General features: G+C 65.4%; 90 protein-coding genes and 1 pseudogene (2 of these 91 running past the window's edge). 40 read left to right on the forward strand and 51 right to left on the reverse strand.

Annotation, left to right across the window (positions count from 1 at the left end):
- Positions 1-2,662, reverse strand: partial view of a glycoside hydrolase family 2 protein gene (locus AB2N08_RS02920; RefSeq protein WP_367609108.1) — the 5' portion only. The gene continues 287 nt to the left of window position 1, outside the view; only the first 2,662 of its 2,949 coding nucleotides appear in the window; it begins with the start codon at positions 2,660-2,662; the stop codon falls past the left edge of the window.
- Positions 2,663-2,878: 216 nt separating this feature from the next.
- Here AB2N08_RS02920 and AB2N08_RS02925 point away from each other — a divergent pair, with 216 nt between their 5' ends.
- On the forward strand, positions 2,879-3,691 hold the full coding sequence (locus tag AB2N08_RS02925) for an NAD-dependent epimerase/dehydratase family protein (RefSeq protein WP_367609109.1): 813 nt from the start codon (positions 2,879-2,881) through the stop codon (positions 3,689-3,691).
- 354 nt (positions 3,692-4,045) lie between these two features.
- Here AB2N08_RS02925 and gudD read toward each other — a convergent pair whose 3' ends face one another.
- The 4 genes from gudD to AB2N08_RS02945 are packed head-to-tail and all read right to left on the reverse strand — an operon-like array spanning position 4,046 to position 13,271.
- Entirely contained in the window at positions 4,046-5,386 is a 1,341-nt protein-coding gene (gene gudD, locus AB2N08_RS02930) for a glucarate dehydratase (protein ID WP_367609110.1), read from the reverse strand.
- Between the two features lie 30 nt (positions 5,387-5,416).
- Complete coding sequence (locus tag AB2N08_RS02935; RefSeq protein WP_367609111.1) at positions 5,417-7,252, reverse strand: glycoside hydrolase family 2 protein; 1,836 nt, start codon at positions 7,250-7,252, stop codon at positions 5,417-5,419.
- A 37-nt stretch (positions 7,253-7,289) separates the two neighbouring features.
- Entirely contained in the window at positions 7,290-9,584 is a 2,295-nt protein-coding gene (locus tag AB2N08_RS02940; protein ID WP_367609112.1) for a TonB-dependent receptor, read from the reverse strand.
- Positions 9,585-9,626: 42 nt separating this feature from the next.
- A complete protein-coding gene (locus AB2N08_RS02945) occupies positions 9,627-13,271 on the reverse strand; it encodes a TonB-dependent receptor (RefSeq protein WP_367609113.1) in 3,645 nt (1,214 codons plus the stop codon).
- 403 nt (positions 13,272-13,674) lie between these two features.
- Between AB2N08_RS02945 and AB2N08_RS02950 the strand changes: the two genes are divergently transcribed.
- Positions 13,675-16,419 (forward strand): exo-rhamnogalacturonan lyase family protein, encoded by a 2,745-nt coding sequence (locus AB2N08_RS02950; protein ID WP_367609114.1) that lies wholly within the window; start codon positions 13,675-13,677, stop codon positions 16,417-16,419.
- Between the two features lie 12 nt (positions 16,420-16,431).
- On the opposite strand, the gene AB2N08_RS02955 is transcribed toward AB2N08_RS02950, so the two are convergent.
- A complete protein-coding gene (locus tag AB2N08_RS02955; protein WP_367609115.1) occupies positions 16,432-17,148 on the reverse strand; it encodes a GntR family transcriptional regulator in 717 nt (238 codons plus the stop codon).
- 82 nt (positions 17,149-17,230) lie between these two features.
- A complete protein-coding gene (locus AB2N08_RS02960) occupies positions 17,231-18,628 on the reverse strand; it encodes a TonB C-terminal domain-containing protein (protein WP_367609116.1) in 1,398 nt (465 codons plus the stop codon).
- A gap of 133 nt (positions 18,629-18,761) precedes the next feature.
- Here AB2N08_RS02960 and AB2N08_RS02965 point away from each other — a divergent pair, with 133 nt between their 5' ends.
- Together AB2N08_RS02965 and eutC are read left to right on the forward strand one after the other, a co-directional pair.
- Positions 18,762-20,153, forward strand: a complete 1,392-nt coding sequence (locus tag AB2N08_RS02965; RefSeq protein ID WP_367609117.1) for an ethanolamine ammonia-lyase subunit EutB — start codon at positions 18,762-18,764, stop codon at positions 20,151-20,153.
- Between the two features lie 10 nt (positions 20,154-20,163).
- The gene (gene eutC, locus AB2N08_RS02970) at positions 20,164-20,979 is read left to right on the forward strand and encodes an ethanolamine ammonia-lyase subunit EutC (RefSeq protein WP_367609118.1); all 816 of its coding nucleotides are present in this window, start codon (positions 20,164-20,166) and stop codon (positions 20,977-20,979) included.
- Here the strand turns inward: eutC and AB2N08_RS02975 are convergent.
- The 7 genes and pseudogenes from AB2N08_RS02975 to AB2N08_RS03005 form a co-directional block, all read right to left on the reverse strand.
- Entirely contained in the window at positions 20,976-23,180 is a 2,205-nt protein-coding gene (locus AB2N08_RS02975; RefSeq protein WP_367609119.1) for an OsmC domain/YcaO domain-containing protein, read from the reverse strand. The genes eutC and AB2N08_RS02975 overlap by 4 nt on opposite strands.
- A 340-nt stretch (positions 23,181-23,520) precedes the next feature.
- The gene (gene paoC / locus AB2N08_RS02980) at positions 23,521-25,725 is read right to left on the reverse strand and encodes an aldehyde oxidoreductase molybdenum-binding subunit PaoC (RefSeq protein WP_367609120.1); all 2,205 of its coding nucleotides are present in this window, start codon (positions 25,723-25,725) and stop codon (positions 23,521-23,523) included.
- Complete coding sequence (locus AB2N08_RS02985) at positions 25,722-26,693, reverse strand: FAD binding domain-containing protein (protein WP_367609121.1); 972 nt, start codon at positions 26,691-26,693, stop codon at positions 25,722-25,724. The genes paoC and AB2N08_RS02985 overlap by 4 nt, the downstream gene beginning before the upstream one ends.
- Positions 26,690-27,325, reverse strand: a complete 636-nt coding sequence (gene paoA, locus AB2N08_RS02990) for an aldehyde dehydrogenase iron-sulfur subunit PaoA (protein ID WP_367609122.1) — start codon at positions 27,323-27,325, stop codon at positions 26,690-26,692. Before paoA ends, AB2N08_RS02985 begins: the two co-directional genes overlap by 4 nt.
- A 14-nt stretch (positions 27,326-27,339) precedes the next feature.
- Positions 27,340-28,476 (reverse strand): aldo/keto reductase, encoded by a 1,137-nt coding sequence (locus tag AB2N08_RS02995; RefSeq protein ID WP_367609123.1) that lies wholly within the window; start codon positions 28,474-28,476, stop codon positions 27,340-27,342.
- A 66-nt stretch (positions 28,477-28,542) separates the two neighbouring features.
- Positions 28,543-28,977, reverse strand: a complete 435-nt coding sequence (locus AB2N08_RS03000; RefSeq protein WP_367609435.1) for a (R)-mandelonitrile lyase — start codon at positions 28,975-28,977, stop codon at positions 28,543-28,545.
- Positions 28,978-29,072: 95 nt separating this feature from the next.
- A pseudogene (locus AB2N08_RS03005) lies at positions 29,073-29,348 on the reverse strand (aldo/keto reductase); the annotation flags it as partial.
- 117 nt (positions 29,349-29,465) lie between these two features.
- Between AB2N08_RS03005 and AB2N08_RS03010 the strand changes: the two are divergent.
- The 24 genes from AB2N08_RS03010 to AB2N08_RS03125 all read left to right on the forward strand — a co-directional run bounded on the left by AB2N08_RS03010 (position 29,466) and on the right by AB2N08_RS03125 (position 60,842).
- Positions 29,466-30,365, forward strand: a complete 900-nt coding sequence (locus AB2N08_RS03010; protein ID WP_367609124.1) for a LysR family transcriptional regulator — start codon at positions 29,466-29,468, stop codon at positions 30,363-30,365.
- 563 nt (positions 30,366-30,928) lie between these two features.
- Positions 30,929-32,164 (forward strand): glycine betaine/L-proline ABC transporter ATP-binding protein ProV, encoded by a 1,236-nt coding sequence (proV, locus tag AB2N08_RS03015; RefSeq protein ID WP_367609125.1) that lies wholly within the window; start codon positions 30,929-30,931, stop codon positions 32,162-32,164.
- A complete protein-coding gene (gene proW / locus AB2N08_RS03020) occupies positions 32,161-33,267 on the forward strand; it encodes a glycine betaine/L-proline ABC transporter permease ProW (RefSeq protein ID WP_367609126.1) in 1,107 nt (368 codons plus the stop codon). Before proV ends, proW begins: the two co-directional genes overlap by 4 nt.
- Positions 33,268-33,279: 12 nt before the next feature.
- On the forward strand, positions 33,280-34,326 hold the full coding sequence (proX, locus tag AB2N08_RS03025; RefSeq protein ID WP_367609127.1) for a glycine betaine/L-proline ABC transporter substrate-binding protein ProX: 1,047 nt from the start codon (positions 33,280-33,282) through the stop codon (positions 34,324-34,326).
- A gap of 307 nt (positions 34,327-34,633) precedes the next feature.
- Positions 34,634-35,995, forward strand: a complete 1,362-nt coding sequence (locus AB2N08_RS03030; protein WP_367609128.1) for a sigma-54 interaction domain-containing protein — start codon at positions 34,634-34,636, stop codon at positions 35,993-35,995.
- Between the two features lie 431 nt (positions 35,996-36,426).
- The gene (locus tag AB2N08_RS03035) at positions 36,427-38,472 is read left to right on the forward strand and encodes a phage tail sheath family protein (RefSeq protein WP_367609129.1); all 2,046 of its coding nucleotides are present in this window, start codon (positions 36,427-36,429) and stop codon (positions 38,470-38,472) included.
- Positions 38,473-38,483: 11 nt separating this feature from the next.
- A complete protein-coding gene (locus tag AB2N08_RS03040; RefSeq protein WP_367609130.1) occupies positions 38,484-39,008 on the forward strand; it encodes a phage tail protein in 525 nt (174 codons plus the stop codon).
- A gap of 13 nt (positions 39,009-39,021) precedes the next feature.
- Positions 39,022-39,726: a hypothetical protein gene (locus AB2N08_RS03045; protein ID WP_367609131.1), complete on the forward strand. Its 705-nt coding sequence runs from the start codon at positions 39,022-39,024 to the stop codon at positions 39,724-39,726.
- On the forward strand, positions 39,723-40,649 hold the full coding sequence (locus AB2N08_RS03050; RefSeq protein ID WP_367609132.1) for a hypothetical protein: 927 nt from the start codon (positions 39,723-39,725) through the stop codon (positions 40,647-40,649). The genes AB2N08_RS03045 and AB2N08_RS03050 overlap by 4 nt, the downstream gene beginning before the upstream one ends.
- Complete coding sequence (locus AB2N08_RS03055) at positions 40,646-41,920, forward strand: DUF4255 domain-containing protein (RefSeq protein ID WP_367609133.1); 1,275 nt, start codon at positions 40,646-40,648, stop codon at positions 41,918-41,920. The genes AB2N08_RS03050 and AB2N08_RS03055 overlap by 4 nt, the downstream gene beginning before the upstream one ends.
- On the forward strand, positions 41,917-44,070 hold the full coding sequence (locus AB2N08_RS03060) for an AAA family ATPase (RefSeq protein WP_367609134.1): 2,154 nt from the start codon (positions 41,917-41,919) through the stop codon (positions 44,068-44,070). Before AB2N08_RS03055 ends, AB2N08_RS03060 begins: the two co-directional genes overlap by 4 nt.
- On the forward strand, positions 44,067-44,360 hold the full coding sequence (locus AB2N08_RS03065; RefSeq protein ID WP_367609135.1) for a hypothetical protein: 294 nt from the start codon (positions 44,067-44,069) through the stop codon (positions 44,358-44,360). Before AB2N08_RS03060 ends, AB2N08_RS03065 begins: the two co-directional genes overlap by 4 nt.
- Positions 44,357-47,011 carry an eCIS core domain-containing protein gene (locus AB2N08_RS03070; RefSeq protein WP_367609136.1) on the forward strand — a complete coding sequence of 885 codons (2,655 nt, stop codon included), beginning with the start codon at positions 44,357-44,359 and terminating at the stop codon, positions 47,009-47,011. The genes AB2N08_RS03065 and AB2N08_RS03070 overlap by 4 nt, the downstream gene beginning before the upstream one ends.
- A 10-nt stretch (positions 47,012-47,021) precedes the next feature.
- Positions 47,022-47,762 (forward strand): hypothetical protein, encoded by a 741-nt coding sequence (locus AB2N08_RS03075; protein ID WP_367609137.1) that lies wholly within the window; start codon positions 47,022-47,024, stop codon positions 47,760-47,762.
- Positions 47,759-48,406 carry a hypothetical protein gene (locus AB2N08_RS03080; protein WP_367609138.1) on the forward strand — a complete coding sequence of 216 codons (648 nt, stop codon included), beginning with the start codon at positions 47,759-47,761 and terminating at the stop codon, positions 48,404-48,406. The genes AB2N08_RS03075 and AB2N08_RS03080 overlap by 4 nt, the downstream gene beginning before the upstream one ends.
- A 16-nt stretch (positions 48,407-48,422) precedes the next feature.
- Positions 48,423-48,737 carry a LysM domain-containing protein gene (locus AB2N08_RS03085; protein ID WP_367609139.1) on the forward strand — a complete coding sequence of 105 codons (315 nt, stop codon included), beginning with the start codon at positions 48,423-48,425 and terminating at the stop codon, positions 48,735-48,737.
- Entirely contained in the window at positions 48,730-49,857 is a 1,128-nt protein-coding gene (locus AB2N08_RS03090) for a hypothetical protein (protein WP_367609140.1), read from the forward strand. Before AB2N08_RS03085 ends, AB2N08_RS03090 begins: the two co-directional genes overlap by 8 nt.
- Positions 49,858-49,885: 28 nt before the next feature.
- Entirely contained in the window at positions 49,886-50,425 is a 540-nt protein-coding gene (locus AB2N08_RS03095) for a phage baseplate assembly protein V (RefSeq protein ID WP_367609141.1), read from the forward strand.
- 11 nt (positions 50,426-50,436) lie between these two features.
- Positions 50,437-50,760, forward strand: a complete 324-nt coding sequence (locus AB2N08_RS03100) for a hypothetical protein (protein ID WP_367609142.1) — start codon at positions 50,437-50,439, stop codon at positions 50,758-50,760.
- Positions 50,761-50,771: 11 nt separating this feature from the next.
- Complete coding sequence (locus tag AB2N08_RS03105) at positions 50,772-51,146, forward strand: GPW/gp25 family protein (RefSeq protein ID WP_367609143.1); 375 nt, start codon at positions 50,772-50,774, stop codon at positions 51,144-51,146.
- Positions 51,143-53,731, forward strand: coding sequence for a putative baseplate assembly protein (locus AB2N08_RS03110; RefSeq protein WP_367609144.1), 2,589 nt, complete (start codon positions 51,143-51,145; stop codon positions 53,729-53,731). The genes AB2N08_RS03105 and AB2N08_RS03110 overlap by 4 nt, the downstream gene beginning before the upstream one ends.
- On the forward strand, positions 53,728-57,105 hold the full coding sequence (locus AB2N08_RS03115) for a putative baseplate assembly protein (RefSeq protein ID WP_367609145.1): 3,378 nt from the start codon (positions 53,728-53,730) through the stop codon (positions 57,103-57,105). Before AB2N08_RS03110 ends, AB2N08_RS03115 begins: the two co-directional genes overlap by 4 nt.
- An 11-nt stretch (positions 57,106-57,116) precedes the next feature.
- Positions 57,117-59,375: a hypothetical protein gene (locus tag AB2N08_RS03120; RefSeq protein ID WP_367609146.1), complete on the forward strand. Its 2,259-nt coding sequence runs from the start codon at positions 57,117-57,119 to the stop codon at positions 59,373-59,375.
- A 3-nt stretch (positions 59,376-59,378) separates the two neighbouring features.
- Entirely contained in the window at positions 59,379-60,842 is a 1,464-nt protein-coding gene (locus tag AB2N08_RS03125; RefSeq protein WP_367609147.1) for a DUF6519 domain-containing protein, read from the forward strand.
- A gap of 73 nt (positions 60,843-60,915) precedes the next feature.
- Here the strand turns inward: AB2N08_RS03125 and AB2N08_RS03130 are convergent, their stop codons facing one another.
- A complete protein-coding gene (locus tag AB2N08_RS03130; protein WP_367609436.1) occupies positions 60,916-61,155 on the reverse strand; it encodes a HepT-like ribonuclease domain-containing protein in 240 nt (79 codons plus the stop codon).
- Between the two features lie 530 nt (positions 61,156-61,685).
- Here AB2N08_RS03130 and AB2N08_RS03135 point away from each other — a divergent pair.
- Positions 61,686-63,833 (forward strand): MFS transporter, encoded by a 2,148-nt coding sequence (locus AB2N08_RS03135; protein WP_367609148.1) that lies wholly within the window; start codon positions 61,686-61,688, stop codon positions 63,831-63,833.
- A 493-nt stretch (positions 63,834-64,326) separates the two neighbouring features.
- Here the strand turns inward: AB2N08_RS03135 and guaA are convergent, their stop codons facing one another.
- Positions 64,327-65,937: a glutamine-hydrolyzing GMP synthase gene (gene guaA / locus AB2N08_RS03140; RefSeq protein ID WP_367609149.1), complete on the reverse strand. Its 1,611-nt coding sequence runs from the start codon at positions 65,935-65,937 to the stop codon at positions 64,327-64,329.
- Between the two features lie 92 nt (positions 65,938-66,029).
- A complete protein-coding gene (gene guaB / locus AB2N08_RS03145; protein WP_367609150.1) occupies positions 66,030-67,490 on the reverse strand; it encodes an IMP dehydrogenase in 1,461 nt (486 codons plus the stop codon).
- A gap of 148 nt (positions 67,491-67,638) precedes the next feature.
- Here guaB and AB2N08_RS03150 point away from each other — a divergent pair, with 148 nt between their 5' ends.
- A complete protein-coding gene (locus tag AB2N08_RS03150; RefSeq protein WP_367609151.1) occupies positions 67,639-68,166 on the forward strand; it encodes a DUF4124 domain-containing protein in 528 nt (175 codons plus the stop codon).
- Here AB2N08_RS03150 and AB2N08_RS03155 read toward each other — a convergent pair.
- The gene (locus AB2N08_RS03155; RefSeq protein WP_367609152.1) at positions 68,138-68,464 is read right to left on the reverse strand and encodes an RnfH family protein; all 327 of its coding nucleotides are present in this window, start codon (positions 68,462-68,464) and stop codon (positions 68,138-68,140) included. The genes AB2N08_RS03150 and AB2N08_RS03155 overlap by 29 nt on opposite strands.
- On the reverse strand, positions 68,457-68,888 hold the full coding sequence (locus AB2N08_RS03160) for a type II toxin-antitoxin system RatA family toxin (RefSeq protein WP_367609153.1): 432 nt from the start codon (positions 68,886-68,888) through the stop codon (positions 68,457-68,459). The genes AB2N08_RS03155 and AB2N08_RS03160 overlap by 8 nt, the downstream gene beginning before the upstream one ends.
- 96 nt (positions 68,889-68,984) lie before the next feature.
- Between AB2N08_RS03160 and smpB the strand changes: the two genes are divergently transcribed.
- Positions 68,985-69,434 (forward strand): SsrA-binding protein SmpB, encoded by a 450-nt coding sequence (gene smpB / locus AB2N08_RS03165; RefSeq protein ID WP_367609154.1) that lies wholly within the window; start codon positions 68,985-68,987, stop codon positions 69,432-69,434.
- Between the two features lie 6 nt (positions 69,435-69,440).
- Here smpB and AB2N08_RS03170 read toward each other — a convergent pair whose 3' ends face one another.
- From AB2N08_RS03170 to AB2N08_RS03180, 3 genes are read right to left on the reverse strand one after another with little or no spacing between them, the layout of a single operon-like run.
- Positions 69,441-70,067, reverse strand: a complete 627-nt coding sequence (locus AB2N08_RS03170; RefSeq protein ID WP_367609155.1) for an ABC transporter ATP-binding protein — start codon at positions 70,065-70,067, stop codon at positions 69,441-69,443.
- A complete protein-coding gene (locus tag AB2N08_RS03175) occupies positions 70,064-71,167 on the reverse strand; it encodes a hypothetical protein (RefSeq protein WP_367609156.1) in 1,104 nt (367 codons plus the stop codon). The genes AB2N08_RS03170 and AB2N08_RS03175 overlap by 4 nt, the downstream gene beginning before the upstream one ends.
- 6 nt (positions 71,168-71,173) lie before the next feature.
- Entirely contained in the window at positions 71,174-72,367 is a 1,194-nt protein-coding gene (locus AB2N08_RS03180; protein ID WP_367609157.1) for a multidrug effflux MFS transporter, read from the reverse strand.
- A gap of 287 nt (positions 72,368-72,654) precedes the next feature.
- Between AB2N08_RS03180 and ppk1 the strand changes: the two genes are divergently transcribed.
- Together ppk1 and AB2N08_RS03190 are read left to right on the forward strand one after the other, a co-directional pair.
- Positions 72,655-74,805 carry a polyphosphate kinase 1 gene (gene ppk1, locus AB2N08_RS03185; RefSeq protein WP_367609158.1) on the forward strand — a complete coding sequence of 717 codons (2,151 nt, stop codon included), beginning with the start codon at positions 72,655-72,657 and terminating at the stop codon, positions 74,803-74,805.
- On the forward strand, positions 74,777-75,244 hold the full coding sequence (locus AB2N08_RS03190; RefSeq protein ID WP_367609159.1) for a SixA phosphatase family protein: 468 nt from the start codon (positions 74,777-74,779) through the stop codon (positions 75,242-75,244). Before ppk1 ends, AB2N08_RS03190 begins: the two co-directional genes overlap by 29 nt.
- A gap of 174 nt (positions 75,245-75,418) precedes the next feature.
- Here AB2N08_RS03190 and AB2N08_RS03195 read toward each other — a convergent pair whose 3' ends face one another.
- From AB2N08_RS03195 to ppsA, 4 genes are all read right to left on the reverse strand, one after another.
- A complete protein-coding gene (locus AB2N08_RS03195) occupies positions 75,419-76,867 on the reverse strand; it encodes a Ppx/GppA phosphatase family protein (protein ID WP_367609160.1) in 1,449 nt (482 codons plus the stop codon).
- Positions 76,868-77,022: 155 nt separating this feature from the next.
- Positions 77,023-77,214: a hypothetical protein gene (locus tag AB2N08_RS03200; protein WP_367609161.1), complete on the reverse strand. Its 192-nt coding sequence runs from the start codon at positions 77,212-77,214 to the stop codon at positions 77,023-77,025.
- A complete protein-coding gene (locus AB2N08_RS03205; RefSeq protein ID WP_367609162.1) occupies positions 77,211-78,383 on the reverse strand; it encodes a PepSY-associated TM helix domain-containing protein in 1,173 nt (390 codons plus the stop codon). The genes AB2N08_RS03200 and AB2N08_RS03205 overlap by 4 nt, the downstream gene beginning before the upstream one ends.
- A gap of 189 nt (positions 78,384-78,572) precedes the next feature.
- Positions 78,573-81,005 (reverse strand): phosphoenolpyruvate synthase, encoded by a 2,433-nt coding sequence (gene ppsA / locus AB2N08_RS03210; protein ID WP_367609164.1) that lies wholly within the window; start codon positions 81,003-81,005, stop codon positions 78,573-78,575.
- 196 nt (positions 81,006-81,201) lie between these two features.
- Between ppsA and ppsR the strand changes: the two genes are divergently transcribed.
- Positions 81,202-82,059 carry a posphoenolpyruvate synthetase regulatory kinase/phosphorylase PpsR gene (gene ppsR, locus AB2N08_RS03215; RefSeq protein ID WP_367609165.1) on the forward strand — a complete coding sequence of 286 codons (858 nt, stop codon included), beginning with the start codon at positions 81,202-81,204 and terminating at the stop codon, positions 82,057-82,059.
- Between the two features lie 589 nt (positions 82,060-82,648).
- Here ppsR and AB2N08_RS03220 read toward each other — a convergent pair.
- The 17 genes from AB2N08_RS03220 to rpsB form a co-directional block, all read right to left on the reverse strand.
- The gene (locus AB2N08_RS03220) at positions 82,649-83,845 is read right to left on the reverse strand and encodes an EAL domain-containing response regulator (RefSeq protein WP_367609166.1); all 1,197 of its coding nucleotides are present in this window, start codon (positions 83,843-83,845) and stop codon (positions 82,649-82,651) included.
- A 50-nt stretch (positions 83,846-83,895) separates the two neighbouring features.
- A complete protein-coding gene (locus AB2N08_RS03225) occupies positions 83,896-84,681 on the reverse strand; it encodes a TrmH family RNA methyltransferase (RefSeq protein WP_367609167.1) in 786 nt (261 codons plus the stop codon).
- Positions 84,678-85,340 (reverse strand): ribonuclease HII, encoded by a 663-nt coding sequence (rnhB, locus tag AB2N08_RS03230; protein WP_367609168.1) that lies wholly within the window; start codon positions 85,338-85,340, stop codon positions 84,678-84,680. The genes AB2N08_RS03225 and rnhB overlap by 4 nt, the downstream gene beginning before the upstream one ends.
- 9 nt (positions 85,341-85,349) lie before the next feature.
- The gene (gene lpxB / locus AB2N08_RS03235; RefSeq protein ID WP_367609169.1) at positions 85,350-86,507 is read right to left on the reverse strand and encodes a lipid-A-disaccharide synthase; all 1,158 of its coding nucleotides are present in this window, start codon (positions 86,505-86,507) and stop codon (positions 85,350-85,352) included.
- A 4-nt stretch (positions 86,508-86,511) separates the two neighbouring features.
- The gene (lpxA, locus tag AB2N08_RS03240; RefSeq protein WP_367609170.1) at positions 86,512-87,300 is read right to left on the reverse strand and encodes an acyl-ACP--UDP-N-acetylglucosamine O-acyltransferase; all 789 of its coding nucleotides are present in this window, start codon (positions 87,298-87,300) and stop codon (positions 86,512-86,514) included.
- A gap of 9 nt (positions 87,301-87,309) precedes the next feature.
- Positions 87,310-87,822 (reverse strand): 3-hydroxyacyl-ACP dehydratase FabZ, encoded by a 513-nt coding sequence (gene fabZ, locus AB2N08_RS03245; RefSeq protein ID WP_367609171.1) that lies wholly within the window; start codon positions 87,820-87,822, stop codon positions 87,310-87,312.
- A complete protein-coding gene (lpxD, locus tag AB2N08_RS03250) occupies positions 87,819-88,868 on the reverse strand; it encodes a UDP-3-O-(3-hydroxymyristoyl)glucosamine N-acyltransferase (RefSeq protein ID WP_367609172.1) in 1,050 nt (349 codons plus the stop codon). The genes fabZ and lpxD overlap by 4 nt, the downstream gene beginning before the upstream one ends.
- A 65-nt stretch (positions 88,869-88,933) precedes the next feature.
- Positions 88,934-89,485 carry an OmpH family outer membrane protein gene (locus tag AB2N08_RS03255; protein ID WP_367609173.1) on the reverse strand — a complete coding sequence of 184 codons (552 nt, stop codon included), beginning with the start codon at positions 89,483-89,485 and terminating at the stop codon, positions 88,934-88,936.
- A gap of 40 nt (positions 89,486-89,525) precedes the next feature.
- Entirely contained in the window at positions 89,526-91,874 is a 2,349-nt protein-coding gene (bamA, locus tag AB2N08_RS03260) for an outer membrane protein assembly factor BamA (protein ID WP_367609174.1), read from the reverse strand.
- An 82-nt stretch (positions 91,875-91,956) separates the two neighbouring features.
- The gene (gene rseP, locus AB2N08_RS03265) at positions 91,957-93,294 is read right to left on the reverse strand and encodes an RIP metalloprotease RseP (protein ID WP_367609175.1); all 1,338 of its coding nucleotides are present in this window, start codon (positions 93,292-93,294) and stop codon (positions 91,957-91,959) included.
- 29 nt (positions 93,295-93,323) lie between these two features.
- Positions 93,324-94,496 (reverse strand): 1-deoxy-D-xylulose-5-phosphate reductoisomerase, encoded by a 1,173-nt coding sequence (ispC, locus tag AB2N08_RS03270; protein WP_367609176.1) that lies wholly within the window; start codon positions 94,494-94,496, stop codon positions 93,324-93,326.
- A gap of 12 nt (positions 94,497-94,508) precedes the next feature.
- Entirely contained in the window at positions 94,509-95,339 is an 831-nt protein-coding gene (locus AB2N08_RS03275) for a phosphatidate cytidylyltransferase (protein WP_367609177.1), read from the reverse strand.
- A complete protein-coding gene (uppS, locus tag AB2N08_RS03280; protein ID WP_367609178.1) occupies positions 95,340-96,089 on the reverse strand; it encodes a polyprenyl diphosphate synthase in 750 nt (249 codons plus the stop codon).
- A 141-nt stretch (positions 96,090-96,230) separates the two neighbouring features.
- Complete coding sequence (gene frr, locus AB2N08_RS03285; protein ID WP_367609179.1) at positions 96,231-96,791, reverse strand: ribosome recycling factor; 561 nt, start codon at positions 96,789-96,791, stop codon at positions 96,231-96,233.
- Between the two features lie 41 nt (positions 96,792-96,832).
- Positions 96,833-97,549, reverse strand: coding sequence for a UMP kinase (gene pyrH / locus AB2N08_RS03290; RefSeq protein ID WP_367609180.1), 717 nt, complete (start codon positions 97,547-97,549; stop codon positions 96,833-96,835).
- A gap of 337 nt (positions 97,550-97,886) precedes the next feature.
- Positions 97,887-98,795 carry a translation elongation factor Ts gene (gene tsf / locus AB2N08_RS03295; RefSeq protein WP_367609181.1) on the reverse strand — a complete coding sequence of 303 codons (909 nt, stop codon included), beginning with the start codon at positions 98,793-98,795 and terminating at the stop codon, positions 97,887-97,889.
- Positions 98,796-98,933: 138 nt separating this feature from the next.
- Positions 98,934-99,686: a 30S ribosomal protein S2 gene (gene rpsB / locus AB2N08_RS03300; RefSeq protein WP_183552980.1), complete on the reverse strand. Its 753-nt coding sequence runs from the start codon at positions 99,684-99,686 to the stop codon at positions 98,934-98,936.
- A gap of 365 nt (positions 99,687-100,051) precedes the next feature.
- On the opposite strand from rpsB, the gene map reads away from it, so the two are divergent.
- The 3 genes from map to AB2N08_RS03315 are packed head-to-tail and all read left to right on the forward strand — an operon-like array spanning position 100,052 to position 104,268.
- On the forward strand, positions 100,052-100,900 hold the full coding sequence (gene map, locus AB2N08_RS03305) for a type I methionyl aminopeptidase (RefSeq protein WP_367609182.1): 849 nt from the start codon (positions 100,052-100,054) through the stop codon (positions 100,898-100,900).
- A gap of 10 nt (positions 100,901-100,910) precedes the next feature.
- A complete protein-coding gene (locus AB2N08_RS03310) occupies positions 100,911-103,493 on the forward strand; it encodes a [protein-PII] uridylyltransferase (RefSeq protein ID WP_367609183.1) in 2,583 nt (860 codons plus the stop codon).
- A 28-nt stretch (positions 103,494-103,521) separates the two neighbouring features.
- Positions 103,522-104,268, forward strand: coding sequence for a pseudouridine synthase (locus tag AB2N08_RS03315; protein ID WP_367609184.1), 747 nt, complete (start codon positions 103,522-103,524; stop codon positions 104,266-104,268).
- On the opposite strand, the gene AB2N08_RS03320 is transcribed toward AB2N08_RS03315, so the two are convergent.
- The 6 genes from AB2N08_RS03320 to AB2N08_RS03345 form a co-directional block, all read right to left on the reverse strand.
- Positions 104,265-105,251 carry an aldo/keto reductase gene (locus tag AB2N08_RS03320; RefSeq protein ID WP_367609185.1) on the reverse strand — a complete coding sequence of 329 codons (987 nt, stop codon included), beginning with the start codon at positions 105,249-105,251 and terminating at the stop codon, positions 104,265-104,267. The genes AB2N08_RS03315 and AB2N08_RS03320 overlap by 4 nt on opposite strands.
- Positions 105,252-105,333: 82 nt before the next feature.
- A complete protein-coding gene (locus AB2N08_RS03325) occupies positions 105,334-106,983 on the reverse strand; it encodes a hybrid sensor histidine kinase/response regulator (RefSeq protein WP_367609186.1) in 1,650 nt (549 codons plus the stop codon).
- 250 nt (positions 106,984-107,233) lie between these two features.
- Positions 107,234-107,962: an amino acid ABC transporter ATP-binding protein gene (locus AB2N08_RS03330; RefSeq protein WP_367609187.1), complete on the reverse strand. Its 729-nt coding sequence runs from the start codon at positions 107,960-107,962 to the stop codon at positions 107,234-107,236.
- A gap of 19 nt (positions 107,963-107,981) precedes the next feature.
- The gene (locus AB2N08_RS03335) at positions 107,982-108,674 is read right to left on the reverse strand and encodes an amino acid ABC transporter permease (RefSeq protein ID WP_367609188.1); all 693 of its coding nucleotides are present in this window, start codon (positions 108,672-108,674) and stop codon (positions 107,982-107,984) included.
- A gap of 16 nt (positions 108,675-108,690) precedes the next feature.
- Positions 108,691-109,389 (reverse strand): amino acid ABC transporter permease, encoded by a 699-nt coding sequence (locus AB2N08_RS03340; protein WP_367609189.1) that lies wholly within the window; start codon positions 109,387-109,389, stop codon positions 108,691-108,693.
- 2 nt (positions 109,390-109,391) lie between these two features.
- On the reverse strand, positions 109,392-110,222 hold the full coding sequence (locus tag AB2N08_RS03345; RefSeq protein ID WP_370662388.1) for a transporter substrate-binding domain-containing protein: 831 nt from the start codon (positions 110,220-110,222) through the stop codon (positions 109,392-109,394).
- Between the two features lie 149 nt (positions 110,223-110,371).
- On the opposite strand from AB2N08_RS03345, the gene xth reads away from it, so the two are divergent.
- The 3 genes from xth (at position 110,372) to AB2N08_RS03360 (ending at position 112,537) form a co-directional block, all read left to right on the forward strand.
- Positions 110,372-111,154, forward strand: coding sequence for an exodeoxyribonuclease III (xth, locus tag AB2N08_RS03350; RefSeq protein ID WP_367609190.1), 783 nt, complete (start codon positions 110,372-110,374; stop codon positions 111,152-111,154).
- Between the two features lie 61 nt (positions 111,155-111,215).
- Positions 111,216-111,791: an MliC family protein gene (locus AB2N08_RS03355; protein ID WP_367609191.1), complete on the forward strand. Its 576-nt coding sequence runs from the start codon at positions 111,216-111,218 to the stop codon at positions 111,789-111,791.
- A 119-nt stretch (positions 111,792-111,910) separates the two neighbouring features.
- Positions 111,911-112,537, forward strand: a complete 627-nt coding sequence (locus AB2N08_RS03360; RefSeq protein ID WP_367609192.1) for a LysE family translocator — start codon at positions 111,911-111,913, stop codon at positions 112,535-112,537.
- Between the two features lies 1 nt (position 112,538).
- Here the strand turns inward: AB2N08_RS03360 and AB2N08_RS03365 are convergent, their stop codons facing one another.
- Both AB2N08_RS03365 and AB2N08_RS03370 read right to left on the reverse strand, forming a co-directional pair.
- Positions 112,539-113,615, reverse strand: coding sequence for a catalase family protein (locus AB2N08_RS03365; protein WP_367609193.1), 1,077 nt, complete (start codon positions 113,613-113,615; stop codon positions 112,539-112,541).
- Between the two features lie 68 nt (positions 113,616-113,683).
- Positions 113,684-115,343, reverse strand: the 3' portion of a protein-coding gene (locus tag AB2N08_RS03370) for a glycoside hydrolase family 31 protein (RefSeq protein ID WP_367609194.1). The gene runs 761 nt beyond the window's last position; only the last 1,660 of its 2,421 coding nucleotides appear in the window; its start codon lies off the right edge, out of view; it ends in the stop codon at positions 113,684-113,686.

Below are 115,343 nucleotides of genomic sequence, written 5' to 3' on the forward strand. Positions count from 1 at the left end.
CCAGCTTGAGCGAGACTTCGTGCAGGTCGGCAGGCTGCGCCAGGCGGTAGGTGATCTCGGCCGGTTCGCCCGGCTTGCTGGCCCAGCTTGTCGTTTCGTCGTCGTCGACCGACTGCCCGGCCGCAGAGGCATTGCTGGCGGCGGTACTCGACGCAACCGCGACGGCAATGCGGCTGACGGTGAACGATGGCGTCGCCGGCGTCGGGCCGCGTTCCAGGCGAACCGGCGGCGGCGCGGGCATTCTGGCCAAACCTTTGTTGACCTCTACCTTGTGCGCGACCAGCACCAGTTCGGCCGGCGCCAGATTGTCGGCGCGAGCCTGCAGCACGATGCGCCCTGCCTGCGTTGTACTGCGCACGAAGACGCGGTTCACGCCGCCCTCGACCGGCAGCGAGCGCGCGAGTACATGGTTGCCCGGTCCCTGGGCGATCCCGCCGCGCCATTCGGCCGGACCGGTGAGCGAAAAGTGAACGGTATCGAGCGCCACCGGGTTGCGCCGGCCCTGCGCATCGACTGCCTCGACCTCGACCAGCGCCAGATCGGCGCCGTCGGCGCGCAAGCCGTGCGGCGACGGGATGCCGGTCAACCGCAGCGCCACCGGCTTGCCGGCCGTGACCAGCCGCGCCTGGCTCACCTGCCTGCCATCGGCATCGTAACCGGTTGCCGTCAACTCGCCCGCGGCCCACGCCACATCGTCGAACGTGAACAGGAAGCGTTCGCTCTGGCGCGCCGCGCCGAGCGGCTTGCCGTTGAGCGCCAGGCGCACCGTGTGGGCGCTCGACACCACGTGGACCGGCTTGACCGTGCCGGGTGCATAGTTCCAGTGGCCGACGATGTGCGTGCGCGGTCGCTCGACGTCGACCCAGCCATCCCACATCACCTGGTGCGCGTAGAAGCCATCTTTCGGAATGCGCATGGCGTCGACCTCGCCGCTGCGGCGGTAGTTTTCGGCGCCGCGATGGTGCGTGTTACTGTCCGAGAAAATGATGTTGACGCCGCCGCTCGAGACGCGCGTGCCGGTGCCGGGGCGCTCGCGCCAGTAGTCATGCCAGCGCCGCACGTTCTCGATCGCGAAACTGTCCTGGTTGCGGTTGTAGGTGCGCGCGCTCTCGCCCTTGTGCAGCGGGCCGTCGCCATCCTTGTGGAATGGCGGGCTGAAATCGTCCCAGAATTTGCGGGCGCCTTCGTCGCGGGCGTATTCGGTCGCCCACATCGGATTGCGCGCGCTCTTGTTAATGTAGAGCATTTCACCGCCGTATTCGGCGACAGACTGCAGCTCGGTACTGAGCATTTCACGGCTGCCGGCCGCGCGGCCGCCATGCGGGTCGTAGCGGTCGCGCAAGGCCTTCATCTCGGCCATGTGTGCCACGCTTACGCCCTTGTTGCCAGCCTCGTAGAACAGGATGCTGGGGTTGTTGCGAAAGTAGATGATCGCATCGCGCATCGCTTCCACGCGCTGTTCCCAGCGCCGCCCGTCGACATCGCGCTCGGAGTCGCCCGCCGGCATCGCCTGCATCAGGCCGACCCGGTCGAGCGATTCCACATCCTGCTTCCACGGCGCGGTGTGCATCCAGCGCACGAGGTTCGCGTTGCCGGCCACGGCCAGGCCGTTGCTGTAGTCGCTCAGCCAGGCCGGCACCGACAGGCCGATCGCCGGCCACTCGTTCGAGGTGCGCTGGGCATAGCCCTTCATCTGGATCGCGCGGTCATTCAGCGTCACCATGCCGTCGCCAAAGGCGGTCTTGCGCCAGCCGGTGCGGGTGGTGACGCTGTCGATTGCCACGCCGTCGACGGTGAGCGTCGTGACGACGTCGTACAGGTAACCGTAACCCCAGCTCCAGAACTGCAGGTTGCCCACCCGGCTGCTGGCGCGCACGGTCGTGGTGGCGCCGGCGGCCACCGACTGCACCGGCGCGCTGAAACGCGCCACCGTCCTGCCGTCCTGGTCGCGGATCGTGACGTCGTAGCCGAAGCTGCGCGCGGTGCTGCCCGCGTTGCGCACCTCGGATTCGGCAGTGATGGTCGCGCTGCGCGCCGGGATATCGAACTCGCGCGCGTGGATGTAGACGCCAGTGGTGCCCAGGTTGGAAAACAGGGGCAGCGTCTGGTACAGCGAGCCGGTCACGTGCAGGCGCACGTTCTTTGGCAAGCCGCCATAGTTGGCATTGAAATTGCGGTCGGCCCACTGGTAGCGCTGGCCCGTGGCCTGTTCGCGGTAGTCCCAGCGATTGTCGGTGCGCACCGCCACCACGTTCTCGCCCGGCACGAGCGCGCCGCCGATGTCGAAGCCGAAGGCGGTGACGCCGTTCTCGTGCAGGCCGATGCGGCGGCCATTGACGAACACTTCGGCGGCCTGGCGCGCGCCTTCGAATTCCAGGAAAACTTGCTGGCCGGGCGTGTCAGCGGCCAGCGTGAAGCGCTTGCGGTACCAGGCGACGCCGGTCGAATGGTCGACGATGTCCTTGGCAAAGGCGTCATCCTCGTTCCAGGCGCGCGGCAGCGTGACCGGCTTCCAGGCGGCGTCGTCGAACGCCGGCTGCGCTGCGCCGGCCCGGTCGCCCACCAGCAGCTTCCAGCCCGGATTGAAGTCGTATTGCGCACGCTCGGCATGGGCCGGTGCGCTGGCCAGCAACAGGATCGAGATGATGAAACGAGAAAGCATGCGTACCCATCCAGGTAATATATTAATCGACCAGCATCGCCATTGTTCCCCATTTGGCGGGCGCTGTGCCATGCATCGGCCAATCACTCAACAAGCTGACCGTTCACGCGGATCGCATTGACACCCGCGCCCAACGGGCCGGTAATAACGCTCTCGCAGCCGACATATTGTCCCAGACAGGCCGTGCAGCGCTTCTCAACTTTTCACTCGAACTTCATGACCAAACCATTCAAACGCATCCTCTTCACCGGCGCCGGCGGCAACCTGGGCCGGCGCCTGCGCCCGCATCTGCAGGCCTTTGCCGACATCGTGCGCCTGGCCGACGTGGCCGATATCGGCCCGGCCGGCCCGGGCGAAGAAGTCGTCCGGTGCGACCTGGCCAACCGCGACGATGTGATGCAGATGTGCGAAGGCATGGACGCGATCCTGCACTTCGGCGGCGTCTCGACCGAGGTCGAATTCGCGCCCATCATGGATGCCAACATCCTGGGCATGGTCAACCTGTACGAAGCGGTACACAAGCTGGGCATCCGGCGCGTGGTCTTCGCCAGCAGCAATCACACGATGGGGATGTACGAGACGAGCGAGCGGGTGGATGCGGGCATGCCCACGCGCGCGGACGGCTACTACGGCCTGTCGAAAGTGTGGGGCGAGAACCTGTCGCGCTATTACTGGGACCGGTTCGGCGTGGAGACCGTGTGCCTGCGCATCGGCTACTGCTTCCCCGAGCCGACGACGCACCGGCAGATGGTCACGTGGCTAAGCCTGGACGACATGGTCGAACTGCTGCGCCGCGCGCTGGTCACGCCACGCGTGGGGCATACCGTCACGTTTGGCGTGTCGGACAATCCGGGGCGCTGGTGGGATGACCGCCATTCGCGTCACCTGGCGTTCCAGGCGAGGGACAGCTCGGCGCAGTTTGCGGGCAATCTGCCACAAGAGTTTGCGTATCCGGCGCCGGATGATTCGAGCACGTTCCTGCAAGGTGGGGCGTTTGTGACGATGGGGCCGAAGTATCCCGCGTCGTAGCCGGTTGACAATACCTCTGGCTTAAAAACCGTCGTTCCCGCGCAGGCGCACTGCTGTCCGGGATAAACGATACGTCTGCAATAGACGGTATTTTCGTTGCCGGAGCTGCAATCCAGGCGATGCCAAACGCCACATTCAGGCAATTTGCACGTCGTTCCAGCGAAGGCTGGAACGACGGTTCTTCATTGGCCAAAAAATTTATCGTGGCCCGCGACCAGACTTGGGTTCCAGCCTTCGCTGGAACGACGGTCTTCGGGTAAACGAAAAAACGCCTTCCCCGCGCAGGCGGGAACCCCGGCTCAGCGATTTGGCCCCGCGACGGTCTTCAGTCAACGTATCGTTCCCGGCGCGTCGCTAGCGCACCAGGCAAGGCCGCTTGTGGTCGAACTTCCACCCTGATACCAGGAACTGCATTGCCACCGCATCGTCCCGCGCACCGACGCCCAACTTGTTGTAGGCCTGGTGCGCCGCTTCCAGCGCGTCCGGATCGAGCTCGATGCCCAGCCCTGGCCTCTCCGGCACGCGCACCATGCCGCCCTCGATGCGTAACGGCTCGCGGGTCAGGCGCTGGCCGTCCTGCCAGATCCAGTGCGTGTCGATGGCGGTGACGCGCCCCGGCGCGGCCGCGCCCACGTGGGTGAACATCGCCAGCGAGATATCGAAGTGGTTGTTCGAATGCGAGCCCCAGGTCAGGCCGAACATCTGGCACAGCTGCGCCACGCGCACCGAACCCTGCATGGTCCAGAAATGCGGGTCGGCCAGCGGGATGTCCACCGACTGCAGCTGGATCGAGTGCGCCATCTGGCGCCAGTCGGTCGCCACCATATTGGTCGCGGTGAGCAGGCCGGTCGCGCGCCGGAATTCGGCCATCACTTCGCGGCCCGAGAAACCATTCTCGGCCCCGCACGGGTCTTCGGCATAGGCCAGCACGTCGTGCTTGTCGCGGCACAGGCGCACCGCCTCGGCCAGCGACCAGGCGCCATTGGGGTCGAGCGTCACGCGCGCACCGGGGAAGCGTTCGTGCAGCGCGACCACCGCGTCCATCTCGGCGTCGCCCGACAACACGCCGCCCTTGAGCTTGAAATCCTGGAAGCCGTAGCGCGCCTGCGCCGCCTCGGCCAGCGCCACCACCGCTTCGGGCGTGAGCGCCGCCTCGTTGCGCAGCCGCAGCCACGCATCGTCCGCCTCGGGTTCGCCCCGGTAATCGAGGTTCGTGCGGCCACGTTCGCCGATATAGAACAGGTAGCCGAGCATCGGCACGGCCGCGCGCTGCATGCCCTCGCCCAGCAGGCTCGCCAGCGGCACGTGCATGAACTGGCCGAGCAGGTCGAGCAGCGCCGATTCCACCGCCGTGACGGCGTGAATGGCCGTGCGCAGGTCGAACGTCTGCAGCCCGCGCCCGCCGGCGTCGCGCCCGGCGAATGCACTGCGCATGCTGTTCAACACGGCGTTGTAGTCGCCCAGCGACTTGCCGATGACGAGCGGGCGCGCATCCTCGAGCGTCTGGCGGATGGCGTCGCCGCCCGGCACTTCGCCCAGGCCGGTATTACCGGCGCTGTCGGTCAGGATCACGATATTGCGGGTGAACCAGGGGCCATGGGCGCCGCTCAGGTTCAGCAGCATGCTGTCCTGCCCGGCGACGGGGACGACGCGCATGGCGTTGATGACCGGCGCGCCGGCAACGTAGGTATTCATGAAGGACTCCGGTGTCATTGGTCGCATCGGTTATTGTTTGCTGCGGTAGTAATCGGCCAGCACGCCGAAGGCCTGCTTGCGCACGCCGGTTTCGGACACGATGCCCTTGCGGTTCCAGCCATCCTGGAACACCGGGTGTTCACGGCGCGGCGAACGGAAATCCTTCAGGATCCACGGCGACAGGCCGCGCAGCGTCGGGATGCGGCCGGCCATCGCCAGCGTCTTGCGGTAGTACTCGGCCTGGTACTCCTCGGTGAACTTCTTGAGGCCCTGGTTGCGGTGGCCCGCCAGCGCGTCGGCGCCGAACTCGGACAGGATGAGCGGCCGGTCGGCCGGCACGTTCCAGGTGAGGTTGGCGATCGCATCGAGCGTATCGGCGCCGTACCAGCCGGCGTAGATGTTCACGGCCAGCACATCGAGCTTGTCGACCAGCGGATCCTGGATCTCGAGCACGTCGCCCTTGCGCTCGACCAGCAGCGCGGCGCTGATCAGGCGCGTCGGGTCGAGCTGGCGCACGTTGTCGGCCATCGCTGCATGAAAGCGCGTGCGCGCCGGCGCCACCGGCGTCTCGTTCCCCACGCTCCACAGGATCACCGCGGCGCGGTTGCGGTCGCGGTAGACCGTCTCGGCCTGCATCACCAGCGCTTTGTTGAGCACCGCCGGGTTTTCCCAGTCCACCGTCCAGTACACGGGAATCTCGCTCCACACCAAAAGACCCATTTCATCGGCCAGGCGCACCGTGGTCTCGGAATGCGGGTAGTGCGACAGGCGCACGTAGTTCCCGTTCAGGCCATGCTTGATCTCATGCAGCAGCGCGCGCGCGTTCTGCTCGGTCATGTGCCGCGCCGGGTTGGGGCCGAACTCTTCTTCGTGCAGCGAGATGCCACGCAGGTAGAGCGGTTTGCCGTTCAACAGGATCTGGTTGCCCTTCACGGCGATCGTCCTGAATCCGATGCGGTCCTGCAGCGCGTCGCCGGCGCTGGTGAAGCGCACGTCGTACAGCGTCGGCTGCTCGGGACTCCAGCGCTGCAATCCTTTCGGCGCTGGCAGGTCGAGCGCCGCGCGGCCATTCGCATCGGTGACCACGCGCACCGTGGCGAGCGTGCCGATGGCGACGTTCACCGGCTGGTTCGCGGCCTGCGGGCCCTGCAGCCGCACCTCGCCGGCAATGCGCCCGTCGGACCGCAGCGCCAGCGTCGCGTCGTCGATGAAGGTCGCCGGCGTCGTGATCAGGGAAACCTTGCGCGTGATGCCGCCGTACAGGTCCCAGTCGGTGATGGTGGTGGGGATCGACTGCGCGTCGTGGCTCGAATCGACGCCCACGACCAGCCGGTTCTCGCCGGCGCGCAGCGCCTCGGTCACTTCGAGCACGAACGGCGTGAAGCCGCCTTCATGGCGCCCGACCTCCTTGCCATTGACATAGACGTAAGCCCGGTAGTTGACTGCCTCAAAGCGCAAGAAGGCGCGCTTGCCGGCCTGCGGGGTGGCCGTGAATTTGCGTCCGAACCAGATCAGGCCATCGTAGTAGCGCAGCTCGGGCGTGGCCGCATTCCAGGCGCCGGGCACCGCGATGGCAGGCCCGCGATCGAGGTCGAATTCATAGAAATCCGCCCCGCCCTTCGCTTCGACCGCAGCGATGTCGACGTCACGAAAACGCTGCATGCGCGACTTCGCCACCCAGCCGTTGATATCGTTCAGCCCCGTGCGGTACAGGTCCTTCGAGTAGGTCCACCGGCCCGAGAGGTCCTGGCTGTCGCGCGCGGCCGCGCCGGTGAGCAGGAAGGCTGGGCGCAGATCCTGCGCGAAGGCAGCCGCGCAGGCGAGCATGCCCAGGCACAGGTAGAGTGCAGTAATGAGGTGTCTCATGAGTGTCAACAGTAAGGTGGCGACTGGCGCGCGGGGATCAGAAATCATACTTCACGCGCACGCCAAGGTAGCGGTCCGCATTGCGCGACAGGGTCTGGGTCAGCACGTGGACATTGCCATACACGCTGTAATGGTCGCCGATGAAGCTGGCGTAGCTCTTGTCGAACAGGTTGTTGACATAGAACGTCACCTTCAGGTTTTGCGCCGGGTTGGACAACGCCACGCTGCCGTTGACAATGCCGTAGCCCTTCTGCACGGTCAGCGGGTTGGACAGGTCGAAGTTGACCGCAGACTGGTACTGGCCATTGAGATTGGCGATGCCGCTGTAGCCGGTCTCGCCCACCATGAAATTCCAGGTGGCGCCCAGATTGAGCTTGGTGCGCGGCGCATTCGACAGCCGGGCGCCCGACAAGTCCTGGACCGCCACGCCGCCGGTCGTGATGCAGCCCTGGGCCGCGCTCTGGCCCGGGTAGCAATTTGTGTTCGGATACGATTTGATCATGGCGTCGACCCATGCCAGCGAAGCTTCCAACATCAACGTGTTGATCGGCTTGCCCTGCACCTCGAACTCGACGCCGCGGGTGCGCAGTTCGCCCACGTTGTTGACCACGTTCTCGTACACATTCGTGACCGGATCGAGGCGGCGCGACTGGGCCTGGAAATCGGTGTAGTCGGTATGGAAGGCAGTGGCATTGACCTGCAACCGGTTGGCCAGGAACCGGCTCTTCATGCCCAGTTCCCATGCCCGGGACGTTTCGGGCGCCACCGGTTGGCGCACGCGGCCGGCATTGAACCCGGTGGAGATATCGTAGCCGGCGCCCTTGTAGCCGGTCGCGAACGAACCGTACACCATGACGCCCGGGCGCAGGTCATGCTGCAGCGCGACCTTGCCGGTGGCCGCATCGTCGCGGCTGCGGCCATCGAACACCAGCGGCACGGCCGGCACGCGGTTGGCGAAATCGACCTCGATCGTTTCGCGGTTCAGGCGCGCGCCCAGGCTCACGCGCGTGCCGGGGGCAAGGCGGTACTCGGTCTGCGCGAACGCCGCCGCGGTCCGGTTGCCCGAACGGGCCGCCCAGTTGGCCACCGACTGCACGGGACCGCGAACGAAGGTGCGTTCGGTACGCGAATCGGCGTAGTACAAGCCGCCAAGGTAGGTCAGGCGACCATCGCCGTTTGACGTCAGGCGCAGCTCCTGGGTCGACATGCGCGAGCGGTATGGGCCGCCCGCCGTCACGCCGCCCCGCTGGCTGCCATTGGTGAGCGCCCCCAGCAGGTCGAGGTTCGTGATGTCGAAGTCGGCCAGGACGTCGAATTGCCAGTCTTGCCAGGTCGTGACCGACGTGAGGGTGTGGCCTGGCAGCTTCCAGTTCAGCGCGGCGCTCAGGCTCAGGTTTTTGTGATCGGCGAAGCCGGGGTCGTCGATCAGTACGCTGCGGTTGTCCGGCCCTGGCGTGATCCCCGCCAGGGCCGGGCCGACCGGGACCCGGTTCTGGTAGCGCGCATCAGGCGGCGCCACGCGGAACGTGGTGACAGGACCCTCGATGCGCCGCTCGCCGTAGTCGGCGATCACCTTGCCATCGAACGTGGACGATGGCTTGAAGTCCAGCCGCACGCGCGCCCCTTTGCTGCGTTCGCCATTGAGGTCCGCGCCGTCCAGCAGGTTGTCGATGTCGCCCTTGCGGTTGCCGCTATACGCATTGAAGCGGTAACCCACCGTTTCGCTGAGCGGCCCGGACAATCCTGCTTCCACGCGCCGCTCGCCATCGCCCGTCCAGGTCACTTGCGCGTGGCCTTCGCGTTCTTCGCTCGATTCCTTCGTGACGATATTGATCACGCCGGCCGACGCATTCTTGCCGAACAGCGTGCCCTGCGGGCCGCGCAGCACTTCCACCCGCGCGATGTCGGACAGATTGGAGAACGCCTGCAGCTGCTGGATGACCGGCACGTCGTCGACGATCACCGAGACAGCCGATTCGATGCCGATACTGTAGGCAAAGGTGCCGATGCCGCGCAGCGACAAATTGCTGTTGTTCGGGTTTTCGTTGATCGTCAGCGCGGGCGCGACGCGCGTCAGGTCGCTGAACCCCACGATCTGCTGGTTCTCGATCGCGCGGGCGTCCACCGTGCTGACGGCAACCGGCACGTTCTGCATCGATTCCGGCCGCTTTTGCGCGGTGACGGTCACGGTTTGCAGGCCTTCGGCCGGCTCGGCGGCGCGCTCCTGGGCGAATGCGCCCGACGCGCAGGCGCCGGCGCACACGATCGCTACGGCCCGGGCGATGTTGATGCGGGCCGCCGCCGTCTTGCGTTGTGATGATGAACAGTGCATTGGGTCTCCTGGTGTTTTTATGGTGGTGCTGCTGTCGTGCGGTTACTTACGGATGATCATTCCGACCATGTAGCGCGCGCCGCCGAAGATGTAGTCGTTGATCGACGGGACGCCATCGGAAAACGGTGCAAACGCGCCCTGCGAGTTGGTGACGGTCGACTTGCCCAGGTTGCGCGCCTCGGCGAACAGTTCGACCCCATTGGCGAAGCGGTAGGCGATCTTGGCGTCGATGAAGCGGCGGCCATCGCGAAACACGGGCGAACCCGGGTTGTACGGCAGCGCGCCGACGGTGGTGACGCCGGTGGCCGGGAAGTTCGAGAACGAATCGTCGTCGGCGATGCGCGAAAAGGTGCTCGTGACGACCTGCAGCGCCACGCGCATCTGCAGCGCGCCGTCGTCGTACCAGAGCGACGTGTTCCACGAATAGCGCTCCTGGCCAACCGGATCGAGCGGCGCGCCGGTGAGCAGGTCGCGGATCTGCCCTTCCAGGCTGGTGGTGCGAAGGCGCGTGTAATTGGCGCTCACGCCGGTATTCGCCAAGAAGGATGGCAGGAACGTGAAGGCGGTCTTGCCCGACATCTCGATGCCTTTTTTCAGCAGCGCCGGGCCGTTTTCCCAGGTGGAGTATGAGAACGCGACATCCTCGAGCGAGCGGCCCAGCGGGTCGGTCTCGCCAGTTCCCGCGAATGGCCGGCTCACCACGCCCACGCGCTGCGCGGCGCCGATAATGCCTTTCGAGCGAAACGCGGTCAGTCCCAGCACCGTGTCGCGGTTGGGGTACCACTCGAGCGAGCCGTTCTGGTTCAGGTTCGTCTGCGCGCGCAGGCTCGGGTTGCCCATCACGCCGGAACACGACATGGTGCTGTCATCGTCTTCGCCGCCGCCTTCGAGCGCCGTGTAGTCATTGGTGCAGACCACGGACGATCCGGTCAGGCGGCTGGCGGGCGGGCGCGCGATCTGCTTGGCGCGGTTATAGCGCAGCACCAGTTCGTCCTTGATCGGCCACAGCGCCAGGTTCAGGATCGGCATGATGTCGGTGGTGTCGCGCGCGAGCGTGCTGTTGCGGCGAAACGCACTGGTGACTTCCCCGCCCGCCGGATTGGGCGTGACCGCCTGGAACGTGGTCGAGCTGGTGCCGCTGACTTTGGTCTTGACGTAGCGGTAGCCGAAGTTGCCTTCCAGTTCCCAGCCGAACGGCAAGGCGCGTTCGGTGAACGGGATGCGGTCGAACGCGAAGTCGGTCGACAGGTAGCCGGCCATGACTTTCTCGGCCACTTGCGTGACCGGTTGCGCATAGCGCTTGCCGTCGTTGGCCTCGCACTCTTTCAGGCAGTCGAGCGGATTCATGTTCGGCACACCGGTCAGCGCCCACAGCTTTCTCAAGTCGAGCTCGGTCCAGCCATTGACCAGCGTATCCGGACGGTCCTTGGCGCCGGCAAAGAAGGGATTGGTCTGGCGCGTGAGCACCTGGCCGATCACGCTGTTGTACTCGGCCGGTGTCATCACGATGCTGACGTCGCGGATGTCGCGCGGGTTGGCCAGCGCGGTTGCGGCCGGGTTGGTGCCGTAGCGGCAAGCATTGGCGGTGCCTGCCGATGCGCTCGTGTCCTGGCAGCCGTAGAAAAAGCTGCGCACGGCGAGATCGGGCACGACCACCAGCGGATCGCTGCTGACGTTGTAGCCACCGGTACCCCAGCTCGACGAGCCCATCTTGCGGCCGTTCAGGCCGGCCTTGATATTCTGCAGGAACGACACATGGCGGCCGACCGCATAACGGGCGTCGAGCTTGAGCACGTCCTCGGTCATCTCGTTCAGGCGTGGGTTGTCGAGCGTGAGCTGGGTGCCGTTCACGCCTGCCGTGCGCAGCGGCATGCCGGGTGCGCTTGATGCAAGCGCGCTGTAGCCGGCCGGGTCGCCCTGGTCGAAGCCCGCGTTCTGCGGCGTGTGCGTCCACAGTCCGTTCGGACTGACGGCCACGTCGACGGGACCATAATTGGTGCTGATGCTCGAGCGCCAGCCGTAGCGGTAAAAGTCCGATTTGGTGCGCCCGCCCAGGAATTCGACATTCAGGCCGCCCGACTTCCAGCTGCCGCCAAGCACACCCGTCTGCGTCTTGTTTTCCATTTCGCTCGTGATCTGGTCGGTGGTGGCGACGCCGTTGGCCAGCGTGAAGCCGGTCAGGTGGTGATTGGCATCGACCCTGACCGACGAGGGAATCACGTTGGCGACCTGGCCGTTGGTGATGCCGCGGTAGGTGGATGAACTGCCGGCATTGGTCGGCGTATTGTAGAAGTACACGTTGCTGCCCGCGACTGGCGTGCGGGTGGCGACGCCGCCCACCTGGGCTGCGTCGGCAAAGGTGCCGACGCCGTTTAAGGCGATGTTCCCCAGGCTCAGGTTGAGGATGTCTTCATCGAGCGTACGGTCGCTCCGGTTGTACTTGGCGTACACCGTCAGGTCCCGGTTGACCTTGAAGTCGGCGCGCAGGTCGGCGTTGGTGCGCTGGTCGCGGTTGCGACGGATCGTGTTGCGCAGCAGGTCGGGAGAATAATCGTTCCATTGGCCCAGGCATGTGCGCAGCTCGTTGATGCGCTGGTTGCGGGCGCGGCTGGCGTCGGCGCTCGACAGGCCGGCCACGTCGCCGTTTTGCAGCATCGGGAACGACGTCTCGCAGGCAGCCTTGCTTTGCGCCGCCGCCGAGCGGTTCAGAATTTCTTGCGGCGACAGCGCGTTGACGCGCCCGCCCCCGGCCGCCGCACTTCTGGCCCAGCTGGCCAGCGGACTGGTTGACGCCGGGTCGTCGGCCGTCAGCACGTCCGGCCTGAACGAAAATGTCTTCTCCGGCGCGTTGTCGAAGTCGAGCACGCGCAGGTAGCCGCCACGGGCGCCGCTATTTTGCGAGACAGAGTGCGCTTCGTTGCGCGAGTCGGTTTTGGTGACGTTGGCCACGATGCCGAAACGGCCATCGAGGTAATTGTCGGCGAAGATCAGGTTCAGGCTCGGCGTCCATTTGCGCGCCAGCGTGTTCTGCTCGGCCGCGGCGCGCGCCACGATCGTCTGCTTCTTGAAGTCCAGACCGGTGCGGGTCTTGATGATGATGCTGCCGCCGAGCGAGCCTTCGGTCATGTCGGCGGTGGCGCCCTTGACCACGTCGACGCTCGAGATCAATTCCGCCGGCATGTCCTGCAGGCTCACACCCCGGCCTTCGCCGCCGCCGTTCAGATCGGTGCCGCCGCCCGAGACGACGCCGATGCCGTCGATCTCGACCCGGTTCAGATCCGGCGTGTTGCCGCGCACGCTGACAGTGCTGCCCTCGCCGAAGTCGTCACGCACCAGCGACACGCCGGCGATGCGCGAGATCGCTTCAGCGACGTTGCGGTCGGGGAAAGAGCCGACATCGTCGGCGACGATCGAATCCTGTGCGGTCGCCGCATTTTTCTTGCGGGCGTTCGAGCTGCGTTCGGATTCGCGGGTGCCACGAACCAGCACTGTGCTGGCGGCCGGGCTGGTAGATGCGTCGGCTGCGGGACTGGCGTTAGTGGCGTTGTCAGACTGTGCGGCCGGCGGGGGCGCCGTCTGCGTCTGCGCCTGGGCCAGGACAGCCTCGGGCGTCATGACGAGCAGTGCGGCAGAGACGGCGCAACTGCAGACCGAACGGCGCATGGGCGGTGCTGAGAACTGCAACATAGATTGTCTCCATCTCATTATTGTTCGTGGCCCGCCTGTCGCCTGGTGTCCAGGTCGCGACGGTGCGACGTGTCATGCGACTTTGGTGTCGCTTGGTGCCCGCTCCCGGTCAAGAAAAGCTGACTCGCAACCGGCGAGTCAGCAAACGACAACAGGAAACAGCAGTGATATATTAGGATTTTGATGTGTTCGGTACAACTGCAGGAACCGTTCAGTCATCAAGTTGAGCGAAGCGGGCGGCCTGCTGCGCACTGGTCAACTGCATGATCGATTGGCGCCGTACTGTCGACTGACGCGCTGCAGTGAACTAGCATGCGTGGGCACGACCGGCCTGATATATCAGTGACCCATCACCATCCTGGAGAGACCGTCGTGGCCACGCAGTCACGACGGCACACGAGACATGACTGACACCCCCGCGCGCCGGACGTTCCTGCGCACCGCCACGGCCACGTCCTTGCTGGCCGCCTATCCGATCACCTCGCACGCCGTGACCGCCAACACCCGGAGCAAACCGGCGCCGGTGCGGCACACCGCACTGGGCTGGCTCGACGGCAAGGCGCCCGCCCGCTTCGAAGGCGCCACGTTTGGCGTACCCTGGCCGCGCGGAACTGTGCGCCTGCCTGCCGACAAGCGATTGCATTTCACGCTTGGCGCCGGCGCACCGGCGATGCAATCCTGGCCTCTTGCCTATTGGCCGGACGGCTCGCTCAAGTGGACCGCGCATGCGATCGCCGGCGGCGCGCCGGCCGAGGGCTGGGAGCTGCGCCCAGGCGCACCGGTTGCCCAGGCTGGGGGCACGGTCAAGGTGCGTCAAGCGGCGGGCGGCGCCGTCGTCAGCGCGGGAGAGCTGACCTGGACCGTGCCGGGTACTGGCGAACATCTGGTGCGCAGCGCCACCCGGTCAGGCCGCGTGACCATGCAGAACCTGAAACTGGTCGCCCTGCGCCAGGACGGTGCGCAGCTCGAGGCGGCAGGCACGGTCTCGCGCCAGCCATTCACGAGCCGGATCACGGCGATGACTGTGGAGCAGTCCGGCCCGGTGCGCGCGGTCATCAAGCTCGATGGGGTGCACACGGGGGCCGGGCGCGACTGGCTGCCGTTTTCCGTGCGCCTGTACTTCTACAGCGGCTCGGACAGCGTGCGCATCGTGCATACCTTCATCTATGACGGCAATCCGGAGCAGGACTTCATCGCCGGCCTGGGCGTGACGGCCCAGGTGCCGATGACGGATGCGAGCCACGACCGGCACGTGCGCTTTGCCGGCGAAGGCGCTGGCGTCTGGGGCGAGGCGGTGCGGCCCGTCACCGGTCTGCGGCGCGATCCCGGCCAGGCCTATCGCGACGCCCAGATCGCTGGCCAGGCGCTGCCGCCGCTGGCCGGCATGGCAAAAACGGTCCAGGATGGGCTGCGCTGGATCCCCGAATGGGGCGACTTCTCGCTGGCGCAGCTCACGCCCGATGGCTTCGTGCTGCAAAAGCGCCTGCGCTCAGGGCGCGCGTGGATCGACATCAATGCCGGCACGCGCACCAACGGCCTGCTCTATGCCGGCGGGGCGGCCGGCGGTGTGGCGCTGGGCCTGAAGGATTTCTGGCAGCGCGCCCCGGTCCAGCTCGATGTGCGCCACGCCGCCACCGACATGGCGGACGTGACGGCCTGGCTGTGGTCGCCGAAAGCGCCGGCGATGGACATGCGTTCGTACCGCGGCGAAGACGGCATGGACACGCACGCCAGGCAGATCGCGGGCCTGAACATCACCTACGAAGATTACGAAGCCGGCTGGGATGCGGCCACCGGCGTGGCGCGCACGTCCGAGCTGCAGCTGTGGGTATTGGGCACGACGCCGTCGCATGCAAGATTGTCGGAGATGGCCGAAGGGGTAGCGCACCCGCCCCGCCCCGTGATCAGCGCAGAGCGCATCCATGCCTGCGGCGTGTTCGGTGACTGGGATCCGGTCGATGCCGGCACGCCGGCGCGCAAGCTGATCGAAGAGCGCTTGACCCTGCAGCTGGACCAGTATCTGCGCGAGACCGAGCAGCACCGCTGGTACGGCTTCTGGTCGTTTGGCGACGTGATGCACTCGTATGACGGCGACCGCCACATGTGGCGCTATGATATCGGGGGCTATGCCTGGGACAATTCGGAGCTGTCGACCGACCTGTGGCTGTGGTACAGCTACCTGCGCAGCGGTCGGGCCGACCTGTTCCGCTACGCCGAGGCGATGACGCGCCATACCGGCGAAGTCGACGTCTACCACCTCGGGCGCTTCAAGGGGTTTGGCACGCGCCACGGCGTGCAGCACTGGTCCGATTCGTCGAAGCAGCCGCGCGTATCGAATGCCGCCTATCGCCGCATTTATTATTTTCTCACCGCCGACGAGCGCGTGGGCGACCTGATGCGCGAGCTGCTCGATTCGGACCGGGATCTGCACCAGGTCGACATCTCGCGCAAGCTGGCCAAGGCGCCCGATGCGCAGCCGAGTACCTACGTCGGCGCCTCGTTCGGCACAGTATGGGGTTCGCTGATTGCGGCCTGGCTCGCGGAATGGGAGCGCACGGGGGACACCCGCTGGCGCGACAAGATCGTGGCGGGCATGGACAGCATCGCGGGCCTGAAACGCCAGTGGTTCGCCGGCGGTGCGCCGTACGACCATCGCACGGGGCGCTTCCAGGGGCCAGGCGAGCGCGCCCAGTTCTCGAACCTGAACGGCGTGTTCGGCGTGGTCGAAATGAATTCGGAGCTGCTGACGCTGGTGGACGTACCTGCCTACCGCAGCGCCTGGCTGCAATACTGCCGCACCTACAACGCGCCCAAAGCCGAGATCGTGGCGCTGTTGGGCAGCGATCCGGGCGGGCGCGGCATGGGCGACACCAACTCGCGCATGACGGCCTACGCGGCCTACCAGGCACGCGACCGGGCGCTGTCGCTGCGGGCCTGGCGCGAATTTTTCGCTTCCGACTGGATCCGGCAAGATCCGCGCACGGCCCTGCGCCGCATCGACGGTGCGGCCGTATTGCGACCGCTGGACGAGCTGGCCAATATCAGCACCAACGGTTCGGCGCAATGGGGACTGGCGGCAATCCAGCACATGGCGCTGGGCGCCGACACGCTCGACGAAGCGGCGCGCGAGGCGGGCCTGGTGAAGTAAGCACGGTCGCGCTCAGCGTGGCGCGTCCGCCCCCGGCGTCCAGTAATCCGGAAACTGCTCGCGCAGCGCATTGAGCTGCGACAGCGTGCCTGACAGGTGGCGGCGCACGGCCGCGTCGGCGCCGGCCGCATCCCGGCGATCGATCGCATCGGCGATGTCGACGTGGTCCTTCAGCACCGATTCGGCCTTGTTGTTCAGCGGCAGATGCAGGCGCCGCAGGCGGTCCATATTGCCGCTGCGGCTGCGCATCAGGCGCCACAGATCCTCGACCCGGGCCGCGCCGTAGAGCTGGTGGTGAAACGCCTGGTCGGCGCGGCTGAATGCTTTGAAATCGCGCTGCTCGAGGGCGCTCTTCTGCTGCTGCACCAGCGCGTACAGCGCCGGCACCAGGGAGGCGTCGTGCTGTTCGGCCAGCGTGCGTACGGCCTCGACCTCGAGGGCCAGACGCAGGAAATGGGCCTGGCGCGCCGAATCGATGCTGATACCCCGCACGCGCGTGGCGTGCTGCGGGTAGATATCGACCAGGTCATCTTCTTCGAGACGCGTGAGCGCATCCCGGATCGGCGTGACCGACAGGTCGAAGTGGGCAGAGAGCTCGTTGCGCGATAGCACCGTGCCCGGCGTGAGCGTGAGACTGACGATTTCTTCCCGCAGGTATTCGTACACCTGGACGGCGGCGTGCCGGGTCCGGTCGAGGATGAACGGCCCGCTGAAAGCGATGGTTTGCATGAAGAGCAGCCTTGAACTGGCAGTAGTAGCTTGTCAGGATGCTAGCACATGGTGCGCCGGGCCCGCGGTAACGCTGATATGCTCACTCCAGGCGCACGGCCACGTCGAAGATCCAGGTACGCCGAATTTCCACCACGTCGTACTGGCGCGCCAGCGCCGGCGGGAACGGCCCGTACGGCGCGTGACTGGCAATGATCTGGCGGATCGCATCGTCGACCGCGGGCACGCCGCTCGAGTTCACGAACGTCACCCGCTCCACCGAACCGTCGCTGCGCACGGCCACCGTCACCAGCGGTTGCCTGTGCGGCTGCCTGACGACATCGCGCACGCTGTTCAGGCTCATGTTGAGCTCGATCTTGCGGCCCATGGCTTCCGCGTAGGCCACGAGATCGGCGTTGGCGTCGGCGCGGCCCAGGAGCCAGCCACGGCGCTGCCCGCCCGATGCGTCGCGCTGCGCGGCTTCCTGCTTCATTTGCCGGCCAATCGCACGCAGGCGCTCTTCGCGCTGGGCTTCTTGCGCGGATTGCATGGGCGCGGCTGGCGCCTGGGGCAGCTGCAGCTGTGCCTGGCGGGCTGCTTCCTGGCTGATCGAAGCCTGGCGTGCAGCCTCTTGCTGCGCCAGCTTCGCTTGTTCCAGGCGAGTGGCTTCGGCGCGTGCGGCGTCGAGCTTCGCTTGCTCTTGCCGGGCCTCTTCTGCACGTGCTGCGTCGAGCTTCGCTTGCTCTTGCCGTGCCTCCTCGGCACGCGCGGCGTCGAGCTTCGCTTGCTCTTGCCGCGCCGCCTCGGCACGCGCGGCGTCGAGCTTCGCTTGCTCTTGCCGTGCCTCCTCGGCACGCGCGGCGTCGCGCCTTGCCTGTTCCTGCCGGGCCGCATCCAGACGGGCCGCCTCGCGTTGCGCCGCTTCCGCGCTGGCCAGCGCTTCGCGGGCGGCCTGGTCACGGGCCTGTGCCTGCGCCTTCAGTTCGCTGAGCCGCTGCTGCCCGGCCGCCGCGGCAGCCTCGCGCTGCACGACCTGCTGGCGCACGCGTTCATCCTCGATTGCCTTTTCACGTTGCTCTTGCTCCAGCGCGATGATGCGCGCACTGGCCGCGTCGTCGGTCTGCGGCGCTGGGGTCGTGTCTCGCCTGACGATGGACGCGGCCGCCACGGCGGGCGCGGGCGGGCTCGAGACCGGCTCTGCAGGCGGACGCGGCTGGCGCACGGCGACTGGCGCCTCGGGTATCGCGATCGGCGTGGGCGACGGCGCCGCCGGTGGGGCGGCAGGGGCTGGCGTTGGCATTGGTATTGGCATTGGCGCCAGCCTGACGTTCAAATCACGCGCCGCCAGGCGCCGCTCTTCCCACGGCATGCGCAAGCCGGGAAGTCCGAACACGTCGCCCTCGACTGGAATGCTCAGCAGCAGAGCATGCATTGCCAGCGATAGCAGCAGGCCAAGGCGCATCCGCCAGGAGAAGGTGTGCGTGTCGGAAGCAGTTCTCACATTGTCGGATCGGTCGGGGTCTTCATCATGGGGGCAAGTTGCCAATGGTGCAATAGCAGCGGCGATGCTATCACACGCGCCCGGTCGTCGCCACGCTGCCTATCCGCCGCCGACCTGTGGCACTATCGCTGACATGAGCCAGATTACCCACCTTGTCGGCACCACGACCTACGTCTTTGCGGACTTGCGCGACCTGCTGGCCAAGGCCACGCCGGCGCGTTCGGGCGACCATCTTGCCGGCGTCGCCGCCGGCAGCGCCGAAGAACGCGTCGCCGCGCAGATGGCGCTGGCCGACCTGCCGCTGACCACGTTCCTGAACGAGGCCGTCGTACCGTATGAACTGGATGAAGTCACGCGCCTGATCATCGACAGCCACGATGCCGCCGCGTTCGCGCCGATCAGCCACTTGACCGTGGGCAGCCTGCGCGAGTGGCTCTTGAGCGATGCCGTCGACGGCGCCGTGCTGGCGCGCGCCGCGCGTGGCATCACGCCCGAGATGGCGGCGGCGGTCTCGAAGATCATGCGTATCCAGGACCTGGTGCTGGTGGCGCGCAAGTGCCGGGTCGTCACGCGCTTTCGCAACACGATCGGCCTGGCCGGCACGCTGTCGACCCGCCTGCAGCCGAACCACCCGAAGGACGACCTCTCCGGCATCGCGGCCAGCCTGTTCGATGGCCTGATGTACGGCAGCGGGGACGCCGTCATCGGCATCAATCCGGCCACCGACAATGTCGGGCAAGTGATCAAGCTCGTCACGATGCTCGACGATATCATCAGCCGCTATGGCATGCCGACCCAATCCTGCGTGCTGACACACGTGACCAACACCATCGCGGCGATCGAGCGCGGCGCGCCGGTCGACCTGGTATTCCAGTCGATCGCCGGCACGCAGGCGGCCAACGCCAGTTTCGGCATCGACCTGGCCTTGCTGGCCGAGGCGCGCGCGGCCGCGCTGTCGCTGGGCCGCGGCACGCTGGGCAACAACGTCATGTACTTCGAAACCGGCCAGGGCAGCGCGCTGTCGGCCAATGCCAACCATGGGCTCGACCAGCAAACCTGCGAAGCCCGTGCCTACGCCGTGGCGCGCGCGTTCGAACCGCTGCTGGTGAACACGGTGGTGGGTTTCATGGGGCCGGAATACCTGTACGACGGCAAGCAGATCATCCGCGCCGGCCTCGAAGACCACTTCTGCGCCAAGCTGCTCGGCCTGCCGATGGGCTGCGACGTCTGCTACACCAACCACGCCGAAGCCGACCAGGACGACATGGATGTGCTGCTGACGATGCTCGGCGCCGCCGGCTGCACGTTCGTGATGGGTATTCCCGGCGGCGACGACATCATGCTCAACTACCAGACAACGTCGTTCCACGACGCGCTGTATGCGCGCCGCGCGCTCGGCCTGCGCCCGGCGCCGGAATTCGAGGCGTGGCTGCGCGAGCTGGGCATTTTCAAGGGCGCAGACGCGTTCGAACTCGGACAGTCGGTACCCCCGGCCTTCCAGCGCGCGCTGCTGCAGACATCCTGAGGCTTCCTTCATGTCCGATTCGACCGACACCCCCGCTGCCAACGCTTCTGCCTGGCAGGCCTTGCGCCAGTTCACCGACGCCCGCATCGCGCTGGGCGCCACCGGCATCAGCCAGCCGACGGGCGCGCAGCTCGACTTTCAACTCGCGCACGCGCGGGCGCGCGACGCCGTGCACGTCCCGCTCGACACCGATGCGCTGATGCCGGCGCTGCAGGCGGCCTGGCCGGATGCCGGCCCTGCCCTCCTGCTGCACAGCGCGGCCGAGAACCGAAACGTCTACCTCCAGCGCCCGGATCTGGGGCGGCGGCTCGATGCGCCATCGCGCGCGGCGCTTGCAGGGATGGACGGCGGCAAGCGGCACTGCGATCTCGGCATCGTCGTGGCGGACGGTTTGTCGTCGTCTGCCATCGCGCAGAATGCGGCGCCGTTCCTGGCCACGCTGCGTGCGCGTGTGGCGGAGGAATCGTGGACGCTGGCGCCTTTGGCCATCGTGCAGCAAGGCCGCGTGGCGGTGGGCGACGAAGTCGGCGAGCTGCTGGGGGCGAAGATCGTCGTCGTGCTGGTCGGCGAACGGCCGGGCCTGAGCGCGCCTGACAGCATGGGCATCTACATGACCTGGGCGCCGCGCGTGGGCCTGACGGACGAACGCCGCAACTGCATTTCGAACGTCAGGCCGGCGGGACTGGGCTACGCCGAAGCGGCCGCCAGGCTGCATTATCTGCTCAGACAGGCGCGCGCACGGCAGCTGACCGGGGTCGCGCTGAAGGACGAGACGACGGATGCAGACGTGCTGCCTGGGCCCAGCGCGCGCGTATTCCTGCTCTAGGCAAGCAGTGCCGCTGCCTTCGCTCGCGCCGCATGCAGCTTCTTGTAGCTGTCGATCAGGCGAGCATGGCGCTCGAGCCCTTCGAGCGCCATGCTCGTCGGCGTCAAGCCATAAAAGCGCACGCTGCCATCGACCGAACCAAGCACCGCATCCATCCTGGCGTCGCCATACATGCGGCGGAAATTGACGACGTAATCGTCCAGTTCCAGGTCGTCGTCGAGTTCGACTTCCAGCACCACGTTCATCGCCTGATAGAACAGGCGCCGTTCGACGGTGTTGTCGTTGTACTGCAAGAAGGCGCCCACCAGTTCGTGCGCATCCTCGAGCTGGCCGAGCGCCAGGTGAATCAGCAGCTTGAGTTCGAGCACGGTCAGCTGGCCCCACTCGGTGTTCTCGTCGAATTCGATGCCGATCAGCGTCGCGATGTCCGAGTATTCGTCGAGCTCACTGTTTTCCAGCCGGTCGATCAGCGCCTCGAGGGTGTCGTCGTCCAGGCGATGCAGGTTCAGGACATCGCTGCGAAACAGCAGCGACTTGTTCGTGTTATCCCAGATGAGGTCTTCGACCGGATAGATTTCAGAGTAACCCGGCACCAGGATGCGGCAGGCGGTTGCGCCCAGTTGGTCGTACACCGCGGTGTAGACTTCCTTGCCCATGTCGGCCAGGATCGCCAGCAGCGTCGCGGCTTCTTCGGCATTGGCGTGTTCGCCCTGGCTTGAAAAATCCCATTCCACGAAATCGAAATCGGCCTTGGCGCTGAAGAAACGCCACGACACGATGCCGCTCGAATCGATGAAGTGTTCGACGAAGTTATTCGGCTCGGTCACGGCGTTGCTCGCGAACGTCGGCTGCGGCAGATCGTTCAGGCCTTCGAAGCTGCGGCCCTGCAGCAGCTCGGTCAGGCTGCGCTCGAGCGCCACCTCGAAACTCGGATGCGCGCCGAACGAGGCGAATACGCCGCCCGTTTTGCGGTTCATCAGCGTCACGCACATCACGGGATAGGTGCCGCCCATCGACGCGTCTTTGACCAGCACCGGGAAGCCCTGCTCTTCCAGCGCCGCGATACCGGCCACGATGCCCGGGTATTTCGCCAGCACCTCGGGCGGCACATCCGGCAGCGACAGTTCGCCTTCGAGAATCTCGCGCTTGACGGCGCGCTCGAAAATCTCGGACAGGCATTGCACCTGCGCCTCGGCCAGCGTGTTACCGGCACTCATGCCGTTGCTGACGTACAGGTTTTCAATGAGATTGGTCGGGAAATACACGACCTCGCCGTCCGACTGGCGCAGGTACGGCAGCGCGCAGATGCCGCGCTCGGCGTTGCCCGAGTTGGTGTCGATCAGGTGCGAACCGCGCAGCTCGTCGTCCGGGTTGTAGATGGCCAGGCTGTAGTCGTCGAGAATACCCGATGGAAGCGCGTCGTTCTTGCCAGGCTTGAACCAGCGCTCGTTCGGATAATGGACGAACGGCGCATTGGCGATCTCTTCTCCCCAGAACGAGCCGGCGTAGAAGTGGTTGCAATTGAGGCGCTCGATGTATTCGCCCAGGGCCGAGGCCAGAGCACTTTCTTTCGTCGCGCCCTTGCCATTGGTGAAGCACATCGGCGAATGCGCGTCGCGGATATGCAGCGACCAGACGTTCGGCACAATATTGCGCCACGAAGCAATTTCGATCTTGATGCCCCAGTCGGCCAGCATGCCCGACATATTGGCGATGGTCTGCTCGAGCGGCAGGTCCTTGCCGGTGATGTAGGTCTGCACGTCGGTGGAAGGTGACAGCGTCAGCAGCGCCTGGGCATCGGCATCGAGATTGTCGACTTCTTCGATCACGAACTCGGGGCCGGCCTGCACCACTTTCTTGACGGTGCAACGGTCGATCGAGCGCAGGATGCCCTGGCGGTCCTTGTCCGAAATATCGGCTGGCAGCTCCACCTGGATCTTGAAGATCTGCTGGTAGCGGTTCTCCGGGTCGACGATATTATTCTGCGACAGGCGGATATTCTCGGTCGGGATGTTGCGCGTATCGCAGTACAACTTGACGAAGTACGCCGCGCACAGGGCCGACGAGGCCAGGAAATAGTCGAACGGGCCCGGGGCCGATCCGTCGCCCTTGTAACGGATGGGCTGGTCGGCAATCACCGTGAAGTCGTCGAACTTCGCCTCAAGACGCAGTTTGTCGAGAAAGTTGACTTTGATTTCCATCGCAGATGTCCAGATTCATACTCAAAATGATTTCAAAAACATAAAGCCCTGTCATGACAGGGCTTATGAGGCTACCAGGAGAGAATGGTCAGGAGACCGGTCCTGCACCCGTTGGCCAGTATACTCAGTATGCACGGCGTTGTGGGAAAACCGGCGCGATTGGCGCGATCGGCGAGGCCGACTCGGCTAACTCGACCCACCCAGCCATTTGGCCACCCGCGCCATTCAGGGCCGGCCGAAAGCCGCTGTTGCGCTCGCGTTTGGCCTGGGCGACCGTCGCCAGGTAATCGTCCGGATACGGCGGCGCCGGCTCGATGCAGGTTGGTTCATGTGAGCCTCCTCATGCCACCCTGGGCAGTTGCGCCAACAGCTTGTCGAGCGTGATCGGGTATTCCCGCACGCGGATGCCGGTGGCGTTGTAGACCGCGTTCGCCACGGCCGCCGGTGCGCCGCTGATGCCCAGTTCGCCAACACCCTTGGCCTTCAACGGGCCGACGGTCGGGTCGAGGTCGTCCAGGAAGATCACGTCCTGCTCCGGGATGTCGGCATGCACCGGCACCTCGTAGCCCGCCAGGTCGTGGTTCACGAAAAAGCCGACTTGTTTGTCGACCACCAGGTCTTCCATCAGCGCGGCGCCCACGCCCATGGTCATGCCGCCGATGATCTGGCTGCGCGCAGCCAGCGGGTTGATGATGCGGCCGGCGGCGCACACGGCCAGCATGCGGCGCACGCGGATCTCGCCCGTGCCGGCATGGACGGCGACTTCCACGAAATGCGATGCGAACGTCTGCTGCGCGTAGTGCTTGCCCAGGTCGCCGATCTCCATCACGTCTTCGGCCACCAGGTCGCCGCCAGAGACGGCGTCGAGCAATGGCTTGCTGGCGCCACCGGCGCGCACGCGCCCGCCGACGAATTCGAGATCCGTGCCCACCATCTGCAGGCGACTTGCCACCATCTCGCGCAATTTGACGCAGGCCGCGTACACGCCGGCCGTGGACGAGGCGGCGCCGAACTGGCCGCCCGAGCCAGCGCTCTCGGGATACGCGGAATCGCCCAGCAGCACCGTCACGTTCTCCAGGCGCAGGCCCAGCATCTCGGCCGCCGTCTGCGCCAGGATGGTATAGGTGCCGGTGCCGATGTCGGTCATGTCGGTTTCCACGGTCAGGTAACCCTTGGCGTCGAGCCGCACGCGCGCCGCCGATTTCATCGCGCGGCCGCCGCGGATGCCGGCGGCCATGCCGATGCCGATCAGCCAGTGGCCTTCGCGGCGGGTGGCGGGCTTGCTGCTGCGCTTGTCCCAGCCGAAGCGGGCGGCGCCTGTTTCGAGGCATTGCACCAGTTGCCGGGTCGAGAACGGGCGTTTCGGGTCTTCGGGATCGACCTGCGTGTCGTTCATGATGCGCAACCGCACCGGATCGATCCCCAGCTTTTCGGCCAGTTCGTCCATCGCGACTTCAAGCGCCATCAGGCCCGGCGTCTCGCCCGGCGCGCGCATCGCGTTCCCTTCGGGCAGATCGAGGTGGGCCACGCGCAGCCGCGTCATCCGGTTGGCGCCGGCGTACAGCAGACGCGTCGGAATCGTCGCGCGCTCTGGCAGCGTGCCCAGGTTGCCCGACCAGCTCTCGTGGCCGATGGCGGTGAGCTTGCCGTCTTTGGTCGCGCCCAGGCGCACGCGCTGGATCGTGGCCGGCCGGTGCGAGGTATTGTTGAACATCAGGTGCCGCTGGAGCGCGACCTTGACCGGGCGGCCGATCATGCGCGCCGCCAGGGCCGCCAGCACCGCGTCGGACGCGACCGAGCCCTTGCCGCCGAAGCCGCCGCCGATGTACGGCGCGACGATGCGGATTTTTTCTTGCGGGATGCCCAGCGTGAGCGCCAGGTCGCGCCTGCCCCAGCTAATCAGCTGGATCGCATTCCACAGCGTGAGCTGGTCGCCCTTCCAGGATGCGATGGTGGCATGCGGCTCCATCATCGCGTGCCCATGGTCGGGTGTCGTGTAAGTCTGGTCGAGCTTGACCGGCGCGGCGGCGAACGCGGCGTCGAAGTCGCCCGCGGAGGTGTCCATGCTGGCCCGCTGTGCGGGCGCCGGCACGGGCACATTGTCCTTTCCGTCCTTCAGGCTGAAGCTGCCCTTCGTGCGCACGTACTGCACGCGCACCAGTTGCGCCGCCGCACGCGCCTGCTCGAAGGTCTCGGCCACGACGATCGCCACCGCCTGGTGGTAGTGATCGACGTCGGGGCCGGCCAGCGCGCGCGCGATATAGAATTTGCCGACGCCCAGCTTGCCGGCATTGTCGGCCGTGACGATGCCCAGCACGCCCGGCGCGGCTTTGGCCTGGGCCAGGTCGATCGATTCGATGCGGCCCTTGGCGATGCCGGCGCCGACGATGCAGCCGTACGCCGCATTCGGCGCGGCCGCGTGGTGTTCATAGGTATAGGTGGCGGTGCCGGTGGTCTTGCATGCGCCGTCGATGCGGGCGGTCGGCTTGCCGACCACCTTCAACTGGTCGATCGGGTTGCGGGTTGCAGGGGTGGTGAATTTCATGATGCGCTTGCCTTCGACATGGTGTGTGCATCGATCATCGCGGTGGCAAGCGTGCGCTCGACCAGCGCCAGCTTGAACGCGTTCTGTTCCGTCGTACGCGCGCCTTGCAGCAGGCGCGCGGCCACGGCGGCGGCGCCGTGCGGCATCCCGGCTTCGGCCGCCTCGACCCGCCACGGCATGTGCGCCACGCCGCCCACGGCTACACGGCCCGTGCCGTCGGGCTGGATGATCGTCGCGACCGAGACCAGCGCAAACGCATACGACGCGCGGTCACGCACCTTGTGATACGCGTGCATGCCGCCGACCGGGCGCGGCAGCGTCACCGCCGTGATCAGTTCATCCGGCGCCAGCGTCGTCTCGACCTGCGGCGTGGCGCCCGGCAAGCGATAGAACTGGGCGATCGGGATCGTGCGCGTGGCGCCGCCAGGGCGCACCGTCTCGACCGTTGCATCGAGCACGCGCATGGCCACGGCCATGTCGCTCGGATGCGTCGCGATGCAGGCGTCGCTGGCGCCGATCACTGCGTGGCCCCGATTGAAACCCTGCAGCGCGCCGCAGCCGCTGCCCGGCTGGCGCTTGTTGCATTGCTGCGCCGTGTCATAGAAATACGGGCAGCGCGTGCGCTGCAGCAGGTTGCCGGCGGTAGTCGCCTTGTTGCGCAGCTGGCCCGATGCGCCCGACAATAGCGCGCGCGACAGCACGGCGTAATCGCGGCGTATGCGCGCGTCGCTCGCCAGCGCGGTATTGCGCACCAGCGCACCGATGCGCAGGCCACCGTCGGCGGTGGGCGCGATCTGGTCCAGGCCGATGCCGTTGACATCGATGAGGTGGCCGGGCGTTTCAATTTGCAGCTTCATCAGGTCGAGCAGGTTGGTGCCGCCAGCGATGAAACGTGCGCCGGGCGTCTTTTGCATCGCCTGCGCCGCTTCGGCTGCGGAACGAACCCGCTCATAGGTAAATGTCTTCATGCCTTGCCTCCCGCGACGTCGTTCATGGCATCGATGATGTTGGGGTAGGCGCCGCAACGGCAGAGATTGCCGCTCATTCTTTCGCGCAGCTCGGTTTTCGACAACAGCGGCCGCGCCGTCAGGTCGGCGCTCGCGTGGCTCGGGATGCCGGCCTTGAGTTCGGCCAGCACGCCGACGGCCGAACAGATCTGGCCGGGCGTGCAGTAGCCGCACTGGAAGCCGTCGTGCTTGACGAACGCGGCCTGCATCGGATGGAGCTTGTCCGGCGTGCCGAGGCCTTCGATTGTCGTGATGCGGTCGCCGTCGTGCATCACGGCCAGGCTCAGGCACGAATTGATGCGCTCGCCATTGACCAGCACCGTGCAGGCGCCACACTGGCCCTGGTCGCAGCCTTTCTTGGTGCCGGTCAGGTGCAGGTGTTCGCGCAGCACGTCGAGCAAGGTGGTGCGGGTATCGAGATCGAGCGCATGGCGCTTGCCGTTGACCTCGAACTGTACGTTCGAGGTGGGCACCGCGGCCGGCGCCGCGCCGTTCGCTGCCGAAGCAGTGCCGGGCACGGCCAGCACGGCAGCCGAGCCGGCACTGGTGGCCATGAAAACGCGGCGCGAGATTTTATTGGTGGTGTTATCCATCGATTCTCTCCGGGTTAAGGTTTTACAGGGGCTTCGACGTCCGAGAAGGCCAGCACTGCATCCGGCAGGCGCGCGCCACGAATCTGGATTGCAGCGACGGCGCGGTTCAGCTCGGTCAGCTCGGCGCCCGAGAAGCGCACTGTGGTGGCACCGACGTTCTCGATCATGTGCGCCATTTGCGTCGTGCCGGGGATCGGGACAATCCACGGCTGCTGCGCCATCAGCCAGGCCAGCGAGATCTGGGCCGGTGTCGCGTTCTTGCGCGTGGCCCAGCGCTTGAGCAGTTCGACCAGCGCCAGGTTATGCGCCAGGTTCTCGGGCGCGAAGCGCGATTCGATCTTGCGGATGTCGCCATCGGCAAAGCGCGTGTTGGCGTCGATCGCGCCGGTGAAAAAGCCCACGCCCAGCGGGCTCCATGGCACGAAACCGATGCCCAGCTCGCGGCAGGCCGCGAGCTGGGATTCTTCCGGGCCCCGCCAGAGCATCGAATACTCGCTCTGCACCGCGCTCACCGGCAGCGCGGCATGGGCGCGACGCAGGGTCTTCAAACCCATCTCGCACAAGCCCCAGTGCAGCACCTTCCCTTCCTTCATCAGGTCCTGCACCGCGCCGGCGACGTCCTCGATCGGCACTTGCGGATCGACCCGGTGCTGGTACAGCAAGTCGATGCGGTCGGTGCGCAAGCGTTTCAACATCCCTTCGACGGCCAGCTTGATGTGCGCCGGCCGACTGTTCAGGCCAGGGTTGCGCTTGCCGGTCTCGAGATCGATGTTCCAGCCGAACTTGGAGGCGATGACAACCTGGTTGCGCATCGGCGCAACGCCTTCGCCGAGGATGCGCTCGACCTCATGCGGGCCGTAGGCTTCGGCGGCGTCGTAGAACGTCACGCCGCGCTCGAACGCGGCGCGGATGATGTTGTGCATCTCCGGGCGGCTGGGCACGGTCGTCTGGTAGGTGCGACTCATGTTCTGCACGCCCAGGCCGATGCCGGACACTTCCAGCTTGCCAAGCTTGCGGCGGCCGGCCGCCGGCGCTGCGGCGGTCTGCATTTGTGCGGTGGCCACCAGCGGCGCGGCCGCCAGGGTGCTCGCTGCCAGCAGGAAATTCCTGCGTGTTGCGCCGGAAGTCGGCTCGGTCGTCGATGTCGGCATCTTGATTCCGTTCTGATGTGATGAGAAATGCAAGGAATTGGGTGCACTGGCGAGCAGTGCCGCTTGCTACTGGTATTGCGTGTCGCTGACCTGTTCCATCCAGTCGGTCGTCTTGCCGTCCAGTGACTCGGCGATGGCCACGTGGCGCATGCCGTTGGTTCTGGTGGCGCCATGCCAGTGCTTGACGCCCGCCGCAATCCAGACCACGTCGCCCGGCCGGATCTCTTGCGATGCAGCGTTCCACTGCCCTACCCGGCCGACCCCGGCCGTGACGAGCAGCGTCTGGCCCAGCGGATGAGAATGCCAGGCAGTGCGGGCGCCGGGTTCGAAGGTGACGATACCGCCACCGGCGCGGCCCGGTGCCTGCGCCTTGAAGGCGGTATCGACGCGCACCTGGCCCGTGAAATTCGCGGCCGGCCCCGGCGTGGATGGCTGCGCACCGGCGCGGGTGACCTTGACGACCTCTGCCGCTGGTTCGGCAGCGCTCGTGACGCCGGCCATGACGAGTGCGGCGCAGGTGGCCAGCGCGGCTGTTGTGCGTCGCGTGATCACAGGTCGATCCTCCGTTCGCTCATCGACTTGACGATCGCCGGATCGCGGTGCGCCTCTTGCATGGCGCGCCAGCCGCCGTGCACGTCGCCGAACGGATGGTGGCTCAGGTACAGGTCGAGGTAGTCCAGCCGCAGGCGGTCGAGCGACTTGTCGATGGCGTCCCGCGTTTTTTCGTAACCGGCATCCTGAACCCACAGTTTGCTGGTCACGAACAGCGCGTCGCGTTCGATGCCGCTACGGCGGATGCCGGCGCCCATCTGGAAGACGCCAAAGTGCAGGATCGGCATTTGATGGCCGTTGTTCAATGTTGCGGTTTGCATGGTCGAGTCCTTTCACTGGCAGGCAAGCTGCGCTATCACTTCGACCACTGTACCGCGCACGATTGACGGTGATTAGCCGCTATAATCGGCAAGACCTTATTAGCCAGGCTTATGAATATGCGGGATAACCTGAACGACCTGACGGCATTCGTGATGGTCGCGCGCGAAGGCAGCTTCACGCGCGCGGCGGCGCAGTTACGGGTATCGCAGTCGGCACTGAGCCAGACGATCCGGGGCCTGGAAGAGCGTCTGGGCTTGCGTCTGCTGACGCGTACCACGCGCCGTGTGTCGCCGACCGACGCCGGCGAGCGCCTGCTGGCGACGATCGGGCCGCGCCTCGACGGCATCGCCGAAGACCTCGCTGCGCTGAGCGACATGCGCGACAAGCCGGCCGGCACCGTGCGCATCACTGCGTCGGAACATGCCGCCAGTTCGCTCCTGCTGCCGCGCCTGGCCGGGCTGCTGCCGGCCTACCCGGACATCAAGGTTGAAATCAATACCGACTACCGGATGATCGACATCGTCGAAGCGCGCTACGACGCCGGCGTGCGCCTGGGCGAACACCTGCAGAAAGACATGATCGCGGTGCCGATCGGACCAGAGGTGCGCATGGCCGTGGTCGGCGCGCCGGCGTACTTCGCCAGGCACCCGGTACCGGACAAGCCGCAGGATTTGACGCACCACGACTGCATCAATGTGCGCCTGCCCACGCATGGCGGCTTGCTGCCGTGGGATTTCAAGAAAGGCGCGCGCGAACTGGTCGTGCGGGTAGAGGGGCAACTGACCCTCAATGGCTTTCCGCAGGTGGTCGACGCGGCCGTGGCGGGCATGGGCCTGGCGTTCGTGCTGGAGAGCCTGGTCAGGGCGCAGCTGGCGTGCGGTCAGTTGCAGCGGGTGCTGGTCGACTGGTGCGAGCCCTTTCCCGGCTATCACCTGTACTATCCGAGCCGGCGGCAATCGTCGCCCGCGTTTGCGATCGTGGCCAATGCACTGCGCAACGGGCCGGGAGTGCGCTGATCGGCTGCATGACGCGAGTGCTACCGAATTGCGGCGAGTTTCACCGTGTATTTTCTGGCGGATAAGACGCTGAAAACGAATGTGCCAACGAGGCAGCAAGCCGATCGATCCCGGCCGGCCGCCGTGTCGTCGCCGCCGCAACAGCGGGACACCAATCCACATGGCCATATGCAAACCATGTTTTACCAAATAAATCAATTGGCCTTTGGCATTATTTTTGCTATAATTGCGGCCCTTTTACAACAAAACTCCCGGTAGCGCCTTTGCTATCGATCGTTTTCCATGCCCCGCATGGAGACCGAACCCTGGGCTAACCGCCCGCATCAAGCAAGGTTCGCCGCATGGCGGTCGAACCAGACGCAGCGTCATCACACGCACACAGCACCCGGCAGGCATGACGCACACTGCGAGCGCCGGTTTGCCATTCGCCTTGTCGCCGCATCGACAGGCCTGGGATCTGCTGTTCGCTGCCTGCATAGCAATCATGTCGCCGATCTCCGCCACGGGCCACGTGCCCGCGGCGCTGTCATTTTTTTATTCGCCCGATCGAGGAGAACCACAACGTGGCCAAACAAATCATCATCGACCAGGTCTTCAAAGTCTTCGGCGCCCAGCCCGAAGCCGCACTGTCCCTGGTCCGCCAGGGCGCCAGCAAGCAGGACATCCTGGCCCGGACCGCCTGCACCATCGGCGTGTTCGACGCCAGTTTCACCATTGAAGCAGGCGAAATTTTCGTCATCATGGGCTTGTCCGGGTCGGGCAAATCGACCATGGTGCGCATGCTCAATCGCCTGATCGAGCCGACCGCCGGTCGTATCCTGATCGACGGCAATGACATTAACACCCTGCCCGACGCCGAACTGCGCGCGCTGCGCCGCAAGGACATCAGCATGGTGTTCCAGTCGTTCGCGCTGCTGCCGCAACTCACGGTACTCGACAACACGGCGTTCGGCATGGAGCTGGCCGGCATGCCGAAGGCCGAGCGCCATGCGCTGGCCCTGCAGGCGCTGGAGCAGGTCGGCCTGGCCGGCTATGGCGCCAGCTATCCCGACGAATTATCGGGCGGCATGCAGCAACGCGTGGGCCTGGCCCGCGCGCTGGCCTGCGATCCAGCCATCCTGCTGATGGACGAGGCGTTTTCGGCGCTCGATCCGATCATGCGCACCGAAATGCAGTCGGAACTGCTGCGCCTGCAACAGATCAAGCGCCGCACCATCGTCTTCATCTCGCACGATCTCGACGAAGCGATGCGCATCGGCGACCGGGTTGCCATCATGAAGGACGGGCACGTGGTGCAGGTGGGCACGCCGGAAGACATCCTGCGCCAGCCGGCCAACGACTACGTGCGCAACTTCGTGCGCGGCGTCGATGCCGCGGCCGTGTTCAAGGCCGGCGATATCGCCCGTAAAAGCCAGATCGTGGTGTCGGAGTCGCCGGCGCGCGGTTCGCGCGCAGCGCTGTCGATGCTGGAAGAGCAGGATCGCGCCCATGCCTATGTCGTCGATCCACAGCAGAAATTTCTGGGCGTGGTATCGGCCGATTCGCTGCGCAGCGCGCTCGATGGACACGTCGGCCCGCTGGGACTGGCGCATGCCTACCTGCCCGACGTACACACCATCGATGCCGATGAACCGGTCGCCGGCCTGTTCGGCCAGGTTGCGCAGGCGCCGTACGGCGTGCCGGTGGTAACGACCGATGGCCGTTATCGCGGCGCCATCAGCAAGACTACCTTGCTCAAGTTCCTCGACCGCGACACGCCCCCCATCGCCGCAACCCACAACCTGAAAGGACAAGCATGAATCCCGGCACCGCTGCCGCGACCGAACCGGTCGCCCAACAAGTTGCGCAGAATAATCCATGGCTGCCGACGCCGCCGCGCGATACCTCGTGGCTCGACGCCGCACCGGCCGCCGCATCCGACCATGCTGGCGGCGCCGGGCTGTCCGACCTGCTGGATGGCTCACTGGCGCTGCAGTCAGGGATCAACGACGCGCTGGGCTGGATAGTCGAGCATTTCCGCCCATTCTTCCAGGTCGTGCGCGCCCCCATCGACGCCACGCTCGATGCCGTTGGCGCGCTGTTGCTGGCTGCACCCGCGCTCGCGGTGATCGCCATCATCGGCCTGCTGGCCTGGCAATTTACCACCCGTACGCTGGCCATCGGCACCGTGGTAGCGCTGCTGATCGTGTCGATGCTGGGCATCTGGTCCGACGCCATGATCACCCTGTCGCTGGTGCTGACTTCACTTGCTTTCTGCATGGCGATCGGCCTGCCATTGGGGATTTTCCTGGCCAGCAGCGACCGCGCGCAAGACATCCTGCGGCCGCTGCTCGACGCCATGCAGACCACGCCGGCGTTTGTCTACCTGGTGCCAGTGGTGATGCTGTTCGGTATCGGTAATGCGCCGGGCGTGATCGTGACCATCATCTTCGCGCTGCCGCCGCTGGTGCGCCTGACCAATCTCGGCATTCGCCAGGTGCGGCCCGACCTGATCGAAGCGGCGCGCGCCTATGGCGCCTCGCCGTGGCAGTTGCTGACCCGCGTCCAGTTTCCGCTGGCCATGCCGTCGATCATGGCCGGCATCAACCAGTCGCTGATGCTGTCGCTGTCGATGGTGGTGATCGCCTCGATGATCGCCGTCGGTGGCCTGGGCCAGATGGTCTTGCGCGGCATTGGCCGCCTGGACATGGGCCTGGCCACCGTGGGCGGCCTGGGCATCGTGCTGCTGGCCATCACGCTGGACCGCCTGACGCAGGCGATGGGACAGCCACGCCGCGGCGTACGGCACTGGTACCAGACCGGCCCGGCCGGGCTGGTCCTGCGCCTGACGCGTGGCAAGCCGGCGCACGGCGCGCCCGCTGCTCCCGCTGCTCCCGCATCCGCCGCCACGCCCCACGCATAGAAAGGACTCGGAATGCATCGCATCAAACAACTCAAGATCAAGCTTCAGTCGCAACGCCTGTTTCGCTGGAGCGCCACTGCCGCGCTTGGCGCACTGGCCTTGACCACCCACCTGGCCATGGCGCAAACGCCGGCACCAACCCTGCCCGGCAAGGGCATCAAGGTGCAGGCGCTGCAGAGCTCGGTAGCAGAAGAGACGTTCCAGACCATGCTGGCCGATCGGGCCCTGGCAGCGCTGGGCTACGCGCCGCAACCCATCAAGGAAGTGGACTACCCGACGGCCCACATTGCCATCGCCAATGGCGATGCCACGTTCCTGGCGGTGCACTGGGACCCTTTGCACAAGGATTTTTATGACAACGCTGGCGGCGACGCCAAGCTGTTGCGCACGGGGCAGTATGCAGGGCCGGCAGCCCAGGGCTTCCTGATCGACAAGGCCACCGCCGACACGTACGGTATCACCAATATTGCCCAGCTGCGCGAGCCGCGCCTGGCCAAACTGTTTGACAACGACGGCGATGGCAAGGCGGACTTGGCCGGTTGCAATCCGGGCTGGGGCTGCGAAGCGATGATCGAACAGCATATGGACGGCTTCCAGCTGCGCGCCACGGTCACGCATGTACAGGGTAACTATTCCGCATTGATCGCCGATACGATCGGCCGCTTCAAGCGGGGTGCTCCGATCCTGTATTACGCATGGACGCCTTACTGGGTCAATGGCGTGCTGGTGCCCGGCAAGGATGTCGTGTGGCTGCAGGCCCCGGCGACAATGTATCCGGGCAAGCCCGATACCCGCCTGGCCGATGGCAGCGACTACGGGTTTGCCATCAACACGACGCGCTTTGTCGTGAACCGCGCCTGGGCAGAAGCCAACCCGGCAGCCGTCAAGCTGTTCCAGGTGATGCGCCTGCCGATCGCCGACATCGACGCGCAAAACGCGCGCATGCGCAGCGGCGAAAACGCACAGGCCGATATCGCGCGCCATGTGTCGGGCTGGATCAAGTTCCACCAGAAAGAGTTCGATGGCTGGATCGCGCAAGCCCGGGCGGCGGCGCCGTGAAATTGGCACGGTCGCAGCGCAGCGCCGTCAGCCCACGCGTCGACAAGGTCAGCGCTTTGCGAAGCGCTGACAAACCGAAGCATCGAGAATGACTGGTTTTTGCCTCCGTTCACGCCAAAGCTGATACCGCTGGGTTTGCTACTTTCCCGTTTCTGAACGACTCAATTACAAAAGCGTTGTTTCAAAACCAACCTATGGTCACGGAGACCGGAATTGGTTATCCGGTGATATTCGCTAAGGTAGAATAGTCGCGTGAACTGTATTGACAGTCGCCGCTTCGACTGGGCTGCATCGCCAAGGAGCTTTCGTGCGCATTGACCTTATCGCCGACCCGTCCCGGCAAGCCCCGGCCTGGACGCTTCGTGATCGTCTCGAGAAGCTGCTGGGTCCCGGCTACGAGTGCGGCGTCATCGCCACCACCGAGCTCGCTGCCGCGTTGCCCAATCTCGTCGTCCTGCTGGTCGAAGGGGACCGTGTCGCCGAGGCGCGTGAAGCGTGCCGGCGCACCTGCCTGACGGCCCCGGGCTGCATCGTGCTGGCCGCTGGCGCCGAGGATGCCCATGCAGAGCTTGAGACGCTGTTGGCCGCAGGGGCCGCCGACCTGCTCTATCTGCCTGCCTCCGACATCGAAATGCTGGCGCGGATTCACCGCGCCGCCAGCATGGCCCCGGCGCACCAGGCGGCGGGTGGCGGCGCCGTCGATCCGCGCCTGGCACACGTGATAGGCCACAGCGAGCCGATCAGGCGCCTGTTGATGCGCCTTCCCAGGCTGTCCACCAGCGACGCGGGCATCATGATCTTCGGCGAGACGGGAACCGGCAAGGAGGTGTTCGCGCAGGCCGTGCACCGGCTTTCCGATCGTGCCGGCAAACCTTGGGTCCCGATCAACTGCGGCGCGATTCCCGTCGACCTGATGGAGGCCGAACTGTTCGGGCATGTGCGCGGCGCCTATACCGGCGCCACGTCGGCACGTGCCGGACTGGTAGAAGAAGCCGATGGCGGCACGCTGTTCCTCGACGACGTTGACTGCCTGTCGCTCGCCGCCCAGTCCAAGCTGCTTCGCCTCCTGCAAGAACGCGAGTTCCGGCCCGTCGGCTCCAACAGCTTGCGGCATGCCGACATCCGGGTAGTTGCCGCCAGCAATCGCGATCTGGAAGGCGAGGCCGGGCGGGGCTCGTTCCGCAAGGACCTGTATTACCGGCTGACCGAATTGTCCTTCACCCTGCCTCCCCTACGCGAGCGCCGCGAAGATATTCCGCCGCTGGCGTCCCACTTCATGCGCCAGTATGCGCGTCAACTGCGCAAACCAATGTCGGTCATGGCGCCGCAGGCCATGCGCATCCTGTCCAGGCACGACTGGCCCGGCAACGTGCGCGAACTGCAGCACACGATCCACCGCGCGGTACTGCTGTCGCCTGGCGCAATGCTCGACCAGAGCGACTTCCAGCTCGGCGGTGGCGCAGCCGAGAGCGCCGGCGAAGCGAGCTTCAGCGGGGCCAAGGCCCGCTTGGTGCGAGACTTCGAGCGCGACTATATCCGCGAAGCGCTGGCGCGCTGCGACGGAAACATCACCACTGCGGCGCGCGAGTCCGGCAAGCACCGCCGCGCATTTTTCGCGCTGATGCGCAAGCACGGCATCGAGCCGCCTCGCGCCAGCGCCCGCACCTGAACCTCACGCAGCAGCCCCAGGGCCAGGTCCGCCGGACCCTGCCCTCCCTATCACGCCCCTGCCGATGCACCGACCGGGCCTGGCGGACGCATACAGGTGGACATTTCGACGCACCGGGCCGGACAAAAATGTCCACCTACCCGTTTGCCCCTTGCGATGCAGGGTCTTCACACGCCCATCGACCACGCGGTGGACACGAATATCCACGCCAGCGCCAGGCGCCCTTCCAGAAAACCTGCCAGATCAGCCACCTATCCTTCGTCCGGTCCTTGGCACGAGGCTTGCATTAATGTTACGGGAGCGAACAGGCCAACAATGTGGCATGGACGCCATGCGCCTTTGGCCTCGCACGGCAAGGGGACCGTGGTCAATGTCAGGCTCGCACAGCGCCGCGACGAACACCAGTGACGGAGGATTGAATGCCCAGTGTATTGAGCTATCCCGGCGTCTACATCGAGGAAGTACCAAGCGGGGTGCGCAGCATTATCGCTGTGCCGACCTCCATCGCCGCTTTCGTCGGCCGTACGGTGAGCGGGCCGGTGGACCAGCCGGTGACCATCAACGGCTTCGGCGATTTTGAACGGATCTTCGGTGGCCTGTGGCTGAAAAGCCAGGCCGGTTTCGCGGTGCGCGACTTCTTCGCCAACGGCGGCGGCCAGGCAATCATCGTGCGCCTGTTCCACGCCGGGTCCACGCTCAGCGACGCTGACCAGCTAAAGGCGCTCGACGCCGCCTACGCCGTGCGCAAGGCGGCGCAAGCCAGCGCCGGCGCCGACAACGCTGCAATCGTTGCCGATGCGAAGACGAAAGCCGACACGTACGCGGCCGAGCCGGAAAAATCCGCCGTGAAAAAAGTGCTGGACGCGATGACCATGGCGGCCGCAGTTGCTGGCGCGAAAAAGGCCGAGCTGCTTGCGGCAGCCGGCGAGGCGATGCCGGCGCTTGCCACGGCTGCGCTGTCGGTTGGCGGCCTGCCCCTCCTCGCAGCGAGCCCGGGAAAATGGGGCGCTAGCTTGCGCGCCAGCATCGACACCGAGGGCATATCCGCGGAGACCGCGCTCGCGCTCGGAGTCAGCAAGGACGCATTGTTCAATCTGTCCGTGCGCGACGCAAGACCCGGAGGCCTGTCGGAACGTTTTTCCAACCTCACCACCACGGAGAGCGCGCGCCGCATCGACCGCGTGCTCGCGTCATCGGCGCTGGTACGCACACCTGTCCCCACCGGTGACGGCACCGGACCATGGATTGCGAAGCTCGAGACCCTGGCCGGGAAGCAGAAGGCACTCGCCGACGAACTGGCGAAAAACCCGCCTGACGAAGCGGCAATCACAGCCGCGCGGGCAGCATTTGCGACAGCCCAGGGGGAAGGCGATGCTTCTCGCATGGATGCGGTTTCCATCGCCGAAACCAACCACGCGTACAAGAAAAAAGCGCTGACCGACGCACAAATCGCCGGCACCGGCGTCACGGAAGCGCAGGCCACACTGACTGCGGCGCAAACCGCGCTGGCCGGCGCACTGAAAGCAGCCGAAGACGCAGTCTCCGACGGTGGTTACCTGAAAGCGGCCGACTTCCTCCCGCCAGGCGGCGAAGCCGGCAAGCACGGCCTGTATGCGCTGGATAAGGCCGACCTGTTCAACCTGCTGTGCATTCCACCCTATGTCGACCCGGCACTGGGGGGCGATTTTGATGCCGACCCGATCGTCGTCAGCGCCGCCACTGCCTACTGCGAGAAGCGGCGCGCGATCCATCTGATCGACGCGCCGCCCGGTTGGACGACCAAGGACGTCGCCAAGGCGGGGATCGTCGATTTCCCCGAATCGCGCAGCCGCAATGCGGCGTTGTATTTCCCGCGCCTGAGGCAGCCCAACCTGCTGCGCGAGAACCAGATCGACACCTTCGCCCCGTGCGGCGCGGTGGCCGGCGTGATCGCGCGCACCGACACCCAGCGCGGCGTCTGGAAGGCGGCGGCCGGACTCGATGCCACGCTGACCGGCGTGCCGCAACTGTCGGTGCCCCTGACCGACGCCGAGAATGGCGAGCTCAATCCCCTCGGGATCAACTGCCTGCGGGCCTACCCCGTCGCCGGGCGCGTGGTGTGGGGCGCACGCACCTTGCGCGGCGCCGACCAGCTGACCGACGAATGGAAATACCTGCCGGTGCGGCGCACCGCCCTGTTCATCGAAGAGAGCCTGTACCGCGGCACGCAATGGGTGGTGTTCGAGCCGAACGACGAGCCGCTGTGGGCGCAGATCCGGCTCAACGTCGGCGCGTTCTTGAATGGCCTGTTCCGCCAGGGCGCGTTCCAGGGCGTTACGCCGCGCGACGCCTACTTCGTGAAATGCGACAAAGAGACGACGAACCAGGCCGACGTCAATGCCGGGATCGTCAACATCGCCGTCGGCTTTGCTCCGCTCAAGCCGGCTGAATTCGTGGTGATCCGCCTCCAGCAGATTGCCGGGCAAATCGAGACCTGAAGGAGACCGCCTTGGCCCAGTTCAGCGTGAACGCGTCGCGTTTCGACCCGTACAAAAACTTTAAATTCCGCGTCAAGTGGGACGGCAAGTACGTCGCCGGGGTCAGCAAGATCGGCCTGCTGAAACGCACCACCGATGTGGTCAAGCACCGCGAAGGCGGCGACCCGAGCAGCAGCCGCAAATCGCCGGGGCGCACCGAGTACGATGCCATCACGCTCGAACGCGGCGTCACCCACGACAAAGAGTTCGAACAGTGGGCCAACAAGGTATGGAATTTCGGATCGGGACTGGGCGCCGAAGTGTCGCTGAAGGACTTCCGCAAGGACCTGATCATCGAACTCTATAACGAGTCCGGGCAGCTCGTCATCGCCTACAGGGTGTACCGCGCATGGGTGTCGGAATTCCAGGCCATGGCCGACCTCGACGCCAACGCCAACGCGGTACTGATCCAGCTGATCAAGCTGGAAAACGAGGGCTGGGAGCGCGATCCGGAGGTCGTCGAGCCTGCCGAAGTCTCGTTCACGGAACCGAACTGAATCGGGGGGGGCGATGATCACGGACGCACGCGAGCTGCTGAGGGTGTGGGAAACCGGCGCGCACGCCTCGCCAACGCGGCGCGGCGTCCTGCTGATGGGCGCGGCGCTGCCGCTGCTGCCTGTAGAGGCGCTGCTCGGCGCGAGCATCGGCCATCGCGACGCCTGGCTGCTGAACCTGCGCGAGGCACTGTTCGGATCGCACATCGAGTGCCTGACGTCCTGCCCGCGCTGCGGCGAGCAGTCCGAGATCGCTTTTCAAACGACCGATATCCGCGCCACCCACGCCGCGCCACAGCACCAGTGCCACATCGGCGAAGCGCGCTTCCGGCTGCCTGACAGCGCCGACTTGCTGGCAATCGAGGGCGTGCGCGATGCGGCTGCTGCCGAACAGGCGCTGCTGCAGCGCTGCCGCCTCGATGATGCGGACAAGCCCGGACCGTTCGGCGCCGGCATCGCGGAAGCGGCGATCCTGGCGATGAGCCGCGCCGATCCCCAGGCCGAGGTGCTGCTCGCGCTGGCCTGTCCCGCCTGCGGCCACCGCAGCACGGCACTGTTCGACATCGTCGCGCACTTGTGGTGCGAGCTCGATCACTGGGCCGGCAGCATGCTGCGCAAGGTGCACGTACTGGCCAGCCGCTATGGTTGGAGCGAGGACAGCATCCTCGCCATGTCCGGCGCGCGCCGCGCGGCCTATCTCGACCTGGCCGGCGCCCCATGATGGAACGCTTCCTGGCCCACATCGTGCAGCGTTCGCTGGGGGGGACACCCGCGCTGGCGCCGCGCCTGGCGGGACGCTTCGAGGAAACGCGCGCAGCCGCCGGTTTCGCTGCCGACGCAGATGAGGCGATCGCAGTCGTCCACGCCGCACCGCACGGCGCCGGCGCCCCGGCCGGCGCTGCAAGCCACCGGCAACCGGTGCCTGAACATGCAACTGAACACGCAACTGCGCCGGCATCTGCGCCGGCATCTGCGCCAGCGCCAGCCCCCGCGCCAGCCTTGTCGCCGCACGCCCGCGCCAGGCCTGCGCAGCCCGACCGGCCGGCGCCACTGGCCGGGGCGATGGCGGTGCCAGACGCCGAAGCCGGCGCCGTCGCTATCGCCGTCGCTTCCGGCATGCCAACCATCGGCAGCCCTGCCCCCCGGCCCCCGCTCTCCACCACTGCGTCCCCCGGCGCCCTGGCCGCCGAGAGCGCGCCCGCCGCAAAGGCCAATCCGGCGCCGCGGCCGCTTGCATCGGCCGCCCACCCCGCGCCCCGCGCCGACGGCGGCCAGGTGGAACTGGCCCGTGCGCGGCCGGGCAGCGCGGAACCGGCCCCGGGCGTCCCGGCCGCGCACGGCGCCCCGTTCCTGCAGACCAGCGCCCGCCAGCCGGTGCCGCCTTCGGTACCGGCCTCGCCGCAAGGCCAGCGTGCGCCGCGGTTCGGGGCGCTGGCCGAGCCGCCGCAGCGCGCCGCGCCGCCAGGCGCCGTGCCGGTAGCGGCGCAAGCCACGCCGACGGTCCACGTGACGATCGGCCGGGTCGAGCTGCGCGCCGCCGCTCCCGCCGCAGCAGCAGCCCCTGCGCGCGCGGCACCCGCCCGCCCCCCGCTCAGCCTGGGCGACTACCTGCAGCGGCGCGATCAGGCAAAGGGCCCCCGATGAGCAATCACCTGGCCATCGCCACTGTCAGCGCCGCACTCGGCCAGCTCGCGCTGGCGTCGGCGCAGCAGGCGGTGCCGGGTGTGCAACTGCGCTTCGGGCGGCCGGCGGGGCCTGCGGCCGGGGCCAACGATCCGAGCCTTTGCGTCTACCTGTACCAGATCTCGCCGCACGCGGCCTTGCGCAACGGCGACCTGCCCACGCGCGGTGCCGACGGCATGCTGGCCGGCCGGCCGCGTTCCGCGCTGGAGCTGCACTACCTGCTTGCCTTCTACGGTGACGACCAGCAACTCGAACCGGACCGGATGCTGGGCGCCGTCGCGCGCGACCTGCACGCCAGGCCGGTATTGGGCGCGGCCGACATCGCCGACGCCGTCTCGGCGCACCCCGCGCTGGCCGGCTCAGACCTCGGCGGCGCGTTCGAGCGCGTCAAGTTCACCCCGGTGACGCTCAGCCTCGACGAACAATCGAAGATGTGGTCGGTGCTGATCAACACGCCGCACGCGCTGTCGGTGATCTACACCGCCAGCGTGGTCCTGCTCGACGCACTGGACGGCGGCACGCCGGCGCTGCCGGTGCTGCGCAGGGGTCCGGACGACCAGGGCGTCGATGCCCGAGTCGGTTCATTTCCCAGCCTGGATGCGGCGTGGGTCGGATTTCCCGCGTCCGCTGTATCCCAGCCTCGCCTGCCTCCCATGCGCGCCGCACAACTTGGGGCGCGCCTGATCATCGATGGCGCCAACCTGGGCGGCAACGCGGTCGCGCTGCGCTTCAGCCACCCGTTGCTGGCGCCGCTGGACATCGATATCGCGGCGGCAGACCGCGACGCTGGCCAACTGCGCCTGACGCTGCCCGCCGACGCCGCCGCGCAGACCGCCTGGGCCGCAGGCCTGTACGGCGTCGCGGCAACCGTGAGGCGCGGCGACACTATGGTTCGATCGCCGCTGTGGCCGCTGCTGCTGGCGCCTCGCATCACCGGCATCACGCCCAACCCGGTCGCGCGCGTCGCCGGATCGGCCTCGCTGGCCATCGCCTGCAGTCCGATGCTGCTTCCGGGCCAGGTCGCGACCCTGCTGCTCGCCGACCGCGCGGTCGCGGCCAAACCGCACGCGGCGCTGACCGCCACCGTCCATTTCGAGGTCGAGGATTGTCCGGCGCTGGCGGGTCAGCTGGTGCGGCTGCAGGTCGACGGCGCCGAAAGCCTGCCGGTGACACTCGATCCGGCAAGCGGCACATTCATGTTCGACGACGCGCAGCGGGTGACCATCACATGAGCGCCATTACGGCCGACACCGACGCTGCCGACGACTGGCTCGCGCGCAACGACGCCTACCTGGGCGCGGCGCTGGCCGCGCTGCGCTACCGATTCGACAGCGCCGCTCGCGCGGCGCAGGCGCGCGAAGCGGCGAGCCAGCCGCCTTCGCCCGCGGCGCCCCCCGCACCCGAGCAACAGCCGCCCGCACGGCCCGGCCGTTTCTTCCGCCTGCCGGTGGTCGGCGCAGCGGCGCTGCCCATGCTCGCGGCGGCTGCTCCGGCCATCGATACGCCGGCCGATGACATCGCGCAGCGGCTTGCCGCCGCCAGCGAAGGCGAGCCGGCGCCGGCGCTGCTGCAGCTGGCGCGCCGGCTCGGCTTGTCCAACTTCGAGCGCGACGTCCTGCTGCTGTGCGTGGCGCTGGAACTCGACACCAGCATCGCCACCCGTTGCGCCACCGCCCAAGGGCAGCTGGCGCGCGATTTCCCGACCTTCGCGCTGGCCATGAACCTGTTCGACGAGCCGGCCTGGGAAGCGCTGTCGCCGGAACGGCCGCTACGTTTCTGGCGTCTGGTCGAGATCAGCCAGCCCGGTGCGCGCGCGCTGACCGCCAGCGCCTTGCGTGCCGACGAGCGCATCGTCAACTACGTCAAAGGGCTGAATTACCTCGACGACCGGCTGGCGCCGCTGATGCAGCCGATGGCGGCGCCGCCATCCGCATCGCTGCCGCCGTCCCAGCAAGCGGCCGCGCAGGCCCTGCTGGCTGCGGCCGTTGCGTACGGTGGCGAACCGGACGCCCGGACAGTGCTGGTGCTGCGGGGGCCAGACCCCGACAGCAAGCACGAAGTGGCCGCCACGGCCGCGGCCGAGCTGGGCCTGCGGCTGTATCGCCTGCCGCTACAGGCGCTTCCCGCAGACGCTGCCGAGCTGGCCACGCTGGCGCGCCTGTGGCAGCGCGAAACCCTGCTGCTACCGCTGGCGCTGTACCTCGACGCCCATCAGATGGCGCCGGCCGGCGCCGACTCCGCGGCGCCGCGCCTGGCCACGTTCGTCGCCCGTAGCGGCGGCGTGGTGATCGTCGATACCCGCGACGGCGCGCAATTGCCGGTGGCGACCGGTGCCGTGATCGACGTGGCCCGGCCGACGCCGGGCGAACAGCATGGCGCGTGGGCCAGCGCGGTGGCCGCGCGGGCGCCGGGGTTGCCCGCCCTGCTGTCGGCCCAGTTCGACCTGAGCCGCACCGCCCTGGCCGCGATCGCCGCCGCGGCCCCTGCACAGGCCGACGGCGCCGAGCTTCAACAGCGCCTGTGGAACGCCTGCCGCGAACAGACCCGGCCGACCCTGGCCCGCCTCGCCGACCGGATCGATGCACGCGCCACCTGGGACCAGCTGGTGCTCCCCGCCACCGAGACCGCGCTGCTGCGCCAGGTCGTCGCCCAGGTAAAGTCGCGCGCACAGGTCTACGATGAGTGGGGCTTTCGCGCGCGCATGAACCGCGGCCTTGGCGTGAGCGCGCTGTTCGCCGGCGCCAGCGGCACCGGCAAGACCATGGCCGCCGAGGTGCTGGCCAACGATTTGCAACTCGACCTGTACCGGATCGACCTGTCGGCCGTTGTCAGCAAGTATATCGGCGAAACCGAGAAGAACCTGCGCGCGGTATTCGACGCGGCCGAACAGGGCGGCGCCATCCTTTTGTTCGACGAAGCCGATGCGCTGTTCGGCAAGCGCAGCGAGGTCAAGGACGCGCATGACCGCTACGCCAACATCGAGACCGACTACCTGCTGCAGCGGATGGAAGCGTTCGGCGGCCTGGCCATCCTGTCGACCAACATGAAAAGCGCGCTCGACCCGGCCTTCCTGCGGCGCCTGCGCTTTATTGTCAACTTCCCGTATCCCGGCCCGGCCGAACGGCGCCGGATCTGGGAGCGGGCGTTCCCGCCGGCCACCCCGGTCGAGGCGCTCGACCACGAACGGCTGGCACGCCTGCAGCTCACCGGCGGCAATATCCACAGCACCGCGCTGGCAGCGGCATTCATGGCGGCGCACGCAGGCACGCCGGTCACCATGCGCCTGCTGCTCGACGCAAGCCGGGTCGAATTCCGCAAGTTCGACCGGCCCGTCAATGAGGCCGATTTTCGCTGGATCGAGGGCGCGGGGGTGCGGCCATGACCCTTCACGTGCACATCGAGCGGCTGGTGGTCGACGCCAGTCTCGGGCTCGAACTTCGCGTGCTCGAAGCCGCGCTGGCCGAAGGGTTGGCGCAGGCGCTGCAGCAACCCGGCCTGCCACTGCTGCAACAGGACGGCAGGATCGGTATCCTGCACGGCGACGCGTTCAGGTTCGATCACAGGCCAGCCAGCTGGAGCGGGCAGTTTGCCGGCGCGCTGCGGGGCCCTCTGGCCAGTACGGCGGCTGGCGGCAAGCGGTCCCCATTCCCTCAACGCGAAACACCGGCATGAGCACACGCCCGCTAGCGCGCCCGCATGCATCCGACTCCGCCCAAACGGCTGCCAGCGGATACCTGCAGCGCCACTGCAGCTGTGGTGCCAGAACCCCTGGAGGCGCGCCGTGCAAACAGTGCTCGGGCAAACTGCATGGCCTGCAGCGCGTACTGACCGTCGGGGCGGACGACGATCCGCTGGAACGCGAGGCCGATCGCGTCGCCGATGACGTCATGAGCGAATCCTCTGTATCGCCCGTGCGCCCCTCGGCCTTGTCAATCCGCCGGATCGGCGCGTCAGCCCAGCCTCGGGCCCATGCGGCGCCACCTTCGGTGGAACAAACGCTTGCGACCCCGGGAGTTCCGCTCGATAGCGCTACACGGACAAGCATGGAACAGCGTTTCGCACACGATTTCTCGCGCGTACGCGTTCACGCCGGCCAATCGGCAACCCAGTCGGCGAGCGAGGTTGGCGCGCGGGCCTATGTGGTCGGCAACCACATGGTGTTCAACGCGGGTCAGCTCGCTCCAGGAACGTCGGAAGGACGCCGGCTGATTGCGCACGAGCTCACGCATGTAGTGCAGCAAACTGGTTCCGGCAATCCACGCATCGTCGCACGTGATACGAATTTCGCCCCTTCCCCTGCCCCGGCTGCGGGCGTGACACCTCCGAACAATACAAGGCCGCCGCCATTGCCCGAGCCAAGAACCGCGGTATCAGGCAGTCAGCAATTTTCAGATTGGGAAGAAGGAACCGAAGTCCAGAAACTCGGGATTGTTGCTGTTGAAGACGGCACGAACCTGAGACCAACGGCACAGCCCGGAAGTACGCCCATTGCCAAGCTGCCGCTGAACACACGCCTGTTCGTCAACCGCGATCAGGGTGCAGGCTGGTACCAGGTGGTCCTCGAGGATGGACGCTACGGTTTCGTCGCCAAAGCGAATGTGTCGACCGACCTGCCGGATGCCGGGTCGCGTCTCTATCGCATCCAGGCCGGGGAATCAGCGCTTGACCTGGTGAAAAAGTTTTATAAGACAAGCTCGACTGGCTGGGGCCAGGATGAACGATTTTTTGTCAACGTGCTTGTGTATGCCAACGAACGGCATGGGCGTCTTGGTATCTTCAAGCCCAACAAGGACGACGCATGGGACGCGACACAAACCCATGCCGGCTCCCAGATCTGGATCCCGAGCCTAGCATTCGCGATTGGACTCAAAGGACAAATTTCCTCCGGCTCCATCAGCTACGACGCTTACACCAGGATCGCCGATACCTTGTACGCGATTGGCGAGTTCATTGCAGGCGGGATTGCCTTCGTTGCCGGTTTGTTGCATGGCGCCCTCGAATCCGTATGGGACACGCTGGTCGGCCTGGTGGACTTGGTCGACATCGTGTGGAAGATGCTGAAGAGCTTATTCACGGGAAATCTACTCACGGACACGGAAGGACTTTTTTCCGAACTGAAAAACATCAAGGTCAGCGAATTGGCCCAAGCCGGACTCGACTGGCTCGACAAGAAATGGAATGCGCCGGGGCTGCTCGCTCGCTGGCACTTCCGAGGATGGATCGTCGGCTATGCCATTGCAGAAATCGCGATGCTCATCTTTTCCGACGGGATTCTTACTGCCGTCAAGGCGGCGGGAAAGATCGGGAAATTCGCAGAAATCATCGCGAAATTCCCGAAAATCGCGAAGTTCATGGAAGGGGTGAAAACAGCCGCCAAAGGCGTCAAGGAACTGGAAGCGCTCAAGGTCGGCGCCAAGCTGGTTCACGCTGCGCGCGACTGGGTCGTCAAGGTCCTCAGGGTTCCCGCACGAATTATCGGTGACCTGTCCGCCGAGGCAATCGAACGGCTGAAGAAGTTGCCGACCCTGATCCAGGAACGATTCGCGGACTTGAGCGACGCGGTGAAGATCAGGTTGCTCGGTTGCGCTTCGCCCTGCAAGGTGGACATTGTCGCGATTCAGAAATACCTGACCGAACTGGCGGTCACGGGCGGGAAAAAACTCACCAGCGCGGCGGATGTCGTAGCGGCCCTGCCCAAGAACATGAATGTCACGAAAATACGGCAATACCTCGCGGAGTATCCTGCCTTGATGAAAGTAATCCAGGAAGCGGGGCTCACCGACCAGGATTTCGCGAAACTCGCGGATTTCCTCACACCAGCCGACTTACGCAATCCCAAGACCGCCTACAGCACGTTTACACGCTATCTCACGCAGGTCACGCCGGCGAAGACGGGCCCGCATCTGGATGAATTCAACAGGATAATGAAGGTCATGGTCGCGGAGGATGCCGCTCAAGGCGCAGCGCTCAAGGGCCCGATGTTCGAAGGATTCGTCCGTTTGCATGTGGCAGAATTTTCAGGCAAGGCATTCGAACGGGTGACGTTTACGACGCTCAATGGCGCCAAACGGACCGCTGATCGTTTCGTTGCGGCCTTGGGCGAGCTGTGGGAATTCAAACATCAGTTGCTCGACAAAGTGCCAGCGTCGCAAGTTGCGGATTATCTTGCACAAATCGGCGCGAAAACAGCGAGCGGCGCCGAGATCAAATCGATCAACTTCCTTTTTGCGACCGAAAATGCAGCCAAATTGAATGTCCATCTGAAGCCGCTTGGCGTGCGCGTCTTCTTCCTCAAACCACCCGGTGTACTGACCCTTCTCTGAAAGAGCAAAAATGGCCGACACCTTGATGTGGAGAAGCACCTCGCGCTTTCATGACTGGAAGGATGGTGAATTCGTCACCAGACTGATCGGGCGCGCGGTAGACGCCGGAATCATCGAGCGGGTCGATTGGGTAAAGACCACGGTAGTGGGCAAGCGCTGCCCGGTGCAGATCGCCGCTGGGCCGAATTTGGCGGCCGAGCTCTTTGGAAAATTGCGCAAGGGCCCCCGGGTGCAATACCTCGAGGCTGGGGCGGACGGCGAGTTCCCATGGACTCTGCATCTCTTGCTATCGCCGTATGACGAAGTCAGGCAAGTGGTCGACGGAATGGCGGTCTGCGCGCTGCAGTTTGATGGCGCAGGCTTCGCTGAGCCGGCGCCGTCCAAGGTGCTGGCGGAGGCGTTCCGCTCCGTCCACACCCCCGACGATACCGAATACGCCGGAATGCACTGGCTCGATCGCTGGGATGGTTTGAACGACACCGTGTACAACCCGGCAGTGACCTACACACCAATGTTCAGCGGCGTGATGTGGGCAAATTTCTTCGGCCCCGGCCATATCGATCAGTTCGACGAAGCTGTGCTCCACACATTGCCGGCCGGGCACTGTTCATGGGTTGGCGAGCGCGGGCTATTTCTGATCGACGACGCATCATTGGCGGCGATCAGGGAACCGAAGGCAGAGGATCGGCTCGCCGAACTGACCGCGATCTTTCGTTCGGCGCGGCGCAACACGCAGGGGGGGCCGCCGTGAGCGCCGCGCCCATCTCCCCACGCCTGAGGAAGGGCGCCCTGATCGGCGTCGATCTTTTCAACCCGCTCGCCAGCGTGGTGGCGTTCCAGTACAACCCCGACACCATGACGCGCAAGCTCGAGGCGCGCGGCGTCAATGCCGACGGTGAACGCGGCGAGGCGTTCCGGCTTGCGGGGCCGCCCAGGGAGACCATTACCTTGGCGCTCGACATCGATGCGACCGACCAACTGGCCGATGGTAATGCGCTGGCCCTGGCAAGCGGCATCACGCCCACCCTGGCCGCGCTCGAAATGATGCTGTACCCGAAAAGTGCGCTGGTGATTGCAAACAGCATCCTGTCCGCGGTCGGGACGGTCGAGATCTTGCCGGCCGAGGGGCCGATGATCCTGTTCGTGTGGGGGCCGACGCGCGTGCTGCCGGTGCGCCTGGGTTCGCTGTCTATCGTCGAAGAAGCCTACGACGCCAACCTGAATCCGACACGCGCCAAGGTCGACCTGACGCTCAACGTGCTGAGCTACAACGACCTGCAGTTCCTCTCTGCCGGCAACGCGCTGTTCATGGTGCACCAGATCGCCAAGGAGGTCCTGGCGACGGCCAATTTCTTCAACAATGCGTCGGACCTCGGCGCCGTGATCCGCCCTTGAACCCAGGAGAACGTCGATGAACTTTCCCACCAACAGCCGCTACCAGGCCACCGAGACCATGCGCATGACGGCCCCCGGCGGCGCCGAAGTCGTGTTCCTGCAGCGCCGCTTCGTGCCGCAGCCGGAACGGCTGGCGTCCTTGCTGGAGCACCCGGTGGCCGAGGGCGACCGCCTCGACAACCTGGCCGGCCGCTACCTCGGCGACGCCGAGCAGTTCTGGCGTATCTGTGACGCCAACCGCGCGATGCGCCCGCAGCAACTGGTCGAGACCATCGGCCGGCGCCTGACGATCGCGCTGCCCGACGGGGTGCCGGGAGCGCCGCGTGTTTGACGCCGCCCATCTGACGCTGCTGATCGGCCCCTTGCCGGCGCCGCTGCCGGCGCCGTTGCCGCTGACGGAAGCGCTCAAGAGCATCGAGGTGAACTGCTCGCGCGAACGCAGCGGTTTCCAGGTCGCGTTCTCGATGGGAAAGACCTCCCCGCTCCAGCTCGCGCTGCTGCCGGCCGGCTTCTTCGATCCCATGATCACCCGGGTGGTGATCATCATGACCTTCAAGGGCCAGCCGCAGGTGCTGATGGACGGGGTCGTCACGCGCCAGGAAATGCAGCCCGGCAACCAGCCGGAGCAGTCGATGCTCACCCTGACCGGCGAGGACCTGTCCGTGCTGATGGATGTGGTGGAGCTGCCGCTGGCGTTTCCGGCCATGCCCGACAACGTGCGCATCAATGCCATCCTCGCCAAGTACGCGGTGTTCGGCGTGGTGCCGCTGGTGCTGCCGCCGCCGGTGCTCAACGTTGACAGTCCCACCAGCCGCTTCGACGCGCAGAAGGGAACCGACCGCGCCTACATCAAGCAGCTGGCCAGCGAAAGCGGCTACGTGTTCTACCTCGAACCAGGCCCGCTGCCGCTACAAAGCATTGCCTACTTCGGGCCCGACCTGCGCATCCCGGTGCCGCAGCGCGCGCTGAATGTCAACATGGACGCCGACACCAACGTCGAGTCGCTCAGCTTCAGCCTGGACGGCCTGGCCAAGAAGACCACCGTGATGTACATGTACGACCCGGTCACGCGCAAGATCCCGATCCCCTTCCCGGTCCCCGACATCAACCCGCTGCATCCGCCACTCGGCCTGCGCCCGACGCCGCCGGCGCGCATCACCTTTGCCGAGGACACCACGCGCCTGAGCGCGACCGAGGCGGCCAAGCGCGCCTTCGGCATCATGATGCAAAGCGCCGACGCGATCAGCGCGAGCGGCACCCTGAACGTGGCCACCTACGGCGCGGTGCTGCGCGCGCGCATGCTGGTGGGCATGCGCGGCGCCGGCATTGCGTATGACGGCTTCTACTACGTGGACAGTGTCACCCACAGCATCAAGCGCGGCGAATACAAGCAGAACTTCACGCTGTCGCGCGACGGCCTGGTGACGCAGACACCGGTGGTGGTGCCATGAACCGCCCAACTTCCGAGGAAAACCCGCCATGACGACTACCGCCACCGCCGGCCGCTTCATCGGCAAATATCGCGCCACCGTGCTCCAGAACATCGACCCGGAACAGCGCGGGCGCCTGCAGTTGCTCATCCCCGATGTGCTGGGGCCGATGCCGTCGACCTGGGCCGAGGCCTGCGTCCCGCTGGCCGGCCCGACCGGGCCGCCGATGGGCGTGTACATGGTGCCGCCGATCGGCGCCGGCGTGTGGGCCGAATTCGAACAGGGCGACATGAACTATCCGCTGTGGGTCGGATGCCGCTGGGGCGCCTCGTCCGACATCCCGCCGCTGGCGCGCGCCGGCCTGCCCGCCTCGCCCAGCATCGCGCTGCAGACGCTCGGCCAGCACACCGTCCTGATCAGCGACATGCCGCCCACGCCGGCCACCGGCGGCGTCATGCTCAGGAGCGCGACCAACGCCATGCTGGTGGTGAACGACTCCGGGATCTACATCAACAACGGCAAGGGCGCGACCATCACGCTGGTCGGTCCCACCGTTACGATCAACAACGGCGCCCTCGTCGTCACCTGAAGGAGCAAGCGATGCCCGGTTTCCTGGTCCAGGCAGGAGCGCAAGTGCAGTGCGCGCACGGCGGGCAGGCCACGCCCACCGCCCCCAATCCTCGCGTACTGCTCGGCCCTGCGCCCAGCGTGCTGATGGCCACGCCCTACGTGGTGGCCGGGTGCCCGTTCCCGCCGCCGCCAGCCGCCAACGGCCCCTGCGTCAGCGGCCAATGGCTGAGCGGCACCACGCGGGTGCTGTCCAACGGCCAGCCGCTGCTGGTGCAGAGCAGCACCGGCGTGTGCGCGCCCACTGGCACGCCGCTGCTGGTGGTCGTGCCGCAGGCGCGGGTCACCGCCATCTGAAGGAGCGCGCCATGCAGATCGGCTATCCCTTTCACTTCGGCGCCAATGGCCGCACCGCACTGGCCGAGCCGGCCGACCACGTGCGCGACATGATCGAGCTGCTGCTGTTCACCCGGCCCGGCGAGCGCGTCAACCGCCCCGACTTCGGCAGCGGCCTGACGCACGCGATATTTGCGCCGAACAGCCAGGAGTTGGCCGCCGCGCTCGAATTCACCATCCGCGCGGCGCTGCAGCGCTACCTCGGCGACGTCATCGAGGTCCAGGCGCTGACCGTGCAGGCTGACGACGCGGCCTTGCGCGTGGCCGTGCGCTACGCTTTGCGCAGTAGCGGGGAGCGGCGCGAGCAACGCTTCGAGCGCCCCGCCGCGGTTGGAGAATCACCATGAACGGCGCGCCCTCGCTGGGCTGCGCCAGTGACGACCGGCGCCGCGCACTGGTACGCAGGTCCGGCCTGAACGGGTTCGACCACGTCGAAGTCGACTGCGAGCAGACCACGCTGGCGGTCACTTTCCTCGACCACGCGCCCGAGTGGATCAGCGCCGCGCACCTGCGCATCGACGGCGGGCGCGGCGTGCGCATCACCGACCTGCGCGTGGTGCGCAGCGACGACGCGGATCTCGACGACATCATGCTCGTCACGGTCGACCGACCCGGGGACTTTTCCAGTTACCGCCTGTGCGCGTTCGCGCTCGATGCCGCCGGTCGCCCGACTGCCGAGCCGCCCGCCGGTTTCGACCCGCGCTACGCCTGCGTGTGCTTCTCGTTCAAGGGCGACTGCCCCAGCGACCTCGATTGCGGCGCGGACGAGACCTGCGCACCCGAGACGCTCGACGAGCCGGCGCTCGACTACCTGGCCAAAGACTACGCCAGCTTGCGCCGCCTCTTGCTCGACCGTCTGGCACTGCTGCTGCCCGACTGGACCGAGCGCCATGTGCCCGACCTCGGCATCACGCTGGTGGAGCTGCTGGCGTACGTGGGGGACAATCTGAGCTACCACCAGGACGCCGTCGCCACCGAGGCCTACCTCGACACCGCGCGCCTGCGCGTCTCGGTGCGCCGCCACGCGCGGCTGGTCGACTACCTGCTGCATGAAGGCTGCAATGCGCGCGCATGGCTGGCGTTCGAGGTCGACGACGAGGAACTGGTGCTGCAAGCCGCCGATTTCTATGCGATCACCCGCCACCCGCGGCGCGAAGACCCGGTGCTGGCGCAGGCCGACCTGACGGCCAGCACGGCGGCGCCCTGGCTGGCCTTCGAGCCGCGCCTGGCGGCCGGTCAGGCGGCGCTGACCCTGCGCCAGGCGCGCAACCGCATCGCCGTTTATCGCTGGGGCGAGGACGATTGCTGCCTGGCGGCGGGCGCCACTTCCGCGACGCTGCTCGACCCCGGCCACTTGCCCGCGCCAGGCAGGCCGGAACAGCAAGGCACCGCCATCGCGGCCGTGGTCCCGGACGGCCGCTGGCACCGCCTGAAACTCAAGCCGGGCGAGGTGCTGCTGTTCGAAGAACTCGTCGGCCCGCATACCGGCGACCCGGCCGATGCCGATCCGGCGCGGCGCCACGCAGTGCGGCTCACGCGTGCTGCGCCATCCTGGGATCCGCTGACGCGGCGGCTGCTCTGGGAAGTCGAATGGTGCATCGAAGACGCGCTACCGTTCGCGCTGTGCCTGTCGACAGTAGGCGACGCGCCCGGCTGCAAGCCGCTGTCCGACCTGACCATCGCGTGGGGCAACGTGGCGCTGTTCGACCACGGACTGGGGCGCGACGACGACCTCGGCCGGGTGCCTGTGCGCCGCAGTGCTGCACACTGCGAGGAACCCTGCGAGGGCGCCGAAGTCGTCCACCAGCCGGGCCGCTTCCGGCCTGCCCTGCCACGCGCCGACCCGACCTTTGCGACTCCGGCGCCGGCGTGCGTGCCGGGCGTGGCGCCTGGCTGCTGCACGGGTTGCGGCGACGGCGGCGCCGTGCGCGCGCTGCGGCAGGACGCTGGCGCCGCGCTGCCCGAGGTGTGGCTCTCGAGCATACTGCCCGGCGAAACGCCGGACCGCTGGACGGCGCGCCATGACCTGCTCGGCAGCGGTCCGGACGATCGTCATTTTGTCGTCGAGATCGACGACCGGCGGCTGGCCTCGCTGCGTTTCGGCGATGGGCAGTGCGGCCGGGCACCAGTCGCGGGCGAAGCCTTCCATGCCCACTACCGCACCGGCAACGGCGTCGCCGGCAATGTCGGCGCCGATGCGCTGACCCAGCTCGTCTTCATCAGGAATTTCCCCAACGGCTCGGGCCTGCGGGTGCGTAACCCACTGCCGGCCACAGGCGGCGCCGCACCCGAGGACGTCGCCGAAGCCCGATTGCGCGCACCACAGGCGTTCCGCCGCCGGCTCGAGCGCGCAGTGACGGCGGCCGATTACGCCGCCATCGTGATGCGCGACTTCGCCGCCCAGGTCCAGCGCGCGGCGGCGGTAATGCGCGCCAGCGGCGCAGGCACCGTAGTGCAGGTGGCGATCGATGCGCGCGGCCGCGCCGATCCCCCCGCTGACCTGCTGTGCTGCATCGCGGCGCACCTGGAATGTTACCGGCGTATCGGCCACGAAGTGCGCGTGGTGCCAGTGCGCCAGGTCCCGCTCGCAATCGGGCTGCATATCTGCGTCAAGCCCGGATACCTCAGGGGCCACGTCAAGGCGGCACTGCTCGGCGTGCTGGGCGCGGCGCGACCCACTGGCTTCTTTCACCCGGATGCACTCGAGCCCGGCAAGTCCATCAGCGCCAGCCGCATCGTCGCCGCGGCGCAGGCGGTCGCCGGGGTATCCGGGGTACTGCTGGAGCGCTTCGAGCGCCAGTCGGAGGGACCCGACGGCGAGCTGGAAAGCGGCATCCTGCCGATCGGGCCGCTGGAGGTGGCGCGCCTGGACAACGATCCGGTCTTTCCCGGCAATGGGCAACTCGATCTCGACCTGGAGGGTGGACGATGAACAGCACGGCAAAGAATTCGACGTGCGGCTGTGGCTGCGGCGGCCGCGGTTGCGGGTGCTGCGAAGGCATCGCGATATCCACGCCGCAGCCGACCGCGAACCGCCCGGGCCAGGACGCCCTGCGCTACCGGATCGGCACGCATGGCAGCTTCCTGCAGACGATGAAGGCGCGCCTGTCCGGCCACGCGCTCGGGGGCCCGCCGGCAATGCGCCCGCTGGCCGGCCTGCGCACGCGCGAGGGCACCGACCCCGCGATCGCGCTGCTCGACTGCTGGGCCACCGTGGCCGACGTGCTGACGTTTTACCAGGAGCGCATCGCCAACGAAGGCTACCTGCGCACCGCCACCGAGCTGCGTTCGATGTTCGAGCTGGCGCGCCTGGTGGGCTACCGGCCCCGCCCCGGCGTGGCCGCCAGCGTCTACCTGTCGTACACCATCGACGCCAACACCGCGCAGGACATCATCGTGCCGCAAGGATCGCGGGCGCAGACCATCCCGGGGCAGGACGAACAGCCGCAAATATTCGAGACCGTGGAGGACTTGAAAGCACGCGCGGCATGGAACAGGCTGGGTGTGCGCCAGACCGAGCCGCAGCGCTGGGACGCGGCCAGCGATATGCTTTACCTGGCCGGAACCCATACCCTCCTGAAGGCGGGAGACCCGCTGCTGATCTCCGCGGCGGGCGAGGAGCCGCGCCCGTATCGCGTGCTGAAAGTCGAAGAGAATGCGAAAGCGGACCGCACAGCCGTGACAGTCGAGCGCTGGGACACTGCGGCTGCCAAGAAAGAAGTGCGCGCCATGCTGCTCGAGGCCGCCGCCGCCGCGCCACCGGGAAAAAAGGCCGACCAGGTCAAGGGCGCGCTGACCAGACTGCAGGCGATCCACCGCGACGACCTTGCCTTCGCGCCGGCGTTGACAGCGCTGCACGACCTGGTACGGGGCATGCGCGCTACGCTCGAGCGCGACCACCTGCCCGCCCCGAAGCTCAAACCCTGGCTCGCCGACGTCGCCGCGGCGCTCGGGCGCATTCCGGCCGGCACCGCTGCAGCGGCACCGGCAAAAGGCGCCGGGATGGATTTCTCCGACCGCATCGCCCTCCTGAGCATGCCGCCATCCAGGCCACTTGCGGGCGCCCTCCAGCTGCCGCGCAGTCTGTTGTCCGACTTCGACCCGATCGGCGACGCCGGCGTCAAGCTGCTCGGCGCCGTCGCGCCGGCGCTGCGGTCCACGCTGGCGGCGGCGCTGGCCGGTGACCAGGCCGCCAGTCCGGACAATGCGATGCAGGTCTGGGCGCTGCGGCTCAAGGCGGGGCTGTTCGGGCGTACCTTCCCGCGGCGCACGATGGTCCAGTTTGTCTTCAGCGACGGGGAAGCAAGAACCGTTTCCGGTTCGCGGACCGTCGACGGCGGCGAATGGCCGATCGTCACCGGCGTCACCCCGGCCGAAGGCGAACAGCCGCTCGTGATCCACGCCACCGAGGCGACCGACCGCCTGTATCTCGACAACGCCGTGGACGGCATTGCGCCGGAGAGCTGGGTATTCGTCGATACCAGCGGGGTCGATACCGGCGAGTTGCCCGTCGAGAAAGCGCATGCGATGGTCGAGGGCATGCAGCCCTTCCTGGTCGCCAGGGTCGCGCAGGTTTTCCCGAAAGTGGCGCGCGCGGCTTACGGCGGCAGCGGCGACAGCACTGCGATCGACCTTGGCAATCAATCGACGTGGCTGCGCTTTGTCATACGCGACGCTGCCGAGTTCCGAAAACTGGGAGGGATTCCCGAAGTCATCGAGCGCGACTTTTCGCTCATTCGCCGCACCGCCGTGTACGCCAGGAGCGAGCTGCTGCCACTGGCCGAACAGCCGATCACGGCGCCTTTGTGCAGTCATAACGGAAGCACCCAGGTGCGCGGATCCGGCGCGGCGCCGCTGCCGATCGAGCTCGACGGATTGTACGCGGACCTCGAGCCCGGCCGCTTCGTCATCGTCAGCGGCGAGCGCACCGACATTGACGACACCCTCGGTGTATTCGCCACCGAGGCCGCAATGATCACCGCCGTGGTCCACGACGTACGCGCGGCGACGCGCCCGAAGCCGCGCACGCCGCCGGGCAACAAGCGGCAGGCGGAGCAGCAAGCGCTTGCCGGCGACCGCAACCACACCTTCATCTGGCTCGACCAGCCGCTGTCCTACTGCTACCGGCGCGCTACTGTTGCGCTGCTCGGCAACGTGGTCAAGGCGACGCACGGCGAAACCCGCATCGAAGTCCTCGGCAACGGCAACGGCGCAACGCCGCTCCAGCACTTCGCGTTGAAACAGGCACCGCTGACCCATGTTGCGGCGGGCACGGCCAGTGGCGTGGCGAGCACGCTGAGCATCTACGTGAACGATGTGCGCTGGCAGGAGTCGGCCGGATTTCTCGGGCTGGCGCCAACCGATCGCGTGTTCCGGACGCAAACCGACGACACCGGCAAGACCACAATCCAGTTCGGTAACGGGCATGAAGGGGCGCGCCTGCCGACCGGGATCGGCAACGTCAAGGCGATCTACCGCAACGGCATCGGCCGGCCCGGCAACGCCCATCCCGGCCAGATCCAGCAATTGGCCAGCCGGCCGCTCGGGGTCAGGGAGGTGACCAACCCGCTGCGCGCGTCGGGGGGCGCCGATCCGGAGGGCCGCGACCGGCTACGGCGCAACCTTCCGCTGGCCGCCAAGGCGCTCGACCGTCTGGTATCGGCGCCCGACTATGCCGATTTCTCCCGCACCTTCGCCGGCATCGGCAAGGCCGAAGCGACGCGAATCAGCGACGGGCGCCGCAAGGTGGTGCATGTGACGGTGGCCGGCATCGACGATATCCCGGTCGACAGCGATTCGGACCTGCTGCGCAACCTGCGGCGCGCGCTGCGCGACCTGGGCGATCCCTTCCAGCCACTGGCGGTGGCGCCGCGCGAACTGCGCCTGCTGATCGTCAGCGCCGGCCTGCGCATCGATGCGGACCGCTCATGGGAGCCGGTAGTGGCTGCCGTGCGCGCCGCACTGGTGGACGCCTTCGGCTTTGCGCGGCGCGAAGTGGCGCAAGGCACCGCCAGCAGCGAGGTGCTGAGCGTGATCCAGGCGGTACCCGGCGTTGCCTGGGTCGACCTGGATGTCTTCGGCGCGATCGACACCGTCAAGCGCGAGGAGGCCAAAGGCGCGCGCCCCCTCACGCCCGGCGAGACCGCGAACGCCGTCATGGCGGTGGTCGACGCACAAGTCGCGCCGGCAGTGGAGGCCAAGCCGGCGCGGCGCGCCAGCGACGGCAAAACGATCCTGCCGGCGCAGCTCGCGCTACTGAGCGCCGACGTGCCCGAAACCCTGGTGCTGAACCAGCTGAAACCATGAACGGAGCGACCATGCCAACCATTGCCGACCCGGATTACCCGCTTGACCGCCTGTACGCGCTGCTCCCGATGGCAATCCAGACCGCCGACAGCGAGCAGGGCGAACCGCTGCGGGCGCTGTTGCAGGTGATCACCGAGCAGGCCAACCTGCTCGAGTCCGACCTGGTGCAGCTGTACGACAACTGGTTCGTCGAAACCTGCGAACCCTGGGTCCTGCCCTACGTCGCGGACCTGATCGGCCACCGGCCGATCGCGGCGCTTGGTGAGGCGGGACAGGACCCGGCCGCACTGGCACGCAACGCCATCCTGCTGGGCCGGCGCGAGGTCGCCCAGACCCTGCGCTACCGGCGCCGCAAGGGCACGCTTGCGCTGCTTGAACAGCTGGCGCGCGATGTGGGTGGCTGGCCCGCCCGCGCTGTGGAACGTCAAAGGCTGCTGAGCCAAACGGTGTCGCTGCGGCTTGGCCAGCCGGGCCGCAGCGCCGGCGTCGACCTGCGTGACGGCGCCGCCCTGAGGCGGCTCGGCGGCCCATTCGATAGCCTGCCCCATACGCCGGATCTGCGCCGCCTGGCCTCCACGCGCACCCAGGGATTGCACACGCCGGCCGGCGTGGGCGTGTTCTTGTGGCGCCTGAAATCCTACCCGGTCACCCTTGCTCCGGCCACGCCGCTCGAGCGCGGCGCCAGAAACCTCTACACTTTCAGCGTGCTGGGCAACGACACGCCGTTGTTCAACCGTGCGCGCCCGGGAGACGCCGCTGGCTGCGCGCCCACCGGGCTGCTGCAGGTGCCGCATGCGATCGGACGCGCCGAATTTTCAGCGCCGCATCAACCCGGCGCGGGCTTTGCCACCGCGTCGACCGAGTACTACGGCCTCGCGCCGGGCGATGGCAGCGGGCGCGAAGCGCAGAGCGTCGCCATCTGGGCGCCCGGCTGGCCAGACCACAAGGATCCGGCAGACCAGCAGGTGCCCGCGGCGCGCGTGATCTCCGCTGACCTCGACGGATGGAACTACCAGCCGCCTGAAAACCATGTCGCGGTGGACCCGGTGCGCGGACGCATCGCCTTCCCGCTCCACCAATTGCCGAAACGGGTGTGGGTGTCGTACCGGTATGGCTTCAGCGCCGATATGGGAGGGGGCGAATACCGGAGAACCCTGCGCCAGCACGAAGGCGCCAGGGTCGAGCGAGTGACCGGCGTCAAAGCGCTGAAGAAGGCGCTCGAGCATTGGCGCGATGCATCGGAAGGCAACAATGAACCGCAGGCGCCGGCGGACCAGCCGGTGCACGCCGTCATCGAACTTGGCGACAGCGGCGTCTACGAACTCGAGGTCGACATACTGCTCGCCGCGGGCCACACCCTGCAGTTGCGCGCCGCGCAGCGCACCCGTCCCGTACTGCGGCTGACCCACGGCATGCTGATCGCGGGCGGCGCCGGCAGCCGCTTCACGATCGACGGCCTGATGGTGGCCGGCCGGGGTCTCCAGCTTGCCGGTGCGCTCGCCTCGCTCACGGTGCGCCATTCGACCCTGGTACCGGGCTGGTCGCTCGAGCCTGACTGCAATCCGGCCCAGCCGGTCGAACCGAGCATCGAAGTGCTCGACAGCGGCGCGTGCATCGTGATCGGACACAGCATCGTCGGCTCGATCCAGGTCAACAACGACGAAGTGCGCACCGACCCGGTCCAGCTACGCATTTCGGACAGCGTGGTCGACGCCACCGGCGCCGATTGCGACAGTCCCCAATGCGAAGCGATCGGCGCGGCCGGATCGCGCCTCGCTTTCGTGCAACTCCGGGTGGAGCGCAGCACCATCTTCGGCCGCGTGATGACGCACGCGATCGAGCGCGCCGACGACACCCTGTTCATGGGGCGCATCAGCGTCGCACGGCGCCAGGCGGGCTGCATGCGGTTCTGCTACGTCACGCCGGGGTCGCGCACGCCGCGCCGCTTCCAGTGCCAGCCCGACCTGGCGGCAGCCGCCACGGAGCGCGCGGGACGCGACCACGCGGACGACGATGAAGCGATCGAAGCGGCCCGGCAAGAAGAGCAGCGCCGCGTGCGCCCGGTCTTCGACAGCGTGCGATATGGCACGCCGGCCTATTGCCGGCTCGCGCTCGCGTGCGCGCCGGAGATTGTGCGCGGCGCCGAGGATGAATCGGAAATGGGCGTATTCCACGACCTGTACCAGCCACAGCGCGCGGCGAACCTGCGCCAGCGGCTCGACGAGTTTTCGCCGGCCGGCGCCGACAGCGGCATTGTGTATGCAACCTGAACATTGAGGAGAGCCGTCATGAAGGGGGATTTTTCACGCGACAGTTTCAATCGGCTGCGCCACTACACCCGCGTGCTGCAGCAACAGGGGCGGGTCGAACTCGATTCGGACGGCAATGAACGCCAGGCGATCCAGCTGCATTACCTGCGCAGCCTTGCCATGCACGTAATCGGACCGCGAGGCGGCCCCGGGGACAGTTTCAAACTGAACGGCACACCCGTCGCCAGGCCGCTCAAGGGTGACTTCCTGATCGGCAAAGGCGCGTATTACGTCGATGGCTGGCTATGCGAAAACGACGCAGACGTTTACTTTGCCGGACTCGATGGAAGAACCCGGCAACCCTGGTGGCGCCCGGGCGCCGAGATGCTCAAGCCGAACCTGCGCTACCTCGTTTATCTCGATGCCTGGGAACGCCATGTCGGGTCGGCCGAGGTGGACGACGACGACGCGCTGGCTTCGCCGTCCGCTTTGCGCGAAGTGGCGCTGGGAGGACCGGATACGGCCACGCGCGCCCAGGTGGTGTGGCAAGTAAAGGTTGCGCCCGAGGACCCCGATCATACATTCCCGGTGCAGATCGACAAGCCCTCATGGGCCACATGGATGACCGAGCACTGGGACGTGTGGCAGGAGGCGTGGCAGCCGTCAGGGCGCGGACAGCTTAAGGCGCGGGCTGCATCGCCGCCGGCCGCCTCTCAGCCGTGCATCGTATCGCCCGAGTCACGCTACCGTGGTCTGGAGAACCAGCTGTACCGCATCGAGATCCATCGCGGCGGACTGGCGAACGACGCGCAGACCCCGACCTTCGTCTGGTCGCGCGAGAATGGCAGCGTGATCTTCCCAATAGAGCCGGGCAGCAATGGTTCGGCCTCGCTGGTCGAAGGCTGGCGCGATGCGCGCTTCGACCTGGCCATCAACGATGTGGTCGAGCTGAGCGACGAAACGACCGCCCTCTCCGGTCGCGCCGGCCCGCTGCTGCGGGTTACCGGGGTCGATCCCGACAGCTGGGCGATATCGTTCGAAGGAAGCGTCGCAGACATCGAAGGCCCGCACCCAATCCTGCGGCGCTGGGATCACGGGCGCCGCCGCAGTACCGCCGCGGCGCTGGGCAAGCATGTCGATGGCCGGCCCAAAACCGCTGACGACCGCGCACTGCTGGTCGAAGAGGGCCGTTGGCTGGCGATCGAAGATGGCATCGAGATCTGGTTCGAGCCAGCCGACGCAGCCGGAGCGCCGCAACACTACCGCAGCGGAGATTACTGGCTGGTCCCCGCGCGTACGGCGACCGGTAACATCCTGTGGCCGCGTGGCCCCGGCCAGGGGCAGCTTCCCTTGGCGCAGCCACCGCACGGCGTCGAGCATCACTATGCGCCGCTCGGCGTAGCCACGATCGACGTCAACGGCCTGGTGAACTTGTCGGACGAGCCAAGACTCACGTTCAAGTCGCTGGTCGAATTGAGCAATCCGTAGCGGGACGTCGGTGCCGCAAAGCCAAGGATGCCATGACCGGCCCTCCGGAGGTACCCCGAGGGAATATTGTCTCTCACGAATAGCCGTGTGCAAGAGCATTGCGCACCTGGTATGCAAACGTCAAGGGAAGCTCTGGGCGCATTGCCGCGACATCGGGATAATGCTTTGGGATGTTATTGAAGGCTTTGCCGAGTATCTCCAAATTTTGGATAACAGCGTCCTGCGCTGCCGGTCCTTGCTCATACCGGCACGGCCTGCGCGAGCACGGTTGCCCGAAATCTCTGGGATGGACGATGCATCGCTTGTCCCTGATATACGCTAACCAAGCGTCAAAGCTGCTGACACGCTTGTTTCAACACCCCCATTCCCTCGAGTTGCCGTTGTTTTTTCGCAAACAGCCTAGCGAATATTTCAACCATTGGTAGCTTTAAAACCGAAAAACAAAGTAACTTAAATAAAAGTCAAACGTGACCTTCGTATTGACGATGGCCTGCTAGAGGAACCTCATGCGTTCGCTCCCAATGCTGCCCGCGCTTTTCGTGACGCTCCCGACTGCGCCGCCGATGTACCGCGTTCTCTCCAGCAGGCCTGGCAGGACGTCAACGATGACAGCCCAATCTCGCAGCGATTCAATTCCAGCTTCTACTAACCTTTCCGCAACCTGGTTCCAGCACGATTGCTTCCTCAGCGGACTCGAAAAGAACCCACGCGCGCGAGTCGCTGGCAATGTCGATATTCGCATCGTGGGGCTGCCGGCAGTGGACTCGACCAGTGTGTCCCAGCGCCACGCCGTGACGGCGGCAGGCCTGACTCCTTTTTCACTTCTTACCGGAGGGGACCACCATGATCGAAACAGACAACGGGCCTGATGCGGCCGAGACCACCAGCGCGCAGCTTGCTCCGCCGGCCGTACATGAGCCGGGCGCCCTGCCCTTGACGCAAGCGCCCGCTCGCAGCATCACCAAGATCGTGGTGGCCATCCATGGAATCGGCCAGCAGCACCGGAGTGAGACGATCCGCTCGGTGGCGCGTCGCTTTGGCGACAGCTGCAAGCCCGCCATTCCATTGCTCCCGCTCGGGTATTTCAGCATTGCGGGCGGCAGCGATGTACGCTGGAGCCAGCTCGAAACCGATGATCATGACTTGTCTGCGATCGGCTTCGCCGAAGTCTTTTGGGCCGACATCCCGACCGAGCTGGTGCGCTCCAACGATACGCTGGAGGAGACCAAGGCGTGGGTGCGCACGGTGGTCAGCCGCGCCGAGTACCTCTATAACCGCGACGTGAAGAAGCCCGACAAGAATGCCGCGCACCCAACTGATGCCGGCTCCAGCCAGGACACCGCTATAGAAGAGAAGCCGGCTGTGGGCATGGCCGCAAAAGGCATTGACAAGCCGAGCACTGGAAGAGCCGGCCCGCAGGTCAGGCAACTGGACGAATGCGACTTCAGGCAGGGTATCGATGCGGTGGAGACCTTGGCCGAGGGAGTGGCCGTGATCGAGCGCCTGTGCCAACTGGCCACCAGGGTAGGCGCACCCAAGTTCGAAGTCGGCGCGCTGTTGCGCGACTTCGTGGGAGACGTCCAGACCGTTACCGAATTCCCGCAATACCGCAACAAGATCCTGTACCGTTTCCACGCTGTGCTCAATGCGATCGTCACGACCTACCGAGCGCGCTACGGGAACGATCCGGAGATTTACCTGGTCGCACACAGCGAAGGAACCGTGATCAGCATGCTGGCCCTGCTGCAGGCACTTTCTTCGATGGAGCTTGCCGACCCCGAAGGCAAAGGCAAAGTCGAAGATGGCGCCTGGGTCGAACACATGCATGGCTTTATGACGCTGGGCTCGCCGATCGACAAGCACATTGCGCTCTGGCCCGAACTGTGGAAGGAGTTCTCGTTCGTGAAGTCGACAAAAGTCGACGGGCGGGTGCAGATCTGTTCCTCCGGGAAGAACGCCAAACCGGTGATGCTGCGCCAGCGTATCAAGTGGCGTAATTACTTCGACTACGGTGATCCGGTCGGCTTCCGGCTCGACGAGGCGCAACGCTGGCTGACGTCGAAGCACTGTGGCGCCTTCGAGTTCGAACAATTCAAGCACGACCACGGCTACAGCCGCTACTGGTTGCCGGGAAAGGCGCACGTCGACTACTGGAACGATGCGGAGCTGTTCAGGCACTTCATCGACAGCGTCGTGAGAACTCCGGGCGTCCACGCGCCGCCGCCGGCGCCACCGCCAGCTAACAAGCCCTTGCGCGGATTCGTCGCGACTTGCATTCCATACACGATCGCGTTCTTCCTGCACTGGGCAGCCGTGCTGGCATTGCTCGCGGCGTTCTCGGGCAAACCGGTAAAGGAACTGGCGCAGTTTTCCGAGTTCATCGGGCAGGCGTTCGCGCCGGGCATCCTGCTGGCGGCGGTGACCGTGGCGGCGCGCCTCCCGCGCCTGGTCCGGCGCGGGCCTCGCTGGCTGCTAGCCGCCTTCGTGAGCTGGGGAATCGGTGCGCTGGTGACCTGGTTCCTGTTTCCGGCTGGCCTTGCCGCGGAAGTCGGCGAGGCTTACGAGAACCTGGCCGGCACAGTACCGGTAGCGCTCACGCTGGCAGACGCGGGCAAGCTGACGGTGTGCGCCGCCGCCTTGATTGCCGCGCTCGGGGCCTGGCTCGTACCGCGTGCGTATGCGCCGAAGGGTCGGCGCCTGCTGGTGACGAGCGGCTTCCTGCTCAGTTTCGGTATCATCCTGCTCGGGCCTCGCGCAAGCGAGCATGTGAACCTGACCGAATTGCTTGCCTGTCTGCCCTTCGTGTTTCTGTGGTGGCTCGGCATTATCGTGTTCGACCTTGCTTTCGTTTGGCACCGCTATATCCGCAACGCGGTGTGCGTGCGGACGCTACGCGCGTGGCACAACGGAAAGAATGTCGAAGCCGACCCGCTGTTGGGGTTCGGCACCGGGAAGGACCAGATGCCCGATCCGATCCGGGCGCGACTGTAGCCTGCCGGCGTGCAAGAAGATCTCAGTCTGATGCAACTGGCGCCTCTCGCGCTGGTCATGCTGAGGACCCAGGGCAGGTGTGATATCGATCGAAGAGTCGGCCCTGAACGAGCGCAAGAGCAGCAATTGCGTCCAGTCAGGGTTGCGCAACGGGCGCGACTAAAAAGATGTGAACGACGAGCGCTTCCGCGAGCTTTCCGGCATCGAAGCCGGCGTCACGGGGCTGAACTGCGTGGCGCATGTACGGTGCAAGTTCTTCGACCTGTATTCCGCCCAGGCTGCCCCATACCAACTGTACCGTCGCGCCGACCAGCGGCGCAGTGAAAACCACAGACCCGCGGTCGAAAATGCGATCCGCCCATCGCGATCAGCAAGAAGAACAGGCTGTTCGGCGGATCCGATCGGATCGGGCCAATCGGTCCCGAACGCACATCAAGGTTAGCGGATCGTTAGCCAGCTCTTAAACCCTGAAAGGCATTTCTCTTAGGAAATGTCACTCCCACTCGATCGTCGCCGGCGGCTTGCCCGAAATATCGTACACCACCCGATTAATCCCGCGCACCTCATTGATGATGCGATTGCTCACCTTGCCCAGCAGCGAATGCGGCAGATGCGCCCACTGCGCCGTCATGAAGTCGAGCGTCTGCACCGCGCGCAATGCCACCACATACTCATACGTGCGGCCATCGCCCATCACGCCCACCGATTTCACCGGCAGGAACACGGCAAACGCCTGGCTCGTCGCTTCGTACCAGTTGATCGGCGCTTTACCGGCATCGATGCCCGGCACATGCGGCACTTCAAATGGTGTGTTACGCAACTCTTCAATAAAGATCGCATCCGCTTCGCGCAGCAGATCGGCGAACTCTTTCTTCACCTCACCGAGAATACGCACGCCCAGGCCCGGACCTGGGAACGGATGGCGATACACCATGTCATGCGGCAGCCCCAGCGCCACGCCCAGTTTGCGCACCTCATCCTTGAACAATTCGCGCAGCGGCTCGAGCAGTTTCAGGTTCAGCGTCTCTGGCAGGCCGCCCACATTGTGGTGGCTCTTGATCGTCTGGCCTTTCTTACCCTTGCCGGCCGATTCAATGACGTCCGGATAGATTGTGCCCTGCGCCAGCCACTTGGCGTTGGTCAGCTTGCCCGCCTCGACCTGGAACACTTCGACGAACTCGCGGCCGATGATCTTGCGCTTCTGCTCCGGATCGTTCACGCCGGCCAGGTGGCCCATGAACTGGTCTTCGGCATCGACGCGGATGACTTTCACGCCCAGGTTTTTGGCGAACATGTCCATGACCATCTTGCCTTCGTCCTTGCGCAGCAGGCCGTGGTCGACGAACACGCAGGTCAGCTGGTCGCCGATTGCGCGGTGGATCAGCGCAGCAGCCACGCTCGAATCGACGCCGCCCGACAGGCCCAGGATCACGTCGTCGGTGCCGACCTGTTCGCGGATCTTGGCAACGGCTTCGCCGATGTAGTCCGGCATGTTCCAGTCGGATTTGCAGCCGCAGATCTCGTGCACGAAGCGGCCGATGATGGCTTCGCCTTGCGACGTGTGCGTGACTTCCGGGTGAAATTGCAGCGCGTAGAAACGGCGCTCTTCGTCGGCCATCGCGGCCACCGGGCAGCTGTCGGTCGAGCCCATCAGCTTGAAGCCTTCCGGCATCTCGAGCACCTTGTCGCCGTGGCTCATCCAGACCTTGAGCATGCCATGGCCTTCATCGGTGACGAAGTCGTTGATGCCGTTGAGCAGTGCCGTATGGCCACGGGCGCGCACTTCGGCGTAGCCGAATTCGCGCTTGAGGCCGTTTTCGACCTTGCCGCCCAGCTGGGCCGCCATGGTCTGCATGCCGTAGCAGATGCCCAGCACCGGCACGCCGGCTTCGAACACGGCTTGCGGCGCGCGTGGCGAATCGCCTTCGAGCGTCGAATTGTGGCTGCCCGACAGGATGATGCCCGAGGCGCCGTATTCGCGAACGAACTCGTCGCTGACGTCGTAAGGAAAGACTTCGGAGAAGACACCGGCGTCGCGCACGCGGCGGGCGATCAGCTGGGTGACCTGGGAACCGAAATCGAGGATGAGGATTTTCGAATGCATAGGGAGACAGTAGGTGGTGAGCGGTGTGCACATCGACGGCGGCGCCATCGACCATGCAAAACGCGGCCGTTACCGGCCGCGTTCAGGGATGATTACTCCGAACGGTAGTTCGGCGCTTCTTTCGTGATCTGCACGTCGTGCACGTGCGATTCGCGCATGCCGGCCGAGGTGATCTCGACGAATTCGGCGTTCGTGCGCAGCTCTTCGATGGTGCTGCAACCACAGTAACCCATCGACTGGCGCACGCCGCCGATCAGCTGGAAGATGATCGCCAGCACGCTGCCCTTGTAGGCCACGCGGCCTTCGATGCCCTCAGGGACGAATTTGTCGGCCTTGCTCGACGCTTCCTGGAAGTAACGGTCGGCCGAACCGTCGGCCATTGCGCCCAGGCTGCCCATGCCGCGGTACGATTTATAGCTGCGACCCTGGTACAGGATGACTTCGCCCGGCGCTTCTTCGGTGCCGGCAAACATGCTGCCCATCATGACGGTGTGCGCGCCTGCTGCCAGTGCCTTGGAGATATCGCCCGAGAAGCGGATGCCGCCGTCGGCGATGCACGGCACACCGGTGCCTTCGAGTGCCTTGGCGACATTGGAGATCGCGGTGATCTGCGGCACGCCCACGCCGGCCACAATACGGGTGGTGCAGATCGAGCCTGGGCCGATGCCGACCTTGACGGCGTCGGCGCCCGCTTCGACCAGCGCCAGCGCGGCCGATGCGGTGGCGATATTGCCGCCGATAACGTCCACATGCGGATAGCGGTCCTTGATCCAGCGCACGCGGTCGAGGATGCCCTGCGAGTGACCGTGGGCGGTGTCGACCACCAGCACGTCCACGCCGGCCGCAACCAGCAGCTCGATGCGCTCTTCGTCGCGCTCGCCGACGCCGGTGGCGGCGCCCACGAGCAGCTTGCCCTGCGAATCTTTCGAGGCCAGCGGGTGCTCGTGCGACTTCTGGATATCTTTCACGGTAATCAGACCGCGCAGCTCGAAGTTGTCGTTGATGACCACTACGCGCTCGAGGCGGTGCTTGTTCATCAGGCGCTTGGCTTCGGCGGTATCAGCGTCTTCCTTGACCGTCACCAGCTTGTCGCGCGGCGTCATCTTGGCGCGCGCTTCGGCTTCCAGGTCTTCTTCAAAGCGCAGGTCGCGGTTGGTGATGATGCCGACCACCTGGTTGCCCTCGACCACCGGGAAGCCGCTGATGCCATGCTGTTGCGACAGCGCCAGCACTTCGCGGATCTTCATGGTCGGAGGAATCGTGATCGGATCGCGCAGCACGCCCGCTTCGAAGCGCTTGACCCGCGCGACTTCACGCGCCTGGTCGGCTGGACGGAGATTCTTGTGGATGATGCCGATGCCGCCTTCTTGCGCCATGGCGATGGCCAGGTTCGCTTCGGTCACGGTGTCCATCGCTGCCGACAGCAGCGGAATGTTCAGCGTGATATTGCGAGTCAGCTTGGTGCGCAGGGAAGTTTGGGCCGGGAGAACGTTGGAGTAGGCCGGGACGAGCAGCACGTCATCGAAGGTGAGTGCTTTTTGGAGGAGACGCATAGTATTTCCTATAGGCGCAAAAGCGAATTATACAGAAACCCGTACTTTCCGTCGCCGGCTTGACCCAAATTTAGTTGGGGCGGTGCGGTTTGCGATTGACAGCCAGCCCGAACCATGGCGAAATCTGTTAATTCTCAGGAGCAATTTTATGCCGCTTACGCTGTCCCGCGCCCTTGGCGCCGCCCTGCTCATCGTCGCCAGCGCCGCACAGGCCCAGTACGTCTGGATCGGGCCAGGCGGCACGCGCCAGTATTCCGATCGTCCGCCGCCGCCGGGTACGCCGGCCAGCAAGATCGTCAAGGCGCCGGGTCGTCCCAACCCGGACGCTGCGCCATTGCCTGCGTTGCCGGCCGCCGGGCCGCTGCCTGCGGAAACGGCGGACCCGGCAGTCAAGCCGGCCGAGCCGAAAGGCCCGCCGACACTGGCCGAGCAGGAAGCCGCCTACCGCGAGCGCAACAAGGCGCGCGACGAACAGCATCGCAAGGATCAGGAAGAAGCGCAGCGCGCGCGGCAACTGGCCGAGCGCTGCGTGTCCGCGCGCGAGTCACAGGCCCAACTGACGTCGGGCTCACGCATCGCGCGCTACGGCCAGGATGGCGAGAAACGGTATATGTCGGATGCCGAGCGCGCCGCGCAGGCGGCCCAGGTCAATCGGGCGCTGCAGGACTGTCGCTAGCGCCGTCGCGCCTGGCCGCGCGCTTGCGGCGCGACTCCTTCGGGTCGGCCACCAGCGGCCGGTAGATCTCGATGCGGTCGCGCTCGCGCAGCACCGTCTCGAGCGTCTTCTTCTTGGCGTAGACGCCCACCGGCTGCGTGGTCAGGTTGATGGCCGGGAAGGCTTCGAGCACGCCGCTGCGCTCGATGGCCACGCCGATCGTCGTGCCCGGCGCTACCTGCAACGCGCGCAGCCACACCTGTTTGTCGCTGGCATAGCACACCGAAATGCCGAGCAGCGCGGGCGCGACATCAGCCATACACGACCTCGGCGCGCTTGCAGAACGAGTCGACCATGCTGTTGGCGATCATGCCGAACACAGGGCCGACGATCTGCGCCAGGATCACGCTGGAAAACTCGTACTGCATGTCGAACTCGATCTTGCAGGCATCGGCGCGCAGCGACTTGAAGGTCCAGGTACCCTCGAGCAATTTGAAAGGACCGTCGACCAGGTGCATCTTCATCTGGGTCGGACGCTGGTTGTGGTTCGACGTCGTGAAGCTTTGCTTCACGCCATGGAAATTAATCTGCAAGGCCGCGACGAGCTTGTCATCGGTACGCTCGAGAACGTTCACGCCGCTGCACCAGGGCAGGAACTTGGGATAATCTTCGACTTTTGCAACCAGGTCGAACATCTGTTCTGCGCTATAGCCAAGGAAAACTGATTTGTGCACTACTGCCATTGGTCAACCGTTTGTTATGATGGGGGTCATTTGCATGTGGCGCCAATGTTGGCGCAATAGCAGTAGTTTAACCGACACGCGAATTTTCGCCTTTTCATGAGCATCGCTGACAATAAAAAAGCATTTTTTGACTACTTCATCGAAGACCGCTACGAGGCAGGCCTCGTGCTGGAAGGTTGGGAAGTCAAGGCCATCCGCGAAGGGCGGGTGCAGATCAAGGAAGCCTACGTACTGGTGCGCGATAGCGAGCTGTACCTGTTCGGCGCGCACGTCAGTGCCTTGTCGACCACGTCGAGCTTCAGCCATCCCGAGGCGCTACGCTCGCGCAAGCTGTTGCTGCACCGCGCCGAGATCGACAAGCTGATCGGCAAGGTCGAGCGCTCCGGCTACACACTGGTGCCGCTCAACCTGCACTTCAAGAAGGGCAACGTCAAGTGCGAGATCGGCCTGGCCAAGGGCAAGAAGCAGCACGACAAGCGCTCGACCGAGAAAGACCGCGACGCCAAGCGCGAAGTCGACGCGGCGATGAAGACCAACCGCCGCTGACGGTGTCTAGCTGCACCGTGCCGACAGGTCGAGCACGCGGGCGCCGGTCAGCGCGATCACCTCCTTGTCGTGGGTCGAGAACAGCACCAGGTGTTCCCGCGCCCGCATCCCGATCTGCGCGACGAGAAATGCACGCGCATCGGCATCGATGCCATTGGTCGGCTCGTCCATCAGCACCACCTGCGCGTCGCCCATGAAGCCAGCGGCCAGCATGAACTTCTTGCGCGTGCCAAGCGACATGTCGCCAAAGCGCGCACCCAGATAACCCGCGATGCCGAAGCCGTCCAGCAGCGCGCGCTGCGGGCCGGCGCAGCCACGCAGCGCCTGCACCATGCGCAGGAATTCGTCGCCGGTCATGAAGTCGTAAGCGACCGAGGCGTCGGGCACCCAGGCCAGGCGCGCGCGGGCGCCCTGCCCTTTTGTCGCGGATGCCAGATCGGCGCCACAGACCATCACGCGGCCCGCCTGCGGCGCGGCGATCCCCGCCAGAAGCGCCAGCAAGGTTGACTTGCCGGCGCCGTTGCGCCCGACCAGCGCGACGGCGCCGGCGCCATACGACAGGTGCAAGCCCTCGAACACCACGTGGCCGCCGTAGCGCATGCCGAGTCCTTCGGCCGCCAACAACATCGTCATGCGATTGTCCCCATCAAGAAAAGTGTGGCCACGCTGAGCGCGACCTTGAACGCGGCCCCGTAGTGATGGCGCTGCAGGATCGGTGCACCGAGCAATCGAAGCAGCAGCAGCGAAACGCCGATGCAGCGCGCCAGTAAGGGCAGCAGGTCCGCCGGCGCAGCCGGCGCGGCGCCATAGCCGCTCCACACCAGCGCGCACACGATGCCGCCCACGCCCAGCACGACCAGATGCTCGGCCACGCGCATCCTGGCCACGCCGAACGGCATGCTGCGCAAATACGGCTCGAGCGGCTGACGCGCGCGCCAGAACGCGTCATACAGGCCGGCGAGCGCATATGCAGTAACGCAGCACGCCAGCGCAATGAAGCCGGCCGCATCGCGGTGCTTGCCGACCTGATGGATCATCCACCAGCTCGCCGCGTGAACGAGCAGCGCGACACCGGCACGCGGCAGCGCCACGTGCAGATGGCCGCGCCACAGCGCACGCACATGCAGCAGCGTCAAGAAGCCCAGTGCAGGGGCGCGCAGCACGCCGCTGGCACCGGCGCGGCGCGGGCCACGTGCGGGCGATGCGTTAAACACCACGGCATACGCCACGGCGAGCGTCGCCAGAATCAGCAGGACCACATACAGGGGGAAACGCCCGTCGGCGCCGGATGGCGGCGCATCGCTCGTGGCCACGGTCCAGAATGCAATCGCGAACGGCAGCGCCCACCATTGCAGCGCCACGAGCAGCAGCGCGATGTCCAGCACTGGCGCCACGCGCCGCCCATGCACACTGGCGCGGGCGAATTCGGCCAGCGTCGCGCCGCGCACGAAGGATCGGTGCACGCGCGCCCACACGGCAATGGACAAGAGCCAGCCGGCGCCGTACGCCAGGCCAGCTTGCCAATCGCCGGGATCGCGCCAGAAGTGCAGGATGGGCGCGGCCAGCAACGTGGGCCGCTCGACGAGCACCAGGCCAAACAAGGCAAGGCAGATGGTCAGTGCATGCGCGTAGCGCGCGTACAGCGCTCGCGACTGCAGAGAGAAATAACGGCGGCGCAGCAGGAACAGCGCGCCGAACGGTTCGGCCACCGCCATCCGCCAGCGCCGCACCATGCGCACTTACACCGTCACCGCGGCCGGCTTGACGGCCATGCGCACCGACAGTCGCCAGGCGCCGAAGCTCAGCGCCAGCCCACCCGCAACGCCGAGCGCAAGGCGCAGCGCGCTGTCGAACAGCAGCGGCGCCACCAGCCCCGAAACCAGCGCAAACGACATCATCTGGATGAAGCCGACCATCGACGAGGCCAGGCCCCGGTTGTTCGGGAACAGGCCCAGCGCCGTGATCTGGATCGCCGGCATCGCGACCGACAGGCCGAATGTGTACACGAACAGCGGCAGCACGGCCCACGGCACGGCGGCCGCAAACAAGGTGTTGTAGACGACATTGATGACCGCGCCCAGGGCCATCACGCCAAAGCCCAGCCACATCATGCGGGTCGGCGTGCTTTTATGGGCATGCTTGCCGCCCCAGGCCGAACCGACCACCATGCCGCCGACGAGCGGGATGAACATCCAGGCGAACGCGGTCTCGGGCAGTCCGAGGATGACCATCACGAAGTTCGAGGCCGAGCCGATGTACAGCGACAGGCCAGAAAACGCCAGGCCGAGCGCCAGCGAGAGCAGCACGAACTGCGGGTGGCGCAGCACCTTGACGTAGTTGCGGCCGATCGTGCCGGGATGGAAGGCCTGGCGCTTTTCGCGCGGCAGGCTTTCGGGCAGAAACCTGAGGCACACGAGAATCAGCAGCGCGCCGAACACCGCCAGGAACACGAACGACGAACGCCAGCCGAAGGTCACGTGCAGCCAGCCGCCCAGGATCGGGGCGATGGCCGGCGCCAGGCCGAACACCATCATGATGTGCGACATCATGCGCTGCGCCTGCGCGCCCGAAAAACGGTCCTGCACGATGGCCTGGCCGATCACCGAGCCGGCGCCGGCCGACAGGCCCTGCAGTGCGCGAAATACCAGCAGCCAGCCAAAGCTCGGCGCCCACGCCGCGCCGATCGAGGCCAGCGTGTAGACGGTGAGCGCAGTCAGGATCACCGGACGGCGGCCGAACGAATCGGACAGCGTCCCGTAGAACAGCATCATGAACGCGAACGTGAACAGGAACACGCTGAGGGTCTGCTGCACGGCGACCGGGCCGACGGCGAATTCGGCGCCGATGGCCGGCATCGACGGCAGATAGGTATCGATGGCCAGGGCCCCGATCATGCCGAGGCAGGCGAGGATGACAGTAAGGAGCTTTTGCATGGACGGCGCTTTCGGAAAACCTGCCGGCGCTGCACGATGCAAGGGGCCGGATGACGGGCGTTGAAGGGCTGCGATTGTAATCCATTTCAGTCACGTCGATCCGCCACTGGCGCTTTTTGGCCCCACTTGCGCCCGGGCGGCGGGGTGCGCCACTTCTTGCGCGGTCGGTGGTATCTTGCCGGTGAAGGTCAGTCGCCTGATCGTCAAGCTGCAAACTTGCCGGCAGTGTCACCACGCTGTCATATTCGACAACTAGACTGATTGCGGGACGACTACGACCGCAGACCATGGACATGAAGAAAAAGGCCACCGAGGCTGACCTGAAACAATTCTCCGACGGCAGCGCTTATCTGAACCGCGAGCTGTCGCTGCTCGAGTTCAACCGGCGCGTGCTGGCGCAAGCCGAAGACCCCACCGTACCGCTGCTGGAGCGCTTGCGCTTCTTGTGCATCGTCGCGAGCAACCTTGATGAATTCTTCGAAGTGCGCGTGGCCAGCCTGCTCGCCACACACCAGATCGACCGCAACGACAGCGTGCTGCCCGAGACCCTGGCCGCCGACCTCGAACGCGCCAGCGCCGAGTGCCGCCACCTGATCGCGCGCCAGTATGCGCTGTTCAACCACGAGATCCTGCCACAGCTGTCCGGGCACGGCATCCACCTGTTGCACCGCAGCGAGCGCAATGCGGCGCAGCGCGCCTGGGTCAAGCAGTATTTCGACCGCGAAGTGCGCCCGCTCCTGACGCCCATCGGCCTGGACCCCGCGCACCCGTTCCCGCGCGTGATCAACAAGAGCCTCAATTTCATCGTCGAACTCAGTGGCAAGGATGCATTCGGGCGCGGCTCGGGCATCGCCATCATGAAGGCGCCGCGCGTTCTGCCGCGCGTGATCCGCCTGCCCGACGACCTGTCGGACAAACCGGGCAGCTCGTACTGCCTGCTGTCGTCGGTGATCCAGTCGCACATGGCCGACCTGTTCACGGGCCGCGAAGTGGTGTCGTACTCGCAGTTCAGGGTCACGCGCAACAGCGACCTGTGGGTGGATGAAGAAGAAGTGAAGAACCTGCGCCAGGCGCTGCAAAGCGAGCTGCATGGGCGGCAGTACGGTTTCGCCGTGCGCCTCGAAGTGGGCCGTTCGTGCCCGGCGCACCTGGCCGACTTTTTGCTCAACCAGTTCCACATCGACCGCAGCCGCCTGTTCACGGTCGATGGGCCGGTGAACCTGGGCCGCCTGCTTGAAATCGTCAACGAGAACGACCAGCCCGAACTGAAGTTCCCGGCCTATGTGTCGGGCTATCCGGGCAAGCTGTCGGGCGCCGACATGTTCGCCGCGCTGAGGAAGCAAGACGTGCTGCTGCACCATCCATTCGAATCGTTCCAGCCGGTGATCAACTTCATCCAGGCCGCGGCGGCCGACCCGAACGTGGTGGCGATCAAGCAGACGATCTACCGCGCGGGCAGCAACTCGGAACTGGTCGAAGCCCTGATCTCGGCCGCGGAGCGCGGCAAGGAAGTCACCGTCATTGTCGAACTGATGGCGCGCTTCGACGAAGAGGCCAATATCAACTGGGCCGAAAAACTCGAGAAGGCCGGCGCGCAGGTGGTGTACGGCGTGGTGGGCCTGAAGACCCACGCCAAGATGGCGCTCGTGCTGCGCCGCGAACCGAGTGGCCTGCGCCGCTACGCACACCTCGGCACCGGCAACTACAACCCGACCACGGCCCGCTTCTACACCGACTTCGGGCTGCTTACGGCCGACGACGACCTGACGTCCGACGTCAATGAAGTCTTCATCCACCTGACCAGCATGACGCGGCCGAAGCAGCTGGCCAGCATCTGGCTGGCGCCGTTCTCGCTGCACAAGGAAATCGTGCGCGCGATTCGCAATGAAACCGAGTTGGCGAAACAGGGCAAGCCCGGGCGCATCATCGCCAAGATGAATTCGCTGACCGACGAATCGGTGATCAAGGCCCTGTACGACGCCTCGTGCGCCGGCGTGAAGATCGACCTGATCATTCGCGGCGCCTGCGCGCTGCGCCCGGGTGTCGAGGGCCTGTCCGAGAACATCAAGGTGCGCTCCATCGTCGGGCGCTTCCTGGAGCACACGCGGATCTACTACTTCCGCAATGACCTGAAACACGACACGTACCTGAGCAGCGCCGACTGGATGAACCGCAACCTGTTCCGCCGGGTGGAAGTAGCGTTTCCGATCCGCTCGCCGCTGCACAAGCGGCGCGTGATGCGCGAAGGCTTGCTGCCCTACCTGAAGGACAACGTCAACGCCTGGGACTTGGGCAGTGATGGCCGCTACCGCCGCCGCAAGCCGCGCGGCAAGCAGGTCAGCTACAGCGCCCAGCAGGCATTGATGGACATGCTTGGCGCCGAGAGCGCCCCAAACAAGGAAATCGAGAATGGAACTGATCCTCTGGCGCCACGCTGAAGCGGAGCCGGGCACACTTGAGCTGCCCGACGAACAGCGCGCGCTGACGCCGAAAGGCCAGCGTCACGCCGCCCGCATGGGCGCCTGGCTCGAACGCAAGCTGCCGCCCGAATGCCGTATTTTGGTCAGCCCTGCCACGCGCTGCGTGCAGACGGCCGATGCGCTGGGGCGGCGCTACAAGGTGGCCGAGGCGCTGAGTACCGCGTCGAGTGCGGAAGCGATTATTGAAGCGTGCGGCTGGCCGACGCACCGGCAGCCGGTGCTGGTGGTCGGTCACCAGCCGCTGCTGGGCGAAGTGGCGTCGCTGGTATTGTGCGGGCAGAAGCAGGACTGGCGCATCCGCAAGGGCGGCGTGTTCTGGATCGAGCACAAGGGGAGTGATGGCATGCCGTATATCCGGCTGGTGGCTGGGCCGGATGTGATTGGCAAACTGCGTTGACCTGAAAACGTCGTACCCGCCACTGGCGGCTACGACTTCCAGCGAAAGCTGGAACCCAAGTCGCTCGCGTCAACGCTACGTTCGAAGCCAGTGGCGGCGCTGGCACCTTGGGTTCCCGCCTCCGCGGGAACGACGTGTGCGGCGCAGCGTCGAGGCCAACCCGAGCGACGTTATTCACCGCACCTGAAACGCCACCCCAACCTCACCCCAGGCCTGCACTTCCTTCTCGAGCCACGGCGCCAGCGTCGGATGCTTGCGCATCAACTCCGCCGGCAGGTCCATCTCGATGCGCGACTTCATGCGCAGGCGCAGGCCGCCGATATCGTCGTCCGCGCGCGCATGCATCAACACGATGGCCAGGCGCAGCGCCAGCACCGCCTTGGCCAGGTCGGCCTCGACCAGCGATTCGCGGATCTTGCGCAGATTGCCCTTCTGCCCCAGCACCAGCGTGGACAGCATGCGCTGCTCGCGCGTGGTAAATCCACCAAGGTCGGCATGCTCGACGATGTAGGCGCCGTGCTTGTGCGCCCCGCTCATCGAGATGGCCAGGCCGATCTCGTGCAGCATCGCGCTCCAGGCCAGGTAGGGCCGGTGCGTGTCGCCCTGCGGCTGCAAGCGCTCGAACAGCGTGGTCGCGATGCCCACCGTGCGCAGGGCGCGCCCGCTGTCGACCCGGAAGCGCCCCATGCAGGCGCGGATAGCGGCATCGCGCCGGTCGCGCCGGTTGGCGCGCAACTCGAGATCCGACAGCACGCCCAGGCGCAAGCCGGCGTTGATCGCGGTGAGTTGCCCGACCTTGAGCTCTTGCATCGCGCCGATCAAGACCGTCAGGCCGCCCACCATCACGGGCACGCGCTCGCGCTTCACACCCGGCAGTACGAAGGCATCCACGTGCCCCAGACCAATCAGGATATCGCGCAGCGCGTGCAGGCTGGCCAGCGAAACGGTGCAGTCGCCGATCTCGTTGCGGCAGATGACCTCGGAGATTGCCCGCATCGTGCCCGACGAGCCGTAGGCGATATCCCAGCCCTGGACGTGGTACAGCGACGCGGCATCTTCGAAGCGGGCGCGCGCGGCGGTGACGGCGGCGTCGAAATTGTGCGCCGTGATGCGCCCGTCCGGGAAGTAGGCCCGCGTTTGCGGCTGGGTGCCAATGCCGAACGATTCGACCAGCTGAATGTCGCTGCCGGTGCCGGCGATGACTTCGGTTGAGCCGCCGCCGATGTCGATCACCAGGCGCCGCTCGTCGTGGCGCTCGATTGCGCGCGCCACGCCCATGTAGATCAGGCGCCCTTCTTCTTCGCCCGAGATGATTTCGATCGGGTGCCCGATCGCGTTTTCGGCCAGCGGCAGCAGCAGGTCGGCGTTGTTCGCCACGCGCATCGTGTTGGTGGCGACGACGCGCACGGCGTCGAGCTGGTATTCGTCGAGGATCTTGCGGAACTCTTGCAGGCAGCGGATCGCGGTGCGCATCGCCGCTTCGCTGAGCATATTGTCGGCATCGAGACCGGCCGCCAGGCGGATCGGATCGCGCGCGGTGCGCACGATGTGCATGCGGCCGCCGGCCGGCTCGCCGATATGAAGGCGGAAGCTGTTGGACCCGAGGTCGACTGCTGCAAACATGAGGCCCTTTCGATGAGTTCCGGATTCCCGATCAGCGAGGCGCTACGCCGGGAATCCGCAAGGGATCGAGTATACAGCGTGGGCCGGGGTGGGGCCAAGCGCAGCGCGCGAGAATATCGACCGCATGCGCGGCCGCCCTGTCGAGGTGAAGAACCTTAGTGCTCGATACGCTGTTTCGGTGCGCGGCGCAGGCCGTACCAGAAGCACAGCAGGCACGGGATGCCGAGGGTGATGGCCGACACCGCGTCCCAGATGCCATCGCCCAGCAGCGCCGAGATCAGGCCGACTGTGGTGAGGATGCCAATCACGATCGGCGCGCCCCAGATTTGCAGTGGTGTACGGATCATGATGGTTCTCCACTGCGCGCGAACGCCGGGGTTGCAGACGTCTCGTGCGCGTGGGTTGCGATCCTGGTCGAGGTCTTGCCGGCCTTGCCGCGCTTGAGCCACAGATACAGGCCCGTAACCAGGATGATGATGGTTGCGATGTCGAGCACCGCCCACAGGAACTTCATCCATTGTCCGCCGTAGTCGCCGAAGTGCAGCGGCTGCGACACCAGCAGCGCCTTCAGGTACCACGGCAGTTCCGGCGCGTCGGTCAGTTCGCCGCTGTTGGCATCGACCAGCACCGGACGGTACATGCGCGAGCTGAAGGCCTCATTGCCGTTCATGAAAATGCCGTAGTGGTGGGCGCTGCTGAAATCGGTGCCCGGGAAGGCGACGAAGGCCACGCGCATGCCCGGCAGCGCCGCCCTGGCCGTCTCGATCGCGTCGTGCACCGATGCCGTATGTGGCAGCGGCTTCTTGCCTTCGTACTGCTTGAGGATCGACGCCAGCTCGTTGCGCTGGTAATACTTGTACATCAGATCGGCCCAGGTATTGATCATGCCGGTGCCGCCGACGACGAACAGCCAGACCAGCGTGACGATGCCCAGCATATTGTGCATGTCGAGCCACTTCAGGCGGCTGCTGCGTTCTTTGCGCACGGTGCCGAAATCGAGCTTGCGCATGAACGGCGAATACAGCACCGCGCCGCTGACGATGGCCACCAGCAGCAGCAAGGCCATGAAGCCCAGGAACAGCATCCCGGGCAGGCCCATGAACAGATCGACGTGCAGCGCCAGCATCGTCGACATGAAGACACCGCCCTCGAACGCCGGCTCTTCGATGACCTTCGTGGTGCGCGCATCGACCGCGATCGGCTTGTAATCGTGGTCGTGCATGTGGTCGGCGAGCGTGACGTTCCAGATCTCGGGCACGTCGGCTTCCTGCGAGATGAACATCGGGAGCTTGGTCGGGTACAGTTCTTTGGCCGATGCGATCACGGCATCGACATTCCCCTGTGGCATAGGGCTCGAGAGCACGGGCGGCTCGACCTCGGTGCCGAGCAGGTGGCCGATTTCGTGATGGTAGATCAGCGGCAGACCGGTCAGGCAGAGCAGCAACATGAAGATGGTGCAGACCAGGCTGCTCCACTTGTGGATCCAGCCCCAGCGACGCAGGGAAACGGGTGACATGATGTTGGCGCGCGCCTTATAGCGAATTCGTTAAATGCAGAATAATAATCGTTCTCATTTGCATAAGCAAGGCACGCAGGCCGCCGGGGCCGGTCATGGACGTCGCGCCTTCTTGTTTGACATGAAAAAACCCTCGCGACCCGACAAAGGGCGGCGAGGGTTTCGCAGGCGGCGTATGGCCGTCTTTATTTACATCTTGGCGAGCTTCTGCCAGGTGTCGATCACCGAGTCGGGATTGAGCGACATCGACTCGATGCCCTGCTCCACCAGCCACTGCGCGAAATCAGGATTGTCCGACGGACCCTGACCGCAGATGCCGATGTACTTGCCCTTGGCGCGGCACGCCTTGATCGCCAGCGACAGCAAGGCTTTCACCGCCGGATCGCGTTCGTCGAAGTCCTTGGCCAGCAGTTCCATGCCGGAGTCGCGGTCCAGGCCCAGGGTCAACTGGGTCAGGTCGTTCGAGCCGATCGAGAAGCCATCGAAGAACTCGAGGAACTGGTCGGCCAGGATCGCGTTCGATGGCACTTCGCACATCATGATCAGGCGCAGGCCGTTCTCGCCGCGCACCAGGCCGTTCTTGGCCAGCAGGTCGACCACTTTTTCAGCCTGGCCCAGGGTACGCACGAACGGGATCATCAATTCGACGTTGGTCAGGCCCATCTCGTTGCGCACGCGCTTCATCGCCGTGCATTCCATCGCGAACGATTCCGCGAAATCGTCGGCCAGGTAGCGCGCCGCGCCGCGGAAGCCCAGCATCGGGTTTTCTTCGTCCGGCTCGTAGCGCGAACCGCCGATCAGCTTCTTGTACTCGTTCGACTTGAAGTCGGACAGGCGCACGATGACCGGCTTGGGCCAGAAGGCAGCAGCGATCGTCGAGACGCCTTCGACCAGCTTGTCGACATAGAAGGCGCGTGGCGACGCATGGCCGCGTGCGACCGATTCCACGGCCTTTTTCAGGTCGGCGTCGATGTTCGGGTACTCGAGGATCGCCTTCGGGTGCACGCCGATATTGTTGTTGATGATGAACTCGACGCGCGCCAGGCCAACGCCGGCGTTCGGAACCGACTGGAAGTCGAAGGCCAGTTGCGGGTTGCCGACGTTGAGCATGATCTTGGTCTTGATCGGTGGCAGTTCGCCACGCGCGACTTCGGTCACTTCGGTTTCCAGCAGGCCGTCATAGATCATGCCTTCGTCGCCTTCGGCGCACGAGACGGTGACCAGGGTGCCGTCCTTGAGGACATCGGTCGCGTCGCCGCAGCCGACGACGGCGGGCACGCCCAGTTCACGCGCGATGATCGCCGCGTGGCAGGTGCGCCCGCCCCGGTTGGTGACGATCGCCGCGGCGCGCTTCATCACCGGTTCCCAGTTGGGATCGGTCATGTCGGCCACCAGCACGTCGCCCGGCTGGACGCGGTCCATCTCGGACGGGTCGGTGATCACGCGCACGCGGCCGGCGCCGATCTTCTGGCCGATCGCGCGGCCATGGGTCAGCACGGTGCCGGTGCCCTTCAGGTGGAAGCGCTGCTGCGCGTCGGTCGACTTCTGCTGCGACTTCACGGTCTCGGGACGCGCCTGCAGGATATACAGCTTGCCATCGCGGCCATCCTTGCCCCACTCGATGTCCATCGGACGGCCGTAGTGGTTCTCGATGATGACGGCGTATTTTGCCAGTTCGACGATTTCTTCTTCGACCAGCGAGTAGCGATTGCGCAGTTCGATCGGCACGTCGACGGTCTTGACCGAGCGGCCGGCCTTGGCTTCCGACGTGAACTCCATCTTGATCAGTTTCGAGCCGATATTGCGGCGGATGACGGCCGACTTGCCCAGTTCGAGCATCGGCTTGTGGACGTAGAATTCGTCCGGGTTGACGGCGCCCTGCACGACGGTCTCGCCCAGGCCGTAGCTCGACGTGATGAAGACGACGTCCTTGAAGCCCGATTCGGTGTCGATGGTGAACATGACGCCGGCGGCGCCGGTATCCGAGCGCACCATGCGCTGCACGCCGGCCGACAGCGCGACTTCGGCGTGGGTGAAGCCTTTATGCACGCGGTACGAGATCGCGCGGTCGTTGTACAGCGACGCGAACACGTGCTTCATCGCTTCGAGCACATTGTCGATGCCGACGACGTTGAGGAACGACTCCTGCTGGCCGGCGAACGACGCATCCGGCAAGTCTTCGGCGGTGGCCGACGAACGCACGGCGAACGAGACTTCGGTTTCCGAGTCGGCGAACAGGCGCTCGTAGAAGTTACGGATCTCTTGTTCGAGGCGCGGCTGGAATGGCGTGGCGACGATCCACTCGCGGATCTCGGCGCCGGCGACGGCCAACGAGCGCACGTCGTCGATATCGAGGTTATCGAGGCGGCGGGCGATGCGCTCGCCGAGGGAAGCGCCACCGTCGATGCTGTGGTCGAGGAAGTCGCGGAAGGCGTCTGCCGTGGTGGCAAAGCCGGTCGGCACGCGCACGCCGGCGCCGGCCAGTTGGCTGATCATTTCGCCGAGCGACGCGTTCTTGCCGCCGACCGACTCGACGTCGGTCATGCGCAAGTCTTCGAACGACGCCACGTAGACGCGATCAGCGGCCCCGGGTTGGATAGCTGCAGTAGCTGGATTGGTCATGATAAAACACCTTACTTGATGATGGAAACCTGTAGGCGCATCGGTGCAAGTCGGGGGGCGTCCCTGGCGTATTCTTGTTATTCTGGCCCGCGTGCAGCACAATGCAAAATCCGTTGCCGAGCATTCTACCCCGCGACACGGGGATATGCAGCGCACTTTTCATGCAATTCTGTCAGCAAAGCATAGCGAACCAACCATGATCGACGATATCCACTCCCCTGCGGTTACGGTCACGCCGCCATCACGCACCGTGTTCTTCGTCTCGGACGGCACCGGCATCACGGCGGAGACGTTCGGGCACGCGGTCCTGAGCCAGTTCGAGATGCGTTTCCGGCAGATTCGCCTGCCGTTCATCGATTCCATTGAAAAAGCGCACGACGCCGCGCGCCGCATCAACGACAGCTTCGCGCTGCACGGCCAGCGCCCGATCGTATTCTCGACACTCGTCAAGCATGATCTCTCGAGCGTGATCCGTTCGGCCAAGGGCATGCACATGGACCTGTTCCAGACCTTCGTCGCCCCGCTCGAACAAGAACTGGACGTCAAGTCGACGCACACGATTGGCCGCATCCACAACGCGGTCGACAGTGAAGAATACAAGAACCGCATCGAAGCCATCAACTTCTCGCTGGCGCACGACGATGGCCAGTCGCACAAGAACCTGGCCGACGCCGACGTGATCCTGGTGGGGGTATCGCGCTCGGGCAAGACGCCAACGAGCCTGTACCTGGCCATGCAATATGGCCTGAAAGCGGCGAACTATCCCTTGATCCCGGACGACTTCGAACGCGGCCGCCTGCCAAGCAACCTGCCACCCTACAAGGCCAAGCTGTTCGGCCTGACGATCACGCCCGAGCGCCTCTCGCAAATCCGCAACGAGCGCCGCGCCGGCAGCAAATACGCCTCGATCGAGAACTGCCGCTACGAAGTCAACGAAGCCGAACTCCTGATGCGCCGCGAAGGCATCCGCTGGCTGTCGTCGACCACCAAATCCATCGAAGAAATCGCCACAACGATCCTCCAAGAAATCAAACCCGACCGCCGGGAATATTGAACAATTAGGGTCAGAGTAGAATTAATTAGCAATTTCTTTTTGATCTCGTCGTTTTCAGACCGGCCTTGTATCAACTTGATCTAAAGCTCTTGAAATCTAATTAGGGTCAGAGTCGAATTGTTTGACAACTTTCCAAAATAAGGCGGGCTCGCTTAGATGAGCCTGCTTATTCAGGAAGTAATTGCTCAATAATTCTACTCTGACCCTAATTTTTGAGCTATTGATTTAAAGCCAGAATGCAGGTGCCAGCGCTTTTCAGTGCGCGCGACTTCCACCAACCCACGCTCATTAGAGAATACGGCGGCGATATTGCAAGGAAACCGTGTTGACAATTAAACTGCGGCGCCCCAGAAGATTAATAAATCGGTTCGGTGTCGCAAATTCAAGAAGTTGTTTTTAATCGCAGTACGCTGCGTCTCCGCTTCCATTCAATTTTCCCCAGCACTTTTGCCTGCCAATTAGGGTCAGAGTCGAATTGTTTGACAACTTTCTCGAATAAGACAACCTCATCTAGTTGAGGCCGCTAATTTAAAAAGAAATTGCTCAACAATTCTACTCTGACCCTAATTGATGGGTAATTGACTGGGGGTTAGAAGTATTGGCGCCAGTCGCTCAGCCAGGCGGGGAAGGCGGTGGCGGGCATGGGGTTGGCGATGTGATAGCCTTGGGCGTAGGTGCAGCCCAGCGCTTGCAGGAAGTCCCAGTCGCGGCGGGTTTCAACGCCGACGGCCACCGATTTGCGCTCCAGGCTATGGGCCAGGCTCAGGCACGAGCGCAGGACCGTGCTCAGTGGCAGGCGGCGTGAGGCGCCGTCGACGAAGCTGCGGTCGATCTTCAGTTCGGTGAACGGGATGCGGGCCAGCAGTTGCAGGTTTGAGCGGCCGGTGCCGTAGTCGTCGATGGCCAGGCCGAAACCCATCATCCGCAGGCGCACCAGCCGCTCGATGAAATCGGGATCGGTGTTCAGGACCGAGGATTCCGATATCTCGAATGTCACGTCGGCAGCCTCTACCCCATGCCGCTCCAGGCACGCCGTCATCCTAGAAACGAATGTGGGCTGGGCCAGGGTTTCGGGGGCGATGTTCAGCGAGATCGCGATCGCGATGCCCTGGTCCAGCAGCCAGCGACGGCGCTCGACCGACAGTTCGATCATGCTCCAATCGAGGAAGTCGACGCGTCCCGCCTCGACCAGCGCATCGATGAACGACGCGGGCCCCAACACGCCATGATCAGGATGGTTCCAGCGCGCGAAGACTTCGAGGCCTGTTACCTGGCCGGTCGCCAGCTCGATCTTCGGCTGGAAGTACGGCTCGAACTGGCGATGCTGCAGGCCGATGCCGATCTGCTCGAACGCGAAGCGCGGCTCTGGCGAGGTGAGCGCGGGGCGCGGCAGCGGTGTGTAATTCTCGAGCACCGGCTTGAGACTGATGGCGGTAACCGGCCAGGCGACGGCGCCGAGCAGCTCGATGCCGAAGGCTTCGGCCAGCGTCTCGACGGAAAACAGCAGGCCGGCCGGCTGCGCGCCGGTGACGATCAGGCGCGCCGTGCACCTGGCGTCGCCCAGGCGCCGCAGCAGCGTCAACCCGTCCATGCCCGGCAGGTCCAGGTCGATGAGCGCGACGTTGACGAGCGGCGTGGCGCCGGCTTCCAGCATCTGCAGTGCAGCCGGGCCGTCGGCGACGTCGGTGACCTGGCCGGCGCCGAGTTGACTCAGTAAGGCGACCAGCGCCCTGCGCCCGGAAAGGTCGGCTTGCGCCACCAGAAAATGCAAATGCGCGATGTCCATCGTTACTCCACTCTGCGAGTCGCTAGCGTACGCGAAGGTGCAGTCGCCGTCTATGCCTGCTGCTGGCGCACGCCTTCGAAAAAGCACACGGCCGCGCAGGCCGCGACGTTGAGCGACTCGACCTGCCCCAGATGCGGCACCGCGACCCGGTGCGTGGCCAGGTCCAGCAGCTCGGCAGACACACCCTGCCCTTCGTGCCCCAGCACCCACGCCACCGGCGCGCGCAGATCCAGCGTGTAGAGCCCCGACGCCGCATAGCCGCTGGTGGCCAGCACCGGCACCTGCGCCGCACGCACCAGATCGGCCAGTTCCACGTGCTCGAAAATCTCGAGCACGAAGTGCGCGCCCATCGCCGCGCGCAGCACCTTTGGCGACCAGCAGAATGCCGTGCCGGGGCTGCAGTACACCTGTTTGATGCCGGCGGCGGCGGCGCTGCGCAGGATCGAGCCGACGTTGCCGGGATCCTGTACGCCATCGAGCAGCACGCTGGCCATGACCAGCCCTGGCGCGGCCGCCGGCTGCGGCGTGTCGATCACGAACAGCAGGTGCACGCCATGCTCAACCTGGCTGACGGCGTTGAACAGCGCATCGGGCAGCGCCGTCACCGGAGCATTGAGCGCGCCGCAGCGCGCGACGATGGCATGCACTTCCGGGTTGCCCAGCGCGCCCTCGGACACCACGCAGTGGCGCGGCGGGCCGCGCAGGTCGAGCCAGGTCTGGCACAGGTGCACGCCATCGAGCAGGCTGTGGCCGGCCTTGCGGCGCGCCTGCGAGCTGGTGGCGAGCGCCTTGATCTCTTTGTAGAACGCGTTGTCGCGCGAGGTGATGGTCTTCATGCGCCCGCCCCGACCAGGTCGCCGAACAGGTCGGTCTGCAGCATGCCGCGCACCGGCGCGAAGGAGCGGCGGTGCGCCGGCGACGGGCCGTGCGCGCCCAGGCGCTCCAGGTGCAGCGCGGTACCGTAGCCCTTGTGCTGGTCGAAGCCGTATTGCGGATACTGTTCGTGCAGCCGCACCAGCGCCGCATCGCGCGCGGTCTTGGCCAGGATCGACGCGGCCGAAATCGCATTGACCTTGTCGTCGCCCTTGACGATCGCGTGCGCGCGCACCATCAGCTCGGGACAGCGGTTGCCGTCGATGAGCGCGATCGTCGGCGCGTGCTGCAGCGCTTCCACCGCGCGGCGCATCGCCAGCATGGTCGCCTGCAGGATGTTGATGCTGTCGATTTCTTCGCACGAGCACTCGGCCACCGCCCAGGCCAGCGCCTGTTCGCGGATCACCGGCGCCAGTTCGTCGCGCCGCGCGGCGGTCAGCTTTTTCGAGTCGCGCAGGCCGTCGATCGGCCGGCGCGGATCGAGGATGACGGCGGCGGCGAACACCGGCCCGGCCAGCGGGCCACGGCCCGCCTCATCGACGCCGCACACGATATCGAGCGCGGTGAAAGGCCGGCCCCTGGCGGGCAGGCCGGGATAAAGGTTGATTTTCTTCTTGGTCATAGTGGTGCTCTAGGCGGCGGGGCGCCCGATAATCTGCAAGACCGCTTGCGCGCTCTCTTCGGCGCTGTTGCGCAGCAGGCTGTGATGCATGTCGAGGAAGCGCTGCGCCAGACGCTCGCGCCCTGCGGTGTCTTCGAGCTGGCGCCAGACGGCATCGGCCAGCGCTTCGGGTGTGGCCGCATGCTGCAGCAGTTCCGGCACGACGAACTCGCGCGCCAGGATGTTCGGCAGGCCGATCCACGGCTGGTAACCCATATGCCGCATGATTTCCCACGAGGCGCGCATGACTTTGTAGGCGATGACCATCGGCTTCTTGAACAACGCCACTTCGAGCGTGGCCGTTCCGGACGCGACCAGCACGGCGTCGGCGGCGGCAATGGCCGTGTGCGAGCCTTCGGCCGTCACCATCAGCTCCACGCCCTGCAGGCCCGCAGCATTGACGATCTCGTCGAAGTACGCGCGCTGGCGCTCACCCGCCATCGGCACGACAAAGCGCAGACCCGGATCGCGCGCCGCCAGCAGCTTGACGGCCCGCACGAACGGCTCGGCCAGGTATTTCAGCTCGCCCATGCGGCTGCCCGGCATGACCGTGACGACGCGCGCATCGGCCGGCAAGCCAAGCGCGCCACGCGCCCCTGCCACATCGGGCGCCAGCGGAATGGTCTCGGCCAGCGGATGCCCGATATACGTCACCGGCACGCCGGCGGCGCGGTAGATCGCTTCTTCGAACGGGAAGATGACGAGCATGTGCGACACGGCGCGTTGGATCTTCTTGATGCGCCCTCCCCGCCAGGCCCAGATCTGCGGCCCGATGAAGTGCACGGTCGGGATGCCGGCGGCGCGCAACTGTTCCTCGAGGCCCAGGTTGAAGCCCGGGTAATCGGCGCCGATGAAGGCGGCAGGCTGCTCGGCGATCAGGCGATCGCGCAGGCGGCTCTGGATGCCCTTGAGTTCACGGTAGCGCGGAATGACTTCGAACAGGCCGCGCACGGTCAGCAGGTCCATCGGGACGTCGCTGACCATGCCCTGCTCGATCATGCGCGGCCCGCCGATGCCGTGGAACGGTGCACCCGGCAGATGCGGCCGCAGGCCCGCCAGCAGGCGCGCCGCGAGCATGTCGCCGGACGCCTCGCCGGCCACCAGGGCCAGCGATATGTCTGCACCCATACTGTCAGCGGACGATGCCACGGCTCGCGGTGCCGAGGAAATCGCGCAGCAGGCGAATGTCGCCGGCTGCTGCCGGCAGGCGGTCTTCTTCAGCCTGCAACGCTGCCTTGGCTTCTTCGAGCGTCAGGCCGTTCCGGTACAGCAGCTTGTAGGCGCTGCGCACGCCGTCGATCTGCTCGCGCGTGAACCCGCGGCGTTTCAGGCCTTCGAGATTGACGCCGCGCGCGCCGGCCGGATTACCCGACACCAGCACGTACGGCGGCACGTCTTGCGTCAGGCTCGTGTACATGCCGATGAAGGCATGCGCGCCGATCTTGCAGAACTGGTGCACGCCGACAAAGCCCGACAGGATCGCCCAGTCGCCCACATGCACGTGGCCCGCCAGTTGCGCATTGTTCGAGAAAATCGTGTTGCTGCCGACCTGGCAGTCGTGCGCCAGGTGGACGTAGGCCGAAATCCAGTTGTCGTTGCCAAGCCGCGTGACGCCTTCATCCTGGACCGTGCCCAGGTTGAAGCTGACGAATTCGCGCACGGTGTTGCGGTCGCCGACTTCAAGGCGCGTTGGCTCGCCGTCCCACTTCTTGTCTTGCGGCGCGGCGCCGATGGAGCAGAACTGGAAGAACTTGTTGTCCTTGCCGATCGTCGTATGGCCTTCGATGACGACGTGCGGGCCGATCACGGTACCGCTGTCGATACGGACATGCGGCCCGATGATCGAGTACGGCCCGACCTCGACCGAGCTGTCGAGCTGCGCTTGCGGGTCGACGATCGCGGTTGGATGGATCTTGCTCATCGGGTCTCCTTACTCGGGCGTGGCAGCAGCCGGTGCAGCTTCGGCGCCTTTCATCGGTGCTTCGGCGGCGCCCCGGATCGTGCACATCAAATCGCCTTCGACCGCGACCTTGCCGTCCACGGTGGCCACGGCCTTGTACTTCCAGATGCCGCGCGAGACGCGCACGATTTCCACTTCCATGCGCAGCTGGTCGCCCGGCTCGACCGGACGCTTGAAGCGCGCATTGTCGATGCCGACAAAGTACACGACCGAGTTTTCGTCAGGCTTGACGCCCATGGTCATGAACGACAGGATCGCGGCGGTCTGCGCCATCGCTTCGATCATCAACACGCCCGGCATCACCGGCTTGTGCGGGAAGTGGCCGTTGAAGAATTCTTCGTTGATGGTGACGTTCTTGATGGCGACGATGCGCTTGCCCAGTTCGACGTCCAGCACGCGGTCCACCAGCAGCAGCGGATAGCGGTGCGGCAGATATTCCTTGATCTGGTTGATGTCGAGGGTTTTCAGTTCGTGAGTGGTCATTGTTGTTCTGTGAGGTTCTTGATGGTTTTCTCGAGCGCGCGCAGTTTCTCGCGCATCGTTCCCAGGTTGCGCACGATCGCGGCGCTGCGTTCCCATTCGGCGTTCTTGGCCAGCGGGTAGAAGCCGGTGTACTGCCCCGGCTCGAGCACCGAGCGCGATACCATGCTGCCCGATGAGATATGGACGTTGTCGGCGATCTCGAGGTGGCCCAGCACCATGGCGGCGCCGCCGAAGGTGCAGCGGCTGCCGATCCTGGCGCTGCCGGCCACGCCGACGCAGCCGGCCATCGCGGTGTGCGCGCCGATGCGGGTGTTGTGGCCGATCTGGATCTGGTTATCGAGCTTGACGCCGTCTTCGATGATCGTGTCTTCGAGCGCGCCGCGATCGATCGTCGTGTTGGCGCCGATGTCGACATCGTCGCCGATCAGCACGCGCCCGGTCTGCGGGATCTTGATGTACACGCCGCCTTCATTGGCAAAGCCGAAGCCGTCGGTGCCGATCACGGCGCCCGAATGCAGGATGCCGCGCTTGCCGATCTGGCAGCCGGCGTGGAACGTCACGTTCGCGAACAGGTGCGTGCCTTCGCCGATGACGGCGTTGCGGCCCACATAGCAGCCGGCGTCGATGACGGCGTGCGCGCCAATCACGGCGCCTTCGTCGATCGTCACGTGCGGCCCGATATGGGCGCTGGCGTCGATCTCGGCGCTGTCAGCGACGACCGCGCTGGCATGCACGCCGCAAGGGGGCACATGGTCGGTCAGCGATGCGAAATACTGCGCCGCGCGGGCGAAGTATGCGTAAGGGTTGGTGGTGACGATGCGCGCGCCTTCATAGGTCGCGGCCACCGTCGGGTCGTCCAGCGGCGACAGGATCAGGGCTGCTGCCCCGCTCTGCGCCGCCAGTGCGCGCAGCTTGCTGTTGGAGAGGAAGCTGATGTGCGAAGCGCCGGCGGTGTCCAGGGGAGCAATCGCCGAAACCTCTAGGTTCGGGTCGCCCACCAGCTGTCCGCCGAAGCGCTCGACCAAATCGCCTAGTCGAATGCCCATCTCGGTCTTTCAGTGTGAGTCAGAATCGGGTGCTGCCAACGCCGTGATAACGTTCTGTACAGCGCTTACTTGTCCAGCAATTTCAGGATCTTGTCGGTGATGTCGACGCGCGGGTTGACCCACGCAGCTTCGACCAGCACGGCGTCAAGCTTTTCGGCTTCGGCGTACTGCTCCACCAGCTTATAGGCTTTTTGCGCGATCGCGGCGCGCTCTTCGTTCTTGCGCTGCTGCAGATCTTCCTGGAACTCGCGCTGCATGCGCTCGACGTCCTTCTGCATATTGAACAGCTCGCGCGCGCGGCGCGTGCGTTCCAGCTCGGCCAGGCTGCTGCCTTCGGCGTCGAACTTCTCCGACGCGCCCTTGAACTTGCCGACCATCTCTTCGACGGCCTTCTGGCGCTTGGAGAATTCGGCCGCCAGCTTGGCGTCGGCCGCCTTGGCCATCTTGGAGTCCGTCATCAGGCGCTCGGTGTAGACAAAGCCGATGCGGCCCGTCGCAACCTGCGCCTGCGCCTGCGCCTGCGCCAGCGGCGCCGCGCACACGGCGGCCAGCAGCAAGGCTGGTCCCACGGTGGGCTTGAAGCCGGCAGGCAGCGAGGCAATCAGATTTTTCAACATAAAGTCTCTCGCAATCGTTCTTCAGGACGCAGTGGACCGATCAGAAACCGGTACCCATCTGGAACTGGAAGCGCTCCAGGCGGTCGCCCGGAAGGTCATTCAGCGGCTTAGCATAACTCAACTTGAGCGGACCGACCGGGGAAATCCAGGACAGGCCGATACCGGCCGAGTAGCGGAACTCGCCGACGCGGATCTTCGCGTCTTCCTGGAATACCTGGCCGCCGTCGGCGAAGGTGAACCAGCGCAGGCTGCGGTCGGTGCCGCTGCCCGGGAACGGGAACTGCAGTTCGGCGTTGACGATGATGCGTTTCGAGCCGCCGATCGCATCGTAGTAGCGCTGGTCGACCACGCCGAGCGACGAGCTCTCGTAGCCGCGCACCGAACCGATGCCGCCCGCATAGAAGTTCTTGAAGACCGGGTAGGCGCTGCCGCCGATGCCCTTGCCGTAATCGAACTCGCCGCGCAGGGCCAGCGTCATCCAGCGCGTGACTGGTCTCCACCACTGGTGTTCGTACACGAGGCGATAGTACTTGGCGTCGCCGATCGCATCGACTTCGAAGTTGGCGCGCTGGAAGCGGCCGCGGCTCGGGGTCACGGCGCTGTCGCGCGTGTCGCGGCCCCATGCCACCGTCAGCGGGATGGCATTCGTGGTGGCCGAACCGACACCGTTTTCCGGCCCGCCGTTCTGGGCCACAAACGTACGGTAGATCGTTGGCGACGATTCGTCGGTTTCGAGTTCGGTGCGCTCGAGACCCGCGCCGAAGTAGACGGTGTCGGACTCGGAGAACGGCACGCCGAAGGTCATGTTGCCACCGGTCTGCTTGACCGTGTATGAACCGATGTTCAGCGCCGGTGGGCGCGACGTGCGCAGGTACAGCGAGAACGCGCGCGAGACGCCGTCGTCGGTGAAGTACGGATTGGTCTGCGAGAACGCGATCGTCCGGTTGTACTTGCTGGTATTGAGTTCGATGCCGACCGTGTTGCCGCTGCCGGCGAAGTTGGCCTGCGAGATCGACGCGGTGAACGTGAATTTTTCGGACTGCGAGAAAGCGCCGCCGATCATGAAGTTACCGGTCGGTTTCTCTTCGACCGCGATGTTCACGTCGACCTGGTCGGACGTGCCTGGCGATTCTGGCGTTTCAACCTTCACGTCCTTGAAGTAGCCCAGACGGTCGACGCGGTCGCGCGAGAGCTTGACGCGGTTGGCGTCGTACCACGAGCTCTCGAACTGGCGGAATTCGCGGCGGATGACTTCATCGCGCGTGACGGTATTGCCGCTGATGTTCATGTGGCGCACGTAGGCGCGCTTGCCCGGATCGACGAAGAACGTGAAGGCGACTTCGCGCTTGTCGCGATTGAGTTCGGGATTGGCCGTGACGTTGGCGAACGCGTAGCCAAAGGTGCCCAGGCGATCGGAAATCAGCTTGTTGGTGGCTTCTTGCAGGTCGCCCACGTAGGTCTTGCCCGGCTGGAGCAGGATCAGCTGCTTGAGCTCTTCTTCGCGGCCGAACATCTCGCCTTCGAGCTTGACGCTCGAGACGGTGTATTGTTCGCCCTCGGTGATGTTCAGGGTCAGGTAGATGTCGCGCTTGTCTGGCGTGATCGACACTTGCGTCGATTCGACGTTCGCTTCGAGATAGCCGTGGTTCAGATACCAGGACTTGATTTTTTCGAGGTCGCCCGTGAGCTTCTGCTTGGAATACTGGTCGGCCTTCGAGTACCAGGTGAACCAGCCCGACGGGCGCAACTCGAGCAACTGGCGCAGCTCTTTGTCGCTGAACGCCTTGTTGCCGATGATGTTGATGCCCTTGATCTTGGCGACATCGCCTTCGTCCACGTTGAACATGATCGTGACGCGGTTACGTTCGATCGGGGTCACGGTGGTGGTGATTTTTACGCCATACAGGCCATGCGACAGGTACTGGCGCTTGAGTTCCTGTTCGGCGCGGTCGACCGACGCCTTGTCGAAGATCTTGGTCTGGGCCACGCCGATTTCGGACAGCGCCTTGACCAGCATGTCTTTCTCGAATTCCTTGGTGCCGGTGAAGTCGACCGACGAAATCGCGGGACGCTCTTCGACCAGCACGACCAGCACGCCATTTTCTTCTTCTAGGCGGATGTCCTTGAAGAAGCCGGTCGCGTACAACGCCTTGATCGCGCTCGATGCCTTGACATCGTCGAAGGTTTCGCCCACACGCACCGGCAGATAGCTGAACACGGTGCCTGCCTCAGTACGCTGGATGCCTTCGACCCGGATGTCCTTGACGACGAACGGGTTGACGGCCATGGCATTATTTGCGTAGAGCGTGGCGCACAGCGCCATGACGGCGGAGCCGATCAGGCTGCGGCGAATGAACGGCAAGGCGAAACGATCTGGTTGTGATTTCATTGGCTGGATCAAAGGGTCACTCATTTGGACAACGATTGCTTGGTGATTTGACTGGGCTCTCGGGGAGCTAACCGCGGGGCGGCTAGAGCAACCGTCCCAGGTCATTGAAGACGGCGAGCGCCATCAGCATGAACAGCAGGCCGACCCCGGCGCGCTGTGCGAACTCGACGACACGCACAGAAACAGGACGCCCGGTCAAAACTTCCAGCGAATAATACAGTAAATGGCCACCATCCAGAACGGGAATTGGTAACAAATTCATGACGCCTAAGCTGATACTAATAAAGGCGATAAACTGTAAATAGCTCACGAGACCAATGCGGGCGGTCTGTCCGGCATAATCGGCGATCGTAATTGGCCCGGTAACATTCTTCCACGACGCTTCGCCGGTAATCATCTTGCCGATCATTTTCAGCGTCATCACGCTGGTCTCCCAGGTGCGATCAAAGCCGCGCGCCACCGCTTCAAACGGGCCGGACCATACAGTCACCATCTCGGGCGCCTGCGCCACCATCGCCTTGATCACGCCGCGGCCGTTCGCGTCCGTATCCGGCGTGAGGATCAGCGTCGCGGGGCCGCCGGCGCGCCGCACCTCAACCTGCAAGGCGCGGCCAGGCGCGGCGCGCACGGCCTCGATAAAAGCGATGCCGTCGACTACCGGCTGGCCGTCCAGGCGCAAGACCAGGTCGCCATCGCGCAGGCCGGCGCGCTGCCCTGCCCCGTCCGCGATCACTTTCTCGATGCGCGGTTGCGGGCGCCACAGGTCCAGGCCCAGCGTGGTCATCACGTCGCTGTCGACATCGAGCTGGCCGATCACGGAAGCCGGCAGCACGGCCGAATAGGCGCCGCCACCTTCGGCGCGCAACGCGAGCGTCACATCGGTCTTGTCGACGGCCGCGTGCATGATCTGCCAGCGCAGCTCGGACCACGAGCGCACCGCGCTGCCATTGACGGCGACGACGGTCTCGCCGCCGCGCACGCCGGCGCGCCAGGCGTCGGATGCCTCGGCCACGGTACGCAGGCGCGCCGATGGTTCGTCCACGCCGTGCATGAACAGCGCCGCCATCAGGCCGATCGCCAGCAGGAAGTTGGCCAGCGGGCCGGCGGCCACGATGGCGATGCGCTTCCACACGTTCTGGCGCGTGAATTCGCGGGCCAGTTCCTTGTCGTCGATGGGGCCGGCGTTGGGGTCGCGGCTGTCGAGGAACTTGACGTAGCCGCCTAGCGGCAGCAGAGAAAGGGCCCATTCGGTCTGGTCGCGGCCGAAACGGCGCGACCACACGACGCGGCCCATGCCGATGGAAAAGCGCAGCACTTTCACGCCACAAGCCCGGGCCACCAGATAGTGGCCCAGTTCGTGGATCACGATCAGGGGGCCGAGCGCCAGCACAAAGGCCAGCACGGTGTAGAGCAGGGTCATCGGGATTGGTCCGTCTTGGGCGGTGAGTATCAGTGCAGGCTGGCGACCGCGTGCGCAGCAGCGGCGCGCGCGCGCGCGTCCTGGGCCAGCACGGCGTCGATCGATGGCGCCGGGCCGTGTTCGACGGCGTCGAGTGCGTAGCGGATCACGCGGTCGATGTCGCGAAAACCAATGCGGCGCTCCAGGAACGCATCGACCGCGACTTCATTGGCGGCATTGAGCAGGGCCGGGGCCGTGCCGCCTGCGCGCAGGGCGTCGTAGGCCAGCGCCAGGCACGGGAAGCGCGTGAAATCGGGCGGGAAGAACTGCAGCGCCGCCATCTGCGTCAGGTCGAGCTGGGCCACGCCCGACGCGATCCGGTCCGGATAGGCCAGCGCGTGCGCAATCGGCGTACGCATATCGGGGTTGCCCAGTTGCGCCAGCACCGAGCCGTCCACATACGACACCATCGAGTGGATCACGCTTTGCGGATGGATCACGACCTCGATCTGGTCGGCCGGCGCGCCGAACAGCCAGTGCGCCTCGATCACTTCGAGGCCCTTGTTCATCATCGTTGCCGAGTCGACCGAGATCTTGCGGCCCATGACCCAGTTCGGGTGCTTGCAGGCTTCATCTGGCGTCACGTCGCCAAGCGTCTCGACGGCGCGGTTCAGGAACGGCCCGCCCGATGCGGTGAGCAAAATCTTGGCCACGCCGGCGGCGGCCGGCACGCGACCGAAGGCGGCAGGCAGCGACTGGAAGATGGCATTGTGTTCGCTGTCGATCGGCAGCAGCGTCGCCTTGTGCTCGCGCACCGCGTCCATGAACAACTGGCCCGACATGACCAGCGCTTCCTTGTTCGCCAGCAGGATTTTTTTACCAGCGCGGGCCGCAGCCAGCGTCGGGGCCAGGCCGGCGGCGCCGACGATGGCGGCCATCACGGTGTCGGTGTCGTCGCTCGACGCGATATCGCACAGGGCTTGCTCGCCGTATTCGACACTGGTGGGCAGGTCGGCGATCAGGGCCGCCAGGCGCGCCGCAGCATCGGCCGTGCCGACCACCGCGCGCGCGGGGCGGCAGCTACGGCAGGCGGCGGCCAGTTCTTCCACGCGCGTGTGGGCGCTCAGGGCGTACACCTGGTACTGCCCGGGATGGCGCGCCAGCACGTCGAGGGTCGAGGCGCCGATCGAGCCTGTGGCGCCCAGGATGGTAATGCGTTGCATGGAAATTTCCTTCTAGAGCCAGGTGGCGATCAGGGCCGCCAGTGGCAGGACCGGCACGAGTGCGTCGATCCGGTCCAGCACGCCGCCGTGGCCCGGCAGCAGGTTGCTGCTGTCCTTGGCGCCGGCGCGGCGTTTGAGCTGGGATTCGAACAGGTCGCCAACCACGCTGGCAACCACGATGAGGGCGAGCACGGCGAACATGCCGAGCCAGCCCAGGCCCGCCTGCACGCGCACCGCGAAGGTGCCGGCGAAGGCGTCGCCGCCAAAGATGACGGTGCAGGCGGCCAGCGCCAGGGTGACGAGGCCGCCGCCGATGGCGCCCTCCCACGATTTGCCGGGCGAGATGCTCGGTGCGAGTTTACGCTTGCCGAAGGTCTTGCCGCACACGTAGGCGAAGATGTCGGCCGCCCAGACGATGGCCAGCACCGACAGCAGGAACAGCGCCGAATAATTGAACAGGTAGACGATGGCCACGAAACAGGCCACCAGCGCGATCGCGTACAGCAGGCTGAGCAAGGTATTGGGCGTGCTCGACAGCGGCGGCAGGCCGAACTTGAGCGTGGGCGCGAAGCGCAGCGCCCACAGCAGCACGCCGATGCCGAACCAGAAGGTCGGATTGCCCTGCTCGCGCACGAAGAACGCGTAGGCGAAGGCCAGCGTCCACGCGCCCGCAATCACGATCGCGCTGCGGGTGCCGGGATTGAACAGTCGAAAACATTCCCAGATCGCGGCGCCGAAGAACACCGAGGCCACCACCGCAAACGCCGTGTAATTATTGGAGTACAAAACTGGCAGCAAGACTGCCAGCAGGACGAGCGCGGTGAGAATCCGGGTCTTGAGCATTTAATTGGTCTTCTTTGCTACTTGGGCGCCGGTCTGGCCAAAGCGCCGTTCGCGCTCCTGGTAGGAGCCAATCGCCACGTCCAGCGCCTTTGGCGTGAAGTCAGGCCAGAAGGTGTCGGTAAAGTGCAGCTCGGCATACGCCAGCTGCCACAACAGGAAATTCGAAATGCGTTCTTCGCCGCCGGTGCGGATGAACAGGTCGGGTTCAGGCGCATACGCCATCGCCAGGTGCGGCGCCAGCATGTCTTCACTGAACTCGGTGACGCCGGGATGGGCTTTCACCATCTTGCCGGTTGCCTGCATGATATCCCAGCGGCCGCCATAGTTCGCGCACACGGTGACCGTCAGGCGCGTGTTGCCGGCGGTGCGGCGCTCGGCGTTGGCGATCATTTCTTGCAGCTTGGCGTCGAAGCGGCTCAGGTCACCCACCACTTTCAGGCGGATATTGTTGGCGTGCATCTTCGCGACTTCGCGCTCGAGCGCCGTCACGAACAGGCGCATCAAGAGCGAGACTTCGTCCGCCGGCCGGCGCCAGTTCTCGGACGAGAACGCGAACAGCGTCAGGTACTCGACGCCGCGCTCCACGCAGGCTTCGACCACGCCGCGCACGGCTTCGACGCCCTTGACGTGGCCGGCCACGCGCGGCAGCAAGCGTTTGGTTGCCCAGCGGCCATTACCGTCCATGATGATGGCGATATGGCGTGGCACGGCGGGCGTGTCGGGAACAGCAGTGGTCGAACTTTTGAACATCGTGAATCCAGGGTACCACCCGGCAAGACCGGGCAGAATATTGTGCAATTGGCCAATCATAAGGTACGCGGACCGGCCGCGGCAAGTTGCCGGGGCCGGTCCGCAAAGAAAGCCCGAAGGCTCGCCTTTAATCGACCTCGATTACACCGTCAGGATTTCTTTCTCCTTCTCGGCCAGCAGCTTGTCGATGTCGATCACGGCCTTGTCGGTCAGCTTCTGGATTTCGTCCGCTGCGCGGCGCTCGTCGTCTTCCGATGCGGTCTTGTCTTTGACCATTTTCTTCAGCGCTTCGTTGGCGTCGCGACGGATATTGCGCACGGCGATCTTTGCGTCTTCACCTTCGGACTTGGTCAGCTTGACCATCTCTTTGCGGCGCTCTTCGGTCAGCGGCGGGGTCGGCACGCGGATCATTTCGCCCTGCGACGACGGGTTCAGGCCCAGGTCGGCGTCGCGGATGGCTTTTTCGATGGCGGCCAGCATTTTCTTTTCGAATGGCTGCACGCCGATCGTGCGGGCGTCGACCAGGGTCAGGTTGGCCACCATCGGCAGCGCCGTCGGCGAACCGTAGTAGTCGACCGTGACATGGTCGAGGATGCCGGTGTGGGCACGGCCGGTACGGACCTTGGCCAGGTCGGCGCGCAGGGTTTCGATGGACTTGACCATGCGGTCTTGTGCGTTTTTCTTGACGTCAGCTAAGGACATGCTGCTCTCCTGTTGGTTCAGATAATTTGTAAGCTGCATTGTTACACGTGCACCAGTGTACCTTCGTCCTCGCCCATGATCACGCGGGTGAGCGCGCCGGGTTTGACGATGGAGAACACCTTGATCGGCAGTTTCTGGTCGCGGCACAATGCGAACGCGGTGGCGTCCATCACTTGCAGGTGCTTCGAGATCGCTTCGTCGAACGTGATGCTGTCGAAGCGGGTCGCGCTCGGATCCTTGTGCGGGTCGGCGCTGTAGACGCCGTCGACCTTGGTGGCTTTCAGGACGATCTCGGCCGAGATTTCGGCGCCGCGCAAGGCAGCGGCCGTGTCGGTCGTGAAGAACGGATTGCCGGTGCCGGCGGCAAAGATGACGACCTTGCCTTCTTCGAGGTATTGCAGCGCCTTCGGGCGCACATATGGTTCGACAACCTGCTCGATGGCGATGGCCGACATGACACGGGCGGTGATGCCGACGTGACGCATTGCGTCACCCAGCGCCAGCGCGTTCATCACCGTGGCCAGCATGCCCATGTAGTCGGCGGTGGCGCGGTCCATGCCCTGGGCGCCGGGGGCGACGCCGCGGAAGATATTGCCGCCGCCAATGACGATGGCAATTTGCACGCCCAGTTTGCTCACTTCAGCCACGTCGGCCACCATGCGATCGATCGTGGCGCGGTTAATGCCGAACTGATCGTCGCCCATCAGTGCTTCGCCAGACAGTTTCAGAAGGACACGTTGGTAAGCTGGTTTTGTCATGATGAAGCGGCTCCTTTAGGATGTGTCGGTGGATCGAATTCGGGTCTGACCTCACGCCTCGTGGGCGGGTCTCATCTGCCTCTGGGACGGATGGGATTGTAAAGCGGGTGCGGCATGGGAGTCGCGCTGCTGGATTGCCGGCAAACTTGGGTTCCCGCCTGCGCGGGAACGACGTGCCAAAGGTGTCGGCCAAAGGAGCCTCTGTTGGTCCGCGCCCGTTGCACGTCATTCCCGCGAAGGCGGGAATCCCAGTCCGTAGAGCAGCCAGGGCATTACCCGCGACCACCACAAACCGCCCCACCTTGAAAAAACGGACCTCACGGCCCGTTTTTTTTGATTACTGCTTGTTGGCAGCCATCTGCGCTGCGACTTCAGCTGCGAAGTCGTCGACTTTCTTCTCGATGCCCTCGCCCACCACGTACATGGTGAAGCCCTTGACGGTGGTGTTTGCCGCCTTGATCATCTGTTCGATCGACTGCTTGTCGTTCTTGACGAACGCCTGGTTCAGCAGCGAGACTTCTTTCAGGTACTTCTGCACCGAACCGTCGATACGCTTGGCGACGATGTCAGCCGATTGTGGCTGCTTGCCTTCGGCGACGGCCTTGTCGGCGTCTTCCTTGGCTTTGAGCTCGGCAACCGAACGCTCTTTTTCGATCATTTCAGCAGGCACTTGCTCCGACGACAGAGCGACTGGCTTCATGGCAGCGATGTGCATGGCCAGGTCCTTGCCGACTTGCTCGTCCGCACCTTCGAAATCGACGATCACGCCGATACGGGTGCCGTGCAGGTACGACGCCAGCTTGCCGGTGGTTTCGAAACGCTGGAAACGACGCACGGTCATGTTCTCGCCGATCTTGCCGATCAGGCCAGTACGCACGTCGTCGAAAGTACCGCCTTCGTGCGGCAGTGCTGCCAGGGCAGCGACGTCAGCCGGGTTGTTTTCGGCGACCAGGCGTGCTGCCAGGTTCACCAGCGCCAGGAAATCGTCGTTCTTCGCGACGAAGTCGGTTTCGCTGTTGACTTCGACCAGCGCGCCGACATTGCCCGAGATATAGGTAGCGACGACGCCTTCGGCGGTCACGCGTGCCGATGCCTTCGATGCCTTGCCGCCCAGCTTGACGCGCAGGATTTCTTCAGCACGACCCATGTCGCCTTCGGCTTCGGTCAGTGCTTTTTTGCATTCCATCATTGGTGCATCGGTCTTGGCGCGCAGTTCGCCAACCATTGCTGCAGTAATAGCTGCCATGTTGTGTTCTCCTAAATGTGTATCCAGGGTGCAGGCCGCTGATAAACCACGTCCTGCAAGTATTTAGCTTAAAAAAAGGGGGGCTCGATAGTCCGGCGCCCCCTTCTATGTGGCAGCAGGCACATGGCCTGCCATCACTTATGCCTGCTCGGACACTTCGACGAAGTCGTCGCCGCCGGCTGCCTTGACCATGTCAGCCACTTCGTTGGTCGCGCTGGCGCGGCCTTCGATGATCGCATCGGCAACGCCGCGTGCGTACAGGCTGATGGCTTTCGACGAGTCGTCGTTACCCGGGATGATGTGGGTGACGCCTTCTGGCGAGTGGTTGGTATCGACGATGCCGATGACCGGGATGCCCAGCTTGCCGGCTTCGGTGATCGTGCCCTTGTGGTAACCGACGTCAACGACGAAGATCGCGTCTGGCACGCCGCCCAGATCCTTGATGCCGCCGATCGACTTTTGCAGCTTGATCATTTCGCGCGAGAACATCAGCGCTTCTTTTTTCGACATCTTCTCGACCGAACCGTCTTCGACCAGGACTTCCATCTCTTTCAGGCGCTTGATCGAGGTCTTGATGGTCTTGAAGTTGGTCAGCATGCCGCCGAGCCAACGCTGGTCGACGTAAGGCACACCAGCGCGCTGGGCTTCAGCAGCGATGATGTCGCGTGCCTGACGCTTGGTGCCGACCATCAGGATCGTGCCGCGGTTGGCGGAGATCTGCTTGATGGTTTTCATCGCATCCTGGTACATCGCCATGGTTTTTTCCAGGTTGATGATGTGGATCTTGTTGCGATGACCGAAGATGAACGGCGCCATCTTTGGGTTCCAGAAACGGGTCTGGTGGCCGAAGTGAATACCGGCTTCCAGCATTTCGCGCATAGTAACGGACATGTAATTCTCCAGGGTTGGGTCTTGAATGTGGCCAGTCACCAGACAGGCACCCTTTTAGGGCCACATTCGCGATTTCAATAAATTTAAAAACGTTATTTTTACCACGTTGCACGAAGCGAATCCGAGCAACCCGAGATTCTAGCGGAATTGGCAGCATTATTCAAGCGTGCGATGACGCCCATGCTTGCCAGGCAAGGCCCGGCCGGGGCCCAAGCGGGGCCCAAGCGGGTCGCAGCCGGGTCGCAGCCTTACAGCGAGCCGGCGACTTCCCTTATAATGCGGGGATTATTGCCTGACCTCTGCCCCGACCATTCTTGCCAGGTCGCCGGGCGTTCACCCGATACAACGCAGGATACGACTCTCCTATGGCCACCATCATCAAGACCCTCGAAGAAATCGACGGCATGCGCGTCGCTTGCCGTCTCGGCTCGGAAGTGCTGGACTATATCACTCCCTTCGTCAAGCCCGGCATCACCACCGGCGAACTCGACCGCCTGGCCCACGACTACATGGTCAATGTGCAAGGCACGATCCCGGCCACGCTCAATTACGCCCCGCCCGGCTACCCGCCGTTCCCCGGTTCGCTCTGCGCCTCGCTCAACGACGTGATCTGCCACGGCATCCCGGGCGAGCGCGTGCTCAAGAGCGGCGACGCCCTGAACGTCGACATCACCCCGATCACCAAGGACGGCTTCCACGGCGACAACAGCCGCATGTACCTGGTGGGCGAGCCGTCGATCATGGCGCGCCGCCTGGCCGAAGTCACCTTCGAATGCATGTGGCTCGGCATCGCCGCCGTCAAGCCGGGCAAGCACCTGGGCGACATCGGTCACGCGATCCAGCAGCACGCCGAAAAGAACGGCTACAGCGTGGTGCGCGAATTCTGCGGCCACGGCGTCGGCCGCGCGTTCCACGAAGAGCCGCAAGTGCTGCACTACGGCCGTCCGGGCACGCTTGAAGTGCTCAAGCCAGGCATGATCTTCACGATCGAGCCGATGATCAATGCCGGCAAGCGCGACATCAAGGAAATGCCGGACGGCTGGACCATCAAGACGAAGGACCGCAGCCTGTCGGCGCAGTGGGAACACACGGTGCTGGTCACCGAGACCGGCGTCGAAGTGCTGACGCTGTCGGCCGGCAGCCCGCCGCCGCCAGCCATCGCGCTGCCGCTGCTGTCGCACTACACCCCTGCCACCGCCTCCGTGGCGGCATAAGGAGCAGCCCATGGGACAGGCCGAACTCCTGGACACCGTCCGCACCACGCTGCGTCAACGCCTCAAGTCCGAGCGCCAGCTCGTGTTCCAGGCGTTCCAGGAAGACGGCATGCCCGAAAAACTGCTGCGCAACCTGCGCCAGCTGGTCGATGCCGTGCTGGTCGACGCCTGGCAGGCGGCCGGCCTGCCCCCCAATACCGCCCTCGTCGGCGTGGGCGGCTACGGCCGTGGCGAGCTGTTTCCGTATTCGGACGTCGACCTGCTGATCCTGCTGGGCGCCCCGCCCGACGCCATCACCCAGGCGCGCCTTGAAGGCCTGGTCCAGCTGCTGTGGGACCTGGGCCTGGAAATCGGCCACAGCATCCGCACGGTCGAGGAATGCCTGATCGAGTCCGACGCCGACATCACCGTGCAAACGAGCTTGCTCGAAGCGCGCCTGGTGACGGGCAACGAGCCGCTGTTCGAAGAGCTGCAGCGGCGCTACCGCGACGCGCTCGACCCGCAGGCGTTTTTCCAGGCCAAGACGGCCGAGATGCGCCTGCGCCACGCCAAGTACGAGTACACGGCGTTCGCGCTCGAACCCAATGTGAAAGAAAGCCCGGGCGCGCTGCGCGACCTGCAAGTCATCATGTGGGTGGCCAAGGCGGCCGGCCTGGCCGACAGCTGGGGGCAGCTTGCCACGCGTGGCCTGATCACGCGCATGGAAGCGCGCCAGCTGATGGAAAAGGAAAGCGCCTTCAAGGACATCCGCATCCGCTTGCACCTGCAAACCAAACGGCGCGAAGACCGCCTGGTGTTCGACGTGCAGACCGCGATTGCCAACACGCTGGGCCTCACCGCCACGGACGACGGGCCGAACGCGCGCCGTCCAAGCGAACTGCTGATGCAGCGTTATTACTGGGCCGCCAAGACGGTCACGCAGCTCAATACCATCCTGCTGCAGAACATCGAGGCGCAGCTGTTTCCGCAGCCGGCCGTCGCCTTCCCGATCAGCGCGCGCTTCATGCAGACAGGGAACCTGATCGACATCGCGCAAGACGACACGTTCGAGCAAACGCCCACGGCAATCCTCGAGCTGTTCGTGGTGATGACCGAGCGCCACGACATCAAGGGCATGACCGCGCGCGCCACCCGCGCGCTGTGGCATGCCCGCACCCGCATCGACGACGCGTACCGCGCCGACCCGGTCAACAAGGCGCTGTTCCTGCGCGTGCTGCAGGCGCCGCGCGGCATGGTGCACGCGCTGCGCCGCATGAACGAATTCGGCATCCTGGGCCGCTACCTGCCGGCGTTTCGCAAGATCGTCGGCCAGATGCAGCACGACCTGTTCCACGCGTACACCGTCGACCAGCACATCATGATGGTGGTGCGTAACCTGCGCCGCTTCACAATGCCGGAACACGCGCACGAATACCCGTTCTGCAGCCAGCTGATCGCCGACTTCCACGACCGCTGGGTGCTGTACGTGGCCGCCCTGTTCCACGATATCGCCAAGGGCCGTGGCGGCGACCATTCAAAACTCGGCATGGACGACGCGCGCCAGTTCTGCCGCGAGCACGGCATGAGCGACGCGGATACCGAGCTGGTGGTGTTCCTGGTCGAGCAGCACCTGACGATGTCGCAGGTCGCGCAAAAGCAGGACCTGTCCGATCCCGACGTGATCGCGGCGTTTGCCGCCGTGGTGGGGGACGAACGCCACCTGACGGCGCTGTACCTGCTCACCGTGGCCGACATTCGCGGCACGAGCCCGAAGGTCTGGAACGCGTGGAAGGCCAAGCTGCTGGAAGACCTGTACAAGACGACGCTGCGCGTCCTCGGGGGCGAGCCGCATTCGGCCGACCGCGAATTGCGCATGCGCCAGAAGGAAGCGCTGGCCACGCTGCGCCTGTTCGGGCTTCCCGTCGACGCGCATGAAGCCCTGTGGAAGCAGCTCGACGTGGCGTACTTCCTGCGCCACGACGCATCCGACATCGCCTGGCAGACGCGCGCCCTGTACGACAAGGTCGACAGCGACAAGCCGGTGGTGCGCGTGCGCCTGGCGCCCATTGGCGAAGGCTTGCAGGTGGCCGTGTACGTGAAGGACCAGCCCGACCTCTTCGCGCGCATCTGCAGCTACTTCGACCGCAAGGATTTCTCGATCCTCGACGCCAAGATCCACACCACGCGCCATGGCTACGCGCTCGACAGCTTCATGGTCGCCGACGAAAACTTCGCCGGCAGCTACCGCGACATCATCAACCTGATCGAGCACGAGTTAAGCGCACTGCTCGTCTCGCAGGAACCGCTGCCGCCGCCGTGCCGTGGGCGCCTGTCGCGCATGTCGCGCACGTTCCCGATCACGCCGACCGTGGAAGTGCGGCCCGATGAACGGGGCCAGTTCCACGTGCTGTCGATCGCCGCCAACGACCGTATGGGCTTGCTGTATGCGGTATCGAGCGTGCTGACGCGCTACCGCATCAACCTGCACACCGCCAAGATCATGACGCTGGGCGAGCGGGTCGAAGACGTGTTCCTCGTCGACGGCCCTGCCCTGAACAACCCGCGCATCCAGGTCCAGCTCGAAACCGACCTGCTTGACGCGCTCAAGATTTGATGTTCACTTTTACCGTAAAGCTTCCCCGATGACCGAACCGCTCCGCCTCTCCAAACGAATGTCCGAACTGGGCCTGTGCTCGCGCCGCGAAGCCGATGAATGGATCGCGCGCGGCTGGGTGCGGGTCGATGGCCAGGTCGTCTCGGAACTGGGCAGCAAGGTGCTGCCGACGCAGCGCATCACCGTCGAGCGCCAGGCCGCCGCCGAACAGTCCAAGCGCGTCACGGTGCTGATCCACAAGCCGGTCGGCTACGTCAGCGGCCAGGCCGAAGACGGCTACACGCCGGCGGTGGCGCTGATCAAGCCCGAGAACCGCTGGGCTGAAGACCCATCGCCGGAGCAGTTCCATCCAACCCAGTTGCGCAGCCTGGTGCCATGCGGCCGGCTGGACATCGACTCGGTGGGCCTGCTGGTGCTGTCGCAGGATGGCCGCATCGCCAAGCAGCTCATTGGCGAGACGACGTCGATCGAGAAGGAATACCTGGTGCGGGTGCAGTACACCAAGGAAGGCACGCTGCCCGACAGTGAACTCAAGAAGCTCAAGCATGGCCTGTGGATGGATGGCAAACCGCTGTTGCCGGCCAAGGTGCGCTGGCAGAACGAAGACCAACTGAGCTTCACCCTGAAGGAAGGCCGCAAGCGCCAGATCCGCCGCATGTGCGATATGGTGGGCCTGAAGGTGCTGGGCCTCAAGCGCGTGCGGATCGGGCGTGTGAAACTCGGCGATCTGCCGGTCGGCCAGTGGCGCTACCTGACGCCCGAAGAAGGCTTCTAAGCCTGCGGCAACGGCGCGTCCGGGGCCACCAGGCCGTCGGCGCGCAGCGCTCCCCAGAACGCCGCTGGTATCGCAACTGTCATCAGCGCCGCATTGCGCCGCAGGTGCTCCGGGCTGCTGGCGCCGGGAATGGTGGCAGCCACCACCGGATGCGTCAGGCCGAATTGCAGCGCCGCTGCGGCCAGGTCGACGCCGTGCTGCGCCGCCAACTTTTGCAGCCGCTCGCGCTGCGCCAGTTTCTCGGCGCTCGCCGGCGCGTAATCGTAATTCGGCCCGCCCGCCAGAAAGCCCGAATTGAACGGCCCGCCGATCACGACCTTCGCGCCCTTTTGCTCACAGAGCGGGAACAGCTCGGCCAGCGGCGTCGTTTCCATCAGCGTGTAGCGCCCGGCGAGCAAAAAGATATCCGGATCGGCGTCGCGCAGCGCGCGCAGGCACGGTTCGACCGTATTGACGCCCAGGCCCCAGGCCTTGATGACGCCCTCTTCCCGCATTCTGGTCAAGCCCTCGAAGGCGCCGCCCGGGCCAGACGCGATCCGGTAGTAGTGATCGAACTGGTCGCCAAACATGTCGGGCGACAGGTCATGCACGTAGACGATGTCGATGGCCGCCAGCGCCATGCGCTGCAAGCTGTCCTCGACCGAGCGGCGCGCACCGTCGGCGGTGTAGTCGATCACCCGCTTGAAAGGCAAGGCGCTGACGAACGGCGCGGCGATCTCGCCGGTGCTCGATGGCGCCAGCAGGCGGCCGACTTTTGTCGAAAGCGTGAACTCGTCGCGCGGACGGCGCCGCAGCCCGTGGCCGAAACGGTGTTCGGACAGGCCGGCGCCGTAGTGCGGCGCGGTGTCGAAATAACGGATGCCGGCGTCCCATGCGGCATCAAGTGTCGCCTGGGCCGCCTCGTCGCTGGTGGCGTGGTACATGTCGCCGAAGCCGGTGCCGCCCAGGCCCAGGCGCGTGATGGGTTGATAGCGCTGTGTCATGGCATGTCCTGTTGTGCGTGAATCGAGGACAAAGTCTGCCTGACGGGCGACGATCCCGTCGCACACCAGCCTGGGGAGACGCCTAATGCCGGCGCCGTTCGATCTGCATCAGCGCCGCGCCCAGCACTTCGAGGTCGACCGGCTTGGCGAACAGGTCGTGGAAGCCGGCGGCGCGCGCCTCGACGCGGTCCTTCTCTTGCGCGTAACCGGTGACCGCGATCAGGATCGCGTGATCGGCACCCGGCGCCCTGCGCAGCGCCCGCGCCAGCTCGAAGCCGTTCATCTCGGGCAGGCCGATATCGAGCAGGCACACGTCCGGCCCGAACGCCGGCAGCCTGGCCAGCGCATCGCGCGCCGAATGCGCGACCAGCACCGTGTGGCCCAGCGTCTCGAGCAGCAGCCCCAACGTGATGGCAGCGTCCTCGTTGTCATCGACCACGCCGATGCGCAGCGCGTACGGATTGGCCTGCGGCGCCTCGCTCTCGGCGGCCTGCATGGCCGGGCCTGAGCGTGACGACAGCGGCAGCGTGACCTGGAAGGTGCTGCCGCAACCCGGCCCGCCACTACTGGCGCTGACCTCTCCGCCATGCAGCTTGAGCAGGCTGCGCACGAGCGCCAGGCCGATGCCGAGCCCGCCCTGGCTGCGATCCAGCCCGCGCGTGCCCTGCGAGAACAGGTCGAAGGCGCTGGCGATCAGCTCCGGCGACATGCCGATGCCGTCGTCGCGGATCGACACGTCGATCATCTTGTTGCGCGTGGCCAGGCGCACCTCGACGCGCCCGCCTTCGAGCGTGTACTTGGCCGCGTTGCTCAGCAAATTGGTCATCACCTGCACCAGCCGCTTGCGGTCGCCCACGACGAGCGCGCGTGCCGGCATCATTTCCAGCACCAGGCGATGGTCGTGCTTCTCGATCAGCGGGCGCACCTGCTCGATCGCGTCGGCCAGGACATCCTTCAGGTCGAGTTCGACGAATTCGAGTTCGACCTTGCCGCGCGTGACGCGCGAAACGTCGAGCAGGTCGTCGATCAGGGACGTCATGTGGCCGGCCTGGCGCGCGATGATGTCGGCGGCGCGCTGCACCATGCTCGGCTCGAGCTCGAAATTCGACAGCATGGTGGCGGCCGAGACGATCGGCGCCAGGGGATTGCGCAGCTCGTGCGCCAGCATCGCGAGAAATTCGTCCTTGCGCTGGTCGGCGTGGCGCAGGGCCTCGTTCAGCGCTTCCTGGTCGGCCAGCGCGCGGCGCAGCTCGATCTGGCTCATCACCTGGTGCGCCATGGTAGTGAGCATGAACTGCTGCTGCTCGCTCAAGCCCTCCGGCCGGGGCTTGTTATCGAGTACGCACAGGGTGCCGAGCGGCACGCCATCACGCGTGCGGAGCACGGCGCCGGCATAGAAACGCAGGCCGCCTTCGACCGTGACGAGCGGATTGCCGCTGAAACGGGGATCGGTCAGCGTATCGGGAATGATCATCTGCTCTTGCTGCAGCAGCGCGAAGCGGCAGATCGAGTCATCGAGCGGCATCTCGCTGACGCCCAGGCCAATTTCGGACTTGAACCACTGGCGCCCGCGCGCGATCAGGTTGACGGCGGCGATCGGCGCGTCGAGCAACTGGCTGACCATGCGCACCACGTCATCGAACGAGCGCTCCGGCGGCGTGTCGAGGATGCCGAAGGAATCGAGGACGGCGAGGCGTGCATCCTCATCGAAATTGGCGGTAATGGACGTCATGGCGATAGGGCTTCAAGTGACACTGTGTAAGGGAAGCCGGAACTGGCGCAGGCGGCGAGCTGGCATGGGAAACCGGGCCGGCCCGCCGGCCAGCAATTATAAGCAGCAAACGGGCGCCCCGCACGCGCACTACGTCCACAAAACTGTGCACAGCGTCGTGACCTGCCATGAGGGCGGCGCCAACGATTCACACTACCAGAACTCGCGCGGGGGCGCCATTGCCGACACCATTTCATTTCACGACAATGCACTAGTTGCGGTGACGATCGGCGAGGAACTGGATGGCGCGCGGATGCTGCGGATTGGCGAAGAACTCGCCGGGCGTGGCCTGTTCCAGGATGGCGCCCTCGGCCATGAACCAGATGCGGTCGGCCACGTCGCGCGCAAAGCCCATCTCGTGGGTCACGCACACCATCGTGATTCCCTGCCTGGCCAGCGCGCGCATCACCTGCAGCACCTCGCCCACCATCTCGGGATCTAGCGCGCTGGTGGGCTCGTCGAACAGCATGATCGCGGGCCGCATCGCCAGGGCACGGGCGATCGCCACCCGCTGCTGCTGGCCGCCCGAAAGCGCGTTCGGATAGGCGTCGGCCTTGTGCGCCAGGCCCACCTGGTCGAGCAGCGCCATCGCCTGGTCGCGCGCTTCGCTCTTGCTGGCGCGTTTCAGCTGCACCGGCGCGAGCATGCAGTTCTCCAGCGCCGTCAGATGCGGGAACAGGTTAAATTGCTGGAACACGAAGCCGATCCCGGCGCGCAGTGCGTTCACGTCGACGCCCTTCGCGTGGATGTCGCGGCCATCGATGGCAATGCGCCCGTTGTCGATTTCCTCAAGGCGGTTGAGCGTGCGGATCAGCGTCGACTTGCCCGAACCGGACGGCCCGCACACGACCAGCACGGCGTTTTTTTCCACGCGCTCGGTGATGCCCACCAGCGCGTGGTAGTCGCCGTAATACTTGTTGACGTTATCGAGCACGATCATCGTTCGCTTCTTTCAAGAGTCAGGCTGCCGCGACCGGGCGCCGTTGCAGGCGCCGCTCGAGCAGGAAGGCCAGGCGCGACAAGCCGAAGCACAGTACGAAATAGGTCAGCGCCAGAATCAGGTACACCTCCACCGCCTGGGTGAACACGAGCGTATTGATCTGCGAGGCGACGAACGAGACTTCCGACAGGCCGATGATGTAGCCGAGCGAGGTCGCCTTGATCGTCGAGACCAGCTGGTTGACGATCGACGGCAGGCCATGGCGCAGGGTCTGCGGCAGCACCACGTGGCGCAGCGCCTGGCCGTAGCCCAGACCGAGCGAGCGGGCGCTCTCGAGCTGCCCTTTCGGCAGCGCGCGGATGCCCGCCGCCACGATCTCGGCCAGGTACACGCTGTCGAACACCACCAGCACGATCAGCATCGTCGCTGTCTGCGAGGTCTTGATGCCCGTGACGGCCGGCAGGAAGAAGTAGACCCAGAACAGCACCAGCAGCAGCGGCACTGCGCGCACGAGCTGCACCAGCGCGCCCACCGGCAGGCGGATGGCGCGCCGGGGGCTCACGCGCGCGATGCCGAGCATCAGCCCGAGCGGCATGGCCAGCACCAGTGCCGCACCAGACAGCAAGATGGTGAGCACCAGGCCGCCCAGCGGGCCTTCCGGGTATTGGCCGACCAGGAAATACAGCCAGTAGGTGTCGATCAGTTCCAGCATGCGCGTGCTCCCATCGTCAGCCCGCCGTGCGCACGGGATAGCGCCGCTGATAGAGATGCGCCGCCCCCGAGATCAGGAGCGAGACCGTCAGGTACGCCAGCGTGGCGAACGTGAATGCCTCCAGGCTGCGAAAGCTCGCGGTCTCCACGCGGGCGGCCTGGTACATCATCTCGGCCGCGCCGATCACGGTGGCCACGCTGGTGTCCTTCCACAGGTTGACGGTCTGCGACAACAGCGGCGGCACCGACGCGCGCAGCGCCTGCGGCAGCAGCACGAGGCGTACGGCGGCAATGCGGCCCAGGCCGAGCGAACGGGCCGCTTCGAGCTGGGTCGCGGGCACGGCGCGGATGCCGCTGCGAATATCCTCGGCCATGTGCACGCCGCTATACAGAGTGAGCGCGATGACGGCGCAGATCACTTCGGGATTGTTCTCGTACAGGATCTCGCGCACTGATTCGGGCAGCAGCTCGGGGAACGCGAAATACCAGAACAGCAGATGCGCCAGCAGCGGCACGTTGCGGATCGACTCCACCAGCGTGGCGCCAGCCGCGCGCACCGGCTTCGAGGTCGACGTGCGCATGACGGCCACCAGCGCACCGAACGGCAGGGCAAACGCAAAGCTGATCACCGTCAGCTGGACCGACAGGATCAGCCCCTGCACCAGCCAGTCGTGGTACTGGCCCGATTGCAGGATGGTTGGATCGAACAGCGCCAAGGTCAGATCTTGTCGGTCGTGATCTTGAATTCGCGCTTGGCGATATTGGGGCGGGTGCCCGGGCCGTACCATTTGTTGAACAGGTCTTCGGCCGCGCCGCTCGCTTCGAGCTCCCGCAGCGCCTGGTCGACGACGGTCTTGACGCCCGTCTCGCCCTTGCGCAGGCCCAGCGCGATCGGCTCGACCCCAATGGACGGCGGCAGGATGATGAAATCCTTGCCCATCGGGCCGAGTTTGGCGTGATCGGCCAGCAGCGATGCCTCGTCGTTGACGTAGGCCGCGCCTTTACCCTGGCGCAGCGCCTGGAACGCTTGCTGGCTGTTTTCGAACGTCACGACCTTGGCCGTCGGTACCGCCTTCTTCATATTGGTTTCCTGGGTGCCGCCACGCACGGTGACGACCTTCTTGCCGGCCAGTTGCGGCAGCGTCGTGATGCCGCTGGCCTTGCGCACCATGACCTTCGAGCCGGTGAGGAAGTGCGTCAGCGCGAAATCGATCTGCGACTCGCGCTCCTTGTTGTGCGTGAGCGACGCCGCCAGCACATCGACGTGGCCCTGCTGCAGCTCGGGGATGCGGGCGGCAACGGCCAGTTGCTTGAATACGGGCTTGACGCCGATCTTTTTCGCCACGGCGGTGGCAATGTCGATCTCGTAGCCGACCAGCTGGCGCGACTTCGGTTCGATGAAGCTGTTCGGTTCATCGGTGCCCAGTACGCCGAACACGATCTGCCCCTTTTTCTTGATGTCGGCCAGCTGGTCGGCCTGGGCCATGCCCATGGCCAGGGTGCTGGTCAACGCCACGGCAACGAGCATCAGGGAGCGGCGCTTGATCATGCAAATCTCCAACGATAAATTTGTTAATCTTAATATACAGCAAACAATCGTCTGACAAAGGGGGCGCCAGGCGAGGCGTGCGACTGATTTTACGCAATATTGTCATAATCGCCTCAACATAATCGCTGACTGCCAACGCGGAACACCCCATGCTGCTCGCCACCTACAACGTCAACAGTATCAATAGCAGGCTGGACGCCCTCTTGCACTACCTCGAAGAGCGCCAGCCGGACGTCGTGTGCCTGCAAGAGCTGAAGGCCCCGCAAGAGAAATTCCCCATTGCGGCAATCGAGGCGGCCGGCTACCACGCGCAGTGGCACGGCCAGAAAAGCTGGAACGGCGTGGCGATCGTCACGCGCGAACCGGCGCAAGAGGTGCAGCGCGGCCTGCCGGGCGACCCGGCCGACGAGCAAAGCCGCTATATCGAGGTGGCCTACCAGGGCATCCTGATCGCCTGCCTGTACCTGCCGAACGGGAACCCGGCCCCGGGCCCGAAGTACGACTACAAGCTGGCCTGGATGGAGCGCCTGCGCCTGCGCGGCCTCGAGCTGCTGGCCGCCGGCGTGCCGGCGGTGCTGGCCGGCGACTTCAACGTCATCCCGACCGAACGCGATGTCTACAAGCCGGAACGCTGGGTCGACGACGCGTTGTTCCGGGTCGAGACCCGCGCCGCGTTCGAGCGCCTGATGGAACAGGGCTGGCTCGATTCGCTGCGCGCGCTGCATCCGGATGAAACCATCTACACGTTCTGGGATTACTTTCGCAATGCGTTCGGGCGCGACGCCGGCCTGCGCATCGACCATCTGCTGCTGAGCCCTTCGCTGGCGCCGGCCTTGAAGGCGGCGGGCGTGGACAAGTTCATGCGCGGGCGCGAAAAACCGAGCGACCACACACCTACCTGGATCGAACTCGATCTGGGCAAGCTCGCCTGAATTCACCATCGTCGATGGCGCACGCAAAGATGCGCCGCGATCACCACCATAAGGAATCACCATGAAAAAAATTCTCGTTCTCGCCGCCACCCTGGCCCTGCCGATCGGCGCGCAGGCTGTCTCGATGCCAGGCTTTTGCGCCAAGGGTATCGGCTCGGCCGAAGCGAAAGTGTGCGGCCACCCTGGTTCGGCCGAATCGGAAGGCCTGATCTTCGCCATGTACCGCGCGGCCCTCGAAAAAGTCGACGCCGGCGTGGGCAAGACGCTGCAGGAAGAGCACACCAAGTGGTGGGAAGGCGTCAAGCAATGCGCCGACGCCAAGGACATGAATGGCTGCATCAACAACGCCTACGGCACCCGCGCCATGCAACTGCAGACGGCCTACAAGGTCACCAAGGCCACCGGTCCGGTGTCGTATTCGTGCAGCGACAAAACGAAGATCACCGCCTTCTTCCTCGAGACCACGCCACCGTCGATGGTCGCGGCGCGCAACAAGGAACACGTGCTGCTGCGCGGCGAGCCAAGCGCCAGCGGCATCGCCTACGGCAACCGCGGCGAGCAGTTCAAGGAGCACAAGGGCAAGGTCACCATCAAGTGGGGCGCCGACGCCAAGGAAATCAGCTGCAAGAAGGTGTGATGACCTGGCTGACCCGGGTAGCGCGATGCGATCCGGGTTAGTACCCCGCCGCTGCCGGTTTTGAATCAAGGGGCGAACATGCGCTATGCTGTTCGCCCTTTGTCCATTCTGACTTCGCCATGCTGACACCCGAACAGCTCTTCGGCTTTCTCGCCGCCGCCATCCTGATCACGCTCTCCCCCGGACCCGACAACCTGATGGTGCTCAGCACCGGGATCGCCAAGGGGCGCCTGCGCGGTGTGGCCTTTGGCCTGGGCTGCGCGTTCGGGTGCCTCAGTCACACGCTGCTGGCGGTGATCGGCGTGAGCGCGCTGATCGCGGCGTCGCCGGCGGCATTCACGGCGCTCAAGGTCGCCGGTGGCCTGTACCTGATCTGGATGGGCTGGGGTGCGATTCGCAGCCGTGGCGGCGCGCGCCTGACGAGCGCGCCCATCCCGGACGAGCCGGCGCGGCGCCTGTTCGCCAAGGGCCTGGTGGCAGCGGCAATCAATCCGAAGGTCGTGCTGTTTTTCCTGTCGTTCCTGCCGCAGTTCGTCGTCGCCGCGCGCGGGGACGCCAATCTGCAGATCGGCGTGCTGGGCATCGTGTTCACGCTGCAGGCCGCGGCAATCTTCGGCCTGCTCGGCTACTTCTCGGGCGCGATCGGCGGGTGGCTGGGTCGCACCCCGACGGCCGGCATGTGGCTCGACCGGATCGCGGGGGCGGTGTTCATCGGACTGGGACTGCGCCTGATCGTCGCGCGCTAATTTACGCCGACGGCTCGTGGATCGGGCAGCGGTTGAACTCCGAGCGGAATTCGCGCGAGGTCGCCATCACCCGGCGCCGCGCGCGGTTTACCGACCCCAGTGGCCGGTGCGTGGCGAGGCAGTTCCACTGGTCGTAGGCGATTTCGTCTTCGAGCTGTTGCAGCGAGGCGTCCCAGCTCGTTTGCGGCTCCAGGCGTACCCGCGCAACGGCAACGTACGAACTCAGTTCTTCCGGCCACTCGACCGACGCATCTTCGATCGGCATCTTCTCGACGTCCACGTTCAACTGCACGCGCAGCTCCCATTCGCCGCCCTGCGACTGGAAATGCGAGCCGATCGCATGGCGCTGGGCGTCATCCTCGGTCTTGATCGATTCGCCGTCGAGCGACAGCAGCTCTGGCGCGATCGGCGCCAGCGAAAATTTGGCCATGTACTGGCCATACAGGTACGGGGTCTGGCTGAAGTACGTCTCGCCCAGCGGATGGTGCTGTGGCTCGCCGCCCATCGATTTGAGCGTGCCGCTCTGGCCACCCACTGCTTCCAGCGCGCCTTCGGCAGTGCGCAGCACGGCCGAGATGATCTTCTTGCCCGTTTCGGTAGCGTTGGTGGTGGCCGCCAACAGCTTCACGCTGCGCAGGAATCCCTGCGGATCGGGCGCGGAGAACACAGGGCCGTTCACCATCAGGAAATCTTGCGAGTTGCCGCTCTTGGCCGTGTCGAGGCGAGCGCCCGGCACGTCAAGCACTTTCATTGCGACCGCGCGCGGGGTGGAGACACCATCGGGCAGTTGCTCGGCCGGCGGCGACGACCATCGCAGCAGCACATCGTAGGTGCCGGCCTGGCCGAACAGGCCCTGGGCAAGTTGCGGCGGCAGATTGTCCAGCACCGTCAGTTTGCCGCGCACCAGGGCGTGGCCCTTGGCGTGGACGGCGCGGCTGGCGTGGCCTTCGGCATCCGCGACCTTCTTGGCCATATTGGCAAAGAGGGTCTGCAGCGCGTGGATGGTCTCGGATTCGTCGAGGCCGATGTGCTCGAATTCGGCGCGGAACGGAACAGGATGGGTCGATGCGATGGTCATGAAAGGCTCCTCATAATAGAGAAGCCAAGGTAGCAGACATCGGCAGCGCGCGATGTTCGCCAAAACACTTATAAGGTCACGAGCACCTGCGCCGCCTGGCCCTTCTTCGCCGCCACCGGCACTTCGAGCAGGTTTTGCTGGGCATTGAACGCGAACCGCACCGCGCGGCCGTCGACTGTCACCGCGCGCGGTTTGGCCGTCACATTGTGCACCTTGAGCGAAAAGCCCCGCTCGACGGCGGCCATGGCCTTGCCGGTCTCCGTCGCAAAGCCGATCTCGAGGTGCGCTTTTCCTTCTACCGCTGCAAAGCGGCTCGTGAAACGCACGATCTCGTACTTGCCTGCCTCGTACGCGCCGGCCGTCTCGCCGTCGTCGTCATACAGCTTGCCACTCGAGGTGCTCACTGACGCGTCGTGATAATAATGCAGGTCGATGTGACTGCCCGTGTAGTCGCGCGTGGTCTGCACCACCTTCGCCATCGGCACGAACGCACCGGCGCGCACGTACACCGGGATATTGGCGTCGACCGGGCGCACGGTCTCGAGGATACCGCCCTTGTGCGCCTGGCCCGTATGGAAGTCGAACCACACGCTGCCGGCCGTCGGGAAGTAGACCTCGGCGCGTGTGGCGCCCGGCTTGACGATCGGCGTGACCAGAAAATCCGGGCCCCACAGATAGGTCGACGAGCGCTCGATCGGCTGCGCCGGATCGGTCTCGACAAACATCAGAGGGCGCATCAAGGGCATGCCGGTCTGCTGATTGTCGAAGGCGATCGTGTAGTTATACGGCAGCATCGCGTAGCGCAGCCACACCGCTTCGCGCGCCAGCACCTTCGTGCGCTCGGTGCGCAGTACCGGCTCGGACGCCACCGCCTCTTGCGCGTGTGGCCGGAAGATCGGCTGGAACACGCCATACTGCAGCCAGCGCACATACAACTCGTCGTCGAGCACCGCGCCGGCAAAGCCGCCCAGGTCCGAGTGCATATAGGCCAGGCCCTGCATGCCCATCTGCATCGAGATTTCCATCTGCGACTGCAAACCGCCCCAGCTGCGGCTGACGTCACCCGACCACGGGATCATGCCGAAGCGCTGCGACCCCGAGTAACCGGCGCGCATCAGGATGAACGGGCGCTCGGTCGGGAACTCCTTGCGGTAGCCGTCAAAGATCAGGCGCGCCCAATCGTGGCCATAGATATTGTGGACCTGGTCGGCCGTGCCAGTGCCATGCACCAGGTTTGACGGATGCAGTTCAGGTTCGCCCAGGTCGCCCCACCAGCCGGTGACGCCGCCCTTTTTCAGGTCGCGGTAGATGTTCCACCACCAGTCGCGCCCTTCCTGCTTGTACAGGTCGATCAGGCCCGTGTTCCCGAAATAGAAATCGTAGGTGGCCGGCTTGCCGGCGCCGTCCTGCGCCAGCACGTTCCTGGCCACCGCATCCTGCCAGCGGTTGGAGGTCGTCAGCACGAACGGCTCGGTGATGACGACTGTCTTGACGCCCTTGGCCTTGAAGTCGGCCATCATTTTTTCGGCGTGCGGGAACGTGTCGCGGTCCCAGTCCATATTGCCCATCGTGCCCTGCACCGTCTTGCCGAACCAGTACAGGTCGAGCACCACGGCGTCGAGCGGGATTTTCTCTTGCGCGAACTTGGCGACGATGGCGCGTGTTTCGGCCTCGGTCTTGTAGCCAAAGCGGCTGGCAAAGTTACCGAAAGCCCAGCGCGGCGGCAGT

Source organism: Massilia aurea (assembly GCF_040790145.1).
Classification (GTDB): Bacteria; Pseudomonadota; Gammaproteobacteria; order Burkholderiales; family Burkholderiaceae_D; genus Telluria; species Telluria aurea_C.

What these genes read in the sequence shown, in the direction of transcription:
- AB2N08_RS02925 (WP_367609109.1), top strand. Translation starts at nt 2,879, where the DNA reads ATGACCAAACCATTCAAACGCATCCTCTTCACCGGCGCCGGCGGCAAC.
- gudD (WP_367609110.1), bottom strand. Translation starts at nt 5,386, where the DNA reads ATGAATACCTACGTTGCCGGCGCGCCGGTCATCAACGCCATGCGCGTC.
- AB2N08_RS02935 (WP_367609111.1), bottom strand. Translation starts at nt 7,252, where the DNA reads ATGAGACACCTCATTACTGCACTCTACCTGTGCCTGGGCATGCTCGCC.
- AB2N08_RS02940 (WP_367609112.1), bottom strand. Translation starts at nt 9,584, where the DNA reads ATGCACTGTTCATCATCACAACGCAAGACGGCGGCGGCCCGCATCAAC.
- AB2N08_RS02945 (WP_367609113.1), bottom strand. Translation starts at nt 13,271, where the DNA reads ATGTTGCAGTTCTCAGCACCGCCCATGCGCCGTTCGGTCTGCAGTTGC.
- AB2N08_RS02950 (WP_367609114.1), top strand. Translation starts at nt 13,675, where the DNA reads ATGACTGACACCCCCGCGCGCCGGACGTTCCTGCGCACCGCCACGGCC.
- AB2N08_RS02955 (WP_367609115.1), bottom strand. Translation starts at nt 17,148, where the DNA reads ATGCAAACCATCGCTTTCAGCGGGCCGTTCATCCTCGACCGGACCCGG.
- AB2N08_RS02965 (WP_367609117.1), top strand. Translation starts at nt 18,762, where the DNA reads ATGAGCCAGATTACCCACCTTGTCGGCACCACGACCTACGTCTTTGCG.
- eutC (WP_367609118.1), top strand. Translation starts at nt 20,164, where the DNA reads ATGTCCGATTCGACCGACACCCCCGCTGCCAACGCTTCTGCCTGGCAG.
- AB2N08_RS02975 (WP_367609119.1), bottom strand. Translation starts at nt 23,180, where the DNA reads ATGGAAATCAAAGTCAACTTTCTCGACAAACTGCGTCTTGAGGCGAAG.
- paoC (WP_367609120.1), bottom strand. Translation starts at nt 25,725, where the DNA reads ATGAAATTCACCACCCCTGCAACCCGCAACCCGATCGACCAGTTGAAG.
- AB2N08_RS02985 (WP_367609121.1), bottom strand. Translation starts at nt 26,693, where the DNA reads ATGAAGACATTTACCTATGAGCGGGTTCGTTCCGCAGCCGAAGCGGCG.
- paoA (WP_367609122.1), bottom strand. Translation starts at nt 27,325, where the DNA reads ATGGATAACACCACCAATAAAATCTCGCGCCGCGTTTTCATGGCCACC.
- AB2N08_RS02995 (WP_367609123.1), bottom strand. Translation starts at nt 28,476, where the DNA reads ATGCCGACATCGACGACCGAGCCGACTTCCGGCGCAACACGCAGGAAT.
- AB2N08_RS03000 (WP_367609435.1), bottom strand. Translation starts at nt 28,977, where the DNA reads ATGGCCGGCGTCACGAGCGCTGCCGAACCAGCGGCAGAGGTCGTCAAG.
- AB2N08_RS03010 (WP_367609124.1), top strand. Translation starts at nt 29,466, where the DNA reads ATGCGGGATAACCTGAACGACCTGACGGCATTCGTGATGGTCGCGCGC.
- proW (WP_367609126.1), top strand. Translation starts at nt 32,161, where the DNA reads ATGAATCCCGGCACCGCTGCCGCGACCGAACCGGTCGCCCAACAAGTT.
- proX (WP_367609127.1), top strand. Translation starts at nt 33,280, where the DNA reads ATGCATCGCATCAAACAACTCAAGATCAAGCTTCAGTCGCAACGCCTG.
- AB2N08_RS03045 (WP_367609131.1), top strand. Translation starts at nt 39,022, where the DNA reads ATGATCACGGACGCACGCGAGCTGCTGAGGGTGTGGGAAACCGGCGCG.
- AB2N08_RS03050 (WP_367609132.1), top strand. Translation starts at nt 39,723, where the DNA reads ATGATGGAACGCTTCCTGGCCCACATCGTGCAGCGTTCGCTGGGGGGG.
- AB2N08_RS03055 (WP_367609133.1), top strand. Translation starts at nt 40,646, where the DNA reads ATGAGCAATCACCTGGCCATCGCCACTGTCAGCGCCGCACTCGGCCAG.
- AB2N08_RS03060 (WP_367609134.1), top strand. Translation starts at nt 41,917, where the DNA reads ATGAGCGCCATTACGGCCGACACCGACGCTGCCGACGACTGGCTCGCG.
- AB2N08_RS03065 (WP_367609135.1), top strand. Translation starts at nt 44,067, where the DNA reads ATGACCCTTCACGTGCACATCGAGCGGCTGGTGGTCGACGCCAGTCTC.
- AB2N08_RS03070 (WP_367609136.1), top strand. Translation starts at nt 44,357, where the DNA reads ATGAGCACACGCCCGCTAGCGCGCCCGCATGCATCCGACTCCGCCCAA.
- AB2N08_RS03075 (WP_367609137.1), top strand. Translation starts at nt 47,022, where the DNA reads ATGGCCGACACCTTGATGTGGAGAAGCACCTCGCGCTTTCATGACTGG.
- AB2N08_RS03085 (WP_367609139.1), top strand. Translation starts at nt 48,423, where the DNA reads ATGAACTTTCCCACCAACAGCCGCTACCAGGCCACCGAGACCATGCGC.
- AB2N08_RS03095 (WP_367609141.1), top strand. Translation starts at nt 49,886, where the DNA reads ATGACGACTACCGCCACCGCCGGCCGCTTCATCGGCAAATATCGCGCC.
- AB2N08_RS03100 (WP_367609142.1), top strand. Translation starts at nt 50,437, where the DNA reads ATGCCCGGTTTCCTGGTCCAGGCAGGAGCGCAAGTGCAGTGCGCGCAC.
- AB2N08_RS03105 (WP_367609143.1), top strand. Translation starts at nt 50,772, where the DNA reads ATGCAGATCGGCTATCCCTTTCACTTCGGCGCCAATGGCCGCACCGCA.
- AB2N08_RS03110 (WP_367609144.1), top strand. Translation starts at nt 51,143, where the DNA reads ATGAACGGCGCGCCCTCGCTGGGCTGCGCCAGTGACGACCGGCGCCGC.
- AB2N08_RS03115 (WP_367609145.1), top strand. Translation starts at nt 53,728, where the DNA reads ATGAACAGCACGGCAAAGAATTCGACGTGCGGCTGTGGCTGCGGCGGC.
- AB2N08_RS03120 (WP_367609146.1), top strand. Translation starts at nt 57,117, where the DNA reads ATGCCAACCATTGCCGACCCGGATTACCCGCTTGACCGCCTGTACGCG.
- AB2N08_RS03135 (WP_367609148.1), top strand. Translation starts at nt 61,686, where the DNA reads ATGATCGAAACAGACAACGGGCCTGATGCGGCCGAGACCACCAGCGCG.
- guaA (WP_367609149.1), bottom strand. Translation starts at nt 65,937, where the DNA reads ATGCATTCGAAAATCCTCATCCTCGATTTCGGTTCCCAGGTCACCCAG.
- guaB (WP_367609150.1), bottom strand. Translation starts at nt 67,490, where the DNA reads ATGCGTCTCCTCCAAAAAGCACTCACCTTCGATGACGTGCTGCTCGTC.
- AB2N08_RS03150 (WP_367609151.1), top strand. Translation starts at nt 67,639, where the DNA reads ATGCCGCTTACGCTGTCCCGCGCCCTTGGCGCCGCCCTGCTCATCGTC.
- AB2N08_RS03155 (WP_367609152.1), bottom strand. Translation starts at nt 68,464, where the DNA reads ATGGCTGATGTCGCGCCCGCGCTGCTCGGCATTTCGGTGTGCTATGCC.
- AB2N08_RS03160 (WP_367609153.1), bottom strand. Translation starts at nt 68,888, where the DNA reads ATGGCAGTAGTGCACAAATCAGTTTTCCTTGGCTATAGCGCAGAACAG.
- smpB (WP_367609154.1), top strand. Translation starts at nt 68,985, where the DNA reads ATGAGCATCGCTGACAATAAAAAAGCATTTTTTGACTACTTCATCGAA.
- AB2N08_RS03170 (WP_367609155.1), bottom strand. Translation starts at nt 70,067, where the DNA reads ATGACGATGTTGTTGGCGGCCGAAGGACTCGGCATGCGCTACGGCGGC.
- AB2N08_RS03175 (WP_367609156.1), bottom strand. Translation starts at nt 71,167, where the DNA reads ATGGTGCGGCGCTGGCGGATGGCGGTGGCCGAACCGTTCGGCGCGCTG.
- AB2N08_RS03180 (WP_367609157.1), bottom strand. Translation starts at nt 72,367, where the DNA reads ATGCAAAAGCTCCTTACTGTCATCCTCGCCTGCCTCGGCATGATCGGG.
- ppk1 (WP_367609158.1), top strand. Translation starts at nt 72,655, where the DNA reads ATGGACATGAAGAAAAAGGCCACCGAGGCTGACCTGAAACAATTCTCC.
- AB2N08_RS03190 (WP_367609159.1), top strand. Translation starts at nt 74,777, where the DNA reads ATGGAACTGATCCTCTGGCGCCACGCTGAAGCGGAGCCGGGCACACTT.
- AB2N08_RS03195 (WP_367609160.1), bottom strand. Translation starts at nt 76,867, where the DNA reads ATGTTTGCAGCAGTCGACCTCGGGTCCAACAGCTTCCGCCTTCATATC.
- AB2N08_RS03200 (WP_367609161.1), bottom strand. Translation starts at nt 77,214, where the DNA reads ATGATCCGTACACCACTGCAAATCTGGGGCGCGCCGATCGTGATTGGC.
- AB2N08_RS03205 (WP_367609162.1), bottom strand. Translation starts at nt 78,383, where the DNA reads ATGTCACCCGTTTCCCTGCGTCGCTGGGGCTGGATCCACAAGTGGAGC.
- ppsA (WP_367609164.1), bottom strand. Translation starts at nt 81,005, where the DNA reads ATGACCAATCCAGCTACTGCAGCTATCCAACCCGGGGCCGCTGATCGC.
- ppsR (WP_367609165.1), top strand. Translation starts at nt 81,202, where the DNA reads ATGATCGACGATATCCACTCCCCTGCGGTTACGGTCACGCCGCCATCA.
- AB2N08_RS03220 (WP_367609166.1), bottom strand. Translation starts at nt 83,845, where the DNA reads ATGGACATCGCGCATTTGCATTTTCTGGTGGCGCAAGCCGACCTTTCC.
- AB2N08_RS03225 (WP_367609167.1), bottom strand. Translation starts at nt 84,681, where the DNA reads ATGAAGACCATCACCTCGCGCGACAACGCGTTCTACAAAGAGATCAAG.
- rnhB (WP_367609168.1), bottom strand. Translation starts at nt 85,340, where the DNA reads ATGACCAAGAAGAAAATCAACCTTTATCCCGGCCTGCCCGCCAGGGGC.
- lpxB (WP_367609169.1), bottom strand. Translation starts at nt 86,507, where the DNA reads ATGGGTGCAGACATATCGCTGGCCCTGGTGGCCGGCGAGGCGTCCGGC.
- lpxA (WP_367609170.1), bottom strand. Translation starts at nt 87,300, where the DNA reads ATGAGCAAGATCCATCCAACCGCGATCGTCGACCCGCAAGCGCAGCTC.
- fabZ (WP_367609171.1), bottom strand. Translation starts at nt 87,822, where the DNA reads ATGACCACTCACGAACTGAAAACCCTCGACATCAACCAGATCAAGGAA.
- lpxD (WP_367609172.1), bottom strand. Translation starts at nt 88,868, where the DNA reads ATGGGCATTCGACTAGGCGATTTGGTCGAGCGCTTCGGCGGACAGCTG.
- AB2N08_RS03255 (WP_367609173.1), bottom strand. Translation starts at nt 89,485, where the DNA reads ATGTTGAAAAATCTGATTGCCTCGCTGCCTGCCGGCTTCAAGCCCACC.
- bamA (WP_367609174.1), bottom strand. Translation starts at nt 91,874, where the DNA reads ATGAAATCACAACCAGATCGTTTCGCCTTGCCGTTCATTCGCCGCAGC.
- rseP (WP_367609175.1), bottom strand. Translation starts at nt 93,294, where the DNA reads ATGACCCTGCTCTACACCGTGCTGGCCTTTGTGCTGGCGCTCGGCCCC.
- ispC (WP_367609176.1), bottom strand. Translation starts at nt 94,496, where the DNA reads ATGCAACGCATTACCATCCTGGGCGCCACAGGCTCGATCGGCGCCTCG.
- AB2N08_RS03275 (WP_367609177.1), bottom strand. Translation starts at nt 95,339, where the DNA reads ATGCTCAAGACCCGGATTCTCACCGCGCTCGTCCTGCTGGCAGTCTTG.
- uppS (WP_367609178.1), bottom strand. Translation starts at nt 96,089, where the DNA reads ATGTTCAAAAGTTCGACCACTGCTGTTCCCGACACGCCCGCCGTGCCA.
- frr (WP_367609179.1), bottom strand. Translation starts at nt 96,791, where the DNA reads ATGTCCTTAGCTGACGTCAAGAAAAACGCACAAGACCGCATGGTCAAG.
- pyrH (WP_367609180.1), bottom strand. Translation starts at nt 97,549, where the DNA reads ATGACAAAACCAGCTTACCAACGTGTCCTTCTGAAACTGTCTGGCGAA.
- tsf (WP_367609181.1), bottom strand. Translation starts at nt 98,795, where the DNA reads ATGGCAGCTATTACTGCAGCAATGGTTGGCGAACTGCGCGCCAAGACC.
- rpsB (WP_183552980.1), bottom strand. Translation starts at nt 99,686, where the DNA reads ATGTCCGTTACTATGCGCGAAATGCTGGAAGCCGGTATTCACTTCGGC.
- map (WP_367609182.1), top strand. Translation starts at nt 100,052, where the DNA reads ATGGCCACCATCATCAAGACCCTCGAAGAAATCGACGGCATGCGCGTC.
- AB2N08_RS03310 (WP_367609183.1), top strand. Translation starts at nt 100,911, where the DNA reads ATGGGACAGGCCGAACTCCTGGACACCGTCCGCACCACGCTGCGTCAA.
- AB2N08_RS03315 (WP_367609184.1), top strand. Translation starts at nt 103,522, where the DNA reads ATGACCGAACCGCTCCGCCTCTCCAAACGAATGTCCGAACTGGGCCTG.
- AB2N08_RS03320 (WP_367609185.1), bottom strand. Translation starts at nt 105,251, where the DNA reads ATGACACAGCGCTATCAACCCATCACGCGCCTGGGCCTGGGCGGCACC.
- AB2N08_RS03325 (WP_367609186.1), bottom strand. Translation starts at nt 106,983, where the DNA reads ATGACGTCCATTACCGCCAATTTCGATGAGGATGCACGCCTCGCCGTC.
- AB2N08_RS03330 (WP_367609187.1), bottom strand. Translation starts at nt 107,962, where the DNA reads ATGATCGTGCTCGATAACGTCAACAAGTATTACGGCGACTACCACGCG.
- AB2N08_RS03335 (WP_367609188.1), bottom strand. Translation starts at nt 108,674, where the DNA reads ATGCTGGAACTGATCGACACCTACTGGCTGTATTTCCTGGTCGGCCAA.
- AB2N08_RS03345 (WP_370662388.1), bottom strand. Translation starts at nt 110,222, where the DNA reads ATGATCAAGCGCCGCTCCCTGATGCTCGTTGCCGTGGCGTTGACCAGC.
- xth (WP_367609190.1), top strand. Translation starts at nt 110,372, where the DNA reads ATGCTGCTCGCCACCTACAACGTCAACAGTATCAATAGCAGGCTGGAC.
- AB2N08_RS03355 (WP_367609191.1), top strand. Translation starts at nt 111,216, where the DNA reads ATGAAAAAAATTCTCGTTCTCGCCGCCACCCTGGCCCTGCCGATCGGC.
- AB2N08_RS03360 (WP_367609192.1), top strand. Translation starts at nt 111,911, where the DNA reads ATGCTGACACCCGAACAGCTCTTCGGCTTTCTCGCCGCCGCCATCCTG.
- AB2N08_RS03365 (WP_367609193.1), bottom strand. Translation starts at nt 113,615, where the DNA reads ATGACCATCGCATCGACCCATCCTGTTCCGTTCCGCGCCGAATTCGAG.